Source organism: Aeoliella sp. (assembly GCF_965227375.1).
In the GTDB taxonomy this organism is placed as follows: Bacteria; Planctomycetota; Planctomycetia; order Pirellulales; family Lacipirellulaceae; genus Aeoliella.
In genome coordinates, this window is the sequence record NZ_CBDDFX010000002.1 from 1,725,560 (window position 1) to 1,840,902 (window position 115,343).

92 protein-coding genes (2 of these 92 running past the window's edge) are annotated in these 115,343 nt (G+C 59.0%); 47 read left to right on the forward strand and 45 right to left on the reverse strand.

Annotation, left to right across the window (positions count from 1 at the left end):
• Nucleotides 1-70: the 3' end of a glucose-6-phosphate dehydrogenase gene (gene zwf, locus ACQK2L_RS19865; RefSeq protein WP_425398785.1), read on the forward strand. The gene continues 1,382 nt to the left of window position 1, outside the view; 70 of the gene's 1,452 nt are visible here — the last part of the coding sequence; its start codon lies beyond the left edge, outside the window; its stop codon occupies nt 68-70.
• Between the two features lie 75 nt (nt 71-145).
• The gene (locus ACQK2L_RS19870; RefSeq protein WP_425398786.1) at nt 146-1,264 is read left to right on the forward strand and encodes an FAD-dependent oxidoreductase; all 1,119 of its coding nucleotides are present in this window, start codon (nt 146-148) and stop codon (nt 1,262-1,264) included.
• Nucleotides 1,265-1,266: 2 nt separating this feature from the next.
• Here ACQK2L_RS19870 and ACQK2L_RS19875 read toward each other — a convergent pair whose 3' ends face one another.
• The 6 genes from ACQK2L_RS19875 to ACQK2L_RS19900 form a co-directional block, all read right to left on the reverse strand.
• Nucleotides 1,267-2,643, reverse strand: coding sequence for a sulfatase family protein (locus ACQK2L_RS19875; RefSeq protein ID WP_425398787.1), 1,377 nt, complete (start codon nt 2,641-2,643; stop codon nt 1,267-1,269).
• A 138-nt stretch (nt 2,644-2,781) separates the two neighbouring features.
• Complete coding sequence (locus ACQK2L_RS19880) at nt 2,782-3,507, reverse strand: DUF1264 domain-containing protein (protein ID WP_425398788.1); 726 nt, start codon at nt 3,505-3,507, stop codon at nt 2,782-2,784.
• Between the two features lie 130 nt (nt 3,508-3,637).
• Entirely contained in the window at nt 3,638-4,438 is an 801-nt protein-coding gene (locus ACQK2L_RS19885) for a hypothetical protein (protein WP_425398789.1), read from the reverse strand.
• An 8-nt stretch (nt 4,439-4,446) separates the two neighbouring features.
• Complete coding sequence (locus tag ACQK2L_RS19890; RefSeq protein ID WP_425398790.1) at nt 4,447-4,707, reverse strand: hypothetical protein; 261 nt, start codon at nt 4,705-4,707, stop codon at nt 4,447-4,449.
• Nucleotides 4,708-4,802: 95 nt separating this feature from the next.
• Nucleotides 4,803-5,165: a hypothetical protein gene (locus ACQK2L_RS19895; protein ID WP_425398791.1), complete on the reverse strand. Its 363-nt coding sequence runs from the start codon at nt 5,163-5,165 to the stop codon at nt 4,803-4,805.
• Between the two features lie 27 nt (nt 5,166-5,192).
• Nucleotides 5,193-6,434, reverse strand: a complete 1,242-nt coding sequence (locus tag ACQK2L_RS19900) for a redoxin domain-containing protein (protein ID WP_425398792.1) — start codon at nt 6,432-6,434, stop codon at nt 5,193-5,195.
• 577 nt (nt 6,435-7,011) lie between these two features.
• Between ACQK2L_RS19900 and ACQK2L_RS19905 the strand changes: the two genes are divergently transcribed.
• Nucleotides 7,012-8,121 carry a phytanoyl-CoA dioxygenase family protein gene (locus ACQK2L_RS19905; RefSeq protein WP_425398793.1) on the forward strand — a complete coding sequence of 370 codons (1,110 nt, stop codon included), beginning with the start codon at nt 7,012-7,014 and terminating at the stop codon, nt 8,119-8,121.
• Between the two features lie 74 nt (nt 8,122-8,195).
• Entirely contained in the window at nt 8,196-9,092 is an 897-nt protein-coding gene (locus ACQK2L_RS19910) for an SDR family NAD(P)-dependent oxidoreductase (RefSeq protein ID WP_425398794.1), read from the forward strand.
• On the opposite strand, the gene ACQK2L_RS19915 is transcribed toward ACQK2L_RS19910, so the two are convergent.
• From ACQK2L_RS19915 to ACQK2L_RS19925, 3 genes are all read right to left on the reverse strand, one after another.
• Nucleotides 9,093-11,216, reverse strand: coding sequence for a hypothetical protein (locus ACQK2L_RS19915; protein WP_425398795.1), 2,124 nt, complete (start codon nt 11,214-11,216; stop codon nt 9,093-9,095).
• A 141-nt stretch (nt 11,217-11,357) separates the two neighbouring features.
• The gene (locus ACQK2L_RS19920) at nt 11,358-11,885 is read right to left on the reverse strand and encodes an O-acetyl-ADP-ribose deacetylase (protein WP_425398796.1); all 528 of its coding nucleotides are present in this window, start codon (nt 11,883-11,885) and stop codon (nt 11,358-11,360) included.
• A gap of 90 nt (nt 11,886-11,975) precedes the next feature.
• Entirely contained in the window at nt 11,976-12,338 is a 363-nt protein-coding gene (locus ACQK2L_RS19925; protein ID WP_425398797.1) for a hypothetical protein, read from the reverse strand.
• 225 nt (nt 12,339-12,563) lie between these two features.
• Between ACQK2L_RS19925 and ACQK2L_RS19930 the strand changes: the two genes are divergently transcribed.
• The 4 genes from ACQK2L_RS19930 to ACQK2L_RS19945 all read left to right on the forward strand — a co-directional run bounded on the left by ACQK2L_RS19930 (nt 12,564) and on the right by ACQK2L_RS19945 (nt 19,843).
• The gene (locus ACQK2L_RS19930; protein WP_425398798.1) at nt 12,564-14,252 is read left to right on the forward strand and encodes a glutamine--tRNA ligase/YqeY domain fusion protein; all 1,689 of its coding nucleotides are present in this window, start codon (nt 12,564-12,566) and stop codon (nt 14,250-14,252) included.
• Between the two features lie 138 nt (nt 14,253-14,390).
• Nucleotides 14,391-16,691, forward strand: coding sequence for a PAS domain S-box protein (locus ACQK2L_RS19935; RefSeq protein WP_425398799.1), 2,301 nt, complete (start codon nt 14,391-14,393; stop codon nt 16,689-16,691).
• 75 nt (nt 16,692-16,766) lie between these two features.
• Nucleotides 16,767-18,431: a DUF1559 domain-containing protein gene (locus ACQK2L_RS19940; RefSeq protein ID WP_425398800.1), complete on the forward strand. Its 1,665-nt coding sequence runs from the start codon at nt 16,767-16,769 to the stop codon at nt 18,429-18,431.
• Nucleotides 18,432-18,940: 509 nt separating this feature from the next.
• On the forward strand, nt 18,941-19,843 hold the full coding sequence (locus ACQK2L_RS19945; protein WP_425398801.1) for a PfkB family carbohydrate kinase: 903 nt from the start codon (nt 18,941-18,943) through the stop codon (nt 19,841-19,843).
• Between the two features lie 86 nt (nt 19,844-19,929).
• On the opposite strand, the gene ACQK2L_RS19950 is transcribed toward ACQK2L_RS19945, so the two are convergent.
• Nucleotides 19,930-20,829, reverse strand: a complete 900-nt coding sequence (locus tag ACQK2L_RS19950; RefSeq protein ID WP_425398802.1) for a hypothetical protein — start codon at nt 20,827-20,829, stop codon at nt 19,930-19,932.
• Nucleotides 20,830-21,365: 536 nt separating this feature from the next.
• Between ACQK2L_RS19950 and thpR the strand changes: the two genes are divergently transcribed.
• Nucleotides 21,366-21,944 (forward strand): RNA 2',3'-cyclic phosphodiesterase, encoded by a 579-nt coding sequence (gene thpR / locus ACQK2L_RS19955; protein WP_425398803.1) that lies wholly within the window; start codon nt 21,366-21,368, stop codon nt 21,942-21,944.
• On the opposite strand, the gene ACQK2L_RS19960 is transcribed toward thpR, so the two are convergent.
• A complete protein-coding gene (locus ACQK2L_RS19960; RefSeq protein WP_425398804.1) occupies nt 21,941-22,897 on the reverse strand; it encodes a TIGR01777 family oxidoreductase in 957 nt (318 codons plus the stop codon). The genes thpR and ACQK2L_RS19960 overlap by 4 nt on opposite strands.
• Nucleotides 22,898-22,934: 37 nt before the next feature.
• Nucleotides 22,935-24,032 carry a DUF4912 domain-containing protein gene (locus ACQK2L_RS19965; RefSeq protein ID WP_425398805.1) on the reverse strand — a complete coding sequence of 366 codons (1,098 nt, stop codon included), beginning with the start codon at nt 24,030-24,032 and terminating at the stop codon, nt 22,935-22,937.
• 745 nt (nt 24,033-24,777) lie between these two features.
• Between ACQK2L_RS19965 and ACQK2L_RS19970 the strand changes: the two genes are divergently transcribed.
• The 10 genes from ACQK2L_RS19970 (at nt 24,778) to atpC (ending at nt 32,676) form a co-directional block, all read left to right on the forward strand.
• Nucleotides 24,778-24,924 (forward strand): hypothetical protein, encoded by a 147-nt coding sequence (locus tag ACQK2L_RS19970; RefSeq protein WP_425398806.1) that lies wholly within the window; start codon nt 24,778-24,780, stop codon nt 24,922-24,924.
• Between the two features lie 25 nt (nt 24,925-24,949).
• Nucleotides 24,950-25,321 carry a hypothetical protein gene (locus ACQK2L_RS19975; protein WP_425398807.1) on the forward strand — a complete coding sequence of 124 codons (372 nt, stop codon included), beginning with the start codon at nt 24,950-24,952 and terminating at the stop codon, nt 25,319-25,321.
• 29 nt (nt 25,322-25,350) lie between these two features.
• The gene (gene atpB, locus ACQK2L_RS19980) at nt 25,351-26,256 is read left to right on the forward strand and encodes a F0F1 ATP synthase subunit A (RefSeq protein WP_425398808.1); all 906 of its coding nucleotides are present in this window, start codon (nt 25,351-25,353) and stop codon (nt 26,254-26,256) included.
• Between the two features lie 68 nt (nt 26,257-26,324).
• Nucleotides 26,325-26,681, forward strand: a complete 357-nt coding sequence (atpE, locus tag ACQK2L_RS19985) for an ATP synthase F0 subunit C (protein ID WP_425401108.1) — start codon at nt 26,325-26,327, stop codon at nt 26,679-26,681.
• 104 nt (nt 26,682-26,785) lie between these two features.
• Nucleotides 26,786-27,460, forward strand: a complete 675-nt coding sequence (gene atpF / locus ACQK2L_RS19990; protein WP_425398809.1) for a F0F1 ATP synthase subunit B — start codon at nt 26,786-26,788, stop codon at nt 27,458-27,460.
• Nucleotides 27,461-27,525: 65 nt separating this feature from the next.
• Nucleotides 27,526-28,170: an ATP synthase F1 subunit delta gene (gene atpH / locus ACQK2L_RS19995; protein ID WP_425398810.1), complete on the forward strand. Its 645-nt coding sequence runs from the start codon at nt 27,526-27,528 to the stop codon at nt 28,168-28,170.
• An 83-nt stretch (nt 28,171-28,253) separates the two neighbouring features.
• Nucleotides 28,254-29,786: a F0F1 ATP synthase subunit alpha gene (gene atpA, locus ACQK2L_RS20000; protein WP_425398811.1), complete on the forward strand. Its 1,533-nt coding sequence runs from the start codon at nt 28,254-28,256 to the stop codon at nt 29,784-29,786.
• A gap of 64 nt (nt 29,787-29,850) precedes the next feature.
• Nucleotides 29,851-30,729 (forward strand): ATP synthase F1 subunit gamma, encoded by an 879-nt coding sequence (gene atpG / locus ACQK2L_RS20005; RefSeq protein ID WP_425398812.1) that lies wholly within the window; start codon nt 29,851-29,853, stop codon nt 30,727-30,729.
• Nucleotides 30,730-30,796: 67 nt separating this feature from the next.
• Nucleotides 30,797-32,236, forward strand: coding sequence for a F0F1 ATP synthase subunit beta (atpD, locus tag ACQK2L_RS20010; RefSeq protein ID WP_425398813.1), 1,440 nt, complete (start codon nt 30,797-30,799; stop codon nt 32,234-32,236).
• Between the two features lie 23 nt (nt 32,237-32,259).
• Nucleotides 32,260-32,676, forward strand: a complete 417-nt coding sequence (gene atpC / locus ACQK2L_RS20015; protein WP_425398814.1) for an ATP synthase F1 subunit epsilon — start codon at nt 32,260-32,262, stop codon at nt 32,674-32,676.
• Between the two features lie 48 nt (nt 32,677-32,724).
• Here the strand turns inward: atpC and ACQK2L_RS20020 are convergent, their stop codons facing one another.
• A complete protein-coding gene (locus ACQK2L_RS20020; protein WP_425398815.1) occupies nt 32,725-33,072 on the reverse strand; it encodes a P-II family nitrogen regulator in 348 nt (115 codons plus the stop codon).
• A 249-nt stretch (nt 33,073-33,321) separates the two neighbouring features.
• Between ACQK2L_RS20020 and ACQK2L_RS20025 the strand changes: the two genes are divergently transcribed.
• Nucleotides 33,322-34,872 carry a sulfatase family protein gene (locus ACQK2L_RS20025; protein ID WP_425398816.1) on the forward strand — a complete coding sequence of 517 codons (1,551 nt, stop codon included), beginning with the start codon at nt 33,322-33,324 and terminating at the stop codon, nt 34,870-34,872.
• Nucleotides 34,873-36,451: 1,579 nt separating this feature from the next.
• Here the strand turns inward: ACQK2L_RS20025 and ACQK2L_RS20030 are convergent.
• The 7 genes from ACQK2L_RS20030 to polA all read right to left on the reverse strand — a co-directional run bounded on the left by ACQK2L_RS20030 (nt 36,452) and on the right by polA (nt 45,800).
• The gene (locus tag ACQK2L_RS20030) at nt 36,452-37,933 is read right to left on the reverse strand and encodes an ammonium transporter (protein ID WP_425398817.1); all 1,482 of its coding nucleotides are present in this window, start codon (nt 37,931-37,933) and stop codon (nt 36,452-36,454) included.
• A 475-nt stretch (nt 37,934-38,408) separates the two neighbouring features.
• Nucleotides 38,409-39,329 (reverse strand): signal recognition particle-docking protein FtsY, encoded by a 921-nt coding sequence (ftsY, locus tag ACQK2L_RS20035; RefSeq protein ID WP_425398818.1) that lies wholly within the window; start codon nt 39,327-39,329, stop codon nt 38,409-38,411.
• 94 nt (nt 39,330-39,423) lie between these two features.
• Nucleotides 39,424-39,861 (reverse strand): transcription antitermination factor NusB, encoded by a 438-nt coding sequence (gene nusB / locus ACQK2L_RS20040; RefSeq protein ID WP_425398819.1) that lies wholly within the window; start codon nt 39,859-39,861, stop codon nt 39,424-39,426.
• A 90-nt stretch (nt 39,862-39,951) separates the two neighbouring features.
• A complete protein-coding gene (ribH, locus tag ACQK2L_RS20045; protein ID WP_425398820.1) occupies nt 39,952-40,419 on the reverse strand; it encodes a 6,7-dimethyl-8-ribityllumazine synthase in 468 nt (155 codons plus the stop codon).
• Nucleotides 40,420-40,533: 114 nt separating this feature from the next.
• On the reverse strand, nt 40,534-42,015 hold the full coding sequence (gene rho, locus ACQK2L_RS20050) for a transcription termination factor Rho (RefSeq protein WP_425398821.1): 1,482 nt from the start codon (nt 42,013-42,015) through the stop codon (nt 40,534-40,536).
• 268 nt (nt 42,016-42,283) lie between these two features.
• Nucleotides 42,284-42,898: a dephospho-CoA kinase gene (coaE, locus tag ACQK2L_RS20055; RefSeq protein ID WP_425398822.1), complete on the reverse strand. Its 615-nt coding sequence runs from the start codon at nt 42,896-42,898 to the stop codon at nt 42,284-42,286.
• 97 nt (nt 42,899-42,995) lie between these two features.
• Nucleotides 42,996-45,800 carry a DNA polymerase I gene (gene polA, locus ACQK2L_RS20060; RefSeq protein WP_425398823.1) on the reverse strand — a complete coding sequence of 935 codons (2,805 nt, stop codon included), beginning with the start codon at nt 45,798-45,800 and terminating at the stop codon, nt 42,996-42,998.
• A gap of 185 nt (nt 45,801-45,985) precedes the next feature.
• Here polA and ACQK2L_RS20065 point away from each other — a divergent pair, with 185 nt between their 5' ends.
• Nucleotides 45,986-47,368 (forward strand): hypothetical protein, encoded by a 1,383-nt coding sequence (locus tag ACQK2L_RS20065; RefSeq protein ID WP_425398824.1) that lies wholly within the window; start codon nt 45,986-45,988, stop codon nt 47,366-47,368.
• 15 nt (nt 47,369-47,383) lie between these two features.
• Here the strand turns inward: ACQK2L_RS20065 and ACQK2L_RS20070 are convergent, their stop codons facing one another.
• Nucleotides 47,384-47,932 (reverse strand): hypothetical protein, encoded by a 549-nt coding sequence (locus ACQK2L_RS20070; RefSeq protein WP_425398825.1) that lies wholly within the window; start codon nt 47,930-47,932, stop codon nt 47,384-47,386.
• Entirely contained in the window at nt 47,932-49,533 is a 1,602-nt protein-coding gene (locus ACQK2L_RS20075) for a HEAT repeat domain-containing protein (protein ID WP_425398826.1), read from the reverse strand. The genes ACQK2L_RS20070 and ACQK2L_RS20075 overlap by 1 nt, the downstream gene beginning before the upstream one ends.
• A 201-nt stretch (nt 49,534-49,734) precedes the next feature.
• Between ACQK2L_RS20075 and ACQK2L_RS20080 the strand changes: the two genes are divergently transcribed.
• From ACQK2L_RS20080 to ACQK2L_RS20095, 4 genes are all read left to right on the forward strand, one after another.
• Nucleotides 49,735-49,992 carry a hypothetical protein gene (locus ACQK2L_RS20080; RefSeq protein WP_425398827.1) on the forward strand — a complete coding sequence of 86 codons (258 nt, stop codon included), beginning with the start codon at nt 49,735-49,737 and terminating at the stop codon, nt 49,990-49,992.
• A 51-nt stretch (nt 49,993-50,043) separates the two neighbouring features.
• Nucleotides 50,044-50,856, forward strand: a complete 813-nt coding sequence (locus tag ACQK2L_RS20085; protein WP_425398828.1) for a TatD family hydrolase — start codon at nt 50,044-50,046, stop codon at nt 50,854-50,856.
• A gap of 132 nt (nt 50,857-50,988) precedes the next feature.
• Nucleotides 50,989-52,185 carry a hypothetical protein gene (locus ACQK2L_RS20090; protein ID WP_425398829.1) on the forward strand — a complete coding sequence of 399 codons (1,197 nt, stop codon included), beginning with the start codon at nt 50,989-50,991 and terminating at the stop codon, nt 52,183-52,185.
• A gap of 136 nt (nt 52,186-52,321) precedes the next feature.
• Nucleotides 52,322-53,614 carry a hypothetical protein gene (locus ACQK2L_RS20095; RefSeq protein ID WP_425398830.1) on the forward strand — a complete coding sequence of 431 codons (1,293 nt, stop codon included), beginning with the start codon at nt 52,322-52,324 and terminating at the stop codon, nt 53,612-53,614.
• Nucleotides 53,615-53,710: 96 nt separating this feature from the next.
• Here ACQK2L_RS20095 and ACQK2L_RS20100 read toward each other — a convergent pair whose 3' ends face one another.
• From ACQK2L_RS20100 to ACQK2L_RS20115, 4 genes are all read right to left on the reverse strand, one after another.
• The gene (locus ACQK2L_RS20100; protein WP_425398831.1) at nt 53,711-55,189 is read right to left on the reverse strand and encodes a tetratricopeptide repeat-containing sulfotransferase family protein; all 1,479 of its coding nucleotides are present in this window, start codon (nt 55,187-55,189) and stop codon (nt 53,711-53,713) included.
• A 148-nt stretch (nt 55,190-55,337) separates the two neighbouring features.
• A complete protein-coding gene (locus ACQK2L_RS20105; protein WP_425398832.1) occupies nt 55,338-55,967 on the reverse strand; it encodes a PEP-CTERM sorting domain-containing protein in 630 nt (209 codons plus the stop codon).
• Nucleotides 55,968-56,444: 477 nt separating this feature from the next.
• Complete coding sequence (locus ACQK2L_RS20110; RefSeq protein WP_425398833.1) at nt 56,445-57,800, reverse strand: endonuclease/exonuclease/phosphatase family protein; 1,356 nt, start codon at nt 57,798-57,800, stop codon at nt 56,445-56,447.
• 358 nt (nt 57,801-58,158) lie between these two features.
• Nucleotides 58,159-59,556 (reverse strand): MFS transporter, encoded by a 1,398-nt coding sequence (locus tag ACQK2L_RS20115; RefSeq protein ID WP_425398834.1) that lies wholly within the window; start codon nt 59,554-59,556, stop codon nt 58,159-58,161.
• A 233-nt stretch (nt 59,557-59,789) separates the two neighbouring features.
• Between ACQK2L_RS20115 and ACQK2L_RS20120 the strand changes: the two genes are divergently transcribed.
• Nucleotides 59,790-61,091 carry an aromatic ring-hydroxylating oxygenase subunit alpha gene (locus tag ACQK2L_RS20120; RefSeq protein WP_425398835.1) on the forward strand — a complete coding sequence of 434 codons (1,302 nt, stop codon included), beginning with the start codon at nt 59,790-59,792 and terminating at the stop codon, nt 61,089-61,091.
• Between the two features lie 78 nt (nt 61,092-61,169).
• Nucleotides 61,170-61,910: an HAD family hydrolase gene (locus ACQK2L_RS20125; RefSeq protein WP_425398836.1), complete on the forward strand. Its 741-nt coding sequence runs from the start codon at nt 61,170-61,172 to the stop codon at nt 61,908-61,910.
• 329 nt (nt 61,911-62,239) lie between these two features.
• Here the strand turns inward: ACQK2L_RS20125 and ACQK2L_RS20130 are convergent, their stop codons facing one another.
• From ACQK2L_RS20130 to ACQK2L_RS20160, 7 genes are all read right to left on the reverse strand, one after another.
• On the reverse strand, nt 62,240-64,267 hold the full coding sequence (locus tag ACQK2L_RS20130) for a LamG-like jellyroll fold domain-containing protein (RefSeq protein WP_425398837.1): 2,028 nt from the start codon (nt 64,265-64,267) through the stop codon (nt 62,240-62,242).
• Nucleotides 64,268-64,575: 308 nt separating this feature from the next.
• The gene (locus ACQK2L_RS20135) at nt 64,576-65,853 is read right to left on the reverse strand and encodes a LamG-like jellyroll fold domain-containing protein (protein WP_425398838.1); all 1,278 of its coding nucleotides are present in this window, start codon (nt 65,851-65,853) and stop codon (nt 64,576-64,578) included.
• 73 nt (nt 65,854-65,926) lie between these two features.
• On the reverse strand, nt 65,927-67,294 hold the full coding sequence (locus ACQK2L_RS20140) for a dockerin type I domain-containing protein (protein ID WP_425398839.1): 1,368 nt from the start codon (nt 67,292-67,294) through the stop codon (nt 65,927-65,929).
• 64 nt (nt 67,295-67,358) lie between these two features.
• Complete coding sequence (locus tag ACQK2L_RS20145) at nt 67,359-68,693, reverse strand: dockerin type I domain-containing protein (RefSeq protein ID WP_425398840.1); 1,335 nt, start codon at nt 68,691-68,693, stop codon at nt 67,359-67,361.
• Between the two features lie 80 nt (nt 68,694-68,773).
• Nucleotides 68,774-69,847 carry a DUF1559 domain-containing protein gene (locus ACQK2L_RS20150; protein WP_425398841.1) on the reverse strand — a complete coding sequence of 358 codons (1,074 nt, stop codon included), beginning with the start codon at nt 69,845-69,847 and terminating at the stop codon, nt 68,774-68,776.
• Nucleotides 69,848-69,891: 44 nt separating this feature from the next.
• On the reverse strand, nt 69,892-70,260 hold the full coding sequence (locus ACQK2L_RS20155) for a hypothetical protein (protein WP_425398842.1): 369 nt from the start codon (nt 70,258-70,260) through the stop codon (nt 69,892-69,894).
• A 356-nt stretch (nt 70,261-70,616) separates the two neighbouring features.
• Entirely contained in the window at nt 70,617-71,792 is a 1,176-nt protein-coding gene (locus ACQK2L_RS20160) for a substrate-binding domain-containing protein (protein WP_425398843.1), read from the reverse strand.
• Between the two features lie 782 nt (nt 71,793-72,574).
• Between ACQK2L_RS20160 and ACQK2L_RS20165 the strand changes: the two genes are divergently transcribed.
• The 9 genes from ACQK2L_RS20165 to ACQK2L_RS20205 all read left to right on the forward strand — a co-directional run bounded on the left by ACQK2L_RS20165 (nt 72,575) and on the right by ACQK2L_RS20205 (nt 86,848).
• Nucleotides 72,575-74,095: a tetratricopeptide repeat-containing sulfotransferase family protein gene (locus ACQK2L_RS20165; protein ID WP_425398844.1), complete on the forward strand. Its 1,521-nt coding sequence runs from the start codon at nt 72,575-72,577 to the stop codon at nt 74,093-74,095.
• Nucleotides 74,096-74,124: 29 nt separating this feature from the next.
• On the forward strand, nt 74,125-75,864 hold the full coding sequence (locus ACQK2L_RS20170; protein ID WP_425398845.1) for an endonuclease/exonuclease/phosphatase family protein: 1,740 nt from the start codon (nt 74,125-74,127) through the stop codon (nt 75,862-75,864).
• A gap of 598 nt (nt 75,865-76,462) precedes the next feature.
• Nucleotides 76,463-77,902 (forward strand): betaine-aldehyde dehydrogenase, encoded by a 1,440-nt coding sequence (gene betB / locus ACQK2L_RS20175; protein WP_425398846.1) that lies wholly within the window; start codon nt 76,463-76,465, stop codon nt 77,900-77,902.
• On the forward strand, nt 77,903-79,561 hold the full coding sequence (betA, locus tag ACQK2L_RS20180; RefSeq protein ID WP_425398847.1) for a choline dehydrogenase: 1,659 nt from the start codon (nt 77,903-77,905) through the stop codon (nt 79,559-79,561).
• Between the two features lies 1 nt (nt 79,562).
• A complete protein-coding gene (locus tag ACQK2L_RS20185) occupies nt 79,563-80,537 on the forward strand; it encodes an electron transfer flavoprotein subunit alpha/FixB family protein (RefSeq protein ID WP_425398848.1) in 975 nt (324 codons plus the stop codon).
• A complete protein-coding gene (locus ACQK2L_RS20190; RefSeq protein WP_425398849.1) occupies nt 80,534-82,531 on the forward strand; it encodes a (Fe-S)-binding protein in 1,998 nt (665 codons plus the stop codon). Before ACQK2L_RS20185 ends, ACQK2L_RS20190 begins: the two co-directional genes overlap by 4 nt.
• Nucleotides 82,532-82,583: 52 nt before the next feature.
• Complete coding sequence (locus ACQK2L_RS20195; protein ID WP_425398850.1) at nt 82,584-83,831, forward strand: aromatic ring-hydroxylating oxygenase subunit alpha; 1,248 nt, start codon at nt 82,584-82,586, stop codon at nt 83,829-83,831.
• Between the two features lie 58 nt (nt 83,832-83,889).
• Nucleotides 83,890-84,888, forward strand: coding sequence for a hypothetical protein (locus ACQK2L_RS20200; RefSeq protein ID WP_425398851.1), 999 nt, complete (start codon nt 83,890-83,892; stop codon nt 84,886-84,888).
• On the forward strand, nt 84,815-86,848 hold the full coding sequence (locus ACQK2L_RS20205; RefSeq protein ID WP_425398852.1) for an FAD-dependent oxidoreductase: 2,034 nt from the start codon (nt 84,815-84,817) through the stop codon (nt 86,846-86,848). Before ACQK2L_RS20200 ends, ACQK2L_RS20205 begins: the two co-directional genes overlap by 74 nt.
• 229 nt (nt 86,849-87,077) lie before the next feature.
• Here the strand turns inward: ACQK2L_RS20205 and ACQK2L_RS20210 are convergent, their stop codons facing one another.
• The 5 genes from ACQK2L_RS20210 to ACQK2L_RS20230 all read right to left on the reverse strand — a co-directional run bounded on the left by ACQK2L_RS20210 (nt 87,078) and on the right by ACQK2L_RS20230 (nt 93,100).
• Nucleotides 87,078-88,427 carry an alkaline phosphatase family protein gene (locus ACQK2L_RS20210; protein ID WP_425398853.1) on the reverse strand — a complete coding sequence of 450 codons (1,350 nt, stop codon included), beginning with the start codon at nt 88,425-88,427 and terminating at the stop codon, nt 87,078-87,080.
• Nucleotides 88,428-88,932: 505 nt separating this feature from the next.
• Nucleotides 88,933-89,778, reverse strand: a complete 846-nt coding sequence (locus tag ACQK2L_RS20215) for a sugar phosphate isomerase/epimerase family protein (protein WP_425398854.1) — start codon at nt 89,776-89,778, stop codon at nt 88,933-88,935.
• Complete coding sequence (locus ACQK2L_RS20220; RefSeq protein ID WP_425398855.1) at nt 89,778-90,713, reverse strand: UbiA family prenyltransferase; 936 nt, start codon at nt 90,711-90,713, stop codon at nt 89,778-89,780. Before ACQK2L_RS20220 ends, ACQK2L_RS20215 begins: the two co-directional genes overlap by 1 nt.
• Nucleotides 90,714-90,755: 42 nt before the next feature.
• Complete coding sequence (locus tag ACQK2L_RS20225; protein WP_425398856.1) at nt 90,756-91,607, reverse strand: sugar phosphate isomerase/epimerase family protein; 852 nt, start codon at nt 91,605-91,607, stop codon at nt 90,756-90,758.
• A gap of 281 nt (nt 91,608-91,888) precedes the next feature.
• Nucleotides 91,889-93,100 (reverse strand): class I SAM-dependent methyltransferase, encoded by a 1,212-nt coding sequence (locus tag ACQK2L_RS20230; RefSeq protein ID WP_425398857.1) that lies wholly within the window; start codon nt 93,098-93,100, stop codon nt 91,889-91,891.
• 182 nt (nt 93,101-93,282) lie between these two features.
• Between ACQK2L_RS20230 and ACQK2L_RS20235 the strand changes: the two genes are divergently transcribed.
• The 3 genes from ACQK2L_RS20235 (at nt 93,283) to ACQK2L_RS20245 (ending at nt 96,960) form a co-directional block, all read left to right on the forward strand.
• Nucleotides 93,283-94,176 carry a DUF6690 family protein gene (locus ACQK2L_RS20235; protein WP_425398858.1) on the forward strand — a complete coding sequence of 298 codons (894 nt, stop codon included), beginning with the start codon at nt 93,283-93,285 and terminating at the stop codon, nt 94,174-94,176.
• A 49-nt stretch (nt 94,177-94,225) separates the two neighbouring features.
• Nucleotides 94,226-95,149 carry a GNAT family N-acetyltransferase gene (locus tag ACQK2L_RS20240; protein WP_425398859.1) on the forward strand — a complete coding sequence of 308 codons (924 nt, stop codon included), beginning with the start codon at nt 94,226-94,228 and terminating at the stop codon, nt 95,147-95,149.
• A 377-nt stretch (nt 95,150-95,526) separates the two neighbouring features.
• Nucleotides 95,527-96,960: a DnaA ATPase domain-containing protein gene (locus ACQK2L_RS20245; RefSeq protein WP_425398860.1), complete on the forward strand. Its 1,434-nt coding sequence runs from the start codon at nt 95,527-95,529 to the stop codon at nt 96,958-96,960.
• A gap of 55 nt (nt 96,961-97,015) precedes the next feature.
• Here ACQK2L_RS20245 and ccsA read toward each other — a convergent pair whose 3' ends face one another.
• From ccsA to ACQK2L_RS20265, 4 genes are all read right to left on the reverse strand, one after another.
• On the reverse strand, nt 97,016-100,804 hold the full coding sequence (gene ccsA, locus ACQK2L_RS20250) for a cytochrome c biogenesis protein CcsA (RefSeq protein WP_425398861.1): 3,789 nt from the start codon (nt 100,802-100,804) through the stop codon (nt 97,016-97,018).
• A gap of 3 nt (nt 100,805-100,807) precedes the next feature.
• Complete coding sequence (locus ACQK2L_RS20255; RefSeq protein ID WP_425398862.1) at nt 100,808-102,028, reverse strand: hypothetical protein; 1,221 nt, start codon at nt 102,026-102,028, stop codon at nt 100,808-100,810.
• A 171-nt stretch (nt 102,029-102,199) separates the two neighbouring features.
• Nucleotides 102,200-103,831, reverse strand: coding sequence for a helix-turn-helix domain-containing protein (locus ACQK2L_RS20260; RefSeq protein ID WP_425398863.1), 1,632 nt, complete (start codon nt 103,829-103,831; stop codon nt 102,200-102,202).
• A 58-nt stretch (nt 103,832-103,889) separates the two neighbouring features.
• Nucleotides 103,890-104,249, reverse strand: a complete 360-nt coding sequence (locus tag ACQK2L_RS20265; protein ID WP_425398864.1) for a hypothetical protein — start codon at nt 104,247-104,249, stop codon at nt 103,890-103,892.
• Nucleotides 104,250-104,575: 326 nt separating this feature from the next.
• On the opposite strand from ACQK2L_RS20265, the gene ACQK2L_RS20270 reads away from it, so the two are divergent.
• A complete protein-coding gene (locus ACQK2L_RS20270; protein ID WP_425398865.1) occupies nt 104,576-105,409 on the forward strand; it encodes an inositol monophosphatase family protein in 834 nt (277 codons plus the stop codon).
• Between the two features lie 424 nt (nt 105,410-105,833).
• The gene (locus ACQK2L_RS20275) at nt 105,834-106,547 is read left to right on the forward strand and encodes a dockerin type I domain-containing protein (protein ID WP_425398866.1); all 714 of its coding nucleotides are present in this window, start codon (nt 105,834-105,836) and stop codon (nt 106,545-106,547) included.
• Here ACQK2L_RS20275 and ACQK2L_RS20280 read toward each other — a convergent pair.
• The 3 genes from ACQK2L_RS20280 to ACQK2L_RS20290 form a co-directional block, all read right to left on the reverse strand.
• Nucleotides 106,532-107,662: an RtcB family protein gene (locus ACQK2L_RS20280; protein WP_425398867.1), complete on the reverse strand. Its 1,131-nt coding sequence runs from the start codon at nt 107,660-107,662 to the stop codon at nt 106,532-106,534. The two genes, ACQK2L_RS20275 and ACQK2L_RS20280, sit on opposite strands and share 16 nt — an antisense overlap.
• Nucleotides 107,655-108,092, reverse strand: coding sequence for a hypothetical protein (locus tag ACQK2L_RS20285; RefSeq protein ID WP_425398868.1), 438 nt, complete (start codon nt 108,090-108,092; stop codon nt 107,655-107,657). The genes ACQK2L_RS20280 and ACQK2L_RS20285 overlap by 8 nt, the downstream gene beginning before the upstream one ends.
• A 258-nt stretch (nt 108,093-108,350) precedes the next feature.
• Entirely contained in the window at nt 108,351-109,691 is a 1,341-nt protein-coding gene (locus ACQK2L_RS20290) for a DUF2254 domain-containing protein (RefSeq protein ID WP_425398869.1), read from the reverse strand.
• A 201-nt stretch (nt 109,692-109,892) separates the two neighbouring features.
• Here ACQK2L_RS20290 and ACQK2L_RS20295 point away from each other — a divergent pair, with 201 nt between their 5' ends.
• From ACQK2L_RS20295 to ACQK2L_RS20320, 6 genes are all read left to right on the forward strand, one after another.
• The gene (locus ACQK2L_RS20295; protein ID WP_425398870.1) at nt 109,893-110,738 is read left to right on the forward strand and encodes an alpha/beta hydrolase; all 846 of its coding nucleotides are present in this window, start codon (nt 109,893-109,895) and stop codon (nt 110,736-110,738) included.
• Nucleotides 110,739-110,946: 208 nt separating this feature from the next.
• Nucleotides 110,947-111,219 (forward strand): 50S ribosomal protein L28, encoded by a 273-nt coding sequence (gene rpmB / locus ACQK2L_RS20300; RefSeq protein ID WP_425398871.1) that lies wholly within the window; start codon nt 110,947-110,949, stop codon nt 111,217-111,219.
• Nucleotides 111,220-111,228: 9 nt separating this feature from the next.
• Nucleotides 111,229-111,519 (forward strand): Asp-tRNA(Asn)/Glu-tRNA(Gln) amidotransferase subunit GatC, encoded by a 291-nt coding sequence (gatC, locus tag ACQK2L_RS20305; protein ID WP_425398872.1) that lies wholly within the window; start codon nt 111,229-111,231, stop codon nt 111,517-111,519.
• Nucleotides 111,520-111,562: 43 nt separating this feature from the next.
• Nucleotides 111,563-113,098, forward strand: a complete 1,536-nt coding sequence (gene gatA, locus ACQK2L_RS20310; protein ID WP_425398873.1) for an Asp-tRNA(Asn)/Glu-tRNA(Gln) amidotransferase subunit GatA — start codon at nt 111,563-111,565, stop codon at nt 113,096-113,098.
• Nucleotides 113,099-113,253: 155 nt separating this feature from the next.
• Nucleotides 113,254-114,720, forward strand: coding sequence for an Asp-tRNA(Asn)/Glu-tRNA(Gln) amidotransferase subunit GatB (gatB, locus tag ACQK2L_RS20315; RefSeq protein ID WP_425398874.1), 1,467 nt, complete (start codon nt 113,254-113,256; stop codon nt 114,718-114,720).
• Between the two features lie 6 nt (nt 114,721-114,726).
• On the forward strand, nt 114,727-115,343 hold the 5' portion of the coding sequence (locus ACQK2L_RS20320; protein ID WP_425398875.1) for an SAM hydrolase/SAM-dependent halogenase family protein. The gene runs 175 nt beyond the window's last position; 617 of the gene's 792 nt are visible here — the first part of the coding sequence; its start codon is at nt 114,727-114,729; the stop codon falls past the right edge of the window.

Genomic DNA, 115,343 nt, shown 5'->3' on the forward strand with positions numbered 1-115,343 from the left:
GATGGAGTCGATCGAGTGGATGCGCGAGACCGGTCGCGAGTGGTTCGACACCTGCCCCGTGCTGCATTAGAAAGGTAGTATGGCCGCCCCCGGCCGTACCTACTATCTGTACGGCCGGGGCGGCCATACCACTGAGGGGACCTGCATGAATACCAAGCCACAAGTTCTGGTCGTCGGAGCGGGCCCTACGGGGCTATCCGCCTCGCTGTTTCTTACAGACCTCGGCGTTCCGGTTCGTATTGTCGAGCAGCACAGTGGTTTGTCCGACCATAGCAAAGCGTTTGGCGTCAACCCGCGATCGCTTACGCTGCTCGAATCGACTGGAGTGACCGAACGGCTCTTGCGGCAAGGTCGGCCAGCGCACGGCATGGATCTCTGGCGGCATGGCCGCGTGATCTTCGAGGGCGACCTCACCAAGATCGATCACAAGTACCCCTTCATGCTGGTGCATCCCCAGGCCGACAGCGAAAGGGCGCTCGCTGATGCGCTTGCCGAGCGTGGAGTCGACGTCGAATTCAACACCAAGCTCGAAACGGTCGAAGTCGCAGGCGACGATCAAGTCGAGTGCAGCCTCACTTTGCCTAGCGGCGAGACGGAATCGTATGTGGCGAACATCGTGCTGGGCTCCGATGGTCCGCATAGCACGGTCAGAGAGCAACTAGGCATCGATTTTCCTGGCGATCACTTCGACGAGCCATGGATGGTGGTCGACATCGAACTCGAAACCGATCTGGCGATCGATCGCGTGCACCTCGAGTGGAACGACGCCGGCGCTGTGTTCATGATCTGCATCGCCGACAACCTCTGGCGGATCGCTGGTAACGTGCTGCCGATTACCGATCACCTCCTGGGCAATTCGACCGCCGGAGCGACCGTTTGGGAGAGCGAATTCCACATGCGGCACTGCGTGACGAGTGAATTCGCCAAGGGGCCGGTGGCTTTGGCGGGCGATGCGGCGCATATCCATTCGCCGCTGGGCGGCCGCGGCATGAATCTCGGCATCGAGGACGCCTACGTGTTCGCGAACCTGGTGGCTCAGGGACGCCTCCGTGACTACCACCGACTGCGCAGCCCGGCGGTACACTCCGTGGTCCGTCGCGTCGAACAGATGACGCAAATCGCCCGCGGGAAGAGTCAGCTATCGCACCTCGCGCGACAATTCGCCCCGCTTACGACCGCGGCGATGAAACTGGGCGAAGGAAACCTGCGCAATTGGGTACTGGGGCTCGATCACCCGGTGAATATCGGCTCGCCCACAAAGTGAAGCTACTCGTAGTCTGCCCCTGTGGCGCTCGCTTGGCAGGAGGCTCGCCATTCGGCCAGACACCTGGCGTAGCCGGCGACCTTGTCGGGATGTTGCTTGGCCAAGTCGGTCGTCTCGCCAGGGTCGTCGATCAGATCGTAAAGCTGATAAGTCTTACCTCGGTCGGGGCTGTAGAGTTTGAAGCGGTTGTCGGTAAGTGAGAGTTGCTCGCCCGATTCGAACAGGATTGGCTGCGGTCGTTCGGTCATTTCTCCGACGATCAGCGGCATCAGGCTCACGCCATCCTGGGGACGCTCGGTTGCTGCCGGTGGTTGAAGCGCTAGCGCATCGAGAATCGTAGGGACGTAGTCGTCGGTGACGCACGGCACCTCGACCGTGCGAGGCTTCGTGATCTTGCTCGGCCAAACCAACAGGCCGGGCACGCGGACTCCTCCTTCGTAAAGGCTTCTTTTGCGACCTCGCAGCCCGCTGGTCGTTCCCGGGGCACTGCTCTTGCCTTCCGGTCCGTTGTCCGAACAGTACCACAGCATGGTGTTGTCGGCCACGGACAGTGTGTCGAGCTTTTCTCGCAGCCGCCCCATTTGCTGATCCAATGCGGTCAGGCAGCCGTAGTAGTCCTTGTGCTTGCCGTGGTAGCCATCGGTGTACGGAGGAGCGGAAACTACCGGCAGGTGCGGTGCATGAAACCAAATCACTACGAAGAATGGCTTTCCGTTGGTCACGCTCTGCTCGATGAACTTCGCCGCCTGATCCATGACCAGCACCGAGTCATCGCCCGAGACTTGCTCGGCGGGCACCATTTGCTCGGGACCAGTCCAGTAATGCGTGCCGAACGCGTCGTAGGATCCCGGCTTCCAGTAGGTGGGCACCTTGGCTTCCGTTGAGAAGCACGAATCGAAACCGTTTTCCCAGGGCGGTGAGAAATGGGCGATGCCGCCGGGGCCGCCACGATTCGACTCGTTTACGTCCTTGGTCAACGTGCCCAAGTGCCACTTTCCGAAGTGACCTGTGGAGTAGCCCTGTTCTCGGAGCAACTCGGCTAGAGTGACTTCCTCCGGTTTCATATGCCCTGAATTGGCGGTATAGATCCCGTAGCGATACGGATCGCGGCCCGTTAGGCAACTGCCGCGCGTTGGCGAACAGACGGGCGATCCTGCGTAGAAACGGTCGAACCGCAAACCCTCGCGAGCCATTTGATCGAGATTGGGTGTCTTCAATACGGGGTGACCGTTGTAGCCGGTGTCTCCCCAACCTTGATCGTCGGCCATGCAGAGGATGACGTTAGGCGTGTCCGCCGCAGCTCCACTGTTTACAGTGGCCCCGGTAATGGACATGGTGACCAAGAGCGGCATGGCGTAGGACGTTGCTATGCGAAACATTACGGTCTCAGAGTTGCGTTGAAGGGAGACGCATGTGGAAGACTTCCCGATCCTGCTCTTGGAATCACAGTATAGCTTGCGACTCGTCAGCCGGCGCATGTAGCAAAGGCACCCCCGGCATCGTGGCCGGTCTCTAAGCTACCCCAGTTCCTTCTTCCGCGCTGCCGCCGTGTCAGGCCCTTCGGCGGTCCATTGCCGACCGATGAAGTCCATGTTCGTTGGCAGCGGGACATCGGGCTTGGGCAGGTCGAAGAGCTTCTGCCGGCGCTCGGCGATCTCCTGGGAATCGACGCCGAACTGCTTGTCGCGCGCGGCTTCCATTTCCTCATTCGCCTGACCGTCGCCCATTAGCGACCACATGAGAAGTGGATCGCCCATCGGCACTTTGGTGGTGGGGTCGGGCCACACGTGCCACGCCTTGCCCCAGGTGGGCAGTAGCGCCTTCATAAAGGCGTCTTCCTCCTCCTGGCTCATGTGCGGCGCGATCAAGCCGCCGCCGAGCACCTCATAGGTGTGAGGGTGCCAGTACTTCTTCTCTTCTTCGGGGAGTTCGCGATACATCTTGTCGGTGATGATGTACTCAACGCCCAGCAATTTCGCGTCGGGCGTGCTTTTGTCGTACAGCACGCACTGGTGCATCTCGTCGCCATGCGCGCAGCAGTAGTGTTGCGTTTCGAGTTGGAACTTGGGGTTCGACTTGGCCATGTGGAACCCGCAGAAGTAGAGATTGATGTGCTCGACCGGGGGCATCTTGCTTTCTGCGTGCCCGTGGTCCTGTGCATCGACCTGCGATGCGGCCGCGACACCCAGTCCAACGCCCGCGGCTCCCATGCCCAACTGTTTCAAAGCATCTCGCCGTTGCATGATTCGCTCCCCTGTGGTTGATTCTGTCGATCCACCAACATAGCGGTCGTCATGCTAGGCGAGATTCGCCCGGTTGGCAAGCATTCTGGTCAATCGCAGTAAGGAATTGGCATGACCTGCTCAGCCCGAGCTAGAAAGACTCCCATGGTTTTCGCCACTCGCCTGGCGTAGTGCTCAAGCGAATGGGCTTCCCACTACGGAGTACTTCGAGTCGCGACCGGGTAAGACGAATCGCGTCCTTGTGGGCCTGCGAATCGTCCGACCACTTTTCTCTGTGCTCCAGTACCATTTCCGTTAGTTGAATAGCGTCGTGGAACTTGCCAGCTTCGGCCATAGCGCACGCGACGAGTTCCATTCGTTCTGGGGAATGATCCAGTTCTTGGCTCGCTAGATCGAGAGCTCGCTCACCGTCGCGGTCGGCGTCGAGTGGGGAGCAGGAAAGGAGTTGGCTAAGCAACAGCGCGTTGTAAGGCTCGGCCGGAAGTTTCTCGTACGCCGTCTCGCAGTCGAGCAATGCCGCATGGTAATCGGCCGCCAGGCAGTATGCGATCGCGCGTGCGTGATACAGGTAGGCGGAATCTTCCAACTCGATAGCCGAGGTAAAGTCCTGGATCGCTTTCTTCGGCTGGCCAAGACCATCGTAGGCAATCCCACGGTCCCAATACGCCATGTAGAGACCCTCCGTGTCGGGTTCCCAGTTCTCGATGGCGAACGTCAGCGGTTCCAGCGCGTCTTGAAACTCGTCGTTGATAACCTTGGAATGGGCTTTTGCGGCTTCCAATCGTGCATTCCGAGAAGCGTCGGCTGCAGCTTCGGAGGTTGTGGGAGCCGCATTCAAAGATGGCGGCTGCGGTGATGGGTCTTCCTTGGAGCAGCCAGCTCCACCGGACAGCAGGAGAGACAACGCGATGCCGAAGACGATTCTTTTCATTTCTAGACCTACCGAAACCTCGCCACCCGTGAATGATACCACGCGACGATCAACACAATGGCGAGCCCCGCGAACGCGCCCAGTATTAGGCCTTGGGTGAAGCCGAGTCCCAGGCCGACGTGGACCGGGTTGCCCGACGACTCGGGCGGGATGTTGAACACCGCGCGGTAGTAGCTGGGGACGGCCGTGCCTAAGAGGAGCCCAATCAGCCCGCCCGCGATGCCGAATCCCAGGGTGCTGGCGATCGTGATCACAAATCCACGCCGCACCGTGATCGCCGGCGGCGCGGAGCGTTCGTCGGGGGCCGATTAGGTTGCTGGGGAGGTGAACGGGTTCATGGTGTCTGAATCTGCGCCCAGCGAGGTCAGAACGTACGGGCCAGCTTGTCTGAGCCGCACTCGGGACACTCGGGTACGATATCTCCATACCGTAGGCGTTCCGATCTGTTGTGAATGCGCCGGTCGCGTCGTGCGTACAACAGCGTTGCCACGAGAATAGCCACGGGGCCCACCACGTACAACCATGGCGGTGCATGCAGCTTGAATGCCAGAAACACGGAGAGCCCCACCAGGATGGCAGCGAACTGCACCAGGTAGGGCTGACTATGGACTTTTGGATAGTAGTCGTGACCGCAGGCACTGCACTGCACCAGATCGTCCGAGTAGTGCTGGATGCGATCGGCGGTGAACTTAAAGTGTGTGCGGCTTACCGGGTTTCTGATTGCCAAGAGTTTTCCTGAATGGGGAAGCTGGGATTACTTGCGTTGCTGCGTTTGCGACTCCTGTTGCTCGACCAACTCTATTAAGAACTGCTCGAGGTCTTCTCCTCGTAGTCCTTTCTCGACGATGCGTCCTTCGGCGTCGAGCACGTATAGCGTTGGCCACGAGAGCACGTTCCAGTTGGTCACGATGGGGCCCTTGGGGTTCTCGAACCAGATGGGCCAGTCCATTCCATGCTCTTCTGCCACTTCGAGCGCGACCTCGCGCTGATCGTCGTGGCAGATGCCCAACAAAGCGAACGGTCTGCCTTGGAATGTCTCGAGCAAATTTTTCTCCTCCGGCACCAGGCCTAGGCAGGGAGCACAACCGGGGAACCAGAAAGAGAGCAAGACAACTTTGCCACGATAGTCCTTCAAGTCGAGCGGCTCGCCATGCAGGTCGACACCAGTGATGTTGGGGGCTACCGCACCGATGACCAGGTGCTCGAGAGCGTGGAGGCTCTTATCGGCTTTCTCGCCCAGCGTGTTCAGATTGCGGAAGTAAGGTGCGGTGATCGAAACCGGAATGTCGTGGTAATTCGATTGCGCGTCACGAAATATCTCAATGGCTTGCTGTCGGTATCTTTGCACCTGGGTTGCGTCGATGTACTGCGCCCATTCGGGACTCTCCTGCGATCGAAGGTAGCGATTGAATTCGTTGGTTGTCTGCTGTTGGTCGCGCCGCTGACTCATGGAAGCGAGTTCATACTTTTGGGATAGCAGTTGTGCCAATGCTGTGGTGGCGAATCCTGCCGCTTCGCGGGAAGACTCTGGATCGTTACGCAGCTTTCTAAGGAAGCTTTCTCGCGCGGGACCAGGGTATTGCGCTGCTTGAAGGCATAGCCGAGGCAGGTCGTCGCGATCGGTATGGTGCGTGGCCAGCATTTCCCATGCGGTAGTGTCGGCGGAGAACATCCTCGACTCGGAACTTCCCACGGCGGATACACAGTCGAGAACCCACTGGCAGCATTCATACGCTGCGTCGTCGTCGGGCTTCTCAGAGGCCAAGCGAAGGAAACGTGGCAAGAAACTCCATGCCGGCCATTGCTCGTAGGCTTCGATGCTCCGTTCGGTCGACATCCGCGAACCGTCCGCGGGGGCGGTAAACTCCTTTCGCCAGTCTGCCACTGCCGCGTCGTATTCGCTCTTGAGTGCGTCGACCTGGGCCAACCGATCGCTGGCGAAGCCTGCTGTGTGCACGCTAAGGCCTACTGAGACCAGGATAAGATACCGTAGCATGCGCGGGCCTCCCTAATGATGATTTGCACTGCGTCTTAGTATATCGCGTCTGTAAGAAAATCGCTGTTGAATCGGTGTGCTAGTGTGATCTAATAGGGTTGTGTAAGTCTGTACACAATGGTTGTCTGGCAACCACGTCGTCCACGCCCGGCCGTTGATTCTTCGCTCCGGGTAGTGGCTAGCGCTGTGCGCGTTTGCTTCCGCGAACAGGCATCTCTGCTCGCTGGGCGGCCTCGCGGAGTTGATCGAAAGTGCCGCAGGGGTTTTGTCGCACCCGTTGCGTTTTGCGTGCGACTTAACTGCGACAATTGGATTTCAGGTGGCCGTAAGTGTTTGTGAACGCATGGTTTATGGAGAATGCATGCGTGCCAGGGCTCGGAGGGTTTTGTCGCACAAGTGCGACAAAACTGCGGCTCGGTGGGAGCTAGCACTGCTTTCCGCGGAGGTGGGCTAAGATCGCTATTCCGGATAACCGATACATCGTGTACTTACTGCCAATATTCCATCAGCGGCCCGTGCGAACGATCGAAGATTCGCCGCCGCGACCCATGCCCACTGTATACCGGAGTTTGTCGCGATGAACATGAAGCCAAAGTTGCGTCCCCTGTGGCAGCGTTTGCCCATCATGGGTGGCCTGGCTGGTTTGTGTGCTTGGAAGGCCCTGGGGCTGCCTCGAAACATCCTGCCCCGCGATTTGAAGAGCATCGTGAACAATTGGGATTACGAGATGTTCTCGATGATCCTCAAGTCGCGCGTGCTGCGAGCGTTCATCGACCAACCGTGCTATTTTGAGCAGCCCAAGGTTATCGAGCCGAAGGCCGAAGTGGCGCCGGAGTATCGGTTGAGCCACGATCAGCTCAAGTCGTTCTACACCAACGGCTTCATTGGCCCGTTCGACGCATTCAGCCCGCAGCAGATGCAGAACTTCCGCAATGAACTGTTGGCGGTCGAAGACACCAAGAGCGAGACCTATGGTTTCGTCACGCCGCGCGATCGTCACTTCGAGATGCCACGGTTGTGGAACTACATGAAGCATCCAGCGATCACCGAGCGGGTGGCCCAACTCTTGGGGCCGGACCTCTTAACTTGGCGGTCGCAGATCTTCTACAAGGGTCCTGGTTCGCCATCGATTCAGTGGCACCAGGCGAGCACGTTCATGGTGGAAGACTACCAGGATCCGGCCATCTTCCCGCCAGACTTGAGCGACATCTACCAGCTCACTGTTTGGGTGGCGGTCGACGAGACGCATCACGACAACGGCTGCCTCCGCTTCTTGCCGGGCACGCACAATGCGATTCGCCCGATCACTTTCGGTGGCGAGGAAGGTTTCTACGAAGCCGACTTTGCGCTGGAGTACACCAAGGAAGAGGAAGCTCGCGCGGTGGAAGTGCCGGTGAAGCCCGGGCAGTTCATCATCTTCACCGAGCGCTGCATCCACGGTTCGGGTCCGAACACCACGGACCGGCACCGTCTGGCGTTCAACATGCGGGTGATTCCGAGCAGCGTACCTGTTTACACCGACAAGAAGTACTACCGCAGCGTGTACAACGGCGGCAAGTACCACCTGGACAAGTGGGGCGTGGCGGTGCTGCGTGGCGAAGACCGCTACAAGCTCAGCCGCACGATCCCGGACTACGAGTTGGAACGCGACGGCGTAGCCACCGAGGTGCTGCGTCCGGCCGCGTAGTAACTTTGAACCAAGGTTTGTAGCAGCTCCGACCAGGCTTGATCGGGGCTGCTGCAAGCATGTTTTGAGTATCGATGAAACAACTGCAAGGCAAACGCGCGCTGGTCACCGGCGCGGCATCGGGTATCGGACGGGCGATCGCGCTGGAACTCGCCCGGCAGGGAACGCACCTGCTGGTCGCCGATCGCGATCAAATGGGCATGGCTCACACCGCTGAGATGCTTAGGGAGTTGGGCGTCGAAGTCGAAACGTTCCACTACGACGCCGAGCAGCCTCAGGAGATTGTCGAACTGGCGCAGTTTGCTGCCGCGCTGCCCGACGGGATCGACATCCTGGTGAACAACGCGGGCATCACCTACCGCGGTCCGACCGATCGCATGGAGCCCGAGCATTGGGAACGGATGCTCGACGTCAACTTGTACGCTCCGATTCGCTTGACGCACGAACTGATGCCTACGCTGTTTGTGCGACGCGACGTGCATATCCTGAACGTGTGCAGCGTGTTGGGGCTGGTAGGCCTGCCGAAGGTGTGTGCCTACAGCACTTCGAAGTTTGGCCTGGTTGGATTCACGGAGTCGCTCCGCAGCGAGTACGGTGTGCAGGGTATCGGTGTTACGGCCATTTGTCCGGGACTCGTGCGAACCAACCTGTTCAATGCATCGATTTCCAACGGCCACGAACGACAGAAGGATCCGCCCCGCTGGGCGACAACCACTCCGGAACGGGTGGCCAAGGTTGCTGTAAAGGCGATTCGCAAGAACCGAGCTCGCGTGGTAATGGAACCAGTTGGCCGCTTGATGTGCTTCAGCCGTCGGTTCATGCCGGGGCTGTTGGATTTTGCTTTGCACTTGGGCCGGCGCAAGATGACCGAACGCCGGCTGGCCTACTGGCAGTCGTACCAGGTAGAGCATGCGGCGAAGCCAAAGATAGTGCACAAGCACGATTCCACGACCATTCGGCGGGTTGCGTAGTTACTTGCCGATCGGAGCGAACGTTGGCGGAAAGTCGAGCGCGGAGCCTTGGAACTCCTGCTCGAACTCGCCCGGCTTGGTAGGAGTGACCTCGCCGGCGTAGCCGAACGTCTGGCCACGTCCGTCGGACCCTAGTTTAGTGGTGACGCGCAGCCGATAGGTTTGTCCCACGACGAGCCCATCGATCTCGAAGTTGCCATCCTCGTCGGTGGTGTCCGATCCACCGAAGGCAGACGTGGAGAGGCCATCGGGATACTTGATTTCAACAGCGCAGCGGATTTCCCTGTTTTCCAGAGGTACCCCCAGTTCACTGTCAACGAAGCGTCCCACAAGTTTGGCAGCGGGAGCAATTTCGACACTGTAAGATTCCTCTTCAGGAGTGATTCGAACCATGCCGGCATGTTTCTTACCATCGAAGGTGGCGCTGGCATGCAGGTAATGAGGGCCCATGATCTGGCGAGCTTCGAACTGGCCCTCGGCGTCGGTGGTCGCATCGATGTGGTTGCCGCTGAAGCTATCCAAGGGGTAACTAAACACGCGCGCCGTTGCGACCGTTTGCTCCTTATCGCCAGCGATGAGCACGCGGCCTTTCACAATGCGGTCCTTCTTCATCTCCACGGGCTTCACTTCGATCACCACTTCCTTTTCCGTTTCGCCACCGATAACAAAGTCGGGGCGCTCTGCGGTCTCGGGGCCATACATGTAGTACGAACCAGGGCCCACGAAGAACTCGAACTTGCCCTCCTCGTCGGTTTGATCGGATTGGCCAATGATCGGGTTAACGGCGTAGTTGGAGCCCGAGGGGTTGGGGATTTTTTCCGAATCGGGCAGTTCGTAGTAACTCTGAACCGTACGCTGGTAGAGTTGCAGGTACTTGTTGGGCACCGGCTCGCCAGTTCCTTCGACCTGCACGCGGCCAAACACACGGGTTGCCGGCGCCAGACGCAGCGATACGCCATCGACGTCTTCGTCGAGCACTACCACATTCACCGCTGGCGAGGCCCACTTCCGGTCGTCTCTGGCCACCATCTGATAGTAGGTGTTGCGATCGACCAGCACTTCGAAGCTGCCATCGTCGTTCACCTCGACAGCCGTATTGCGAAAGCTGTCGAGGCCGTGGCTGTCGCCCACGATGTGCACCCTGATGTCGGAGCCTTGCACTCCCTCGGGCAGTGCTACGTTGCCGCTGAGCGTGACCATCTTCACCAAGCGGGCTTGTACTATTGGGTCAAGCGACTTGGGGTCGTAATTGGCTCGCTCCGGTGCAGAGTAACCTTCCATGCGGGCCCAGACGGTGGTGGCCCGGTCGAGATCGGCGGGCGCCTCGAAGGTGCATCGCCCCGACTTGTCGGTGACGTACTGGAAATCGGCGATCCCGCCCATGTTGAGGTGCTCGCCTTTGCCCGGTTTGAGATACAACCAGGGATAGACCTTGGCTCCTGCAAGTGGATGGTCGTCCTGATCGACGACCTCGACGGTCACTTTGCGGAACCCATTGAGCACCAGTTCGATGGGCGCGTCGTGTGACTGAGGCAGCAAGTTGGGATTGGAAATGGGCCTACCTTCGTAAGCGAAAGCGAAGTAGTCAAGGCCGACTCCCGGCTTCATGGCGATGATGGCTTGCCGAGGTGCGCTGTGAGGAGACCGCAGCGTGGCATTGCCTTGTTTGTCAGTGCTGGCCCTGTCGCCTTCGCGATGAGCCGTCTGCAGCAAGACGGTGGCGTTCTCGACATCGTTTCCCGACTCATCGACCACGTGGATCTGCATCACACGCGCGGGGGTAAGTTCGATGGTCACGGGCTTGAGAGACTTGGGCGACTGTTGCGACCAAGGCAGTTGTACAAAGCCGAGGTTCGTTCCGTCGTCTGCGAATACCGCCAGCCCCAACGCTTGTTTGGGGGCAACGTTCAAAGTTGCTTGCCCCTGGTCGTCCGTCATCGCCGATTGTGCGGGCAAGTCGAGTCGCTTCTTGATGGAGACTTCCACTCCGGCGGCTGGCTCGCCAGATTCATTGGTCACGGTGACCTTCAGTGGCAGGGTTTCCTTGGACCGCGCATCTTCCTCGGCCAGTGCACCAGTGGCGCCAACAACGAACCCTGCAACCAACAGCGAAAGTCGCCACATCGGTCTGATTCCCCTGCAAAAGTGAATGCCGACCGCGGCCCGCGAGTAGCGGCGAGTCGGCGCAGTTATTCCTGCCTGACGTTAGTCGTCAGTATAGCAGCCTCGAAGGCCGCGCGGGTCGATCCCGCGCAACTAGCGAACTCAGACTTTCGCAGTAGCCGATTGCAGCACGCGGCACATGGCTTCATCGTAGGCGACCAGCAGGATTTCGTCGAAGAAGTCTTCGACCATCGTGAAGCAAGATATTTCACGGTGGGCAATTTTGGCCGCGCGGTGGGCGGGGAAGTCGTACACCCCACAACTGATGGCCGGGAAGGCCAATGTGCGAACTTCGTGTTCCACCGCAAGTTGCAGGCAGTTGCGGTAGCAGTTGGCCAGGTAGTTCGACTCGCCGTAGCCGCCGCCGTGCCACACGGGACCCACGGTGTGGATGACCCACTTGGCCGGCAGGTTGAAGCCCGGCGTGATGCGGGCCTCGCCCGTGGGGCAGCGGACTCCTGGGCGCCATTGTTCGACCTGTTCGCACGCGTCGCGAAGTTGAGGACCGGCCGCGCGATGGATGGCGCCGTCGACTCCGCCGCCGCCGAGCATCTGCTCGTTGGCCGCGTTCACGATGGCATCGACTTCGAGCTCGGTGATGTCGGCTTGAACAACGCGAACGAGTTCCATAAACCTACCCTCCATACGTAGGCTCCGCGCGCCAGACACGCAAAGCGAGATGAGATGTATCGAACAGGTTGCCAGGCTCAGAGAAGAACCCTAAGGATACCACGCTCGGGTGACCGTGCCACCCAAAATCGGGCGATATCGCGTGGTAACCACGGGGGCAACGGGAGCGACTGGCACCACAGGAATTGTCGGCCGGGCCACCACCACTGGACGCGGCGCGACGTAAACAGTTGCCGGGGCGGGTCTTACAACCGTGGTGAAGGGGCGCAGCACCGGGCGATAGACCACCGCGGGTTGCACATAAGCGACTGGGGCCGGCTGGACGTAAGTGACCGGCGGAGCACCGTAGTAGACCGAATACACTTGGGCATTGGCCTGCGGTGCGAACACCAGCGCGGCCACCATTGCCAAGATGAGGGCCAAAGCCAGTATGAGTAAGTGTGTGTATCGCATGGTACGCTCCTCCATTTCAAGTGCCACGAACGACGTGGGTCGCCAACAGACGTTTATTATCTGCAGGTTCCTGCCCGCGACAAGCAACCACCCCTGTATTTCAATGCAGCCGAGTGCGCCAGCAGAACTCCCGTACTCCACCTAAGGTGCTTTTGTTACACTACTTAGGTTGCGCCAGGCGGAGCGCATCGGAGTCTTCCGCCAACTGCCCTCAGGAACCACCCAATGCCCGCCGAATCCCCTGCCACCCCAGCTTCCCGCCCGTCCCGCAACTTCATTCAGCAAATCATCGACGCTGACCGGGCGAAGAATCCCAACGTGGTGGTCCACACGCGCTTTCCGCCGGAACCAAACGGCTACCTGCATATAGGTCACGCCAAGAGCATCTGCCTGAACTTTGGACTCGCCAAGGAGTACAACGGCAAGTTCAACTTGCGCTTCGACGACACCAATCCCGCCAAAGAAGAGCAGGAGTATGTCGACTCGATCATCGACGATGTCCGCTGGCTGGGCGGCGATTGGGAAGATCGGTTGTTCTTTGCGTCCGATTACTTCGACCAGCTTTACGAATGGGCTGTGAAGCTCATCAAGGATGGCAAAGCGTATGTCTGCGACCTCACAGCCGAGGAGATGCGCGAGCACCGCGGCACGCTGACCGAGCCCGGCAAGGACAGTCCTTATCGCACGCGCGAGGTTGAAGAGAACCTGGATTTGCTGGAGCGGATGAAGGCGGGCGAGTTCCCCGATGGCTCGCGCACTCTGCGGGCGAAGATCGACATGGCGTCGCCCAACTTGAACTTGCGCGATCCGGTGATGTACCGCGTGAAGCACGCCCACCACCATCGCACCGGCGACAAGTGGTGCATCTACCCGTCGTACGACTACACGCACGGGCAAAGCGACTCGATCGAGGGCGTCACCTACTCGATTTGCACGCTGGAGTTCGAAAACCACCGCCCGTTGTACGACTGGTTCATCCAGCAGCTCGACATCCATACGCCCCGGCAGATCGAGTTCGCCCGAATGAATCTCTCCTACGCGGTGATGAGCAAGCGAAAACTGCTGCAACTGGTGCAAGAGGGGCACGTCGCCGGTTGGGACGACCCGCGGATGCTCACCATTCGAGGTCTCCGCCGCCGCGGTTACACGCCGGCGGCGATGCGGGCGTTTTGTGATCGCATCGGCGTGGCGAAGTTCAACAGCACCATCGACATGGCGTGGCTCGAGGACGCGATTCGCGAAGACCTGAACGAGCGAGCGATGCGGCGGATGGCGGTCATGCAGCCGCTGCGGGTGGTGCTCACGAACATCCAGCCGGGCGAGTCCATGGAGATGGAGATTCCCAACCATCCGCAGAAGCTGGAAGAGGGCAAGCGGAAGGTACCGATGGGACGCGAGATCTTCATCGAGCAGGACGACTTCATGGAGGACGCACCCAAGAAGTTCTTCCGCCTGAAGCCCGGCGGCGCGGTCCGACTGCGCGGTGCCGGCATCGCCATCTGCGACGAGGTGGTGAAAGACCCGCAGGGCAACGTCGTGGAACTCAAGTGCTCGTTCAACCCCGATACCACCGCCCTGGTAGACGGCAAGAAGGTCAAAGGCACCATCCACTGGGTCGATGCCGAGTCGGCCATCGACTGCGAGGTGCGGCTGTACGACCATTTGTTTGCCGTGGAGAGTCCCGACGTGGCGCCGGAAGGAGGTACCTTCCTCGACAACCTGAATCCCCACTCCTTGGAGACGACCATCGCCAAACTCGAACCCTGTCTGGCCGATGCAAGCAGTGGCGAATCTTTCCAGTTCGAGCGGGTGGGCTACTTCGTGGTCGACTCGGTGGACTCCAAGCCGGGCCAGCCGATCTTCAACCGCACGGTCACGCTCCGCGATACCTGGGGCAAACAGCAGCAAAAGTAGCTGAAAAAGCCGGCGGCACGCCGCCGATTGCTAGTCCAATTGCACGCAGCTGAGTACAATTGGCCCGATCACGTCTACTGCGTTCGGGCCATATGGCACAAGGTGTTGTTAGGCGACGCTCATTTTAGGGTCATCTCATTGTCCTCCGTTCCACGTTCGTTGCTCGAAGAGAGCGGAAACGCCGATCTCCTGCGGTCACTGCTAGACGCGCTACCCGTTCTGGCGTGCTACGTAGACCGTGACCTCGTGTATCGGTTCGTCAACCGCGGCTACGAAGAGTGGTTCGATCTGGACGCCAGTGTCATCGTCGGCAAGCCGGTGGAAGAGGTGCTCGGCCCCGATGCATTCGAGGTGGTCCAGCCGCAGCTTCACCGCGTGCTCTCCGGCGAGCGGTTCGCTGTCGAGCAGTGGATGCCGTACTCACGCGGCGGGCGCAGGTACGTCGAAATTACCTTCGAGCCACGCTTCGATCAGCAGGATCAGGTCGAAGGGTTCTTCGCCCTGATTCAAGACCACACTAGACGGCGCGAAACGGATCGGCGGTTGGAGCGAAGCGAGCGGGAGTTTCGATCTTTTTTCGAGAACTCGAACTGCGGGAAGGCCAAGCTGGATTATCAGACCGGTCGGCTCCTGGTCGTGAACGGCCGGCTGTGTGAAATGACGGGATACTCACGCAACGAATTGCTCGAGATGCAGGCGGCGCAGTTGGTTCACCCAGATCAACGCAAGTCGTTCGAACAGACCAGTCGGCAGAATGTCGAACAGGGAACCGATCGTTGGTCGATGGAGCGGCTTTTGGCAACCAAGAGTGGCGAGCCGCTGCCGGTGATGATCAACGAAACCGTCATGCGCGACCGCCACGGCGAGCCGTTTCAGCTCATCAGCACGATACTGGATCTCAGCGAAGTCAAGCAGGCGGAGCGTGACCGGCTGGAATCGGAAGAACGTTTCCGCACGATGGCCGACAACATCGCGCAGTTTGCGTGGATGGCCGATGGCACAGGTTGGATCTATTGGTACAACCAGCGTTGGTTCGATTACACGGGAACGACGTTCGAAGAGATGCAGGGATGGGGGTGGCAGAAGGTCCACCATCCCGATCACGTCGAGAGAGTGGTCGAGAAGATCTCCTGGCATTTTCAGGAGGGGGAACCCTGGGAAGACACGTTTCCGCTTCGCAGCAAGGACGGCGAGTATCGCTGGTTCCTTTCGCGGGCCAAGCCCATCTACGACGCTGCAGGAAACGTTGTGCAGTGGTTCGGCACCAACACCGACATCACGGATCGACTGGAGATGGAGCATCGGCTCAAGGAACTCGATCGCCGAAAAGATGAATTCCTGGCCATGCTCGGGCACGAACTTCGTAACCCTTTGGCGGCGGTGGTCGGCGGTCTGCAACTCGTGCAACAAACGGCGTCACCCGTGGGGCCAGACGATGAGACCTTCGATGTCATCTATCGGCAATCGCAATTGATGAACCGCCTGGTCGACGACCTGTTGGATGTATCCAGAATCACCCGGTCGAAGATTCAGCTCAAAAAGCAAGTGGCCGACCTAACGGACCTCGTGACGCAGGCCTTCGAAGTTGGCAAGGCTGTCGCAAAGCAAGCGGGGGTGGCGTGTGAGTTGGCAAACTCGGATGAGCCCATCTACGCACGAGTGGATACTGCTCGGGTGTTGCAAGTGATTGGCAATCTGATTACCAACGCTATCAAGTTCACACCGGCCGAGGGCCGGTTTCGCGTTGGGTTGCAGTTAAGTGAATGTGCTACGAGCGCGGTGATCTCTGTGGAGGACTCCGGCGTAGGCATGGACGAGGCCACACTGGCCGCCGTGTTCGATCCTTTCGCGCAGGCAGACACGTCGTTGGATCGCAGTCGCGGTGGGCTTGGATTGGGATTGCCGATTGCAAAAGGACTCGCCGAATTGCACGGCGGGAGTCTCACCGCGACGAGCGACGGTCTAGGTGCCGGCAGTCGTTTTGTATTGCAGTTGCCCGTTTGCGAGCCGAGAGCAGACGAAATCAACAAATCGAGCGAACAGGACCTCCAGGCCGACAATTCCCAGGAACGTCCGTTGAAGATCGTAATCATCGACGATCGGCGTGATTCTCGCTTTCCTGTGGAGCGATTTCTTGCAGGCGAGGGACACCAGGTTCATGCCGCCTCCGATGGGCTGGAGGGAATCGAGCTAGTGCAACGGTTGCATCCAGACCTCGTGGTATGCGACATTGGACTACCGAACATGGATGGCTATGAGGTGGCACGCACCTTGCGAGCAGACGATGGAATGAAAGCAGTCAAGTTGTTCGCGCTCACAGGGTATGGGCAACTCGAAGATCGCGAGCGGGCCTTGGCAGCTGGATTCGATGCACACCTCGTCAAACCTATCGACCTGAATGAATTGCAGCAAACGATCGCCCGTGCGTTTGCCAACTGACTGAAACGGTGGGCCATGTCGCTATTAGTCAGGTCCACCAACAGCATTTCGATTCTACCCAGAAGGGGGCATAAGATGACTACGTTCGTACCCGATCAACAACACTCAGCTTCGCACCTGCGTGTGTTCCTCACCTTCGTGATGCTCCTGGCACCCGTTGCTGTGGCGCAGGCTCAAGAGCCGACCGTTAGCAAGTCGCAACTCACGTCGCAGTCGGTCGCCGTGGTGAGTCTGCGGCCCAAGCAGATGCTCACCAACCCGAAGAACGCCCTGTTGCCTATCGAGGTGGCCGAGGCGGCGGGCGAGAAGTACCTGGGGCTCGACATAGCCCACATCACCCGCGCCGTGGCGGTCATCGAGCCGCCTCTCGGAATGAATATGTACTACGCGGTGTATCTGGAAGCCGACGAGCCTTGGGATCTGGATCAACTATCGCCCGAACTCAAAGCCCACACCGAACCGGGCGAGATCGCCGGGAGAGCTTGCCTGGTGAGCAGAGAGCCCTCCGCGCCCTGCTTCATGGTGCTCAAGCAAACAACCCTCGTGGCGGCTAGCCAAGGCATGCTCGAAAAACTCCTGGCCGCCGATCGCCAGCCGGCCGACTCGGTGCTTGCCGAACTCGTGGAGAAGCATAGCGCGGACGACGACCTGTACGTGGCGGTCGATCTGGAAGCGTTGCGCCCGTTTATCAACATGGGCCTTATGCAAGCGTCGCAGGATGCACCACCCGAAGCGCGGAATTTCCTGAATATTCCATTGCTGCTTCAATCGGCCGAACTCACTGCCACTCTCGATGGATCGATTCCCTCACGACTGGCGTTCCATACCTCAAACGACTCTGACGCCGCGCAAGTGGAAGGAATGCTCGAAGAGGCTGTCGACTTGGCGAAAGCGAATATGCGCGGCGAACTCGCCCGACTGCAAACGAGCGACGACCCTGTCGAGCGTGCCATGGCTGCCTATAGCGAACGGGTGATGGGCGTTTACATGGATATGTTCGTACCCAAGCGAGAAGGAACCACCTTCGTGTTGTTCGACACCTCGGAGGGCAACGCCCAGATGGGGGCAGTCGCCGTGACCGGCATCCTCGTTGCGCTATTGCTACCCGCTGTGACAGCGGCGCGCGAAGCAGCCCGGCGAAACTCGTCGATGAACAACCTGAAGATGCTTGAACTGGCGTTGTTGAATTACGAATCGGCAAATAGGGCCTATCCCGCCCACGCTATCTACAGTAAGGAAGGCAAACCGCTGCTGAGCTGGCGCGTGGCCATTCTTCCTTATCTCGAGGAGCAGCCGCTTTACGAGCAGTTTCACCTCGACGAACCGTGGGACAGCCCGCACAACAAAAAGCTGATCGCACAAATGCCCTCTGTATTCTCCAGCCCCAATTCGTCGCTCGATCCTTCGCTCGGCAAGTCGAACTATTTGGCCCCCATAGGTAAAGGCATGGTGTTCGAGAACGAGGATCGTCAGATTCCGTTACGGCAGATTACCGACGGAACGTCCAACACGGTAAACCTGTTGGAGGTAAACGACGAAACGGCCGTCGAGTGGACCAAACCCGCCGACTGGAAGTACGACGAAGAGGATCCCACCAAAGGTCTCACCGGTGTTCGCCCCGGCGTCTTCCTCGCGGGCTTCTGCGACGGGCACGTCGCAGCCATCGCCGAGTACATCGACGAGGAGACGTTCAAGGCACTACTGAGCCGCAACGGCGGAGAGGTCGTACAAGTACCGTAGCTGTTGTACTCCAATAGGGAGCGATTCGATTGGGCCCAATGCCTCAAATTCGGATCGTGGGCCTCCTGGTCATCACGTTCTTCGTCTCCCTGTGCGCAATACTAGTGCGCTACACCGGAGTCATGTCGATCGTTGTGACCTATGTGTTTGCGCCGAGCATCGTAGCCGGGATATGTAGTCAGATCGAATGGCCGAGAGCTTGGCGACCGCTCGGATTCATCCGAGGAACCTTAGTTGCTGTGTGGTTTTTATCGTTGTTCTTTCCACTTTCGGTGTTGTTGCTTGTTGGGGTAGCAGCGGGAATCACGGTGTTCTTCTGTCAGGTCGCGCTCACCGCGTTCTTTTGGTTCCCTCAATATGTCGTTGTGGTGAGTGCTTACGAATAAGGCATCTGTCGGACCTGTGCTAACTTGCTGAAGCGAGCTCGCCGTGGGGCTTTCGTGAACTTGGGGCATGAGGCATACTTGGTGACTTGCTCGCAAGTTCCACCTTAGCCCCCTAGATTCAACATGCCTCTAGTCGTTGTCGGCTCCGTTGCCATTGATAATATCGAGACCCCCACCGCCCGCCGCGACAACTGCCTGGGGGGCTCCGCTACCCACTTTTCATACGCTGCCAGCTTCTTCACTAGCGTTCGGCTGGTGGGAGTGGTGGGAGAAGATTGGCCGGCAGAGCATACCGATTTGTTGTCGCAGCGAGGTATCGACGTCGCTGGGCTCTCCCAGGTGGCGGGAGGCAAGACGTTCACCTGGACTGGGCGTTACGAGCCCAATATGAACGACCGCGAGACGCTGGAAGTCGAATTGAACGTCTTCGGCGATTTCGACCCAGTGCTTCCGGACGACTATCGCAAGGCGAAGTACGTGTTCCTGGCCAACGGTGTTCCGGCGGTGCAGATGAAGGTGCTGGAGCAAGTGCCCGGTCGCCGGCTGGCCGTGGCCGATACCATGGATCTGTGGATTCAGACCCAACGCGACGATCTGGAAGAACTGATGCGTCAGCTCGATGGCCTGGTGCTGAACGACAGCGAAGCCAAGCTGATCACCGACACCGAGAACTTGGTCGAGGCCGGACACGCGGTGCGGGAGATGGGTCCGCGATTTGTGGTCATCAAGAAAGGCGAACACGGGGCGATGTTCTTCAGCGAGCACGAAACCTACGTCCTGCCAGCCTATCCCACACCCGACGTGATCGATCCCACCGGCGCCGGCGATAGCTTCGCTGGCGGCATGATGGGCTACCTGGCCGAGCAGGACGACTTTGAACCCAACACGCTGAAGCGGGCGATGGCCTATGGTACCCTGGCCGCCAGTTTCAACGTCGAGGGGTTCGGCCTGGAGCGGATGCAGCAAATCACGCGCGACGATATCGATCGCCGGATGAGTGAGTACGAGAAGATGCTCAGCTTTTAACCGGTGCCCACCTGCTCATAAAAGAAGCGACGCCAAGCTTCGGTGCTTGGCGTCGCTTTCGAAGTTTAGGGAAAGTTATTTGTCATCTATTCGGCTGTTGGGGGAGCCGGTGGAGTGCTCCTTAATTCGTCGCGCGCCGGCGTTGGCCGACCCAGATTATCTGACTCACCACGTGCTTCGCCGCGATAAGTAGCCTCCGATCTTGTTTTTATTGTCGGTTGTGCACTTTCCGAGCCCGTACTCATCGTTCGTTGACCGGTCGCAGAAGTTGTTCCTCGATCAACCTGCACGTAAACCCGACGTCCATTCTCGCAAATAAAAGGCCTGCCACAGCGATCATAATGCAGCTGAGCAACGGATTGGCTTTCAGGAGCGGATTGGGATTCCATCGAGGCTGTGTCTGGCGCTTTCCGATAACTCGTTGAGTATGGCTCCCTACCCTGCTCGTGGGCTAATCGTTGCGATTCTGCCCTGTTGAGAACGCTACGCGAAATGGCGGAGTTGAACGGACGCCACTGGTTGCCATCGCGGAGGAACCACTGGCCCTGAGGGCTGTAGTACCACCATTGATTGTTGTAACCTACCATCCGCCAGTCGGCATCGCGAGCAGCCCTTGAGTTGGCCGTAGCGTCGCGAGCCTGGTCAGGAACTGGTGGGGTGTCGAGAGAGGCTTCATTCATGTCCTTGGCGTTTTCGTCGGACTCGGACTGGCGATCCGCTGGCGTCGCAGAATCCCATTCTTCGGCTGGCTTCTTATCATCAATCTTCTTCTGCGAGCTGTCCTGATTCAGCTTGGCATCCGTGGTTTCTTTGTCCGCACTGTCGGCGGTGGCTTCGCCATGCTCAGTAGCTTCCTGTGTCGCCTTCGTGGCCTCGGAGTCAGACGTAGACTCGTCGGCAGATGCTGAGCGATTTTCTGTTTCACTACTGACAGCTTCCGCGGAGTCTTCGGCGGTATCGACTTCCTCGGTTGCCGAGTCAGCCACGTCCTCTGCTGTCTCATCAGCGGTCGATTGCGAATGTGGTTGCGGAGGTTGCGGTGGCGTTTCATCCTGAGCAACCGTAACGGCTCCAACTGTAAGCAAGCCCGCTGCGGCGAGCGTGGCGGCGAATGTGTGTAGTGATTTGCGCATAATAATTCGTCATCCTCGTAAGCAGTCGACCTGGTTTTCAGGTCGAGCAAGGGAATTGGTCGATTTGGCAGCGATGAAGTTTGCTTCACTCGCTGAACGAAGGCGCCTCGCAATGTTCTTGATGCAAATGGCATTCACAATCGAGTGCTATTTGCTCAACAGAACTCAAGTTTTGCTATTTCCTCTGAAAAAAGCTGTTAGCGCGTTGGGCCAATTAACAGTGAGTGGCTTGGAGTACCTGACAAGCGGTCGTTTGCGGGGCAACTTGATTGTTTGGACGACAGGCGTCGTGTGCGGTCTTCCCGGTCGATGCATCGTTCGGTACTTGGTACAACTGATTGCCTACCGGCCAACCTGAGTTTTCTGCTGCCCACTGATGGTCCGATTGAATGTCCAAAACACGTACCTTCATCGCGATTGAGCCCTCGCCCGACGTTGTTGGCCACGCCGAACGAGCGCTGCTGCGATTGCGCCGCCTGGCCGACAACGTGAAGTGGGTGGAACGCGGCAACCTGCACTGGACGTTGCACTTTCTGGGCGAGATCGACGATCAGGAACTCTACGATGTGTGCCAGGCCGTCGAGCGCGGTGCGGCGGAAGTCGAACCGTTCACGCTCGAAGCCGCGGGTGTCGGCGCGTTTCCTTCGCAGTCGCGGCCGCGGACCCTTTGGATTGGCGCCGGAGCGGGCGGCGAGGCAATGGAGCTGTTGCACTCCAAGCTGCAGGAGCAACTGGAGCCTCTGGGATTCCGCGGCGAGAACCGCCGCTTCGTGCCCCACCTGACGCTGGGCCGTGCCGGTCGCGGTTTGCGTCCAGCCGAAACGGCAGCCTTGGCCGAGGAACTGGAGAAGCTCGTCGATTTTCCAGCCGGCAACCAAGTGGTCGACGAACTGACCATCTTCGCCAGCCGCCTGCGTCGCGAAGGCGCCGAGTACACGCCGGTCGCCCACGTTCCGCTGGCGGGTTAGCTGCGCGCGTTGCGCCAGCGGTGGCATAGATCGCGGGCCGCTGCGGGCCAATCGGGATGCTGAAACTTGAAGCCGCTCTCCAGCAGCCTGCCCGGTATCACGCGCCGGCTCTTCAGCACCAGCTCGGTTTCGGTTCGCATAAATATGGCCCCCAATTCCAGCATCCACTCGGTTGCCGGGAGTCCAATCTTCGTTCCCCACGCGCTGCGCAACTCGCGCATGAACTCGGCATTGGGCAGCGGATTCGGGGCGGCGAGATTCACCGCTCCGCTGAGGTCTTCGTGCCCCAGCAGCCAATACACCGCGGCGATGAAGTCGGCGTCGTGCATCCAGGAAATGTATTGCTCGCCACTCCCGGCGGTGCCACCCAGGCCGCGACGCACCAGCGTGAGCAGGGTATCGAAAATGCCTCCGCGATCGGGGCTCATGACCATGGCCGAACGCAGCTTGACTACGCGGGTCGATGGCAGGGAGAACTCGTCGCAGGCCGCCTCCCACGCCTTGGCCACGTCGATACTGAACCGCCAAGTGTCGGGAGCGTTGGGCTCATCGCCGCCCAGAATGCCCGTCGCCTCGTCGTTCGCGGCGTCAAATCGATGGGAGTAGATCGTCGCCGTGCTGGCTTGCAGCCACACCCGCGGAGGTGACGCGGCAGCTGCGATCGCTTCGCCGATCAAACGAGTTGTGACGACACGAGATTGCTTGATCTGCTCGCGATTGCGCTGGTGGTACCGGCAGTTGACGCTGCGGCCCGCCAAGTTGATCACCGCGTCGGCGTTGTCGAGTTCGTGGGTCCAAAGGCCCGGGCTTGATGCATTCCAGTGAACCGAACGCCACGCGGTCGATGGATTCGGCTGGCGAGTGAGGACAACCACTTCGTGGCCATCGCCGTGGAAGGCGCGTGCCAAGACCGTTCCCACTTGGCCGCTGCCACCGGGGATGATGACCTTCATGGTCGGCTTATTCGTTCAGAGAATCTCGAAGCAGATATTACAGCGATCGCATCGAGTCGCGAACCAATGGTTCAAGCTCTTTGGTGTTTCGCTCGATGCCCAGAATGATGGTCTTTTGCTCTACGCCATCGGGGGCGGAGGCAACCACCGGCACCACCTGGCGGCGGTCGGGCAGGTGCATCCGCACGGCGAAGGTTCCATCGGGGCGTAGCGTCACTGGCTCGCCTTCCACGGTTACGTGGGCGTGAGGATTCGTAGCGCCGTAGATCACCAGTTCGGCATCCACTGCAAAGCTCAGCTCTTCACGATCCTCCGCTTGAGCGCCGGCGCCGTTTCCGAAACGCGTTTCGGTGGGGCGGCCCATTCGGCGTTGCAGGCGTTCTTCGAGCAGTTGTTGCAGCTCCATGCTCGTGCCTTGGGCCGAGTAGCCACCGCTCATGGCAAAAATGCGATCGGCGTTTTCCGCCACGTCGCTCCAGTTGCCGTTCACCGCGTCGGTCGAGCCCGGCGTCGGCGTGGCTACTTTGCTGCTGCGGCACAAGCAGTAGAACGTGTCGTTCGCCCCGCTGTACCCAAGTTCGGCGCGGAACTGGCTCGGCGGTTCGCCAACATCGACGTACCAGTGATTCACACCGCCATGAATCGCGATGTCGCGGTACAGAGTCGAACTACCGTCTTCCAATACCTTGTAGATTCGCAGCGTTGGCTTCGCGCCGTGCCAGTTGTGACCCAAAGCGGTGCGGGCACGCTCGACGCTCGAAGGCTTGACTTCCCACAAAGCTTGCAGCCAGTAGGCGTCGCGGACCATCAAGACGATACGGTCCTTATCGGTCGCCGACTCTTCTTCGCTGGTGGAGATGTTTTTGAGCTGCGAGAGCCGGGTGCGGAGGGCATCGATACGCGACTTCGCGCGACGCTGCGCCGGGGTGAGCCGGGGCGTGCCGTTCGACGTGGATTTGCCGTTCTGTTCGACCGATGGTGGGCTATCTCCCCGTCGCTTGCGGCGGCGGGCCGCCTTGGCCAACGCGTCGATCAGTTCTTCCTTCCGCATGGAGTGCCAGCCGGTCACTCCCTCCTTTTTCGCCATCTGGGCGAGGTCCTTGCACGTATAGGTGCGGAGAGTCGCAGCGGTCATGTGTACCTGTTTATCTGTTGAGATTCTGCGCTAGCTTACCCTCGCGCGAGCATTGCGGAGGGAAGCGGCGGCTGGGTGGGACGGTGAGTTTTGGAGGGAATCTTGCGTGTACGGACGAGACGTCGCCGTGCCCTTGCTGTGCGAGAAACCTGCGCAATTGAGCATCACCGCTATGCCCAACCAACGGCCCCGCTTCAGACACGGCACAACAGCGAGAATTCTCCCGCCCGATACACTGCATACTAACCGAAATGCCCGCAGAATGCAACCAAAATCGGACGCTTTTGTTGCTGTAACATGTTGTGGCCAAAGGACTTGTGAAACTTTTCCGATTGCGTCGGGACTACGGCCGGATGACCGCATCCCACGGCAGGTCGGCGCGTGGCGCTGCAATCCAGCACCCATGATTTGCGGAGCGCCTCCATTCGGCATGACGTAAGTCCAAACGCCGTTGCGAGATACGGCGAGGGCTGCATTTGTGAAATTTTTCACGAATTCGCCCTCCCCGCCCGTTGACGCTCCATTTTGGCTGGCTTAAATTGCTGTCACGTAAAGACTTGGGGCGGATTGCGGTAGTGACGCGTTCGCTCCGAGTGTGATGTAAGTCGTTTGAGGAAGGTGATTTACGGTCAAGCGGGACTCCCAGCATGAGTTGGACCGCCAGCAGACCGCCCCTCCCAAATCGCCATTTGCCAACGCCTACCTGTGGGCCTCGCGCATTTTTACCGTCTCATTGGAGATGGTGTTGCCAGGCCTCCTTGGCGTGTGGGTCGATTCGCGATTGGGATGGTCGCCCTGGCTCAGCATCCTCGGCTTCGCCGGCGGACTGGTGCTGGGGTTCTGGCATCTGCTGGTGATGACCCGGCCGCCGACACCTCCCTCGAACAACTAGGCACTGACTTCGCGAGAGGCAGGCGATGCCTCGTTGGGCTACGCAATGGCTGGTTGCCACGTCGGCATTGTCGGCGCTGTTAGCAGCCTTTGCCTACTGGCAAGACGAGCCACTCGCTTGGAAGGGTCTGTTTGCGGGCGTCCTTGTTTCGTTGGTTACGCTGTTGGCTACCAGATGGTCGTTGGCAGCCAGCCGGTGGAGCAATAAACCGCTGCACCGGATGCTGCTGGAAACGTGCATCCGTGTCGCCATGCCGATGGGCTTCGTGCTGGCGATGGCAGTGGCCCGGCGGGACCTGTTAGAGCAGACGTTTTTGCTGTATTTTCTTCCGTTTCAGATTCTTACGATTGTGGTTGGTGTGGCTGATGCGATTCGGCATGTAGGCCAATCGCCCTGACCTTCGACGACTCGAAATAGCACGACGGCATGGCCAAAGACAACCCCCTGAGCGCCGAGCATCTGTTCGAGCATGTGCAGGATCAGCCGCATCTGCACGTGCCCCGCGGACTAGGGCACAACGGACACATCGAGATTCCCCAGCCGTTTCAGACGACTCATCCGTTGTGGGAGATGGACTCGGGCAACCCGACGCTCGACAATTTCTTCCTGCCGTTCGATTTGCAGCTAACCAAGTTCATGCTCATTGAGCTGGGCGTGGCGATTGTTATCGCTGTGTTGTTCATCGGCTTGGCAGCCCGCATTCGCTACGGTGGTCCCCCGAAGGGCCGTCTGTGGAACTTGCTGGAAGCGATGTACATGTTCATTCGCGATCAGGTCGCTCGGCCTGCGATTGGGCACGATGCAGATCGATTCCTGCCATTCCTGCTGACCTTGTTCTTCTTCATTCTTGGCTGCAACCTGGCGGGCATGATTCCTTGGCTGGGTTCTCCGACCGGCGTGATGGCCACCACCGCAGCACTTGCCTTGGTGACCTTCGCAGTGACTGTTGGCTCGGGTATTAAGCAGCTAGGGTTTGCCGGATTCCTTAAGGCACAAGTCCCACACATGGAACTGCCAGGAGCGCTGAAGTGGTTCCTGGTGCCCATGATATGGGTTATTGAGGTGCTTGGGTTGATGATCAAGCACGCAGTGCTTGCCGTTCGATTGCTAGCCAACATGATGGCCGGACATATCGTGTTGGCCGTGATTCTGGGATTCATCGCGTTTGCAGCCATTGAAGGTGGCCCTTGGCTTGCCTCAGGCGTCGCACCCGTTAGTACTGTTGCGGTGATTGCGCTGAGCTTACTTGAATTGTTTGTCGCCTTTCTTCAGGCGTACGTATTCGTCTTTCTCGCGGCGCTGTTTATTGGAGCTGCCGTCCACCCCCATTAGCCGACCGACGTTGCTTCCTCCGTCGGCCAGCAGTTGTTTTACACAGGAGATTAAAAGTCGTGGTCAAGATGTTTCGACTATTCATGATGTGCTTTGCGATGACGTTGATTGCTGCTCCCGCCTTCGCTCAAGGCGACGACGAAGGAGCCGCAGGTGATGCACCCGCCGCGGCGGCCGCACTGACCGCCGAGCAGCAACTGCAACAATCCAATACGCAATTCGGCAAGCTGGCCGGTGGTATTGGCGCCGGTTTGGTGCTGCTGGGCATGGGCCTGGGCATTGGCCGTATTGGCGGACAAGCCGTTGAAGGCATGTCGCGTCAGCCGGAAGCAGCCAACTCGATTCAGACCGCCATGATTATCGCGGCGGCCCTGATCGAAGGTGCGGGCTTCTTCGCGCTCGCGATCTGCGGCTTCTTGCTCTAACTCGACACGGTTTGCGTTCGGCCCCGTCTAGAGGTCGCGCGTTAAGTGGCAATTCCGTTGGCGATGTCGCTGGCGGAGAGCTGTTATTCGACGGGAACACTTGAATGTTCAATAGCATGAGTCCGATCGCCTTGCGACGCTTAGGCGGGATTGTGTGTCTGGTGGCACTTGGGTTCAGCATCGTAAATGCACCGATCGTGCAAGCGGCCGATGCTGCTCATGAGCACGCAGCCGAAGGCGAGCACGTCGCTGGAGAGGAACCTGGTGGTGTCATCAATCCGCTGGTGATCGATCCAGACCTCGCCTTGTGGACCGTGATCATCTTCGGTCTGCTCTTGCTCGTGTTGTGGAAGTTTGCCTGGGGACCAATTGTCCAGGCGCTCGATACCCGCGAGAAGACGATCGAGGACCACTTGGCCGCGGCTGCGGCGAAGCACGAGGAAGCCAAGGGTTTGTTGGCCGCGCACGAGGCGCGGTTGGCCACCGCCAAGGACGAGGTGCGGGAGATGCTCGAGGAAGCACGTCGCGATGCCGAAGCCACGAAGACGCAGATCGTTGCCGAGGCCGAGGCAGCCGCCACCGCGCGGCATGACCGTGTGATTCGCGACATCGAGCAAGCCCGCGACAGTGCCGTGCGTCAACTGGCCGAGACGAGCGCCAACCTGGCGGTCGACCTGGCCGGTAAGGTGGTACAGCAGAACCTGTCGGCCGAGCAACAAGCCGAGTTGGTTCGCGAGGCAACCAGCAAGCTGGCCGCGAGTACCCCAAGTAACAACTGATTCCGAGTGTCGTTCGCTCAGCGGACGGACATCCTTCAACCAACGTTCGGTAATCGAACAACCCTATGCAACCCGATCGATCCACGGATATGACCAGCGCCGAAACGGTGCTCGATATCGACCAGGAACAACTGGCGCGTATTTACGCCAAGGCGTTCTTGTCGGCCACCGCGTCGATGGACCGGGATGCGTTGGTGGAGGAACTGGAGTCGCTGGTGGCCGATGTGCTGGATAAGTTTCCCGACTTCGATTTCAACCTGACATCGAACTTCCTCTCGCACGAAGAACGCGAGGAGTTGATCGACAAGGTGTTCGGGCCGCGTGCCTCGGCGTCGGTGGTGAACCTGTTGAAGACGCTGTCGAAGAATGGCCGGCCGGGCATGGTGCGGTCGGTGGTTCGCACCGTACGCAAGATGTACGGCGAGATGCACGGTCGGCACGAGGTTCGCGTTTATGCACCGCAGGAGTTGAGCGCCGACCTGCAGGCAGGCTTAGAGCAGGCTTTGCAGGCGCGATTGGGAGTAATGGCCGACTTCCACTTTCACATCAAGCCCGATTTGATTGGTGGCATGGTGGTGCAGGTGGGCGACACGGTATTCGATGGTTCGGTACGCACCACGCTCGAGCGTGCCCGACGGAAAATGGTAATGCAGGCGGTCGAGGCCATCGAAACCCGACCCGAGTCGTTTTTCGACGACACAGAAGCGTAAATAGTTAATCACTCACGACGAGTTCAATAGCTGGAGCGTGCGAAGCCGAGTGGTCGGCCCGCTCGTTGTTCTGGAGCCCAACGATGAAATTCAATAGCGACGAAATCGCATCTGTCATTCAGGCGCAGATCGCCAACTACAACGCGGACATCGACGTTCGCGAAGTGGGGCGCGTGCTCGAGGTTGGTGACGGCATCGCCCAGGTGTACGGTCTCAGCGGCGTGATGGCCGGCGAGATGGTGGAGTTCGAGAACGGCGTGAACGGCCTGGCGTTCAACCTCGAAGAGAACTCCGTCGGTGTGATCATTCTGGGCGACTACCTCACTATCGCCGAGGGCGAGGAAGTTCGCAGCACCGGCCAACTGCTGAGCGTGCCGGTCGGCGACGAACTGCTGGGACGCGTGGTTGATCCGCTGGGCAACCCGCTGGACGGCAAAGGACCCATCAACACCAGCAAACGCCGCCCCGTGGAAGTGATCGCCACCGGCGTGGCTGAGCGTCAGCCGGTGTGCGAACCGATGCAGACGGGCATCAAAGCGATCGACGCGATGACGCCCATCGGCCGCGGCCAGCGTGAGTTGATCATCGGCGACCGCAAAACCGGCAAGACGGCCGTCGCGATCGACGCGATCATCAACCAGCGCGACAGCGGCGTGAAGTGCTTCTACGTGGCGGTTGGCCAGAAAGAGTCGACCGTCGCCGGCGTGATTGAGAAGCTCCGCGACACCGGCGCGATGGATTACACCACGGTGATCGTGGCCGGGGCGAGCGACCCTGCCCCGCTGCAGTACATCGCCCCCTACTCTGGCACCGCGATGGCCGAAGAGTACATGTTCAACAGCGGCCACGCATTGATCGTTTACGACGACCTCAGCAAGCAGGCGGTCGCTTACCGCCAGTTGTCGCTGCTGATGCGTCGCCCGCCGGGCCGCGAGGCGTTCCCTGGCGACGTGTTCTACTGCCACAGCCGCTTGCTCGAGCGTTCGGCCAAGCTGTCGGACGAGTTGGGCGGTGGTTCCATTACTTCGCTGCCGATCATCGAAACGCTTGAAGGCGAGGTATCGGCCTACATTCCGACCAACGTGATTTCGATTACCGACGGGCAGATCTACCTGCAACCGGACTTGTTCTTCGCCGGCGTGAAGCCAGCGATGAACGCTGGTATCTCGGTGTCGCGTGTGGGTGGTAACGCCCAGATCAAGGCCATGAAGAAGGTGGCCGGCGGTTTGCGTCTCGACCTGGCCGCGTTCCGCGAACTCGAAGCGTTCGCCCAGCTCGGTACGGAGCTCGACCCCGCCACTCAGGCGCGGCTCGACCGCGGCTATCGCATGGTGGAACTGCTGAAGCAGGGCCAGTACGTGCCGATGAACGTGGTGGACGAGGTGCTGATCATCTACGCCGGCACGAAGGGCCACCTCGACCACGTCGATGTGCACGACGTGGCCCAGTGGGAGAAGGAGTTCATCACCTTCATGCACGATCAGAAACCCGAAGTGCGTCAGGCGCTCACCGACAAGCAAGCTCTCGATGACGACATCGTGGAGATGGTGGAGACATCGCTCTCGGAGTTCAAAGGCCAATGGGACTCGAAGGGAGCCTCGAAGCCGAGCGAATAGCCCACGGCGGATCCAAGGTAATTTCATAGCGATCTAAACGGATTGAAATCCGTTCTATTTGAACATGGCAAATCCACGCGAACTCGATAAACGACGCAAGTCGATCAAGAACATCCGCAAGATTACGCGGACGATGGAATTGATCGCCACCGCGCGGTTCCGCAAAGCCATGGACCGCGCCAGCGCCGCCACGGCCTACACCGATCAGATCATGAAGCTGGTGAAGGACCTGGTGAGTTCTGGTGTTTCGGTCGAGCATCCGCTGCTGGAGCAACGATCGGATGTGAACAACGCAGCGTTGTTGGTGCTGTCGGCGAATCGCGGATTCTGCGGCGGCTTCAACGGCAACGTGGTTCGTGCCGGGTTGAGCCACCTGAAGACGATGAAGGGAGAAGCCGAGAATGTCCGCGTCGAAATCAGCGGCAAGCGAGGCATCTCCGGATTCAAGCAAGGCCGCGTCGAGGCCGACCACTTCTTCACCAACTTCGAAGACAAGCCGGCTTACGACGATGTCGAGCTGATCGCCAACCGCTACCTGGGAGAGTACGCCGCCGGCATGCTCGATCGGTTGGACGTGGTGTACACGCGGTTCGAAAGCGTCTCGAAGCAGCACGTCACCATCGAAACGCTGCTGCCGCTGGGCGGTTTGGACGTCGGTGAAGTTGAGCCACAAGAATCGGGCTCCACCGTGTACGAGTTCCTCCCCTCGCCCGAGAGCATTCTCGAAGAGGTCGTGCCGACCAGCTTCCGCGTGAAACTGTTCAAGTGCTTCCTCGACACGGCCGTGAGCGAGCAAATCGCTCGGATGGTCGCGATGAAGGGCGCCACGGAAAACGCGGGCGACTTGATCAAGCAACTCAGCATGCAATACAACCGCGCCCGCCAGGGACGCATTACGTCGGAACTGATGGACCTGATCGGCGGCGTCGAAGCCCTGAGTTAGGCCCACCTGCGCCAGCCGTCCGATACCCAATCACAATTGACTACCTAAAACCGTCAACAGCAAAACCATGTCAACAATCACCGGAAACATTGGTCACATCACGCAGGTCATCGGCTCGACGTTCGACGTGGAGTTCCCGGAAGACCAACTGCCCCCGATCTACAACGCGGTGAAGATCCAAGCCGAGCAGAAGGGCGTGAAGATCGACCTCACCGGCGAGGTGCAGCAGCACCTGGGTGGCGGTCGCGTTCGCTGCATTGCCCTGGGCACCACCGACGGCCTGGTGCGTGGTCAGGAGTGCGTCGACACCGGCGGGCCGGTCAGCGTGCCGGTGGGCGAAGAGACACTCGGCCGCGTGTTTAACGTGCTGGGCGAGCCCGTGGATGGCCGCGGTCCTGTGAGTGCATCGGAGACGTGGCCCATTCACCGCGAGGCCCCGGAGCTCAAGGACCTGGCGACCAAGACCGAGGTGTTCGAGACCGGTATCAAGGTGATCGACCTGCTGACCCCGTTCGTGCGTGGTGGTAAGGCCGGTCTATTCGGTGGTGCTGGTCTGGGCAAGACCGTTATTCTCACCGAGCTGATTGCTCGTATCGCTACCCAACACGGTGGCTACTCTGTTTTCGCGGGGGTGGGTGAGCGAACTCGCGAAGGAACCGACCTGTGGCTCGAAATGCAGGAAGCCAAGATTGGCGATACTGGTAAGAGCGTCATCGACCAGACCTGCATGGTGTTCGGTCAGATGAACGAGCCGCCTGGATCGCGTCTGCGTGTGGCCCTTTCGGCGCTGACCATGGCCGAGTACTTCCGCGACAAGACGGGTGCCGACACGCTGTTGTTCGTCGACAACATCTTCCGCTTCTCGCAAGCGGGTAGTGAGGTGTCCGCGCTGTTGGGTCGTATGCCTTCGGCCGTGGGTTACCAACCGACGCTGGCCAGCGAGATGGGCGCCCTGCAGGAGCGGATTGCTTCGACCAGCAAGGGTGCGATTACGTCGGTGCAAGCGGTTTACGTTCCGGCGGACGATCCCACCGACCCTGCCCCGGCTACCGCGTTCGGTCAGCTCGACGCGTTCATTTACCTCGAGCGTTCGATTTCGGAGAAAGGTATCTACCCGGCGGTCGACCCGCTGGCTTCGTCGAGCCGTATTCTCGATCCTCAATACGTTGGCGAACGCCACTACAACTGTGCCCGCCGAGTGCAGACCACACTGCAGCGTTACCGTGAATTGCAGGACATCATCGCGATTCTCGGTGTCGACGAACTGAGCGAAGAGGACAAGCAAGTGGTGCACCGCGCCCGCCGTATCGAACGGTTCCTGTCGCAGCCGTTCTACGTGGCCGAAGTGTTTACCGGTAAGAGTGGCGAGTTTACCTCCATCGAAGACACAATTCGTAGCTTCGAAGAAATCTGCGACGGCAAGTGGGATCACCTCTCTGAAGAGTCCTTCATGTACGTCGGCCCGATTGAGCAGGCCGAAGAGCAGTGGAAGAAGTCGCAGAAGTAATCGCACGAGCGTAAGGTTTCACGATGGCAGATTCAGCAAACAACTCGGCCAATCTAAAGCTCGTGGTGGTCACGCCCGAAGCGACCGTGCTCGATGTATCGGCCGGGTTTGTGGTGGTGCCGCTGTACGATGGTGAGCTGGGCATCGGGAGCGGACACGCACCGATGATCGGCCGCCTGGGCTTTGGCGAGCTGCGCTATCGTGTTGGCAACGAAACCCAAAAGTACTACGTCGACGGCGGCTTCGTTCAGGTGCAGGACAATTCCATCTCGGTGCTGACCAATCGAGCCTTGGCTACCGCGGATATCGACGTTGCAGCGGCCGAAGCGCAGCTCAAAGAAGCTGTCGCCAGCAAGACTTCGAACCCGCAAGAAATGGCCATTCGCGAGCGATTGATGCTCCAGGCTCGGGCGCAGAAGCGCATGGCGTCTAAGAAATAGTCGCGGCTACCGCGTGCGTTCTTTTTCGACCGCGAAACACCACGTGTATCAGATGGCTTCCGGCCCGCGCTCGCCGGTGCGTATCCGGATGCAGTCGTCTAGCGGCAGGACGAAGATCTTGCCGTCGCCAATCTCGCCCGACTCGCCGGTGCGGCCGCCGCGGATGATTGCGTTGATCGTCGGTTCGACGAAATCCTCGTTCACGGCGATTTGCAATTGCACCTTGCGAAGCAGGTTCACAGAGATCTCGTGGCCGCGGTAGACCTCGGTTTGCCCTTTCTGGCGGCCGAAGCCCTGGACATCCATGATCGTAAGCCGAACGACTTCGACATCCGAAAGGGCCGCTTTGACGTCTTCGAGTTTGCTGGGCTGAATAATGGCGAGGATGAGCTTCATGGCGAGCTTCTTGCGTATCGGAGGGGGCAGCTAAGGGGGCCGTCGCACTGGCGACCGCCCGTATTTTAGCATGCCCCAGATAGGCCTGTCACGTGCCATCGCCGGGCGGAGTTTTAGGTTGGTTCCTTGCCGAATTCCGGTGTACTGCGACGCGGAATCTGGTTGCCCCGCGCGTCCGCGAGTGCTTAGCCTAAGGCTGTGGGCGACCACCTGGTCGCCGCCCGACTTCCCTGAATCGAAAGATACGCTATGCGAATGGTCCGCAGGACGCTGGTCTGTTGGTGGCTCGTGTGGTTGAGCGCGTCGACCTCGGCCGCCGACCGCCCGAACATCTTGTTCATTTTCTCGGACGATCACGCGTCGAAAGCCGTGAGTGCCTACGATCGCTCGCTCATCGAGACGCCCAACATCGATCGCATTGCGCGGCAAGGGATTCGGTTCGACAACTGCTTCGCTACCAACTCGCTGTGCTCACCCAGCCGAGCGGTGGTGCTGACGGGAAAGCACAGCCATTTGAATAGCAAGAAAGGCAACAACAAAGGGGAAGTGTTCGATGGCAGCCAGGTGACGTTTCCCAAGTTGCTGCAAAAGGCGGGCTACCAAACCGCGCTGATCGGCAAATGGCACCTGGAGTCGGAGCCCACCGGGTTCGACCACTGGAGCATCCTGCCCGGCCAGGGCCACTACTACCAGCCCGACTTCATCACGCCCGAGGGAACAATAAGTAAGCGTGGCTACGTAACCGATGTGGTGACCGATATGAGCCTCGATTGGTTGCAGCGCGAGCGGGATCCCGATAAACCGTTCTTGTTGATGTGCCACCACAAAGCCCCGCACCGCGAAGTGCATCCGGCGATTCGGCATCTCGACTTGCTGCAGAGCGTGGACTTTCCCGAACCGGAGAATCTCATGGAGGACCTCACCGCCCGCTGGGGCGAAGAGGCTCCGCAGGGAATTCGGTTGGACAAGGTGCTCGACCTGACCAGCTCGTTGCGCATTCCGCCGGATGCGCTCGGCAGGAAAGGAAAAGTGCCTCGCAACTATCAGCAAGGACGCGGCAGAATGACGCCCGAAGAGCTTTCGGCGTGGGATCGTGCCTATGAGCAGCGGATCGCGGAGTTTCTCGAGCACCGACCGCAGGGAAAGCAACTGCGGCAATGGATGTACCAGGAGATCATGCGTGATTACCTGCGGACGGTGGTGGCGATCGACGAAAACGTTGGTCGACTGCTCGACTATCTCGATGAGTCCGGATTGGCGGACAACACGTTGGTGGTGTACTCCTCGGACCAGGGGTTCTTCCTGGGCGAGCATGGCTTATTCAACAAACGCTACATGTACGAGGAGTCAATTCGCATGCCGCTGGTGATGCGCTGGCCTGGGCATATACGCGGAGGGAGCCAGTCGGACGCGCTAGTGCAGAATCTCGACTTTGCTCAAACGTTCTTGGACGCCGCCGGCGTGGCGGCGCCGGATGAAATGCAAGGCGAGTCGCTGGTGCCGTTGTTGAATGGCAGTGCGCGGGCCCCGTGGCGCGACGAGGTTTACTATCGCTACTACGGCTCATCGGGTAGCTTCGCCGTGCCGGCCCACTATGGAGTCCGCACCGCGAGATACAAGCTCATTTACTTTTACAAGCTCGACCTGTGGGAACTGTTTGACCTGGAGAACGACCCACAGGAGATGCAGAATCTCGCCAACGATCCCGAGCATCAAGACTTGCTGGCAGAAATGAAGGGTCGATTGAGGGACGTGCAGATTCGCTATCGTGAGAAGCGGCCACTCAGCGAAGCGAAGTAGCCGACACGCAGTGCGTTCAAACACCGCTGGCGAGATCCAGGTAGGGACACCCCGGCTTGGGCGGTTCAGGCGGTGAAACCACCCAAGCCATGTGGGGCATCCTTCTGGATTGGGCGGAAACGCGGCCCTGGTGAATCAGCGCGGCGGGCTGCGAGAGAAAGCAAGGCACTCGCTAGATACTGCCTCAAGAGGCTCCCCTGTTGCGCCAAGCCTGTCGGATGCGGATGAGCCAGGCGGTAAACTCATCCGCACCCGAGCCAGGCCAGCTTGGATTCTGTTCCGGCCCTATGCCGTCTGTCAGCCGGCCGGCCTCAGTCCGAGCGAGCCAGGCGGTAAACTCGCTCGAACTGTTATAGGCCAGCTTGTGTTGCCGCTTGAAGCCGGAGCAAGCCTCGCGGACGTGGGCGGGCCAGGCGGTAAACCCGTCCACGTCCGCTTGGAGGCCAGATTGTGTTCGCTGTAAAGCAGGCCCAGGTTCGGGCAGGCCAGGCGGTAAACCTACCCGAACCATGTGAGCCAGCTTGTGTTTTGTTTTCGCCTCCGCTGTGTGGAGCAGGCCTTAGTTTGGGTGAGCCAGGCGGTAAACTCACCCAAACCTAGTAGGCCAGCTTGTGTTTTGGCTAGCAGGCCCTGAGTTCGGATGGCCCAGGCGGTAAAGCCATCCGAACTCGTGTAGGCCAGCTTGTGTTTTGGTTAGCAGGCCCTGAGTTCGGACGGCCCAGGCGGTAAAGCCATCCGAACTCGTAGTAGGCCAGCTTGTGTTCTCTCTTAATGTTCGTTGTCACGCCTGGCATCTTGTGTAGCAGGCCCAGGTTCGGGCAGGCCAGGCGGTAAACCTACCCGAACCATGTGAGCCAGCTTGTGTTCTGTTCCCGCCTCCGCTGTTTGGAGCAGGCCTTGGTTTGGGTGAGCCAGGCGGTAAACTCACCCAAACCTTGTAGGCCAGCTTGTGTTTGCTGAGCAGGCCCTGAGTTCGGATGGCCCAGGCGGTAAAGCCATCCGAACTCGTGTAGGCCAGCTTGTGTTTTGGTTAGCAGGCCCTGAGTTCGGACGGCCCAGGCGGTAAAGCCATCCGAACTCGTAGTAGGCCAGCTTGTGTTCTCTCTTAATGTTCGTTGTCACGCCTGGCATCTTGTGTAGCAGGCCCAGGTTCGGGCAGGCCAGGCGGTAAACCTACCCGAACCATGTGAGCCAGCTTGTGTTCTGTTCCCGCCTCCGCTGTTTGGAGCAGGCCTTGGTTTGGGTGAGCCAGGCGGTAAACTCACCCAAACCTTGTAGGCCAGCTTGTGTTTGCTGAGCAGGCCCTGAGTTCGGATGGCCCAGGCGGTAAAGCCATCCGAACTCGTAGAAGGCCAGCTTGTGTTCCCAGCTAATGTTCGTTGTCACGCCTGGCATCTTGTAAAGCAGGCTCAGGATCGGGCAGGCCAGGCGGTAAACCTACCCGAACCTTGTGAGCCAGCTTGTGTATCACGCGGTTACCGTCTGCCGCTATCTCTTATTCCAATCGGCCTCGGTTCGGGTGAGCCAGGCGGTAAACCCACCCGAACCGTTTGGAGGCCGTTGGACTCAGTTACTACTCCTAGTGCGTGCTATAGGCTTGCATGCCATGCTCGCTGATATCCAAACCAGCTTGCTCGTCCTCGGCACTCACCCGCAGGATGCCCGCGGCCTTCATGATCGAGAACAGGATGAACATGGTGACAAACGCCCAGGCACAGATCGATACGGTACCGATCAACTGCACTCCGAAAGTGGTGTTGCCTTTTGCAAGGTGGGTGTTCGGCAAGATACCGATGGCCATGCAGCCCCAGATGCCGCAGAGGCCATGCACTGGCCACGCACCAACGGGATCGTCGATCTTGGCCTTATCCAGCATCATGATGCCGAGAATAACCAGCACACCCGAAACAGCACCTACGACGATGGACATCCAGTCGGTCATGCAATCGCAGCACGCGGTGATACCGACCAAGCCGCCAAGGATGCCGTTGAGGCCCATCGACAAATCGGGCTTACCAAACATGGCCCAGCTCAGGAGCGTAGCCACAATGCCACCAGCACCGGCGGACAGTGTTGTCGTCAAGGCGATGTCGGAGACTGCAGTTGCATCACCCGCACTGGCGAAGGCCAACTGGCTTCCGGGGTTAAAGCCGTACCAGCCGAACCACAGGATGAACACACCCAAGCCTGCGAGCACGATATTGTGACCGGGCAGTGGAACGCTCTTGCCGTCGACAAATCGTCCCAACCGTGGACCCAGGATGATGGCACCAGCCAAGCCGGCGAATCCACCCACAGCGTGTACGACCGCGGACCCCGCAAAATCCTGGAACTGATGGCCACTTTCGAACTGCATGAGCCAGCCGCCACCCCACTTCCAGTAGCCGCTGATCGGGTAAATCAGCCCGGTCAACAGGGCACTGTAGATCAAGTAAGCACCCACCTTCATACGTCCGGCCACGGCACCCGACACAATTGTTGCAGCGGTTGCAGCGAACATGGCCTGGAAGAACCAGTCTGCCGCAGGGCTATAGGCTGCCTCGGAGGTGAGTTTGTAGCCGTCGAGCCCGATACCACCGAAAGCAAAGTACGCGTTTTCAGGGTCGCCATAGCTGGCGGGGTACATCAAGCCGAAGCCAATGATGAAGTACAGTAGCACACCGACGCAGATGTCCATCGAGTTCTTGAACAAGATGTTCACGGCGTTCTTGCCAGAGTTGAAGCCCGATTCCACCATGGCGAAACCGGCCTGCATGAAGAACACCAACACGCCAGAGAGAAACAAGAGAATCGTGTTAATGGCGTAAGTGTAGTTCTGGTCGAGGGCAGCCAGCGCCTCATCTCTCGCAGTATCTTCTTCGCTGCTCTCGTCGCCGTCGGCAGCATCGTCTCCTTCGTCGCTATCCGCTGCCGCGTCCGTGTCGGCATCACTCGAGTCACTCGTTCCAGCCTCAGGAGGATCAGCATCCTGGGCGTAGCTCACCGCTGGCGACAACACCAGCGCGAGCATGCTGGCGAGCATCAGCACGCCAAACAATCGCTGTAATGAAACCAAATTCATCGCACACACCTTTGCAAGATCAGAAGGAATTATCCAAACGAGGGGGCTGCCAAAAAATCGAATCCACCCACAGCCGTACCTCGTTGCTGTCCCCGTCGGACAGGCTTTCTTCTTGCCCCAGCGACCCTAGCGGTTCACTCACCGCCCACCCGCCGCACGAGCAACTTTTGGTGACCGAGCAGGTTTGCAAGCACCGTGCCAGAGGTGCCTGCGGACGGCCGATCGCAGGGCGCAAGCTGTTGAAAGATAAGAACTTAAATGCCCTAAAGTTTTTTGACGCCATGGCCGACGTGCAGACCACCAAGCAGGGGGTGCCACGATACTGGGCAACGTGGGCCGCGCTTTCGTGCAGGGGTTTTCCGCGAATCGCCTTAGAGAGCGGCCCGGGAGAAGTGGCCGCAGATCCTCGCAGCCTACCTAGGCAGCGGAGAGTGCCTAAAGTGTCCCCAGCGTGGAGATTCACTTAGGCGAGCAGCTACAGGGCGTCGTCGAACATCTCGTCGACGAATTCGTCGGGGTTGAAAAGCACCAAATCTTCGTGCTTTTCGCCCACTCCCACGTACTTCACCGGCAGGCCGATCTGCTGCCGAATGGCCACCACGACGCCGCCTTTGGCCGTGCCATCGAGCTTGGCCAGCACAATTCCTGTGCAGCCGGCCGCCTCGGCGAAGTTGTTCGCCTGACTGATGCCGTTCTGGCCCGTCGTGGCGTCGAGCACCAGCAGTACCTCGTGCGGGGCGTCGGGGATCTGCTTGCGGATCGAGTCGCGGATCTTGGTCAGCTCGTTCATCAGGTTTTTCTGCGTCTGCAGCCGGCCCGCCGTATCGACAATGCAGACATCGGCGTCGCTCTTGATGGCGTGTTCCACGGCCTGGTAGGCGACCGTAGCGGGTTGCGCGCCTTCGGGGCCCTTCACGCACTCGACGCCCAGGCGATCGGCCCAAATGCCGAGCTGCTCGACGGCCGCCGCGCGAAACGTATCGCCTGCGCCCAGCACCACCGACTTGCCCTCGGAGCGGAACATGCAGGCGAGCTTCGCAATGGACGTGGTTTTGCCAGCGCCGTTCACGCCGCAGACCATGATGATGGAGGGGCCGCTGTCGGCGAACCGAATAGGCGACTCGTCCTGTGCCATGAGCTCTTTGAGCTTGGTTTTCAGGACGTTGATCACGTCTTCCATCTGGACCACGCGGCCCCGCATGCTTTTGGCCACTTCGTCCACCAGCTCTTCGGTCGGCTCGTAGCCCATGTCGGTCTTGAACAGGATCGCCCGTAAATCGTCGAGAAAATGCTCGTCGATCAGCCGACCTTCGCTTTTGAACAGGTCGCGAACGTCGGTGTTGAGAACCTGCTTGGTCTTCTTGAGACCTTGTTTGATGCTATCGAAGAGACCCATGGGCGCGGCGGGGGGCTGGATTGGCGACGAATTGGTAGAGATTGCCCCCAATTCTAAAGCCCCGGAGCGGAAGAGGGTATGGAGGGCTCGGGTGCTACGACTGAGTGGAGTCGTCTTTGCCGCCTTCGGGCGGCTGGTCGCTGGCCCGCACTTTGTCGAGGATTCCGTTGACGAACTGGGCCGAGTTGGCGTTGCCGTAGCGTTTGGCCAGTTCTACGGCCTCGTTGATCACCACTTTGTAGGGCGTTTCGGTGAATTTCAGCTCGAATGCGCCCAACCGGAGCACATTGCGATCGGTGGCCGCCATGCGGTTGACGGTCCAGTTTTGGGCGATGGCGTTTAGCGCTTCGTCGATCTCCGCCTGATTCCGCCGCACGCCGAGGATCAACGACAGGCAGAACTCCTCCATGTCGGGCGAGTTGAGCCTTGCATTGACGAAGCTGGTGAGCGCCTCGACCGTGTCGCGCGGATTCACATCGTCCTCGAAGAGGATTTGCAGGGCGACTTCGCGGGCTCGACTGCGGCGGGACATGGTAGCGAGGGGTTTCAGACTGTTGGGGATAGAGAATTATGGGCGATGGATGGTCGGTGGAGTAGTGCCGAACTCTCTATTCGGTCAGCGCTAGTTCATGGCTTCCAGCAGCCCCACCATTTGCAGGGCCGCTTCGGCACATTCGCTTCCCTTGTTGCCGACATTGCCGCCGGCGCGGTGGATGGCTTGCTCCAGCGTGTTGCAGGTCAGCACACCGAACAGCACGGGCAGGTCGAATTCCAGGGCGATGTCGAGCATGGCCATGCTCACCCCGCGATTTATGTGTTGGTCGTGCGTGGTTTCGCCGCGAATCACCGCACCGAGGCAAAGCACCGCAGCGTACTGCCCGCTTTCGGCAAGACGCATCGACACGAGCGGTATCTCCCACGCGCCGGGCACCCAGGCGACGTCGATTTGCTCGTCGGCGACACCATTTTCGGTAAGCGTAGCCACCGCCCCGTCGAGCAGCTTTTGGGTGATGTTCTTGTTCCACTCGGCCACGACAATCGCGATGCGAGTGTCCGTCGGCACTGGGGCGGGTTGGATTACGTTGGGCATGTTGGCCACCTGAAGCTAAAAAGAAAACCGCTGAGTGAACGCCAATCTACGCTAATTCACGATTAGCGGCTATTGGCGTCCATCAGCGGTTTCAATAACGTTCTGGATGGGCTGTTAAGCCTCTTTCATGCTCATGAGGAACTCCGCATTGCTCTTGGTTTTGCGGAGACGCTCGGTTAAGAGCTGCATGGCGTCGGGCGGGTTCATTTCGCTCAACACCCGGCGGAGGATCGACACCCGGCGGTGTTCCTCGGGATCCATCAGCATCTCTTCGCGGCGGGTGCCGCTGCGGTCGATGTCGATGGCGGGCCAGATGCGCTTGTCGACCAACGAGCGGTCGAGCACGATTTCCTGGTTGCCGGTGCCTTTGAATTCTTCGAAAATCACCTCGTCCATGCGGCTGCCGGTGTCGATCAGCGCGGTCGCTACGATGGTGAGCGAGCCGCCTTCCTCCACCTTGCGGGCGGAGCCGAAGAACTTCTTGGGCCGCTGCATCGCGTTGGCGTCGATACCGCCGGAGAGGATCTTGCCGGAGTTCGGGCACTCGGAGTTCCACGCCCGGGCGAGCCGGGTGATGGAGTCGAGGAAGATAACCACATCGCGGCCGTATTCGACCATCCGTTTGGCCTTCTCGATCACCATCTCGGAGACCTGAATGTGCCGCGAGGCGGCTTCGTCGAACGTGCTAGAGATCACCTCGCAGTTGGGGCCTTTGACCTCCCGCTCCATGTCGGTCACTTCCTCAGGCCGCTCGTCGATCAACAGCATGATCACGTAGGCGTCCGGGTAGTTGCTCAGCACGCTCTTGGCCATCTTCTGCAGCAGAATAGTCTTGCCGGCCCGCGGTGGGCTGACGATTAGACCACGCTGGCCGAAGCCGATGGGCACAATCATATCGACCACCCGCATGTCGAGTTCTTCGGCGGTGGTTTCCATGCTGATCCGCCCGTCGGGGTGAACCGGCGTGAGATCGTCGAACGACACCTTGCGAGCGAGCAGGTTGGGATCGTCGTCGTTGATCGACTCGACCCGCAAGAGCGCAAAATACCGCTCGTTTTCCTTCGGCGGGCGGATGGTGCCACACACCGTGGCGCCGTCTTTCAGGCCGAAGCGGCGGATCTGGCTGGGCGAGACGTAGATGTCGTCGGGGCAGGACAGGTAGTGGTAGTCGGGACTCCGCAAGAATCCAAACCCGTCGGGCAGGATTTCCAGCGTGCCCTGCCCTACCATCATGCCTTGCAGCTTCACCCGCTCCTTGAGGATGCGGAAGATCAGGTCCTGCTTTTTCAGGCCCGTAGTGTCCTTGACCTGCTCGCGCTCCGCGGTGGCGATGAGCTCGGGCATGGTCATTTGCTGCAGCTCGGCGACGTAGACATTGCTGTCGAGTTTGTCGCCTTTGGCAATAGCAGCCCCGGCCCGACGCACCCGCTCAGCGGCTTTGTCGAGTTCTTCGGCAATAGTTAGCGGTTCTTCGCGGTCGAGCTTAGCAAGCAGGGCGGGATCGATGTGGTGTCCGTTCTGTGGGCTCTGACGCTTCCTACGGTGTGGCGTGTGGGAGCGGTCGTGGCGCGCTCCACGGCCATTCGTGTCGGCCATGATGACGATGACTCCTGGAGGAGGAAATGTTCCGGTTTGGCAGCGCGCGGAAGGCACCGCCGGTGGGGGTGGGGATAGTGGAAAAGGATGCAGCAGGCAATTTCATACGAAAGTGTCCACCGCCTCAAGTCACCAACTATTATTGCAAAAACCTATCCCTCATGGGAAGCGAAATCTAGGGCATTCCGCTAGCATTCGCGAAAATTCACAATACGGAAACGCGAAAACACGTGGCGCCCAGTTACAGGACACTCCGCAATTTCGCTTCTCAATCGCCCAGTTGCGGGACGACGACCTCGCGCCAGAAGATGCGGACTTGTTCGCGAGTTTCGTTCAAATCGCCGCTGTTGTCGATCACGACATCCGAACGGTGGCGCTTGATTTCCAGCGGCAGTTGCGCTTCCTCGCGGCGGTCGATTTCCTCGGTCGTCCAGCCGCGCCGCACGGCGTTCGCCGCCCTGTGTTCGTCGGGTGTGTCGACCATCAGAATCGTGTTGCACGTAGCGTCCCAGCCCGCTTCCAAAAGCAGCGGAGCGTCGATCACGAACACTTCTTGCCCCTGAGCGGCCAGCCGCTCCCGTTTTCCTTCCACGGCGAGGCGGGTGAGCGGATGGACAACGCTCTCCAGGTAGTGGCGCTCCTCTTCGGCCTCGGGTGCATCGCCAAAAACCAGCCGCGCGATCGCCGAGCGATTCACGCTACCGTCGGCCGCCAGAATGCTATCGCCCCAGCGGGCGACCAGTTGATCTACGACGTCTGGCTGGGCGAGTACATCGTGAGCCATCCGATCGGCGCTGATAACCACCGCGCCCAACTCGGCGAACATTGCTGCTACGGTCGACTTGCCGCTAGCAACACCACCTACAAGACCGATTGTGAACATTGGAAGAAAGGCGCTAGTGTAGCCGAATTCGGGAGAATCCGGAGGTGAACCAACATGTCCGAATTCTTGCGAATCCGGCTACGTTTGGAAACAACAGTTATTCGCACTTGGCCCAGTTTACACCGGTCTTTACGTCGACGCCCAGGGGAACACGCAGCTCATACACGCCCGACATCTCCTCCACCACCAGCTCGCGGAGCGCCTGGAGTTCCTCGTCTGGCGTGTCGAATACCAGTTCGTCGTGTATCTGAAGGACCATCTTGGCCTGCATCCCTTCGTCGCGCATGCGGCGGTAGATGGCCAGCATGGCGAGCTTGATCAGGTCGGCCGCGGTGCCTTGAATCACGGTGTTCACCGCGGTTCGTTCGGGAAGGTTCAACTGCACCGGCGCGGGGCGATCCTCGAACAGCGCGTCTTTGGGCTTACGAGGCGAGCGAATGCCGGAGATGGCCCGGCGGCGTCCCAGCAGCGTTTTGACGAATCCATCGCGGCGGCAATCGGCCAGCGTTTCGTGCATGAAGTCGCCCACGCCGGGATAGCGGGCGAAGTACTCGTTGATAAACCGGGCCGCTTCTTGCTTCGAGATGCCAAGCGACTTGGCCAGTCCGAACGGGCTCTGCCCGTAGATAATGCCGAAGTTCACCGCCTTGGCGCCGCGTCGCATGTCGCTGGTCACTTCGTCCAGGGCAACCTCGTTCACCTGGCTGGCGACCAGCGTATGGATGTCCTGCCCGCTGGCGAATGCGTCGCACAGCGTCTCGTCCTCGGAGAAGTGTGCCAGCACCCGTAGTTCGATCTGCGAATAGTCGGCCGCCAGTAGCTGCCAACCATCGGCGCCGGCGGTAAACGCCGAGCGGATTTCGCGGCCGACCTCCGTGCGGATGGGGATGTTCTGCAGGTTAGGGTCGCTGGAGCTGAGCCGCCCCGTGGCTGCGACCACCTGGTTGAACGATGCATGAACGCGGCCGGTTTCGGGGTGAACCATTGTCGGCAGTGCGTCGACGTAGGTGCCTTTGAGCTTGGCGTAGCCGCGGTGCTCGATGATCTTGGCCGGCAGCGGGTGCTGCTCGGCGAGTTCCTCCAGCACGCTGGCATCGGTGCTGGGGCCCGTCTTGGTCTTCCGGATGACCGGCAGCTGTTGCTCGGTGAACAGCACCTGCGCCAGTTGCTTGGGCGAAGCGATGTTGAACGGATGCCCGGCCAGCTCCTCGATCTCTTCTTCCAGGGTCTGCAGCCGCTCGCCAAATTGGGTGCTCAACTCGTCGAGTCGGGCGACATCCACGCGAATGCCGTTGAATTCCAACTCCGCCAGCACTTCGATCAGCGGCACTTCGAGCGTGGAGTTCAACTCGTCCAGCTCTTCCGCTTGCAGCCGCTCGGCAAGCAACGGCTGCAGGCGCAGGGGAATGTCGGCATCCTCGGCAGCGTAGTGACCAATCTGAGCGACGGGCACTTCGTCCATTCGCTTTTGGTTCTTTCCCTTGCCAATCAGGGTATCGATCTTGGTTGTCTGATGATCGAGGTACTTCTCGGCCAGCTCGTCCATGCTGTGCGAACGCTCGCCCGCGTCGAGCAGGTAGCTGGCGACAATGGTGTCGAAATCCACGCCAGCCAGCTTAACTCCGGCGGTGCGAAAGACCGTAATGTCGTATTTCAGGTTCTGACCGATCTTCGCGATCGACGCGTCCTCGAGCACCGGGCGGAGGCACTCCAACACGGCTTGTTCCTCGAGTTGCACGTCGCCCTCGGGAGCGCGGATCGGCACGTAGTACGCCGTGCCCGGCTGCCAGGCGAGCGAAATGCCCACCAGCTGGGCCGCGCGAGGATTCACGCTGGTCGTTTCGGTGTCGACCGACAACCGCTCGGCGGAGCGGATTTCCTCGACCAGCTTCGCTAGCCGGTCGAGACTGGAAACCACCGTGTAGTTTGTGTCCAGCTTGGGGGCGGTGCTCTTCTTCTTTGCTTTGCCGGTGAGCGATTGGGCGCGGGTAGCCAAGCCTTTGAAGCCGAAGTCGGTGCACAACTCGGCCACACGTTCGGCGTCGTAGTTGCCCGGCCGAGCGCTGGGCCAGTCGATCTCCACCGGCACGTTGGCGTCCAATCGCACTAGCTCGCGCGACATGCGAGCGTCGTCGGCGTAGTCCTGAAGGTTCTGGCTACGCTTCGCGCCCTTCACGTTCGCCGCGTTGGCGAGCACCTCATCGAGCGTGTTGTAGGTCTCGAGCAGCTCGCGGGCGATCTTCGGTCCGATGAGCGGCACGCCGGGCACGTTGTCGACTTTGTCGCCGACCAACGATTGGAAGTCGACCACCTGATCGGGCCGGATTCCCCAGTCGCCATAGAGTTCGGTAGCACCGAACTCCTGATTCTTGCGGATGTTGTAGATGCTCACGTTATTGGTGATCAGCTGCCGACAGTCCTTGTCGCCGGTCACCAACATGCAGCGGAGGCCTTGCTCGTCGCACTCTCGGGCGATGGTGGCCAGCACGTCGTCCGCCTCGTAGCCCGGCTTGCCGATCACCGGCACCGCGAAGGCGGTGAGCAGTTGTTCGATCTTGGGAATCTGCGGGACCAGGTCCTCAGGCATCTCGCTGCGGTCCGCTTTGTACGGGTCGTACAGGTCGTGCCGAAAAGTCGGACCCGGCATGTCGAACGCGGCGAACAGGAAGTCCGGCTTGCGGTCCTCGACCAGGAACAGCAGGTCGCGCAGGAACCCGTACACGGCCGAAACCGGTTCGCCCCGCGGGCTGGTCATCTCGCCAATGGCGTGAAACACCTGAAAAATCAGCGAATGCGAGTCGATCACGTACACCGTCTCACCCGCTTGGGGGGCGGAATTCACCTCATCGGGCGTAGTCGTGGCCTGGGGCTCTTCGTAGCCGGGCAGTTGCTGCTGTCTCATGCGATCCGTTATATGCGTTTCGTTGACACGCGTTAATCCCCTAACTAAATTGGACTTAGGTCGATTTCGCCTCGACCTTAACCGGAACACCGAAAGCAACCTCGTCGAGCGCTGGGCTTAGACTGTATCGAGACCTTACAGCTCCCTCCATCCCACCTCGCCCCCTTCCCCGCATAGGTACCTCGATGGCCGCCCGTCAGGATCAGACGCTGCAAATCGCCCTCATCGTATTCGCCATTCTGTTGGTTGGATTCATTGCGTTCACGTACTACTTCTACAAGCAGGCGAGCGACGCGAGTCAGCAACTGGCTGCGATGACTGAGGATCGCAACAACCAACGTTCGGCGGCCAACAACATGTCGGTCGAGAACGAGGACCTGCGTCAGTGGATGGGCTTCGACCGATTCGCCGAGCACGAGGCGGTGGTCAAGAAGCAAGTGGAAGACGACATGGCCCGGATGGCGGGAACGCTGCCGGATGACAAACGAAACTACCGCGACGCCTTGCAACTGATGTGGCAGTCGACGCAGGAACTGGCTCAGACCCAAACCGTGGCGCAGGATAAGAACAAGGCGCTCGAACTCAAACTGACAGAGATCGAGAAGGGTCACCAGCGTCAAATCGCTCAACTGCAGGCCGACAAGGAGCAGATCGAACAAGAGGCCGCCGCCCAGCGAAACCAGTTCACCCAAGCCCGCGCCGCACTTGAGCAGAGCAAAGCCGCATTGGCCAAACAGAACTCCGACCTGACACTCGCGTTCGACCAGGAACGCAGTCAACTGGTCGCCGCTCGAAACGAAGCGCAAGAGAAGTCTCGGACGCTGGAGAAGACGATCGTCACCTTGAAGGATCAGCGCAAGCAAGAAGACTTCTCCTTTGAGGTTGCCGATGGCAAGATCACCTGGGTAAACCAGGGGAACAACACCGTGTGGATCAATCTGGGCTCGGCCGACGCGCTGCGGCAGCAGGTGACCTTCAGTGTCTACGACACCGAGGACACCGACGCGGGCAAGGCCGATAAGAAGGGTGCCCTGGAAGTGGTTCGCCTGCTCGGCGAGCACATGGCCGAATGCCGCGTGACTGACGACGATCCGCGGAACCCGATTCTGCCGGGCGACTACATCTACAGCCAGGTTTGGCACCATGGCAAGCCGCAGCACTTCGCCCTCACGGGATTGATCGACCTCGATGGCGACGGGCGCAGTGACCTGCAACTGGCCAAGGACCTGATCGAGCTCAATGGCGGTGTCGTCGATGCCTACCCGAATCCCGAAACTAACGTGATGGAAGGCGAGATGTCCGCCGAAACCCGCTACATGGTCTTCGGCGAACGCTCTGATCGCACCAACGACGCGGCAGTTCGCCAGACCTGGGACGACATGCACACCCAGGCTAGCGCGCTCGGCATCGAGTTGATCTCGGTCACCGACTTCCTCAATCAAATGGGCTACAAGCCGAACGATCGTTCGGTGAACCTGGGCGCCGGCGTCAATGCCAGCGACTTCCGCCCCCGCCCTGCTCCGGCACGCGGCGACTTGCGTCCGCGGGTCCAGTACTCAGCGCCGTAAAACGCACACGAGTCACTACTGCGTAGGTTGCACGGGCGCGCTAACGGTTTCCGGCGCGATTGCCACTATCGGCGGCGCCGAGCTTGGCTTGGCCTGTGGAGTCGCTACCGAAGGCTGTTGCTTTCGGGGCGTTAGCGATTCAAGGCCTGCAAACAGCTTGTCCGCCAACCGCTGGTAGGCGGCTAGCTCCTTCTCGTTGTCGGTCGACATGTTCTCGGCTGCAAACAGGTCCGGGCGAACGAACAGCATGACCGCTGAGGAAATGTCGAATTCTTCGGCCAGGTGAAGCAGGCGTCGCCGATCTCGTCGCGAAAGGCGATGCGCGCGGCACAGGTCGATAAACAGGTGCCGCGGTTCGTTGCTCAACCGCCTCGCTTGTTGGCGGCGATAGATCCAATTGAGCAGCCACACGAGTGCAATGCCCGCCAGCACGATGCCCAGCAGGCCCCACAGGTCGCCCATGTTGAATTTGGTGTGGTCGCCACTGAAGCGATTGCCCAGGCTTTGCCACGCCTCGCGGTTGGCGAGCGGCAACCAGTCGAGATTAGCAGCAGTGAAACGCATCACTTTGCCTCCTTCTCTGGTTGCGGGCTGTTGGCTTCCAGTTCGCGCAGGGCCTCGTTGGCACGATTGCGAACCAGGGCGTTGGCATCGGTCGCCGCTTTGCTGATCGCGTCACTTGCCAGCTTTGTGCGCGACGAAGCCAGCGCTTGTACGGCTTCGGCGCGTACTGCAGCGTCTTGATGCTGGACTTGCTTGACGAGCACTTCGAGTAGCTCGTCCACCACTTCCATCGCTGCAGCCATTTGCAGCCCGCGAAGCTTGCGAGGCAACACGGCCGCACTGATTTCACGTCGCAATTGATCGAGCGCCGAATCATCCGACGAACGAACAATGCGGCCCAAGTCGCGGCGTGCCTTTTCGTCGAGGCTATCGAACTTGCCCGCGTAGCGAAGGAAGGTGAAGTCCTGCAAACTCTTCTTGGCGATCTCGCGTACCGTGTCGTCCGCGTGATCCAGTAGTTTCGAGAGCTGTTCCACGGCGCCGCCGTAGCCGTGCTGGCGGAGCGACCGGGCGGCGAAGGCCGCGATTTGCGGATCGGAGTCGCTCAGCAAGTCCTTCAATCGCGCGGTGACCTCGGGAAGCTCGATGCTTCCCATCGCCTCGCAAGCCGCCATCCGCGCCAGAGGTTCGCCGCGGGCCATGAACTCGTCGTAAATGCCCAGCTTCGTGCGGCGCGAGAGCCTCGAAGCGCTCACCATCTGCACAGCCACCGCTTGCGATTCGGCTGGCAGCTCGAACCAATCGTCCGTGGGCTTTTCGAGCAGCGGAATCCTCTTCAACCGCGCGATGTTCTCCCGCACCCGCGAGCTTGCCGGATGGCCAATCGACTTGAGGAACACTTCGCGGAAGTGCGAGTCGTTACGCTCGGCGGCCGTCTCCAGCAACATGAGCGGAGTGCCCGTGTCTTCGAACAGCTTCGCCAGCACCTCAATGGCCCCTTCCGACTGGCTGGTTTCCAGCAGCGTCATCAGCGGCTTGTGCCCCGGGTGATCGGCGTCGGTCAACAGGCTCGTGAACGTGTGATTGCTGGGCGTGGTGATCAGCAGGAACGCTTCGAGCAGCTCCACACGGCGATGCGTGCTGAACTGGTCCACGGCCTTCGACAACGCTGCCAGCGCCCACCGACGTGCAAACGAAGGATCGCGGCCGCGCGGACTGCGCCGGTAGGACAGAATCTCGTCGTGTAGCGCCCTGGCCAGATCGAGCGACAGGCTGGCCATCGCTTCGCCGCCAGGGTGCTTGGGATCGCATGCCGCGGTGACCAGTGCCGGAAACTCGTCGAACGCCCGGCAGGTCATGATGTAGTGACACGCGATGCGGGACGACTCGCTATCGTGTTCGGCAAGCAATTTGCGTAGCGTAGTACGTAGCTTGGCCGAGATGTCGCCCAGCGAAGAAACCTCCGCTTCCGTGAACTGCGGAAACACGCTGAGGAACTTCCGCTGGCTGGTTTCGTCCCGACGGCGCTGCAGGGCGGCGATCGAGCCATTCCGTACCGCGGCCGAAGGACCGGTGATCCCTTCGATCAGCGCATCGGCGGCCGAACGGTTGGGCGTTCGCCACAATTTGCTGAGCGTGCGTTGAAAACCGACTGCCGCCATACTTTGAGCCTGGTAACGAAAAAAGCGCACCGAGTGTCGAACCTTTCGACAGCCTCGGCAAACTGGAGCTCTCAGATTGAAAGCTCGTCGGGTTTTAACGGTTGTAACGGCCCGCACGCTGCGGTGGACGTTGCACAGCACCACTGCGGTAGGCAAACTAAAGGATATGTCAAAAACGACCCCTCTGGCCGGAGTTTCACCATGACCCCCGCTGAACGATCGGCGCAGCAAGTGCTCGAAGCCGAACTGCTCCCGCTGCGAGCCAAGCTGCTGGAAGTGGCTGCGGGGCTCGACCGCATCGAACGGGCCGTCGAACCGCTGCCCGACGCCCAGACGATGGACACCTTCCGCACCGCCATCGAAACGCTGCTTCGCCCGGGGCCGAACCGTGCCGAGCGGATCCAGTTGCTGTTCAGCCGCGCCTACGAAGATCGCTGGCGCGACAACATGGAGGTCTAGGCGGCCCGTATCCGCCGCGCTCCTTCGCCATTCCCCTCCAGACCCCCTGCCATGCAATACATCGACCCTCACATCCACATGGTGTCGCGCACCACCGACGACTACGAGACCCTGGCCAAGATGGGGTGCGTCGCGGTGAGCGAGCCCGCGTTCTGGGCCGGGTACGACCGCGGCAGCGTCGACGGCTTTCGCGACTACTTCGAGCAACTCACCGACTTCGAGCCGCGCCGCGCCGGCTGGTATGGCATCCAGCACTACACCTGGCTGTGCATCAACGCCAAGGAAGCCGAGAACGTGTCGCTCGCCCGCGAAGTGATCGACATGATCCCCGAGTTCCTGAATCGCCCCGGCGTGTTGGGCATCGGCGAGATTGGCCTCAACAAGAACACCCGCAATGAGGCGACCGTGTTTCTCGAGCACATCGATCTGGCGGTCGAAACCAACCAGCAGATTCTCATCCACACGCCGCACCTGGAGGACAAGTACCAAGGTACGCGGATGATCCTCGACATGCTCACCGGCGACTCCCGCATCGACCGTACCCGCGTGCTGGTCGACCACGTCGAAGAGCACACGGTCCGCCCGGTGCTGGAGGAGGGCTTCTGGGCCGGCATGACGCTGTACCCGGTGAGTAAGTGCACGCCGGAACGCGCGGCCGACATGGTCGAGATGTACGGCCCCGAGCGACTGCTGGTAAACTCGGCCGGCGACTGGGGCCCGTCGAAACCCACGGCCGTGCCCGACTTCATCATGGCGATGCGCAAGCGAGGTCATTCGGAATCCTTGATCCGCCAGGTGGTGTACGAAAATCCGCTGAAGTTCTTCAGCCAAAGCGCCAATTTCGACTTCCAAGTAGCGAAGTAGACGAGTACATACCCATCGCGAGCCGGCAATGAACCTGGTGGTACCGGGTTCGAGGACGAGCCGGGTCGCTTGGCAAATTCGTTCTCTCGTGCGCACTTCATGGCAACCCAACTGTTTGAAACCAAAGCCCCCATGCCCGCTAAGCCGCGGGTGCAGATCGATCTGGTGGGGGATGAGACGCGGTTCGAATGGTACAAGCCCTCTAGGTGGTCTGGTTTCTACCTTGGTGTGTTGCTGTCTGCATTGTCGGCTTTGATTGTGTTTGCAATCCACTGGCTGCTCACTGACTTTCAGTGGTTTGTGCTGCTGACTATTCCGCTGCTCGCTTTGGTTTGGATCTTCTTGGCATACTCATTGGCCATCGTGCTATTTGGCAGGGAGAGTTTGGCCATCTCGCCCGACTCTCTTGAAGTGAAGTACTATTCGCTTGGCTTCTGTGACGCTCGTCGCATCCCCCTCGGTGAAGTTTTGCGCGTGAAACCCGGTTCCATATGGGCTCGACACAACAACAGATTACTCACTCGTTACGGCATCATTGCGATCACTACCTTCGGTAATCCGGCGCAGTTCGCCGTGGGAATTGACGACGAAGAGGCGGAGTGGTTGGCCGAGGTGATTTACTCTTGTATCCGCAGCCGCACACCCCGTCGACCAATCCACCAAATGTGTGAGCGTCTCAGGAAGCTTAACGACTTCGACCCGTGGCCCGACGGTGATCTGGAGGGTAGTGGCGGGATTGAGTTCACGACGGCGCAAGAACGCTACCCCAAGCCATCCGATAGCACCTGGAAGGTGTTGGTGACTGTCGACGCAATTGAACTTTCCAATCGCAGGCGGTGGTCGTTCAGCGACATCGTCGGATTGCTGCTTCTTAATATATGCTGGATGGGAGTAGTTGGTGCCTGGTTCCAGCTTGCGCAATCTAGTGTATTCTTGTCGCTGCTCTTGATTCCGACCGTCGTGCTTGGCATTTGCTTTGTTGCTTCGCTGCTGAGCGAGTTGACGGCGCCAGCCTGGGCCGAACGATACACCATACGAATCGACAGTGTCGAACACCGTTGGTCGTGCCCGCTGTTTGCAAAAACAAGCCTCGTGGAGTTTGACGCGCTCGGCCTGTTGAAGATTCGCGACTACAACCATCGCTCGGAAGGCTTCAATCTGCGTTGGCTCGGTATGCGGCACATAACTTCGGGCAACTGCAAAGTGGTCTTGGTGGACAGCATGCGTAAGCGGATCGGGAGCATCGACTCGCTCACCGCGGGCGAAGCCCTCTGGATCGCCGACACGATTGCTCGGGAACTGCCCGGAGCTGTTCAGCAGGGGCGCTGAACTGACTTTGCCCCGAATCGCAAGGAAATGCGGTACTCCCGTCCAAACCGCCAATCTCGACTTCCGGGTAGCGAAGTAGCAATGTACATTTTGCGGGCCGACTCGCATTTCTCGATTGCTCCATTGCTCAGGATTCATGGCAACCCAACTGTTCGAAACCACAGCCCCCATGCCCGCCAAGCCGCGGGTGCAGATCGATCTGGTGGGGGACGAACTCATCCTCCGGTGGCGCAGGGTCACTTGGGGGCCGCTACTATTTCTCATGCTGTGGCTCACCGGGTGGTCGGCTGGCTGTGGGGTGATGTTCTATAAACTGCTGACCGAGTTCGAGTGGTTTATGCTGCTGTTCTCCGTTCCGTTCTTCACCGCGTGGTTCGTGGTGGCGGGGCTGGTGATCTACATGCTGTTTGGCAGGCAATGTCTGGTGCTCGGTCGACACTCGTTGCAGGCCACGACACAAGCCTTGATAACCATTTCCGACCGCGAAGTGCCGATCGACGAAGTCGAGTTGGCGCAGGTCGACGAGAACCTCACCCACCAGGAGAACGGGCCTCCCACGCGCCAGTGGATGATCTCGATCAACACGCTCGGTAGCCCCGTCGAGTTCGCCAAAGGTATCGACGAAGCGGAGGCCGAGTGGCTTGCCGAGACGATTAACGTGTGCTTGAACCGCATGGCGCCCGACCGCGCCGCCATGACGTCGCGGGATGCGGTACGTAAGCGCGACGCAGAGTCACGCGATCTGGACGAAGGATTCTCCGGCGAACCAATCGAGGACGAACTCGACGACCAGCAGCACGACGTTGAAGAGAGATCGCATCGGGCTGTGGTGTTTGTTCCCTCGCGTGATCGCTGGGAGCGCCCGTCGGACTCTTCCTGGCAACTTAGTCGCGAAGGCCGCGCGCTGGTGTTTATCAATCGCGGGCGCTGGTCGCTCGCGGCCATACTCGGCAGTCTATTCATCTGCTTGTTCTGGAATGGCATTGTCAGTGTGTTTGTGTTGCAGTTGTTCGAGGACTTTCAGTGGTTCCTGGCGATCTTCCTCATTCCGTTCGAGGTGATCGGCCTGGTGATCTTGTTCGCGTTGCTGGCCGCACTCACCGCCCCGGCGTGGGGCTCGCGATACACGTTCCGGCTCGGCCGCATCGAACACCGCTGGTGGTGCCCGCTGTTCGGCAGGACCAAGCAGTTCGATTTCGACCGGCTCGACCGGATTGAGCTGGCGCAAGGAGGCACTTCGAACAAGGTCAGTAATCCCCCCATCAAGTTTTCCACCACGCAAACCAGCACCGGCGAGTACCGCCTGGCGCTCATCGACACCAGCAACACCACGCTGCTGGAGATCGACTCGCTCACCAAAGGCGAGTCGCTGTGGATCGCCGACACGCTGATGTGCGAGCTGCCCGGCATGTTCGACCGCGACCGCTAACCGGGCGGTTCTGCCCCGAAGAGTTTTGCCCCAACACACGATCCATTGGCCCAAAACCGGGGGTTTTGTCCCACCATTCGATCGATGGGCCGAGACTTACTCATAACCAAACTGCTCTACAAAAGGGTTGAGAATCTCGAGCGCTCCGGCTAGGTGTCGCTCGTAGTTTTTCCACCGACCTACGGCTCTGCTGTCAATGGGCTTCGTGATGTCGTCATAAGTTGGAGTTCGCACGGCGGCGCGATCGGATCGGTTCTTCGTGTCGAGCATTTCTGGCTCCCATTCCAAGCCTAGAAAGTCCGTGACACGGCGTACGCAGTCTGCCGGTTCTACTGTCATCCTTTCGTAACTCGTTTCCATCCAGCATTGCTTGAGCTTGGTTTTCCAAAGCAGCCAGTGACGCATGCAGTCGACGTAAAACCTACTTGCCTGTACCACATCGATCGAAGGCGCGCTATTCCAGTTGAGTGGTACCAAGGTGAAAAAATAACTGACAATAACATCCCGGGGATCTCGAATCGGCATGAGCACTTTTGCCTCGGGGAATAAACGCAGAAACATGCATAACTCGGGTGTCGCCAGTGGGTCCTTTTCGACTAGCAAGCGATCGTCTATCCGCTCTCCCAAGAGGGCTTCGCTGAACTTGAGGTAAGCTTGGCGACCTGCGTCGATGGATTGGGCCCCGAATGATCGCAATTCCACCACGGCGTCGAATGCTGTAGCTGCCTCCCACAGGAGCGGAACCGAGAATTGTGTATTGACGATGCCCGACTCATCCGTACCGACGCACTTCGAGTTGCTTGCAAGCACTTGCTCCAATAGTGTCGTGCCAGATCGAGGAAACCCGGCGAGAATGGCCACGTTGTGAGGCTGGCCTATCGATTCCGCATCTCGTTGCCAATTGCGCAGATCGACATCGGTGATCTCCCTGGCAATCTCCCACTGACGATGACGAATTGCGTAGGAGACCTTCAACTGTGGTATGGCTCGGGGGTGGAGCTGGGATTTAGCAAGTTGCAATTGTTCCCAAGCTTCATCAAACTGCCCCAACCGATCGAGTGACGACGCCAACTCGTACCGAAGTCCCCAATCGAAGGAGCTAGGATACTCCTTCAGATGCCGCGTCAACAGAGTTTCGGCAGATTCGTACCTGCCCTCGCGCTTCTCCAGGTGAGCGAGCAATCGTACACCCCGTGCGGAACTAGGGTCGATCTCCAACGCTTTGCTCAATTGCTCCCGAGCTTGTTCGAATTGGTTATCTCTTTCAAGAGTCCAGGCGTACTGGACATATAACTCTGCTTCCGGCATTTTCTGACGGCGAATGGCATGGGCCATAGCATCAACCGACTTACCGAATCGCCCGGATTGAAAATAGCATTTGGCGATCTGAAGAATGTTCTCGATGGTCGAGTGAGATTCTTCTAGGATTAGTTTGAAGAGTTGCTCTGCGCGCTCGTACTCATAAGCTCTCCACAGAGCGAACGCGATTTCAGCCACCTTCGTTGGGTCAAGTGTAGAAAGCGAGGCGGGAGTGTCGCTAATAGCCAGTAAGTGGTTGATGTCGCCAGAGTTCACGGTCGGCTAGTCCGACTATGGGCAAGGAGCGGGAACATATCCAATCCGTACATCTGTTGCTGCCAGAACGACAAACGCCCTCCCCCGAGCAGTGCTTGGAAAAGGGCGGTTTGTGCTGCCTGTCGTTTAGCAAATCTGCGAGTGCTGTTTAACTCTTGCGTCGCATGGCCGCTGCGCCAAATCCGCCCAGGCCAAGCAGCGCCAGCGTGGCTGGTTCAGGAATGGGAGAACCTGTCTGGTCGAATGCAAGATTGTCGACAGCCAAATAGGAGGCTGACCCTGAAGTCTGTGTAAGGCTCAACGTGAGTGACTCGCTCCCAGTGCCAGAGAGACCAATCGGGTTCGTGACTACGCTAGCGTCAGGAGTGCTCCATGTACCACTGCCTAGCAGGCCACTGATGGAGCCTGTCACGGACCAGTCAACATCGGTGTCGCCGCCGCCAGTCCAGACGTTGAGATCGAGGGACGTAAGTGTGACATCCACTCCAAGTTCTGGCGTAAGCACAATGGTATGAGGACTGCCAATGTCGTTATCGTGCTGATAAACTCCATCGCCGGGGTCATTGGGCCAGCCACTATATTGGTCCCAGTCTGAATCCCAGGCCAGAGCTACGTTTGGCGTACCAGGGGCGTTAGAACCGTGATCAGTTGGTACAGGGTCGTTAGTGGAAGCAAGGCCCGTAAGAATTGTGGCGCTAGTTGCATTTTCGGCCAGGACTACTAGGCCACCGGCAGCCAGGGCGGCGGACAGACCTCTCGTCAGATTGTTAACTCTCATTAATCCTATCCCTTCCAAGTGAGCGATTCCAGGTGGAGCAACAGTGAGTGATATCATCCAGAGATTGGCCTCTTACGCTATGATTTTTGCTAGGCCTTGAATCACGTGCAACGACCCTCCGCGCAAACAATTTGGCATTTTTTGCCACGCCCACTGGGATTGCTCTAACCTGCGATTCGAAAGGAACTTACCGCGGGTCCGGGCCGACTGCAACTATGTTTGTAGTTAGAGTGTTCTGCGTCATTTGACACATTTCACTCTCCAGACTTTTAAATAGGCCAAGGCGCTAGGTAGGCAGACTGACGGGAATCGTTTTGCGTCCGTTCATCTACTCTACCCCAGTTCTTTTTCCACTTCTTATGACTCCAAAAACAAACTGCATTCCGAGCGTGCGAAAAATAGCTCTGCTTCTCGAAGGATTGCGTGTCCGTGCAATGCGGATCTGAGTCATCAGGCAGTCGACGAGGCTAGATTGTTCTAGCTGCCGGGGCATGTTGCTGGGCCGATTGTAACCGCCCTTCTCCGTAAGACGCGACGCAAGCGGCATCCCAAGCCCCAGCGTTGACGGGCACTTGGTTGTCGTTCGTTGCACCGTGTAGCATTGCGAAATGCCCGCCACATACGTGGCGCGATCAACGGGCACGCCAAGATCGCGTATGCTCCCGAAGACGACTCGGGCACCTGAGCGATGAGCTGCTGAAGTGCTCCTCTGCCGTTCTGCGCTTCGAAGTTTTGCTTGAACAACATGAAATCGTTGTAGTTGTTCCGAAAGTCGCCGTTCAGATCGCCCAGAGCATAGGCCTGATCGGGTGTGAGCCCGGACATGTCGACGTGTTGGCCGTTGCGAAACTGTTTCCAATCCGCCGCGTCTAGAATGCAATTGCCGTCTAGGTCGCCTAGCAGAGTGCAGACACCTTCGAGTTCGAAGGTAGTGATGACCGCACGGTGGTCCGACGGATACTCGGCGGCTACGATGTCGGAAAAGCCGTCATCGGGGCCAATGGTTAGCGAAACCGTGGGTGTAACCGATTGTCCTCGGTAATAGACCTTGTCGATTCGGTCCTGCGGTTCAAGAACCCCTTGGTTGCTGTAATCAGGCCCATACACGGGCGACCAGGTGTTACCGGGCTTGGCGACTTCGTCGGTGTGAACCCTTCGAAACGAATCCATGTACCCGGCATCGGCAATGGACTTCGAAGTCGGCCAGGCGACCTCCGCCACATGCGTGCCCGCACTGGCAGCGGCTTCCGTCCAATCGAGGTGCGATGCCTCGTTAAAGTCGCCGGTGAGAAAGACGGGCAGTCCCGACGAGAAGGCCTGCTGCATCTCAGCCAATACGCCATCGATCTGGCCACCACGAGCATTGACTTGGTCTTGAATCACCGCTGCGATCTGTGCCGGGTCGTTTGGGTCGTAGATCGTACCGCCGAAATACGGAATGCCATTGAGTTGATAAGGTCCGTATGGTGCATGCGAAAGGTGAACATTAAAAGCATAGACTTCCGAACCAGGGGCCAGTTGGATGCGCACACCATGGCTCATTGATGTATCGACGATGTCAAAGCGTGTGGCGATCTGAGATTCACTGTCGTACTGCATGCCGAGCGTCGTAGCGACCAACGATCCGGCGTTGCTGCCCATTTCTTGGAAACCAACAATGTCCGCGTCACCCGCCTGGACTGCTGTGACGATGCCCGCTCGTCCCCCCGAAGAGTCCTCTGCCGACCACACGTTAAACGTCATAACCTTAAGTGTATCATCTGCCTTGCCGCCCGGGCCGAATGAAATCGTCGACAGAGTAAACAGAATTGCAACTGAACGGGAGAATTGCATCGGATCTCTTGCTTTGAGGTGAATTCGAGTAGGATGCTGATGCATCGCCTCGCGTCATGGCCACTTCTTCGCGCAATCATACTGTTCGAGTCTGAGTCAACTCTGCGACCCCGACAAGCATATAGTGCGCATTTTGTTTGGCGATTTCCGGCTCACGAGTCCTATTTGCAGCCTGGTCGGAGTACGCCATGGGTGGGCGAGTGCCCCGCGCTGGTGTTCCATGCCCATTTCACGAATGATCTGGGTGCGGAGGCCACAGATTCCTTGGGGGCAAATTGGGATGGCAGCACATGCCACACGAGGCTGCCATGCACTACTGAAGGAACTTTCACGTAGTCGATATGCGCGACTATGGATATCAGGCAGAACCCCCACGTGCAGCAGTTGCTGGTAGTGAATTCCAGCGAGGTACTAACAACGCTGCGGCAATCAGCAGCGAAATGGCAAGACCGTAGAAAACGTAGCTCCACACATCGGCCTGCTTGCCCACGAATACCTCGATCCACGCTGGCATAGTGCCTCCGGCAAGGGCGCCGACTGAACCGCAGCCGTTAATCACACCGGCTGCGGTTGATGCGCCGCGTTTTGTTCCGAAGTCGATTGCGGCCGTGCCAGAAATGAGCGAATCAGGGATGTACAGCAGGAAACCAATCAGGAAAAACCCACCGCCAATTGCCACACGCGTGGCGGGGAGTTGAGGAAAGCAAGCCAAGAAGCCGCTGAGCAGCAACAGCGCAATCACCGAGATGGGAATCCGACGAGCACGGAACAGGCGGTCAGAAATCAATCCTCCCGCGAGCACTCCCAGAAATCCAGCGAGGTCGAACATGCTGCCAAGAACGAGGTCGAACATGCTGCCAACAAAACCGACCTCACCAGCAGAGGCATCCAAGCCTGATTGGGTTAAACGATGCTTCACGTAGAGCGGCGCGGAAAACAAGATCAGATACCGCGTTGGCTTCAGAAAGAAGTAGACAGCGGCAAGCAACAGGACCATGCGATTGCACAAAACCTCGACAATCGTAACCCAAGCGCCATCTGGTTCTTCGCTCGGCGTATCGCCCTCCACCACGACCTCAGGCTCCTCGCCATGGTAGACTTCGATGGGTGGAAGACCGACGTCTTCAGGTCGGTTGCGCTGAAAACAATAGAACAGAATCCAGATAACCAGCAAGCAGGCGGCGGGGAGCCAGAATGCGAACCGCCAGGCAAGATCAGCATTGGCACCTGCCTGGGTTGCCCAGACGATACCCAGCACGGCCAGTGAAGAAGCTATTGCGCCCCCAATCGCGTAATTGGTGCACCAGAAGCCCATTACCGTGCCTCGTTCGCGGCGAGAGAAAAACTCTCCCATGTTCTTTGCGAGCGGTGCCCATCCAGAAGCCTGACAGAATCCCTGCGCGGCAAACAGCAGCGAAAACACGAGCACACTCAAGGACGCACCCATGGCGACTGAGATGAGAATGGACATCAACATTCCTGTGAGGATGACACGCCTCGTTCCAAACCGGTCACCAAGAATCCCACAGACAAATTGGCCAATGGCGTAGGTAGTAAGATATGCGCCATCGACCCAGGCCATGTCGGCGAAACTCCAGTTCGCGACCGTTGGCTTTTCAAGCTCTGTCTTGGCAACGGAGAAAGACTTCCGGGTGAGATAGAACCCAGCGTAGGCTAGCCAAGTGATCAGGAAGGTAGAGCGCCGATACCCCTCGTAGACCCGGTCCTGTTGATGCTGATCACCTGCGGGATTCATTGGAATAGGCATGCATGGTCAGGGCAACGAGATCGAACTGGCTCTTGCTGGCCACCCAAGCTCGTGACCGCGTGGGGCTGAGTATACTTCATCTAGCGAACCTTGCGAGATGGAACTCGGAATAGGGCAAAAAGATTGCGCGAATCGTAGGTAGTCTGCAACCTAACAATGGTCGAGAATAGACGAGCATAATTGCCATCAATGGGTGAACATCTCCGTGCAGGAGGGCCAGCTTGCAAAATCACACGCCACGCAACGGACACCAGCGGTCACGTGCTAGTCGTCTGCAGCAGCTCGTTGACGAACGACGTGAATGGAACGCCTTGGTGGGCGATTTCTACCGCGAGCAAGAAGTCTACCAAGCCGAGATCGAGACTATCTGGAAGCGTGATTGGCTGCTAGCTTGCCATACCTGCGAAATACCGAATCCGGGCGACTACGTGACGTTGCGGCTCGAAGGAGATTCGGCCGTGGTGATTCGGGATCACGAAGGGCAGATCCGCGCGCATTGGAATGTTTGTCGACACCGCGGCTCGGAACTGTGTGCGGGCGAAGCGGGCCACGCCAAGCGTCTCGTCTGTCCGTACCACCAGTGGACCTATGCGGTGGATGGTCACCTTGTGGCTTGTCGAGGCATGCACGACGACTTCGACCAATCGGACTTGGATCTAATGCCGGTTGCCATTCAGGAATTAGAAGGCTTGGTTTTCATCAGCTTCGCTGACAATCCTCCCGATTTCAATCAAGCTGCGCAGTGGATGGGGCCTATGCTCAGGCCCCAAGGGCTGCTACGTGCAAAGGTAGCCAAGTCAATCGACTATGAGGTGGCTGCAAACTGGAAGCTGGTGTGGGAAAACAACCGTGAATGCTACCACTGCAAGATGAATCATCCGCAGTACGTAAAAGCGAATTTCGACCAATACGATGCCGATGGTGCCTCCCACCAGGTTAAGGAGCGACTGCGATCGTCACTCCAGCGCCAGTTGCCCAAATGGGAGGAGCAAGGCTTATATGGCGATCACCTGAGTCCTGGCATCGCGATATTTCCAGACGTCGAACACAACCGCTGGTATTCCGCGAATCGCACCGTACTGGCTGAAGGATTCGTAAGTGAGTCAGTCGAGGGTCAGCAGGTTGCTCCCCTCATGGGCAGCTACACGAACCCAGAGACAGGAACCTTGCGAATTCGAACTGTGCCAAACATGTGGAACCATTCCAGCTGCGATCACGCAGTTACCACACGTTTGATGCCGGATGGTATTGATCGCACACGTATTACCGTGACGTGGCTCGTGGACCAAGATGCGATGGAGGGTCGTGATTACGAGCTCAGTGAGCTGCTTCCTTTTTGGCAATTGACTTCCGAGCAAGATTGGAAATTGTGTGAGCGCGTGCAGCGGGGCGTACTTTCGACTAAATATCGGCCAGGGCCGTTGTCGCGAAGCAATGAGTATAATCTTGAGGCATTTTTTGTATGGTATTTGCAGCGGTTGCGTGCCACGACAAGGGTATCAACGATGGCTGACAGGGATTAGAGAGCCGAGTTAGTCTCTTATCGCAAGTGCTGGGCCTTAATCAAATGAGTAATTTGGCCACAATCTAGTGGAGAAGGTGTGAATCGTTTAGAGCCAGAATCGTGTTTCGCTTTTGCGGCTGCGTTCTTTGATTTCGACGGGACCATTGTCGATAGTGAGCCGGCGTCATCGATTGCCTTCAGAGACGTTATCGGAGAACTGGGCACGCTGATAACCGAGGCCGAGTCGGAGGTCTTTTGCTACGGTAGGAGCTGGCACAGCATCTTCAATACCGTTTCTGAATTGCATCCAGAGCTCAAGGGACGCTACCAAGAGTTTGCATCGATGATCGAGGAACTCATCAATCGAGAGGGTGGATACCTCGGAACCCCCATAGCGCCCTCGCTATCGACGTTGAAACAGGTTGCCAAGCATGTGCCAGTCGGAATTGTGTCGGGATCGTTTCGTTCAAATCTCTCGCGAGCCTTGAACACGCTTGGCCTGAGCCAGTACGTTGCAACCATTGTGGGTGCAGAAGATTACACTCAGGGAAAGCCGAATCCAGAGCCCTATCTTATTGCAGCACAAGAGCTTCGCATCAAGCCAGACGCATGTGTTGTATTCGAGGATTCGCAGTTAGGGATCGAATCGGCGCAAGCGGCTGGCATGAAGTGCGTCGCGCTCAACGGACGGTTCGACGCCGCCACGCCGCACCTCGCGGTCAATAGCCTTGATGATGTGCGCGTATGGGACTTTCTGCACACACCGCTTCGCGGACCTCATTTCCGGATTTCAACCAACGGAATGCAAAAGCCCGATGTAAACAGATCAAAGTTGTAGTGCACCGGTGCGGTGTCGGCCAGAGAGGATCGATATCCAGCATGCGTTGCCGATCACGGCTTAATCCATCATGATGAGCGGCTGGAATAAGAAGTCTGATCCTGCTAGTGGCCTCAGGGCTGGGACTTGCGACTCCAGAACCTGCAAGGGCAGTTCGAGCGATCGACATCATCGGTCACCGCGGGAATTCGGAGCAGGCTCCCGAAGGCACCATCATATCCTTGCACCAGGCCTTTGGTCGATGCGCCAGTATCGTGGAGGCCGACATACGAACATCTGCCAACGGCACCGCCTGGCTATCAGATCAGGATAACCGATTGGTTCGAATATCATTCGCCGGAATCCCCATTCGGTTCCATCTGCTCGGTGGATTGACTAGGCCGAAGCAGACTCTTCCTCTGCTGGTGCCGCCAACGCAAGACCAGTATAGCAGCCGTCGCCGACGCGATCGTCGTCGGTCCAGGTTCGGGGACACTCTGCGTCATGGAAGCGAACGAGCCATCGCCGTGTCGTGACTCATAGGCCTGCTTAAAGAGTTGAAAGTCCTTGTAGTCATTGCGAAAATCCCCATTCAGGTCTCCGAGGGCTTCGGCCTCGGCCGGAGTCATCCCCGTCATGTCGACGTGCTGGCCCTCGCGGAATCGCATCCAGTCCTTGGCATCGATAATGCAATCGCCAGTCAGATCTCCTGGCACGTTGCAGGGGATAACGGGCGGCTGGAAGGCGGCTGTTGTTACTTCATTCCAAATGACCACTTCATCCAGTAGTCCGTCGAAGCCTCCGACGAGCTTCGCCGCATCTTTCCGATCGTAGTTGATCCCAATTCGCAAGTACCCTTGTCCTCCACCGGTTGGCAATTGGGTTTGGGGATCAAAGGAGAGTTCGTCACCAAGGGGCTGGCCGTCCACGTAGAAACGAACCGCCCCCGCGGTGGCATCGCGCGTGACTCGGTATTCATGCCACTCGCCAGAGACGACATCGGCGGGAACCGTGGAGGTGAACGTTACCTTTTCATTGTTGTCATGCTCCCAGAATAGCACCAGACGGCGATCGTCGCGGATGCGAAAATTATACGGCTGATTAACAGCCTCTTCGGCGTCGGTATATCCCGCCACATTTGCCGTGTACGAAAGCAATGTATTTGCGGAGTTGCCCGATCCAAGTTGATCGTAGTTGGCGTGGATTGAGAGAGTGAGGTCGCGGAGCACGGCCAGATTGTAGTCGCCGATACCCCCGCCATGAGCAAAGTCGCCATCGCCATCCAGCGACAACGCCTGGCCGTGAATTGGCCCGGCTACCGTGTTCGCATTGCCCACGTACTCGCCCGTATTGTCCTTGCCGAGCGGAGCGGGAGCTGCATCGACGTTGAGGGTTGCGTCATGGAATCCATAGTACCCAACAACACCAGTAGCGGCCGGTTGCGGGGCAGACATTACAAAGGTATCGAACAGATCGTCGTAATGGCCATCACCGTCGGCATCGCTATAGAATCGAGCCACGGCACGAGCTCCATCGACCTCAACAATGGTATACCCAACCTTGTTCTGCCACTCATGACCGGAAAAGCCCGAGTTGCCGGTGCCGGCAATCAGCTCCCAGGTGTGATGATGGGGATGGGGCTGGCTCGGTTGGTATTGATGCCAATGACCCACAAACACACTGTCTACCACGCCAGACTCGCCCATGGTCTGCCACCAGGCTCCCGCAGTGCCACCGGTTCTATCGTAGTTGTTGAAAGTGATAGGATGATGTGAGTAGACAAAAACGTGGTCCTTCGATTGCGTTGTGGGATCCTTGAGAACTTTATCCAGCCACTCAAGCGCAGCAGGCTGACCTCCGGCTCCATGCGCCTGCGAGTCAGTGGTCACGGAGATGAAGCGAGTATTGCCGTGGTCGTAGAAATAGTCCATCTTGTCGATGCCCTTCACGCCCCCTACCATCTGGCTATCTGGTAACCAATTGAAAGTCTGTTGCCACTGGGTGTCGCCTCCTACTGGCAGATCATGATTGCCTGGCACCATAAGGCGCATCTCAGGACCGCCGATGAAATGCTTCGTCAGATTGTTCCATTGGTTCCATGAGGCAACGCTCCCCTGACTGACTAGGTCGCCTGGAAACACGACCAACTCTGGACTGTGAGCGTTCATGTCCGTTATTAATTGCGAAACGAACTGCAGGCCCTGTGTGTCGCCCACGACTCCGAATTTGAACGATGAAGCGGACGAATCAGCTTGCGGCGAGACAGTCTCAGCCGACTCGGATGCGTGAGGCGGATGGTCGGCTTCCTGAGGGCCATGGCAGCCACATTCGTCGCAGGCAAGCGTCGAATCGCAAAGCCACGAAAGCATGACGGACATCAGTATCGCTCCGCGAGAACTGCCGAGGAGGTTCGGTTGGTGGCTGATCATTATGGAAGAAACTCCGTGTGAATAGCTTGGCCAATTGGCGAGGCAATGAGAACTGTCAGGCGCACTGCTGCGTCCCCGAAGCAGGTGGTGTCAAGAATAACTCCGAACTGCTGTTTGCAAGCAGCGGAGGATAAGCGGCCCCAGCAGCAGCCCGCCAGTCGCCAAGCGTTGTACCACCTTGGCGGGTCGAAAGCTCAGCCAGCAACAATTGCGATGCGTCTCGCTTAAGTCTTGGCTTCCCCGGTCTCTGCGGCGTTTCACTTGGCGTTGTAGTAGGATGGGGAGTATTGCGTGGACCGACGGTGCCTCGATTGCTGCAAGTATGCTCCACTTAAAACCGCCAGTAACAATGCCAAAGTCGATGGTTCGGGAACTGTGGTGCCGCCCGCGAGTTGGGCCGCGGTGATCGCCGCCATACCTTGGTCTCTTAGCGCCGCTTGCATCATATTCAGGTCGAATATATTCGTTATTCCATCGAGGTTGAGATCACCTTTAGAGTAGCTTTCTAGATCGCCAATCCGAACGCCGTTCACTCTCTTCTCATATCGCCATCCATCGATGAAGTCGGATACATCATCGGGTTCGAGCAGGCCGTTGTTATCGATGTCGCCAGCGACACCAGTTAGAGCGAAGGCTGCGTAAGAATTCTCCGTAGCGAAATCAAAGGCACCCCAGTTTTGCCCAGCCGGGGGGCCTTCGTTTGACGAATTGTCGCCGATAACGAACATGCTCAGATCGTCGATGATGCCGGTAAAAAACTCCGCTGTGCCCCCGGTGAATCCGACGGGGCTATCGCCAAAGCCGTCGTCGCCGCCGGTGTTTGCGCCCAAAACTAGATTGGATGAGTCGGATGCATAGTCGGAGAGGTTGTCGATTGCGACGGCCACTCCGTCGATGAACATCCGCGAACCACTCGCAGGGCCGTTGGGACGAACCACCATGATGTGGTACCAGCTGCCGGGAGTTACGGTGAGCCCCGAGTCGGTATCTCGTCCGTCGTAACGCATTGAGAAGTTACCGGAGGTGTTGATGCGTACGCCGTGCTGATTGCTATCCATCACGATTGACTGAGGACCCACCGCCGAGCCAGGCTTTACCCAGAATTGCATGCCCCGGTCGTCTATGCCATCGTAGTTGATGGTGCCGATGAAATTGCCGCCTACAGCCGAAAGAGACTCCTGAGGCCAGTTTAATGATTGGCCATGCACATACTGCTGCTGGGCGCCGTTGAACTCGATACCAAGGCCAGTACCACCGTCGGGCCTGCCGGAGATCGTTCGGTAGACCGGCAGGGTAATTCCCTTCGGGATGAGCGGCGGCAGTTGGTCCATGCCTGTTTGGCCAACGCTATCCAAGGTACCGAATGAGTTGCCTGATGCCACCGGTGCGCCGTTGCTGGCGTTCTCGGCGGGACCTACTGGGGGATCTTCGCCAAGTTGATAGAAGCGGTCATTTGTAGAAGCCGACGTGTATTCGGCCAAAGCACCCACCATGACTATCAACGTCACGCGGGATGTCCAGTGAAGCAGGTTCATCTTGTTGATCCCCATCAATTGAGCGTGTAACGCCGGGAAGCGAGTTGAGATCTGTAAAGAAGTTTGAAGCGAGCTACGATTCTCGACCGCGAAGCTGAGTAGCGCCGAAAATGCCCGCTACAGCCATGGAAACGATGACGACCGAGGAGGGCTCGGGAACATTGGTAGCTGCGACTGAGCCTGACGATACGTATTTGACAAAGCCGGTAACCAGCGTGCCTGGTCCTTTGTCTCCGGTGGAGCCAAAGTTCTCCTTCCACTCGGTGTAGTCGCCGGGACCGATGGTACCATCGCCGTCTCCATCCGCGCCGGTGCCTTGGGGCACCGTAGCACCTAGCGTGTTTCGCCAGACCGTGTAGTCGGCAATGTTGACCGTGCCATCACCGTTGTAGTCACCAGTGGGTGAGGTGGACTCGACCACGCCGTAGCGAAACGTGAGGTCCTGGGGTTGACTCGTATTGAAGGCATTGCCTAGCGAGATAGATGCGCCCGGCAATACGTTACTGCTGCCGAGCCAGAATGATTCACTCAGCGTGTCAGAGTCAGCGCCACCAGCCTCTTCCCATCCGTTTCCGGAACCATTGCCCGCCGGAAAACCCGCGGCGTTTTCATCCTGGAAGCTTGTCCAATTGGCATCGCCAGCCAGCAACGAGTTGCCGGCCCCTCCATTGCTCATGATCTCGTAGTAGTCGATCGCTACAGCTTCGTCCGTTTGATTGCGAAGAGTGATGTCGCCGCTGGAGGTGTTGACTTCCAAAAACATCGCCAGGTCTGTTGCACCCCCTTCAAGCACACGGAAATCGATGTTGTCCATGTATCCGTCTGCAGTCCCACCTGCTTCCAGAACGCCCCAAGCAGAGATGCGAGCGGACGTAGTACCCGCTGGAACGATGCCCAGATGGGAATAATCCGTCCATTGCGTTAAGTTCACAGACCCAGGAGTTATCTGACCCGTGCCGAGCACGCCACCACTACTGTTCAGAAACTCGACATCCACGACGCCGTGATCGGTTTGAGTAGCATAGCTGCCGAACGTCGCCTTGATCGAGAACGTGGAGTCGCCAGCGGCGATGGCCGATCCCGTTGCACCAGTCGAGACGTCAATTTCCTGCTTTAGTGCGTTGGCGAAGGATTGGGCCCGGCCTAAGGAACCTGGTGTGAAGTAATATGACCCACCTCCTACGGGCGGTTCACCGTTTGCGTAATCGGGTGCACCGCCGGAGCCATCATGCGAGTACGCGAACCCTCCGCCACCAACTTGATTCCAGTCCAGGATCAATACAGAGTTATAAGCACCTGTTGTGCCTGTATCGACGTTTTCGAATCCGCCATTGACGACGAGATTCGTATCAAGGTCGGCTGCAGGCGCGGCGACGGGTATCAATGTTCCCCCGGCCACGAGGGCCGCTGCCAGCTTTCGCCGTAGGTTGGTGACTTTCATCGGGAAACTCCAAGAGGTCGAGCGGTAGAGTATTCGTTATGCAGGCGGTTTGCTGATCGAATCGCTAGTCCGTTGCGCGTCGGGCAACTCCAAACAGCAGAGCCGAACCCAACACTAGCAACACTGTCGATGGCTCGGGGACAGCAACTGGTGAAGAGAGCATTGCAGCGAACGCCCCGGCGCCATTCGCAGCGTCGTACAACTGCTTGAATTCGTTGAAATCGGCGTAGGTGTTCTTACCATCGCCGGTCAGGTCGCCTCGACGATAAGCCTCGGCGGGCGAGAATGCTGATAGGTCGACATGCTGATTGCTGCGAAGCTGCATCCAATCGAGTGCGTTGATTACACCGTCGGTGTTGATGTCGCCTTGCTGAAACGCGGAGGCATTTGTGTAAGTCACCATCCCAGTCACAACCTCGCCAGCGGAGGTGTAGCGAAAGGCCAAATCGTTCTCAACCGGATTGCGAATCCACGTTCCAGTATTTCCAAGATTGATCGACTCTGTGTGTCCTAAGGATCCCCCTAAACCCGATTCGAGGTCCGCCTCGCTCAAGTCGCCACGAGTACTGGGATCGGTAAGCTCCGACCAGTTGTGAAGACTGTCTACCTCGCCGCCATCATCGGCGTCGTACTCGTCGGCGATCGATACCCAACTGGCTGGGTTGAGCGCACCCAATCCGGAACTGATCTCGTAGCCCGCGATGTTTACCGAACTGCCGGTACGGTTGGAGAGGGTGAAGCTTCCATCCGTTCGATCGACGATGAGCTCCAGGCTTGGAAGTAGCGGTTCTGTCGTTATGCGGAAATCGACATTGTCGATGTAACCATCTGGCCCGCCGCTCAGGGCGGTGCCTAAAATCGACACCAGTGCGGACTGTGTTCCGGTGGGGACCTCATCGGCGATCGCATGCTGGGTCCAAGTAGAGACGTCTCCATCGGAAACGGAGTACGTGCCCAGGACGGCCTCACTGGCGTCCCGAAATTCGACTTGTACGGTCCCGAAATCCCCGTCGCCAAGGTAGCTGCTGAAAAAACCGCTCAACTGGAAGAAAGCACTCTCACTGCCGATGGCCGTGGCAGCATTCCCAGTCGATAGATCGACCAATTGGGCTACTTCGCCCGGCTCTGTTATGTCACTGCCTCCATTGGCGGTGAAGTAGAAAGACCCTCCACCAGCCAGGGGGCCACCATTGTCGTAGACGCCACTGGCGTAGGTGAACCCCAACTCGGTTCCGTCTACCCAATCGAGTACGTGTGAGTCACCGGGGTCCAGGCTTTCGAAGCCAGGATTCGTAAGCAAATTGACGTTCAGGTCGGCGGCATGGAGGACCGCTGGCGACATGAGGCCGCCGGCGACCAACGATGCTGCCAACTTGCGACATAACTTCGTGACCTTCATGAACTTACTCCACAGTTGTTACTAGGTCCGAATTGGTTTCCAGATTTGCACATCGAGCGATTCCCGCACACAACAATTCCCTACGGTCCGCCAGAACTTGGTCGAGCATAAGCATCGCCCACGTTGCCATCATTTCTGGCTCCCAGGTTCGCCAACAGCGTCAAGCTGGTATCGTCTGTCAGGAACCGTACCGACCCATCGACGAATGCGAACTGAGCCCCTCCAGGATGCCGACTGCGGTAGTTGCACCCAGCAGTGTAGTTATTGCGATCGTGTTGGTTCTCATCCCAACCGAGGATCGAGAGATAATCGAGGTTAATGCCCCATACGGTTGAGGACACCGTCCAGCTGGACATCCAGCCATTCGAGCTAAAGCAGCCGGGCTCATCCGATCCGAATTGCGCGCCGTGTGTTTCCCCCACATGAATGGTGTTTGACGAACCGTCGGGCACTTTCTTCATTCCAATCTTGTTCGCCCACATGTCGAGCATTCCAGGCCCCCCAGGATTATGACCGTGGAAAAAGCCGCGGTTTCGACCATGGCCATTGCCATATTCACATGGACAAGCGACACCATTAATGCACTGTCCACAGACGTTCTCTGCGCCCCAATCTCTTGGTCCCGACGATACCGGACCCGCATTACCGAAGTACGACGCGCGAGCAGACGAAGCTGGGCCGACCCACGTCGCGTTGTAGGGTGAGATTTCGATCATCACACCATCTTCACTTGGGCAGATGTATTCATGCACCGGGCTTTGCTGCAGTGGCGATTTTGCCCATACGGAGTTAACGTCGGCGCCGAAGCATCCACCGCGAGGATAGTTCTGTTCGATCTCGTCTAGTTGATCGAACAGTGCTTGTTGCTCCATATACGGCAGGATCAACGTTCGCCAAGTGTGCCAACTGCGCTTCTGTCCTGCATCGCAGTCGTCGTCCATCGCCCCATAAGGGAAAAAGCCTTGCGCCGAGTGATAGCTCTGCAGTGCTACTCCGATCTGGTGCAGGTTGTTTTGACAGCTCGAGCGTCTTGCCGCTTCTCGAGCCGCTTGCACTGCCGGTAACAACAAACCAACCAGTATGCCAATGATGGCAATGACAACGAGCAACTCTACCAAAGTAAAGCCGTTCCGTCTCCGAAAGGTATGTGCCACTGTGCGATCTCCATTAAATAGGCGAGTGAGCTAGGGCGGAACACCTAGTCCGTCAACTCGATCTTCTTAAAACCTGTATGTTCGCCATCGACCTTATCGGTAACACCCGAAGTGCTCGGGTCCATAAACCTCTCGGGTATCGATTCGGTTGCCGAGTTCTTCATCGCGGCCTCATACTCTTCTCGCGTTTTCGCTTGGCTTCCGTTGTCAGAGCCGCGTGAGAAGACAACAATCTCATAATCTCCGAACATGGCGCCGTCGCCACCCTTCTGTGTGGTCAACTCAAAGGTGCCATCGGCCTTGATGGGCCCACTCGCCTGGCGGCACTTGGTGGGATCCTTGGGTAGGTACACTACCCGACCATGATTGAGAGGCTTGCCGTTGTAAGTAACCTCGCCACGGATGGGCACCATGTTTGGTAGGCCGTCCGAACCACAACCTGAAAGGACCAGCAGGGCAGCGGTAGCCAACGCCAACGCGGGGTACCGTCCTAAATTGTGATTTGCCAGTGGTTTGACCATTATCATTGCGCAAAATGCCAGATTCCGAATTCGTCAGAATACAACAACACCGTCCCACATCGAGTTAGGTCGTTTCGGGCTGACGTGCTATAGTTTGCATACACAATCAACCGCTTCGGTAAGATGAGACTAAGGGCATTTTGTAATATTCTCGTGAAGAATCCACGATATGAAGCGCAAAATATTGTGCATTTTGCGGGCAGTCTTTGGGCACTGAATCCCTTTTGGGCGATCTCGAATCGCAGCGCTCAATTTCCGGCTTGTGACTGCCTGCGATACCCACTGGGAGTCTGCCCGACTGCGCGACGAAACATGCGGGAGAAGCGATCCTGATGGCCGAAACCGCATTTTTCAGCGATTCGAGCGATTTTCAGGTTTGTCTCGCTCAACAACTTCTTGGCTGCCTCGATCCGAACGCGACGAATTTCCTCGGCGGGCGTTCGATGAATCGCATGCATGAAGCGCTGTTCGAGGCTGCGGCGTGCAACCAGTAGTTCGCCGACCAAGTCGCCCACGCGAATTCCCTCCGTAGCATGTTGCTTTATGTAAGCGACTGCACTACGCACTAAGGGGTCGTCGACGGCCAGAATATCTGTGGAATGGCGGATGTTCACTCTGGTCGGCGAGACAAGGATCGGTTCGCTAGGCGGCGGCTGGCCGTCCATCAGCTTGGCAAGCAAACGCGCTGCTTCGTACCCCACACGCTCTGCCGGCTGCTCGATCGTCGAAAGCGGCGGGTCTGAAATATCCTCCATCAGCTCGTCGTATTCACCCCCGAGCACTGCGATCTCGTCCGGGACTCGAATGCCTGCGTAGTGGCAAGCCTCAGTCACCTGCCGGCCTCGCGCGGCACACCAGCATAGTACGGCAATGGGTTTCGGAAGTTCAGTTAGCCATTCGACAAGGCCAGCCAACTGCTGATTCCAAGGGATCTTAGAGCTTTCCCTTGTCTTCGGTCTGTAGGCAAAAAACTCGTGCGGGTGTCCCGCAAGAGCGTCCCGGAAACCCGCTGCCAAACCATCGTGATAATCAGGCCGATCAAGGGGACCGCAGTATCCAAATCGTGTGAAACCGAGAGTCTGAAAGTACTCGGCGGCTATTTGACCCGTTTCCGACTCGCTGATCGTACAACGGGCAATTCGTGGACCTGGGTGGTCATACCAAGATACGTTGACTGTAGGGATGCCACTCGCCCTAATCTCCTCAGCAAGGCTTGGGTGGTTTACCCGGGCAATCACACCATCGCCAACCCAGCCTTCGGGGAGCTGCAGTCGTTGGTGCCTTCCATACGGCTCGATTTGAAATAGCCAGTTTGCTTCCTGTTGAGCAAATTCGTGAATCCCTCGGATCAGCCGCACACCCCACGACATCGACGTGTCGATGAGCAGAGCGACTCGTTGGGTTTTGGAGTTGAACTGTCTCACCAGAACTGACTTTCAAACGGTCAATGTGGTCGCCCTTATCTGTATTGTAACCGGTGCGACTCTCCAGTGACAATTCTTGTTCGCAGCGAAGTGGGGGTGCTTATCCGAGCAACGCATCACCAGCACGGTCAGGCGAGGCTCTTTCGCAAAGCGGGTGTGGGTATACTTCTTGCTTCGGAAAACATGGCGAAACTTTGGTGGACTCACTCGTTGTTGATAAGAGGGGATTCGGGAACACCGTACGAGTCACGAGCGAGTTGGTCGTTACGAGTCCGGAGATCATGTTCATTTCTCGCACTAACTCTATCCGAAGGAATGCGAATGTAGAACGTTACGAATCCGACGAGAAACCACAGCTATGCCAGAAAATTCATCGGTGCTAGCCACCGAGAACGACAAATCCACTAAGAGCGATTGGGGCCGCCCGCAGATTAGTTACGATCGCCACGCAAGTCGTACTTATTTCGCTCTAATAGGAGGGATTTCCCGGAGAAACCGACGGCTAAGTGGCCACAACTGGTTCAGTGTTCAGGCAGGTTGGTGAAACGGCTCGCTTGGCGCCATTTTGGGGGCGTTGGCAAGCGAACGCGTGTAGCCCAAATGATGTATCTTCGGCAGCGAGACAGATTTCGACGAGGTTCCCCTGCGAAACAGAGTATCATCTTTTCGGTTAAATCGGTGAAATTCCGATCGTGCTACGGTAGAATCAGCTGACCATGAGGAAAAAATCTCGCACCTCGAAGTCGGCTCGCGCTGCGAGCACGCGATCCCGCCAAGCAGTATTGATCGACGCTCAGTCGCCTCGCTTAGTTGCCGCACAGAACCTCTTACGCGCGGGGCGCCATGCCGATGCCCTCGATCTTTACCGCGAGGCCATTCGCCAGGAGCCCAACAACGTCCGTACTTACGTGCTGACCGCACGGGCTCACGCGGAATTGTTCCAGTTCGAGCGGATGGAGGAAGTGCACGAAAAGCTTATACTGCGGGCGCCAAATCACCCAGGCGTACACCATTACATTGGCGAAACCTTCGGCCATCTTCGACTACCCTACCGTGCGATCGACTGTTTCGAGAAAGCAGCTAGCATCGAGAGTTCGGCGCCGCCCACTTGGATGGAGTTGGCGTCATTGTACGAGAGTGCTCATCGCCTAGACGAGGCGTCGGAACTTATCGAGCGGACGGTAAGCAGCGGCTATGATGCCCCCTTAGTCTGGCTGGTCCGCGGACGCATCCAGCGCCGAAGCAAGTATCTGGAATCTGCTGAGGCGACCTTCCGCGAACTGATCAATCATGCCCCGGAGTCGGAGTGGGCTGCGCAAGCGTGGGGCGAGATCGCCTTGATGAAGGATGGCCAAGGTGATTATGCGGGTGCAGTGGACGCCATCCGGAAATGCAAACAATTGCAGATGATGCGAGAAGAGCGCTTCCTCAAACCAGCTGAGCAGGCCCGCCAGCGGATACGGCCACTGTTCAACGATCTTTCACGGCAAGATTTGCGAAAGTGGCGAAACGAGGCCGAGGGCCAGGACGAGATCCGGCTTGCGGTACTCACCGGGTTCCCGCGGTCAGGAACGACCCTTCTGGAGCAATTGTTGGACGCGCACCCTGATCTCGTCAGTTCAGAGGAACGGGACTACATAGGCCGGGAACTGATGCGACAAGTCGTCTTCCGTCAAGGAAGCACGCCCCTGCTCGACCTTCTAAATCAGCTCACTCCACGAAAGTTGAAAGAAGGACGCGAGCGATATTTGCCGGCGATGGAATATCTGCTGGGTGAAAAGATCAATGGCAGAATCCATCTTGACAAGAATCCTGCGTATAACCTCACCCTACCTTTGTTGCTCCGTTTTTTTCCCTTCTCACGTCTGATCGTCGCATTGCGGGATCCCCGCGACGTGGTGCTTAGTTGCTACCTGCGTTACTTGCCGCTGAACTCGGTCAGTGTCCACTTCATGTCCCCTCAGCGCACAGCGGAAAAGTATGCGTTTGACATGCGAGCGTGGCTGCGGATGCGCGAGTTGATCGAAACCCCGTGGTGTGAGGTCCGCTACGAAGACACCGTAGCGGACGCAGGCAGGGAAGCAAAACGGGCGCTTGAATTACTGGGGCTGGAGTGGAATGACGACGTGCTTAACTATCGCCAGCGACTTGGTCGTGACAAAATGGTCACCAGTCCCACGTACGAAGCGGTTGCACAACCGTTGCATCAAGGTGCGATCAACCGGTGGAAAAATTACGAGGAGTTTCTCGCTCCAGCGTTTGAAACTCTTACCCCGTTCATTCGCGAATTCGGCTACTCCTGAGATTCTTTTCCGAAACGAGGATACCCGTAGTGTTATACAAGTGGCGATTGATATCCAAGGCCTGTTGGTGTGCTCGCTACTCTGCATCAAACGTTATCGCGAGTTGCTTGATTGCGTGGTGTTTCCTTTCCGGGCACGCGGATCACACTGTTGCGTGCGCCGCGGACGGGCGCCCCGGGCCACAGTTCCGCGTTTTAACGTGGAACATCTGGCACGGAGGCCGCGAGGACGGAGATCAACTAGGACCTCAACGCGTTGCCGATGTGATTCAAGAGAGCGAGGCCGATCTAATTGCCCTGCAGGAAACTTATGGATCGGGCAAGTTAATCGCCGAGCGTCTAGGCTTTCACTTCCATCCACGAGGCACAAATGTCTCGATTCTAAGTCGCCATCCAATCGTAGAAGACATTTCAGTTTTCGAGGATTTCAAGTGCGTCGGAGCGTTGATCGAAACACCAGTTGGCGAGCGCGTTGCCTTTTATTCGATCTGGCTACCGTTTAATGGTGATATCTGGCTTCCTGGCAACCGCGAACAAGCCGATATATCAGAGTGGCTTTCGGTGTGCGAACCGTCGGACCGCGATTTGAAACGCATCTGGAGCTTGATTCAAGACCGGCTAAGTGGCAGTGAATACGAGGGTGTTGGAATTATCGTCGCAGGAGATTTCAACTCCATGTCGCACCTGGACTACACCGCGGTGAACGAAGACCAATTCGGCAATACTGTGGCATGGCCCACGAGCCAAGTACTCACAAGTGCTGGATTTCGCGATGCTTATCGCGAGATGCACCCTCTAGTCGACCGTCATCAGGACTCGACTTGGACACCGCGATTCCCGGAGCAACAACAGGACCGTATCGATTTCGTTTACTATAAGGCATCCGAATGGCATTGCAACGAGGCCGAGATATTGCGGAACCACCCCGATGGATTTCCTTCGGACCATGCGGCCGTTCTGACTTCATTTCGGACTGGCGGTAATGCACCTCTTTCGACCGCTCACGCCGTGCGGGCGGCAACTTACAATATCCGTCGCGGTCTTGGCATGGATGGCAAGACGGATATGAAGCGAACCGCAGACGCCATCCGTAACCTGAACGCCGACATCGTTGGTTTGCAGGAAGTCGACATGAATGTTGGTCGTAGCGGGCTGCAGAATATGATGCGCGAACTAGCGAGCAGATTGCAGATGCATGCAGCCTTCGCCCCGTTCATGCCACTGGACGAGGGTCGCTACGGAATCGGGTTGCTTTCTCGCTATCCAATTCAGCAGGTACGATCTGTACCGCTCCCGGAGGGCAACGAACCTCGTGTAGCTCTGGCAGTTGAAGTGCTACTTCCTGACGGGAGCACTCTGACGGTCGTGAATATTCACTTCGACTGGGTGAGTGACGATAGCTTTCGCTGGAAGCAGGCGACAGCGTTGCGAGACTCGCTGAACGAGTACGATACTCCACTGTTGTTGATTGGCGATTTCAATGATCGACCTGGGTCGCGGACTCTGAAGATGATCCAAAAGAACTTCAGAGAAGCGGAGAAAGTCGGCATGAATAAGGCCACCTGGCCTGCGAACGCCCCAGAGCGAGAAATCGACTTTCTGTTCGTGGATCGTAAACATGATTGGAATCTGCAAGGCGCTGTGGTGGCCGAGGAGTCGCTCGCGTCCGACCACCGCCCTGTAGTCGCTGTGATGTCACTGACGCCATCGGGCAGCGATGGTGGAAAGTTCAGAGTCGCCCCCGATGCTCCTATAAGCGAATCAAACTAGCAGAAATAAAAAAGTCTCTTCCAATATCGCACCCAAGGCACACCAGTCGTTTAGTACCTCAATCGTCTCAACGCCAACATCTGTCTCTCGAGCCCACGTTCGCTCGTCGACCAATTGAATTGCAGCAAGTAACGTAAAACTGCAATTGCACAGACGCCTGTTGCCCGGCGAGAGTTGACTGGAAGGCACACCGACGAGTGCATGTCACACGCATCTCTCCGTTGGCATTGCAGTCAAATACTTCGATGGCTTCCCGCCTGTTACGGGGCGTGTTTTTTGCCAAACGTTCTGCGCATTAGTTCGTTGTTCGAAGTAGATACTTCCGCGAAGATGGACGGTTGTGAACAAGTCAGCAGCACAGTTCGGGCAGTCTGCGATCTTGGAGAGTTAGCTATTCAAACAAGTGCTTTGGTCGGTGAGGCAAGAACTCGCGATATCATACCCATGGTAGAGTTGGAGCAAACTGCCACTTCGGCCATCGTCCCTGCTTGCTTCCAAATCCTGGCGACTGGTATTGTGTGCAGTGCGCTAACTATTGAATGAATTCTGTACCCCACCCAATCAACATGCTTCCCCAACTTCAGTGGGGACACGACTCATGATCGAGCGACCACGGCTCTCGAGTTTTATCCACGGTCGGGAGCATTCCTCCTCGAACGACGAGTCGCTATCCACTTACTACCCTGCTAAGAATCGAAAGATTTGCGATTTCGACGTTGCGCTGGATGCGGAATTGCAGGCGGCTGTGGCTTCGGCCTCTGATGGACAGCGAAAGTGGGCGTCCTATCCTGGATCTCAGCGTGGGCGAATCTTGCAACGCGCGGCGGCGCTGTTGAGAGACCGCAATGATGAACTGGCCGAACTTGAAGTTTACGATACTGGTAAACCCATCGCCGAGGCAAAGATAGTCGACGTGCAATCGGGGGCTGATGCGATCGAGTACTTCGCGGGTCTCGCGGCAACCATCAAGGGCGAATTCTGCCAATTAGGAGAAAATTTCGCCTACACACTTCGGGAACCGATTGGCATTGTGGGAGGGATCGGCGCTTGGAACTACCCTTTGCAGATCGCATGCTGGAAAGCTGCGCCGGCCCTGGCCGCAGGCAACGCGATGATCTTTAAACCGAGCGAATTGACTCCCCTCACGGCCATCGAACTTGCCAAGACTTTCCGAGACGCTGGGGTACCAGACGGAGTCTTCAATGTCGTGCTGGGAGACCATCGCACTGGCGAACTGCTTGTCAAGCATCCGCGAATTCGAAAAATCTCGCTCACCGGCGGTGTTTCGACAGGCAAGAGAATCATGTCGTCCGCAGCCGGCGAGCTGAAGCAGTTGACTTTCGAGCTCGGTGGAAAGTCTCCCCTCATCGTCTTCGAGGATGCGAACTTGGACAATGCTGTCAAGGCAACGCTTTTGGCCAATTTCTATACGCAGGGCGAGATCTGCTCCAACGCCACTCGGGTGTTCGTGCACGAGTCGGTTAAGCCGAAGTTTTTGGAGAAACTACTGGCAGCCACCGAAATTCTGAAGGTAGGCGACCCACTCGATCACAGTACAGACGTTGGGTCCTTGGTCAGTCCGGAGCACATGCAGCGGGTCCTGGAGTACATCGCACTCGGGTTGCAGGAAGGTGCAGTCCTGCGCTCTGGAGGCACGCAAGTGGGAACTCTGGGCAACTTTGTTGCTCCAACTGTTTTCGATCAATGCCACGACGAGATGACGATTTCTCGCGAAGAGATATTCGGACCTGTCTTGTGCCTGTTTACGTTCCAGTCCGAAGAGGAAGTGATCTGCCGTGCAAATGATACCGAGTATGGCTTGGCCGCCGGAGTCTTCACACAGGATCTAAATCGAGCCCATCGGGTTATTGCGCAACTACAAGCTGGAACTTGCTGGATAAACACCTATAACATTACCCCGGTCGAAATCCCCTTCGGTGGATACAAGAAGTCTGGTTTTGGGCGCGAGAATTCCGAATGGGCGCTGCAGCACTACACGCAGCTTAAGTCGGTTTACGTCGAAACGGGAGATCTTTGATTGCGGTACGACTTCATCATTGTAGGAGGCGGATCGGCTGGATGCGTATTGGCCAACCGCTTAAGCGAAGACCCCAACACCCGAGTGTTGGTTCTCGAGGCGGGACGGCCGGACTACTGGTGGGATGTCTTCATCCACATGCCTGCCGCGCTCACTATTCCTATTGGCAACAAGAATTACGATTGGTGCTACGAGTCCGATCCCGAGCCGCACATGCATGGTCGCCGTATTTATCATGCACGGGGGAAGGTATTGGGGGGGTCGAGCAGCATCAACGGCATGATCTTCCAACGCGGTAATCCTATGGACTACGAGCGTTGGGCGAACGATGCCGGCATGAGCCACTGGGACTACGCGCACTGCCTGCCGTACTTCAAAAAAATGGAAAGCTGCTCGGCAGGCGGAGACCCCTACCGCGGGGTCGAGGGGCCGCTAACTCTGGAACGCGGACCCGGCGTAAATCCACTCTTTGCTGCTTTTTTCGCGGCGGCCGAGCAGGCTGGTCACTCGACCACCAAAGACGTCAACGGTTTCAAGCAGGATGGATTCTCCCTGTTCGACCGCAACATCAATCGCGGGCGACGCTGGAGCGCCGCCCGAGCGTATCTGCATCCTGTGATGCATCGCAGGAATCTAACAGTGAAGACCCGCGTCCAGGTTTCTCACTTGTTGGTTTCAGGGAATCGCGTGGCGGGTGTCCAATGTCGTGACAGTCAATACACGGCGGGCGAAGTGATACTTGCAGCTGGTGCGATCAATTCGCCGCAGCTCTTGCAGCTCTCCGGGATTGGGAATGCCTCGGAGTTGGAAAAACTTGGCATCCGAGTGGCTCATCACCTGCCCGGTGTAGGTGAGAACCTGCAGGACCACCTTGAAGTGTACATCCAGCATCAGTGCAATCAGCCGGTGTCGATGAATCCGTATCTTAAGTGGTATCGCAAGCCCGGCTTAGGGATGCAGTGGCTACTGTTTCGCAGCGGTGCCGCCTCGACCAATCACTTTGAAGCGGGAGGATTCATCTGCAGCAACGAAAGCGTGACCTACCCCAACCTGATGCTTCACTTCTTGCCCTTGGCTGTTCGCTACGATGGTTCGGTTCCGCACAGCACGCATGGCTACCAGGTGCACGTCGGCCCAATGTATTCGGATGCGAGAGGTTCTGTATCGATCACGTCAGACGATCCGACATCCAAGCCGCGACTGCGTTTTAACTATCTGTCGACCGACCAGGATCGACGCGAATGGGTTGAAGCCATTCGAGCCACGCGAGCGATTCTCGCTCAGCGGGCTTTCGATCCGTTCAACGGAGGCGAGATCTCTCCGGGCCCTGGTATAAATACGGACGATGAAATCCTCGATTGGGTTCGCAGAGATGCAGAGACAGCCCTGCATCCCAGTTGCACCTGCAAAATGGGTGTCGATGAGATGTCAGTGGTCGATCCTGAGACATTCATGCTGCACGGGTTGAGTGGTATTCGGATCGTGGACGCATCTGTGATGCCCTACATCACCAACGGCAACATCTATGCCCCCGTCATGATGATTGCAGAAAAGGCGAGCGACGCCATTCTAGGGAATAAAGCCTTGCCTGCAGAAGACGTCGGCTTTTTCCGACGCGATGTCCGAACGAATTCCAGCATCGAGAAGGTTACGTCTTAGCATGCAAAATGTCGAAGACCTACGAATCTGGGTGATTGACGACTCGCCATGCGATGCGTGCTGCGAACGACTGGGCGATGCACGGCATCTCGCCGACAGCATGGGTTGCAGGGTGGGAGTACTGCTGATGCGAGGCAGCGAGCAGCAGGCAGAGCGAATGATCCAGGGTGGGGCGGATCTGGTAGTACTGGCTGAAGCTGGCGGCGATGATCATTCGGTTAGCGTTGAGCAGAAAATTCGCATTGCCCAGGAGGTCATGTTACACGTACCACCGGTATTAGTGTTTGCCGGTGGCGACCCGGCCTCTCGCGAATGGGCAGCACTGCTTGCCGCCGAACAATCTTGGCGATTTGTCAGCCCCGCACTACTGGTTGCTTGGCAAGATGGCTGGATTGCAATCACTCGTCTCGACCACACGGGGAAGCGTGCATGCCAAGTGATGGTAGAGTCGAGCCAACCGGTTGTAATCACTATGAATCCTGGCGTGGCGGAGCCCCGCTCGGGGCAAGCCGAACGCACTGGGCAGTGGCTGAAGCTCAAATTGCCACAGGCTACCGAACTTCCGCCCCCTTCGCACACGATAGCTGCTGACCCAGCGACAGTTGACATTCGTTACGCCAGTCGGCTCGTCGCTGGCGGCTACGGACTGGGTAGCAAGGCCGGGTTCGATCTCCTTCATCGCTTCGCCAACAAACTCGGCGCGGGGGTCGCTGCGAGTCGCAAGGCTGTGGATATGGGGTGGATTGGGCACGAGCGGCAGGTCGGCCAGACAGGCAAAACGGTTGAACCCGATTTGTATATCGCTTGCGGAATCAGCGGGGCTAGCCATCACCTACAGGGCATGGCGCAAGCCAAGCAGGTAATTGCGATCAATACCGACGGCGACGCACCCATCATGGCATCGGCTCATCTGGGGCTGGTTGCCGACCTGCACGACGTTCTCGAGCATTCACTGCGGAGGCTGGAAGCTCGATGAACGACGCCATGTTGCAAACTCGACAGATCATGGGAAATGTACCCGCATGGTTGGTAGTGAGCTTCTACGTTGCGGTGACGCTGGCAATCGTGTGGACGTGCTTCGCTTTGGTGCAGCGAATACGTCGGTACCGAAGCAGCCGCAAGGTCCAAGCGGGCAGGGTGCCTCGGGCGCTAGCTGATTTGCTCAAGCGGGCGTTCTTTCATCGCAAGCTGATGCAGGATCCCTTTGCCGGTGTGGCTCACCTGTTAGTGTTCTACGGATTCCTGGTGTTGTTTTGGGGAACCTGTCTAGTGTTCCTCGAGCACGACACTCCGCTTCATTTCTACTACGGTCGTTTCTACCAGATCGCGTCCTTGATTATTGACCTCGGTGGGCTGGCGTTTGTCACCGGCTTGCTGATGTTCATCTACCGCCGGTTATTTGGAGAGACAAGCCGCCTGTTGAAAAGGGCCTACGTAAGTGCATTGGCTTGGCTTCTATTGGCGATTGGAATAAGCGGCTTCTTGCTCGAAGGTTCGAGAATAGCGGTCGACCAACCCGCCTTCGAAAGATGGAGCATAGTTGGCTACTTCATTGCCAATGGTCTCAACACCATAGGCGTAGCCGGAGACTCCGCGCTACGCATGCACCGGCTGTTGTGGGGGCTGCACGCAGGTTTGTGTGTTGCCTTTTTCGCGCTGTTGCCGTGGCGGTTCTTTTCGCACATGCTCCTTGGGCCAATCAGTTGGGTGCTTCGGTCCGAGTCACCGCGCACGTCGCTGCAGGTGGTTCCACTGACCGATCCTGCGCAGAACCAGGCCTCGCCCGGAGCATCATCCTGGCAAGAGCTAACGTGGTTGGACCTGGTGCAAGCAGATGCTTGCACCACTTGTGGCCGGTGCAATGAAGTCTGTCCGGCAAAAAGTGCCGGTAAACCACTCCAGCCGCGCGATGTTGTCCTGGGTGTCCGTGAGGCAATGCGCAGTGAAGGTGCTCTTGTGAACTCCAACGGTGGCGAAAGCACAATAAGCATCGACGACGATGTGATATGGTCGTGCACCACTTGCAGCGCGTGCAACGAAGCTTGTCCCGTAGGCATCGACATCTACAACAAGATCGTCGATTTGCGCCGTGGTCGGGTTGAGGCGGGCGCCGTGCCTACCGCAGCGGTTGATTGCTTTGACGGCACTGCCGAGCGGTATAATCCTTTCAATAGGCCCAATGCCGATCGTATGAACTGGGCGGCCGGCCTCGACGTGCCGGTCGCCGCGCCCGATCAACAGATCAAACTGCTCTACTGGGTTGGCTGTTCTGGAAGCTTCGACCCGGATGGCCAGGGCGTCAGCCGTGCCATGACAAAAATCCTCAATCACCTGGGGATAGACTACCACGTGCTGGGCAATCGCGAACGCTGCACCGGGGACCCAGCAAGACGTATGGGGGAGGAAGGTCTATTCCAGCAACTTGCCACACTCAATGCGCGCCAGTTGGGTAAACATGGAGTAGTCAGGGTGTTGACCCAATGCCCGCATTGTTTTAACAGCTTTCGCAACGAGTACCCAGAACTACTTGATGTTCCCTTCGCAGTGGAGCACCATAGTCAGTTTCTCGAGCGAATGATCGCCGAAGGTAAACTCAGCCTGACGGCGGGAGTCCAGAAAAACACCACTTTTCACGATCCCTGCTACCTCGGTCGTGGCAACGGAGAGGTCGAGTCGCCGCGAAAGGTCCTTGAGGCCATCAATGGCGTAAACAACGTGGAAATGCCCCGTCACGGGCGCAACTCGTTCTGCTGTGGAGCCGGCGGTGGTAGCCTGTGGTTGGACATCCGAGGCGATGAGCGAATCGAAAATCAGCGGAGCCTAGAAGCGGCTAGCACAGGTGCCGACACGGTCGTCACCGGGTGTCCGTTCTGTAAAGTGATGCTTCGGGCGGGGTGCCAGACTCTCCCCGATGACAATATGGAAGTATTGGATTTGGCCGAATTAATCGTGCAAGCCGAGGGTCTCTGATGGGACTCTTAATTGTTGTTTGGTGCTTGCCACCTTCAGGAGATTGAGGAACATGAAGGCGAACTCTTATTCAGAAGATCACCTCAATGGCAGTGAGTGTGCCTACTTGGATCCCGAAACCTATCGTTTGACACGTCTACCGGTCGACAAGGCTACGACGTTGATACCAGATGCCTACCGGAGCGACGATTTCCACCAGCTCGAGGCACAGCGATTGTGGCACAGGAGCTGGCAGTGTGTAGGCTACGTCAGTCAGGTGCGTGAGCCCGGTGATGTGACCGTGGTGAGTGTTGGTCACGACTCGCTGATGATTGCACGCGACAAGACGAATGAGATTCACGCATTTTACAACGTGTGCCGACATCGGGGTGTCAAACTACTCTCCAAATCGACACATTGCTCGGTGATTCGTTGCCCGTACCATAGCTGGGGGTACAGCCTAGATGGACGCCTGCTCGGCGCACCTTATTTTCAGGGACTAGACGTACCACCTCAGGCACTGGAGCGTTTCCGAAATCGCGCCGAAGCCGAGGGCGACTTCTGTAAGGAAGACCATGGGTTGTTGCCAGTTCGCTTGGATACCTGGGGAGGACTGCTTTTCGTCAATCTTTCGGGCGACGCTCGTCCCCTGGAAGAATGGTTGGGCGACCTGCCGCAGCGTTTTTGTCGCTACCCGCTGGAGGAGCTTCAGTTGGTAAGGCGGAAAGAGTACAAGATCGCAGCGAATTGGAAACTCGTAGCCGAAAACTTCATGGAGTACTATCATCTGCCGACTGTGCACCCTGAGCTGTGCAACGTATCTGGTTTCGACAACCACCATCGGTTCCAGGGGCCCGGGATGTACACCGGCATGTGTACTTCGCCACTGACGGTCGACCCGGAGACGGTTCGCCTTGACTTGCCGGCGTTCAGCGGTCTGAATGCGACTGAGGCGGAGTCAGTCTACTTCATCATGCTGTTTCCCAACATCGCTCTTTGGGTTTTCCCAAACCATCTCCTCACGCTTTTGTTCCGCCCCGAACACACCGCCATAACCCTTGAACATATGGACATGTTGGTGCACCCTTCAATCCTAGAAGATCCCGACAATGAGGAACAGTTGGACCATATCATGGAGTTCTGGGACTTGGTAAATCTGCAGGATGTCGACATCGTTCAACGCGTCCAGCAGGGACTTACGTCGTCAGCTTATCAAGGCGGACGAATGTGCTACGAGTTTGAAGAGCCAGTCCATCGCTTTCAGAACATGGTGATTGATCGCATGCTGGGGATCGAGCACATTCCCCCTGGCGATGCGTGAGAGTCCGTTTCATCCTTCCCTGATTGCCGTGATAGTAAAAACACCTGGGCGTACCGAAATGCATGAACGACCGGAACGCCGTGCCTGGGTTGTTGTGGGCTGCGTCGATGGGTTGCTCAACGCCTCGGATCGCTCTGCCACAACCTTCGCTGTCCAATGCTTCAGCCACGTTACCGTCTGCAATCCAGCTGGCGACGACCCCGCACTGCGTTATGCGCTTGCAGCGGGTTGCACAAGCATCGCGGGCTCGCTCGACGAATGCACTGCGCCGATTTGTTTGATGGGACGTGGCGGAGCTGGCATCGATGGGGAACTGAGTGCGGCGCGCCTGGCCAAGAAGCAGCGCGCGACTCTTATCCTCGATGTCCTGCAAATCGAATGGGCAGGCGATGAGCTTCAAGTGATCCGCGACCTGGGGCGAGGTGCTAGAGAGTGCTATGTCCTCTCGGGGCCTGCTGTACTGATGCTGTCTGAAGACGCTCAGCCGCCCACGTATATCTCCCACTACCGACAGAGTCGCGTTAGCGTCCCCGATGAGTTAGGCACCGACTCTAAAGAGCTCCCGATTGCCTGGGAATCCGTCCGGCTGCGTTCCAAAACCGTTGGGCTGGCAAGCAAAACCGGCGGTGAAGCACGCAGCAGGATGTTCGATGCATTTGGTCTCGATGATTCTTCACCAAGCGACACTCAGCACGTCGTGACAGGCTCCGCCGAGCTATGTGCCGAGCATCTGGTCCGGTTTCTGGCACACCACGGCTTTGTCGCCAGCAGCATTCCCGATGACGGCGAACCGACTTTTGCAAAACTCCCGACAACAGCAACTGACATGCCTTCCGCGAAGCCGATCAATTCCCGAGTTGCAACTGGAGTGCGCGTGCCGCGAAGCGTCAGTCGCAATATGAAAGGTCTACATCGGCGGCCGCAGCGATATGTTAGGCAACAGCATTGCGCGACTGGGAAGCTCCCACGTGGTCCACGTGTTCTTGGCACGCATCGGCCGGCGGGACAACGTGGACCGTTTACCCTATCAGAAAACAGGGATTCACTCGATGGCTGAATTTGAGCATCTGTTTACACCAATCAAGATTGGCCCGCGCACCATTAAGAACCGCATCTGCTGCTCGGGACATGCCGACGCGTTGGCAGAAGATGGCATGCCGGGCGCGCGAGAGACTCGCTACTACGAAGAAAAGGCAATTGGTGGCGTTGGGTTCATGATGTGCTTCGGCTCAGCCAGCGTGCATCCCAGTTCTACGGCTCGCGATTGGAATGGAGTCGAGTTGTTTGACGACCGCGTCATTCCGCATCTTCAAGTGTTTAGTGATACGATGCACAAATACGATGTGCCGGTGTGCTGCCAGATTACGCATCGCGGCCGCCGCGGGCGCAGCATCGACCTTTGGAACCGCATGTACGGGCCAAGCGATGTGCGAGAGCCGAATCACCGTGAGAATCCTCATCCTCTGGAACCAGAGATGATCGACGAAATCGTCGAAGCATTTGCAACTGCAGCTCATCGCCTGCAGCAAGGAGGCTTCGATGGTTGCGAGATCATGGCAAGTCATTGTCACCTAATCGACCAGTTCTGGACACTCAACGCTAACGAACGACATGATAGCTATGGAGCGAACAGTCTAGAGAGCCGAATGAAATTCGGCATTCGCGTCTTGGAGGCCGTGCGAGAACGGGTCGGAAACGACTTTATCATCGGTACGAGAGTAACCGGAGATGATTTGACCGAGAGAGGGCTCGATAACAGTCAGATGCAAGAGATCTGCGGACGCTTGAGCGAGCTAAAACTGCTGGATTACTTCAATGTGATCGGGGGTACGGCTGAAACGTTCGTGGGCGAAGCGGCAGCTGTACCCAACATGGGCTTCAAACTAGGCCTGTATACTTATCTGGCCGCGAGCATTCGCAAGGTCGTTGACGTTCCTGTGATCACGTTCGGACGGATCGTCGACCCTGTGCAAGCCGATAAGATACTGGCGGCGGGGGAAGCAGACATGGTGATCATGAATCGGGCTTTAATTGCCGACCCGCACCTGCCAAATAAAGCACGCATGGAACAACAGGACGATATCCGCCAATGCATGGGTTACAACGAAGGGTGTATTGACCGGATCTACACAGGCCGGGGAGTGACCTGTGTTCAGAATCCGGTGATCGGCCGCGAGGCAGAGTGGGCGACGCTACCACCAACCCAATCTCCGAGGAGGGTCGTCGTCGTTGGAGGCGGACCTGCCGGCTTGGAAGCAGCGCGTGTGGCCGCAGCTCAGGGGCACCACGTAACGTTACTCGAGAAAACCGGCGAACTAGGTGGGCAGACCCTGATCGCCAAACGCGCTCCTTCTAGGCAGGACTTTGATGGCGCGACTCGATGGTCTGGTCGACAGTGCAAAAAACTGGGCGTAGACATTCGCCTGAACACACCGGCGGATGCAAACCAGATTATGGAGCTGAAACCTGATTGTGTGTTGGTTGCCACTGGGGCCGTCGCTCGGCCACACGGACTGGAGGGAACCGAGAACCACCAAATCGTCAGCGCCTGGGACGTGCTTTCTGGCGAATGCAGCGACCTGGGGAAAACGTTGCTTGTGATCGATGAAGAGTACGCTCATCAAGGTCCCACGACGGCCGCATTCCTGCTGGAAAAGGGGCACGAAGTCGATATGATCACCAGCCAGGAAACGATCGCCAACTTCCTCGGCGCGACAACGCGGCCTCCGTTGCTTGCAAGGCTCTTCAAGCAGGGAATCCAGTTCTTTCATCACCTCAAAGCCGTACGGCTCGAAGACAGCTGTTGCATTGCCACCAACGAATGGACAGGCGAACTCTTCCGGGTCGGACCTTACGACGGTTTCGTCTATGCTTACGGTGGCCTTAGCCTTGACGAGTTGTCCGCACCGGTACGCGAGCGGGGAGTCACTGTCCAAACAATCGGAGACGCTTTCGCACCGCGGACATTGCAGCATGCGATCCTGGAGGGACATCAGTTTGCTCGAGCAATCGAGTGAAACAGAGCATTGCTGCATATCTGTGGCATTGATACAAGGTAGCCGGATTCGCAAGAATTCGGAAGCAACTTCTCACGCAAAGGCGCAAAGACGCCAAGGAGTGTTGCGCTGTTGCCTTGCGCCTTCGCTCCTTGGCGTGAGGCAAGTGGCAGCAAGAACCAACGTGAGGCTCCGAATTCTTGCGAATCCGGCTACCTCTCTTTCGGCTGCGACGGCGGCGCGCGCCGCCCTACCCTGCCCCGAACTGCCTCAGGACGATGCCCGCTACGTCGGTATCGGCCATCGGTTGTTCGACGAACACGCCGCGCTCGCTGGAGAGTAGCACGCCTTGTTGCGACTCGTGCCGTACCGGCGCGCCGTGGGAGCCGCGGACTAGAGTGGCGTCGAGCGGAATCCCTTTGGTCGCGGGGTCGAAGAAAAGTTCCACAGGGTCGTAGCCCGGCTTGCGGTGGATGTCCATTTTGCGCGCGTAGTCGGGCGCGCAAGCATTATCGAGCCACCAGTAGTACGCTTGCCAGCTGTTGGGCTCGGAGACCAGCACCACGTCGCCGGCGCGGGGGTGATTCAGTTCGTAGCGGTCGAGCTGGTCGCGCGTCAGCACTTCGGCGATGCCTGGCTCGCGGCGGAAGCGGTCGACGATCTTGCCGATGTGCTCCTCGCCATGGACAAACACGTGCGAATGCTGATGGTCGGCCAAGGCAAACGCGCGACTGCCAGCGAAGTCCAACTGCTCGGTGCCATCGACGTCCGTAAGTGCCAGCAGGCCCAGTTCTCGCAGCACGCGATTGGGATACGTCACGTGATCTACCGGCGAGACCACGTACTCGCTCGCCACCAACCACAGTAGCGACTGGCCATCGTGGATGCGAGCGAACTCGGCGAACAGTCGGCCAAGCTCGGCGTCGAGTTGCTCCAGCGCCATGGCCGCTTCGGGCGAGTCGGGCCCGTTCTTTTGCGTGGCGTAGTCGAGATGCGGAATGTAGATGTACCAGAAGTTGGGCCGATGCTGCTCAGCCGCCCAAATGGCCGACGAGATGATCCACGACGACGAGGGAATGCCAGCGAGCGGTCCCCAGAAATGCTTGAGCGGAAAATGATCGAACGCGTCGCGCAGGTCGCCGTACATCATCTCCGGCCGCGTGTAGCACCACAGCGATTCGCTGCCGTCGGGGTTGTGAATCGGTGCGAACGTGCAAATGTAGTCGGCCCCGCAACCTTTGTTGTTCAAGGCGAACCACATGGCCGAAGTGATTTCCTTGTCGTGCTCATGCAGCAGATCCCACAACTGCGGCCGCTCGATGGCGTCGTTCCACATGGTCCACAACTCCACCTGCCCCGCCTTGTCCTCGCTGCCGGCCGGCGGCGTGTCGCGCCAATAACAACCGTTGGCTACCATGCCATGCTCACTTGGCGGCAGCCCGGTGGTCATGTTCGCCTGCACCGCGCAAGTAACGGCCGGAAAGCCCGCCACCAGCGGCGCGCGATCTCCACCAGCGGTGAGCTGCTTGAGATTCGGCATCCGCGCGACATCTTCGGCTCTTAAACCGGGGATGGATAGTAGGACAACGTGGTCGGACATGGTTAGCTCGGAGGAAGGGTTATCGAAGGGGAACTAGCCACCGTAATAGAGGCAAATGGAACTTGTGTGCTGCCTGCAATGAAAATCGAAGTGTCAGTCTCTAGTGGCTATAGAGGCCATACTAGCAATCTCAGAAAGCGGAATGACCCGAAGTGTGCTTCCATCTACTGCATCAAGATTGCGCGATTGCACTAAATAGAACAACCATTCCCTTGCCTTCTGGTCACTAAGGAAGGAGCACTCGAGGTGGTCGTTATTAAACCTGAATTCCCAATTCTCAACTCGAATTGAATCCCCATCGCAGAACCTGATTGCAGACTCCAAAAGCTCGTTCTCGTATAGTGGCTGCTTTACTTTGGGATATGCCAAGCCAGTCTCTCCATCAACGTCCGCTTCGGCGAAGCTGTCGTCATGAGCGAAATGACCGATATAGAAGAGGAGTCGGTATGCCATAACCGGTTCTCAACTTTCAAGGGTAGATTGGAAAGCACAAATCGCGACCGCTTTAAGATTCAGTTCTCAATTGCCGCAGGAATGACAATGACTGTTCGGCCATTTCGGGTCCGATGTGACTGTGGCGTGGAAGCTCAACGGTGACCGGACCTCGGTATTCGATCGCTTGCAGCGCTGCGATCACCGGTGGGAAGTCGATTTCTCCTTCGCCAAACGGCAGGTGTTCGTGTACGCCGGCCCGCATGTCTTCGATGTGGACGTTCTCCAGCCGGTCGCCCCACGTGGTGAGCTGCTCGGCGATCGGCGTTTCGCCCAAGCAGTGCAGGTGGCCGATGTCGATGGTGAGTCGTAGCGAGTCCGCCAGTTCCTGCGGCAAGGCCTCGAGCAACTCGGCGTAGGAAGCCATCGTGTCGATCAAGTGCCCTGGTTCGGGCTCGAACGCCAGCATCACGCCCTGCTTTCTCGCGTGCTCGATCACCGGGCGTAGCGATTCGACCAACCGGCGCAGGTGTTCGCTCCGCGGGGCGTCGTCGGTCGGTGTGCCCGGCCAGAACGACACGCAGTGCGCACCGAGCAGGTTGGCGATATCGACCGACTTGCGCAGCATGTTCACCCGCCGCAGCCGGTCGCCTTCTTCCGGCGAGAGCATCGTCGGCTGGTGCTTGTGGCGTGGATCGAGCAGATACCGGGCGCCGGTTTCCACAACCGAATTGAGATGGTGCTTTGTCAGCAGCCCGCGGGTTTCGGCAATCTGGCGAGCGAGATCGTCGCCCAGGGGATTGATCGTGTGATGATCGAGCGTCACGGCGATGGCCGAGTAGCCCAGCTCGGCCACGAGCTCAATGGCTGCGGGCAGCGGATGGTCGGCCAGTCCGTTGGTATTGTAGCCCCACTGCATCACGTTACCTTGAACATCTGGCTCAAAAGCATGGCGGGCGCCACGAGCGCGAGCACGGCCAGCGCCCAGTACGGCTCGGCGAAGCCGAGGCAGACCGCCGCGTCGATCACGATGATTGAAAGGATCGCGTAGCCCACCGCCCGCTGCACGTGCTTGGGCCACGGTTGCAGGATGGCGACGATCATCCGCCGCAAAACGGTGCCGGCGACGATGATCCACAGAGCGATCCATCCGTACGGGTGAATCTGCAGGCGGTTGGCGGCCTGCTCTTGCACAAACGGCATCGCGGCAATGAACGCCAGGCCCATCATCGCACCGAAGGCCGACATCGCCAGCAGTTTCGAGTTGCTCTCGGTCGCTTCGCTGCGAGCGAACCAGGAGACGCCCCAAACGAAGATGCCCATGCCGATGGCCGGCAGGATGAGTTGGTCGATCGGCAGAAAGCTCCATTGGATGTGCTCGGCCCCGACGCTCAGGCCCAACAGCACGTTCATGAAGCGGCAACCGCCCATAATCGCTGGGCCGAGCGTGGTGCGTTTGAGGCCAATGTCGTAGGCCACGACCAAGCCGGCGAGCCACCAGCTAATTACTCCCGGTGCTACGGTGGGCGTGATGCGGGAGACGAACCAGCCGGCCGACACCCCGGCGAACAGCAAGCCCCAGCCCAGTAGTCGTGCCGACGACAGCGAAACACGCCCGCTGGGGATTGGTCGCTCGGGACGCTCGCGGCGATCCTCTTCGACGTCGAACAAGTCGTTGAGCACCATGCCCGCCAGGTACAGCAGCACGCTGGTAGCGGTCACTCCCACGGCGGTCCAACCCGGCAGGCCACCGGTCGAGAGGATCATGCCCATCCACACGTTCGACACGGCCGTGAAGACGTTCGCCACGCGCATCAACTCGGCGTAGTTGCGAAGTGTGGAAATGGCTGACATGGCTCTCCGAATACTTGTGGCCTCGCTGGGACCAATGGACCGCTACAGATTGAAACCTTCGACCAGCGGGCTCAAATACTCCATCGCTTCGCGGGCGGCCTGGTCGGGGTCGTCCATGTAGGGATAGAGTTCGACGGTCAGCCAGCCATCGTAGTCGGTCGCCGCGATGGCCGCGAGCGTCGCCCGAAAGTCGATCGCTCCGTGGCCGGGAATCAAGTGCTGGTGCACACGCGAGGCGGCGATGTCTTCCAGGTGGTAGTGCACCGTATGCGGGGCCATCTTCTCCACCCAGTCCTGCGGGTCTTCGCCCACGCAGTAGGCGTGGCCGATGTCGAAATTCAGCCCCACCTGCGGCGAGTCGAGACGGTCGACAAACTCCAGGTACTCGTCGAACTTCTCGATCAACAGCTCCGGCTCAGGCTCAATCAACAGTGGCATCGCCAGGTCGGCCGCGAGCTCCAGGCACGGCATCAGTTCTTCGTAGAAGATGTCGAACGCCTCCGCGCGCGACTGGCTCTCGGCCAGCGGCCCGCCCGGCTCGGTGGTGATGTGCGGCGCGCCGATCTCGGCCGCCAGGCCCAAGGATCGTTTGGTATGTTCGCGGCGGATCGCGCGGTAGTGTGGGTCGGGATCGATCCAACCCGGGTGCCAGTACGGCTGCCGCGGGTCGGCCACGGCGTTCATCATGAACGCGTTGACGTTCGACACGGTGAGCTGGTGCTCGTCGAGCGCCGCGCACAGCGACTCCACCTGCTCGGGCAGCAACCCCGCCGGCCAGGCGTGCGGCACGTCGGCCAGAATCTCGATGCCGGTGTAACCGATCGAAGCAATCCGGCGGATGGTCTCTTCGACCGAATGCTGCAGGTAGGCGTTGGAGCTAAAGGCGAGTTTCATAAGGATTTGGTTTGCGTGATGGAGTGCCTCAGGTGAGAAATCTGAATCTAGCCACGGATGGACACGGATGAAACACGGATATTGGAGAGATCTTTGGAACACTAATCGACGCTAATCAAATTCAATCAGTGTTTGTTAGCGTCGATTAGCATTCCAAAGTTAGACAGGGCATTATTTGGCTGGGTAAGTACAGTTCCTATTGTGAGTCTCTGAATTGCAATCCCCCTTCTTAATCCGTGTTTCATCCGTGTTCATCCGTGGCTCAGTAAAAATTCGCTTCCTTATCTCTCAGCTATGACTCGCCTGGCGACGATGGCGATGCGTTTTTCCAGTACGCGCGTTATCAGCAGCGTGGCGTGCTCGTCGCCTTTGAGTTTCAGGTCTTTGCGGAGCGACTCGGGCGAGAGCTTTACCGCGCGGTGTTTGATCTCGAGTTGGCCGATGCCGCGCTGGCGGAGGTAGGCCGATAGTCTCTTGATGTTCAGCGGCACCACGTCGAGCACCTCGAACGTCGTCCACGCCGGATCGATTTTCATTGCGTCGGCCGACAAGTAGCCCGTGGTGCTGGAAAAAGTCCACCATCCATGCTCGTTTGCCAGGTTGCCTACCAGGTCGCTCGCCAATACGGCCGCATCGGGCTCCATGACGTAGCGGCCAACGCGATCGTCGGCGTCGGGCTGCTGGTCGCCGGTGCCGGTGGCGCTTGCCAAGGCGCGCACTCCGCGGCCGTCGACCTCCAGGACCGTCGCCCGCCGCCTGCCGGGCTGTGTCGCCAGGTCGCCGAACCAGGCGACCAGTTGTTTGCACTCGCCGGAGCGGCTGATCCATTCTAGTTCACCACCCTCGGCCCAGCGAGCCGGCGGCTGGCACGCTGGGGCGAGCTTCACCGCGGCATTCGGGTTGGCCGCCAGCATGGCGTCGATTGTCGCGTCGGACGGTTCGTGCAACTCGGCATGCGTGGTGCGCCCTCCCTCCGGTCGGCGATCGGGATCGATATGCCAGGCGCCGCATTGCTGCAGATCGAGAGAATCGGCACCCACCGTTTTGGCGACGACTTGCGTTTCGACTCCGTTCTCCATCAGATTTCGCGCAGCGAAGGCAGTCATCGTCGGCGAGCGATCGACGAGCGTCAGCTCGCGCGCCACATCGGCCAGCCCCAACGCATCGCCGCCGATGCCGCAGCACAGATCGGCCACCAGGTCGCGGCCAACGAATCGCTGCGCTTTGTAGCGGGCGATCCACTCGTCGCTCGACTGCTCGAAGCCCACGCGGGTGAAGAACATTCGCTCGGCGGCCGTGAACTTCTGAGCGGCCCGCTGTCGCAACTCGGCAAGTTCCATCAGGCGGTGCGCTTGCTCGGCAGAGAGGTGTTTTCGCAGTCGCGTGGCAATTTGGTGCGTCGGTTGATCCGCCGTGCGCAACTCGTCCAGCCACTTGGCAGCTTCGTCGCCGAGTAGCCACTCGTCCAGCGGGTCGGGCGGTTGGTGGCTCATGCGGGGCTCAAGGTTTGCGCAATCGGGTGGATCGTTAGCGGGCGGAGGCCGCGTCGAGTCGGTTCTGCGAGTTACATCGGCAGCGAGCAAACTCGGCAAGCACAGCCGGCAGGACTGCCGAATATGAGGATAGTGCTGCGTTGTTTGTGTCGTGTTATTGGTTCGAAGCGAGAGCGAAACTCATGCCCCGTCCTGTCATGTTAGCCGGTTTGCTCGGAGCCGCGGTAGGCGTGCCCTACGTGGTGGACCATTCGGCCGAGTGGCAGCAGAGCTTCACGCAGTCGCAGCCCGCCGCAGAGCAGTCAGCCGACCAGGCCGCGGTGCAGACGCCAAAGTTCACGATGCCTCCGCCGATGCAGCCTTCGAGCCCCGGCGATCACCTCTACACCAGCCCGGTGCCGCTCGAGGGCATGCCGACTTACTCACTGGCCGAAGTGCTACGGTGGGACATCAACAAAGAGTGGATTTATCAACGCTGGGCCCGCAAGTCGACCGGTTTGGCCGAACCCGAGCTGTTCGGCATTCGCGTGCCGCTGGTGAGTGGCACCCGCATGACCGATGTGGCAGGGTCGTTGACGTACTACTTCGACAAGCAGGGCATGGTGCAGAAGATTCGCCTGGTGGGTAAGACGGCTGATACCACTGAGCTTGTGAACCTGCTCGCCTCGCGGTACGCCTTGCGCCCCGCACCGCCGCTAGTGGCGGGCGAGCAACTGTTCCGCGTCGATCGCGACGGATTGGTGGAGAGCGAGCTGCGAACCCAGCCCGAGTCGGTGCTGTGGGTGACCTCGCCGCACAGCAGTTTTTCGGTCGATCTGGAACTCAATCGCCCTGGTTCGGGGTTTTTCGTGCGGAGGCCGATGCCAAAGCTGCAGGCGGTCGACCTGCCATCGGATCAGCCCAAGCCGCTGTTTGGCGAGCAGCAAGGCGAAACGACCGCTGTCTTTCCGGGCGAATCGGTCGTGCCCTCCAACGGCAAGGTGCCCGCCGAGCAGGCTTCGGCAACCAGCAAGGCGGCTCACCAGTCGAGTGTGCCGCCGAAGTTGCCCAAGCCGGTTCTCCGCTGGCCAAATTAGTCGCATCGGGAGGGAGGCGGCGAGGCCCACTCATGTTATGCTGCGAAGCATGAATCGAACCTCGATCCGCCCATGCCCGCCAGAGTTGCATCGCCAGGCGCTGGAACTGGTGCTGCAGGAAGTGACGCCGCAGTTGCGGAGTGGCTTGGTCGACGTGCTGCGACCCACCGCGGAAAAGGGCATCGACGTGTTCGCGGGCCTGGTGATTGCCGAAGCCGACGGCCAACTGGTGGGAGCATCGTGGTTGCAGCCCCAGGTCGGCCGAACGGCCACGCTGTGGTTGCCCATCACCCGCCCGGCGCAACAAGGCGAAACCGAACGCCAGTTAGCTATCGCGGCCGTCAACAGTTCCCAAGAACTCCCGGTCGATCTAGTGCAGGTGTTGCTCGACGAGGAGAACGCGCGCTACGTTCCGCTGCTGGATGAACTGCAGTTCGAGAAGCTGGCGCAGTTGGAGTACCTGATGCACGCGGTGCCGCGTCGGTATCTCGGCGATCTGGATCCGGATGTTGTGCTCGACTCGCCCGCCATGGATCAGCGCGAGCTGTTGGAACAACTCGTGAAGTCGACGTACGAACAAACGCTCGACTGCCCGGGACTCGAAGGGCGACGCCATATCGGCGATGTGCTTTCCGGATATCAGTCCGTGGGGGAGTACGATCCGCAAATGTGGTACATCGTCCGCTGGAAGTCGGAACCGGTCGGCGTGTTACTCACTGCGCCTTATCCAGACGGCGAGCAGTGGGAAATTGTCTACGTCGGTGTGGCCCCCCGTTTTCGCGGGCAGCAACTAGGGCGGAAGATCCTTGCCCATCTTGGCTCGCTTGCCGCCAAGCGCCGTGTCGATTACATCGTCGTGGCCGTCGATTCGGCGAACACTCCGGCGTTGCGGATTTACGAACAAGCAGGCTACGCCCGGTGGGCCGAACGCACCGCTTACATTCGGTCGATTGAGGAAGACCATGCAGGCTAGAATAGCTGCGCAATCTATCCTGGCAGGCCGCCGGCGACAGAAAATCTTCTCTTCCCGCGGCCGCAACATGTTTTCCACGGCCCGGAATTGGCTTCGAAAAAAAAATCTCGCGGTCAGTTTGGAGGAGTGGATGGTTAATTCTCGATGAATTTTGAGCGCACCGCACCCACTCGCGCGGAGTCCAGCGGCGATTGAAAGTCAACCCTTTGACTTGTCTGCTAGCACTCGTAAAATCGCGTTCCTGGGTGACAGACAATAGCGTGGCTCACGGAGGCACTAAGCCCCCGAACCGCGTGACTCTTTTTCAGTGTGCGAGTGTTGCACCACGTGCGGCTACGGCCGCGGCGGGGCCTTCGATCGGGTGGTCGTGGTTCGCGATGGGTGCTACCGGTGCGCTGAAAAAGAAGGAATATACGAGCAAGGACGGAGATTTCATGGAAGGTCCAGGCGAAGGTGCGGCGCTTCGCGACCGGCTGGCCGAGGCATTGGGGCGCGACCGGTTTGAGCTGTGGGTGAATGGAGATACGATTCTCCAGCAACACCCGGGCGAACTCCATCTGGTCTTTGCCACAAGCTTTCTGTGCGATGCCGCGCGGCGAACGCTCGGCCGCGATCTCTCGCAGGCGGCCAAATCGATGTTCGGCTCGAGCACGCAAGTGGTCTTCCGAGTCGACGAATCGCTCGCCAAGCCAAGCAGCGTCCCTGCCCCACACATTCGACCTGCAGCCACGCCTGAACCAGCACCAGCCCCGGCGCCAGCTGCCAAGTCGCCGACCGATCAAAGTGGCACCTTCGATACACTGGTGGTGGGACGTGCCAACGAACTCGCCGCGCGGGCGGGGGCTCAACTGGCGGCCGGCAACCACGCGGGCGGGCCGCTGGTGGTGTGGGGCCCACCCGGCAGTGGTAAGTCGCACCTGCTCTCGGCCATCAAGAACGAGTTCCGCCAGCGGTTCCGTCGTTCGCGAGTGTTGATGCTCTCAGCCGAGCAGTTTGTCGGCACTTACGTCGAAGCGTTACGCGGTGGCGGGCTGCCCAGCTTTCGACAAAAGTACCGCGGTGCCGACCTGCTGCTGGTCGACGACCTGCACTTCATGTCGGGCAAGCGGGCCACGTTGGAAGAGTTGCAGCACACCATCGACCGCATTACCGCAATGGGCGGCCGCGTGGTGCTGGCCAGTTGCCAAGAGCCGGGTGACATCGACAATCTGGGCCCGGAACTGCTCTCGCGACTCCGCGCGGGCCTGGTGTGCGAAGTGTCGTCGGCCGACTACGCGACGCGGCTCGAGATCGCCCGCCGTCGCACCAACCGGCTGCGGCTGGCCATCGAGGAACCCACGCTGGAGAAGCTGGCCGCAACGGTGTCGAGCGGCGCGCGGGAGCTGCTGGGCGCGATCGAGCGGATCAAGGCACGCCACGAACTGCTGGGCGAAGTGATCGATCGGGCGCTGGTCGAACAGGTCGCCGGCGAGGTGAACTACCAGACGATCCGCCGGGTGGCGATGGACGACATCCAGCGGGTGGTGTGCGATCACTTTGGCATCGAGGCCAAGGCGCTGCGATCGAACAGCCGTCACAAGTCGGTTACCGAACCACGGATGGTGGCCATGTGGCTGGCGCGGAAGTACACGCAGGCCGGCTGGCGCGAGATCGGCGAGTACTTCGGCGGCCGCCGCCACAGCACCGTGATCTCCGCCCACCGCCGCATCGAAGCCCAGGTCGGCCGGCCAACATCCATCCGCACCAACTCGGGTAGCGCCAACCTGGAAGATACGCTTGGCCAGATCGAAACCAAGCTCCGCCAAGCGTAACAATTGTAACTCGACTCTCCGAGTCGAATCGAGTTCTTCAGTGGCACCCGTGTGCCTACGTGCGTGCCATGCCGCGTTCGGGACCGCGTATTTTGGGCCAGGGAATAGCCCCGATGATCAGCACGAGTATCTGGCTGACGATAAACAGCAGTAGGCCGCGGGCCAGGCGTTCGTCGAAGCCGTAGGCGTGCAGGCCGATGCTCAGTTGGTTCACGCCGAACCAGCTCCAGGCGGTGATGATGTTGCCCACCACGGTTAGCATAGCCAGTCCCCGCGAGCCGACCATCTTGCCCCAGCGGGCGTGCAACGCCACGGCGTTCCACAGCACGATCATCAGCGCGCCGTTCTCTTTGGGGTCCCAGCCCCAGAAGCGACCCCACGAGTCGTCGGCCCACAGGCCGCCCAGCACGGTGCCGACAAAGCTGAACAAAATCGCGAAGCACAGCGACCCGTAGATCATCGATGTCAGTTGGCGAGCATCCTTGCGGTCGAACAATTCGAGCATGTGCACCGCCACGATGTAAGCGATGCCCAGGCACCCGGCCAGCATGGTGGCCGCGTAGCCGAAATTGATGCTCAGCACGTGCACGGTGAGCCAGAACTGCGTGTCGAGCACCGCTTGCATCACCGTGAAGGTGTCGCCATCACTACCGAGGAAGTGAGCGATGAGCAGCGTTGCGAAACCGCATGCCGAGGCGACAAATCCACCGATGCCGAGCTTGAAGATCGACTCGAACACCAGCATCAACAGCACCACCGCCCAGCCGATGCAGATGGCCGTGGTGTAGAGGTTGGTAATCGGCGGGCGACCCGAAATATAGACCCGAGCCGCGATCGCCAATGTGTGCACAACCAGCGTGACCACGATGATAGCGATGGCGCTGCGCCCGAGCGTCTTGGGCCACACTAGCCATGACGCGGCCGACAGCAGCAACGCAATGAGGTACATGATTGCGCAATAGAAGAACGGCGAGGCAGCGTTGAACCACCTCTCGAACTGCAGCCGATCGGTGTTGAGTTTTTCGACCGTTTTCAGCGTGCTCACAAAAGCGGCATTTTCCGGATCGTTGAGTTGGCGCTCGTGCTCGTAGGCAATCGACTTCATTTCGTTCATCGCTGCCGAATACGCTTCGGGGTCGCCGTTGCGATAGGCGGCCAGCATCGCGGCCAGCGGCTCGATGGCCTCGCCTGGCTGTACTTCGCCGTAGCGGTCGATCTGTCGGCTCACCCTCAGGGTGAGGTTGCGCAACTCTGCAGGGTCGACCGGCTGCCCGTTGCTGGCGCTGCTCAGGGCGCCGTGCATGGTGCCTGCGATGCGGGCCTGCAAATCGTCTGGAGCGAGCCCGTTCTTGATGATGTAACATTGTTCTCGGAGATCGGCCTCGAACAATGTGTACCACTCGGCATCCACTTCCCGTGGCGGAATCGACCTTATTCCATCGAGGCGGTCAGCCTGCTCGGCTGCCAAAAAGGCATCGACCAGCAGACTGTCGCTGAGGCGGATCTGCGGTGTCTTGAAGCTGTTTGCCAGTTCGCTGTAAGCCATTCGCTGGCTCCACAGTTTGCGCAAATCCCGCTGGTACCGCGACAGTTCTTTCTCTTCGATTTCCGTTGTGGCCATCACTTCTTTGTGGAGCTTCTCGACGTTCTTATCGATCTCGTTCCAGCTGTAGCGGAAGCCCTTTCTCGTCGGCAGGCCGAGCGTTTGCAGCAACTCGAGGTTCGTAACGCGGAACACATAAGCCCCGTCGGCTTCCTTCTTGCCCGACAGTAGGTCGAGCAACCACTGCGACGCGGGGATCTTCTGTCGACCATCTTCCGAGACGGGAGCTTCCTGTCGCTGCGCGAAGTACTGCAGCGTGTTTCGCGCCACGGTGTCGTAAGGCTTCACGCGGCCTTCGTCCAACACCGGTAGTTGCGCGAACTGGTCGATCGACATCTGATTGACGACCAGAGGTTCCGTGCGGAATATGCGAGCGAAGCCGACCATGACGAGCAAGGCCACGATCGTCGGCGCCAGTACCTCCGGCCGGAGCGCCCAGTCGTTGAAGCTGGTGAACTTCTCCTGCTGCATGTCGCCCAGTTCACGTAGACGGCGATTGAGGAACCGCACCAGCGTATAGCCGAAGTGTACCAACATGCCGACCACCACCACCGCACAGCCGATGTAAGGGGCCATCCAGCCTTCGTTTTTTACCACCTGCAGCACGGTGCCGGTTTCGGTCCAGGGGTCGAACTCCGATTGGTAGAAGGTCTCGCCCTCGTACCGCAGCGGATTGTTCATATAGATGTGGTACTTGATGTCGGCCCGGCCTTGCTTGTCGACCAGCTGCACGTCGGACGCGAAGTCCTTTGCCTTACTGCTGCCGGCGTAGCGTTCGTAGGTGAACTTCTCGAGCGTCACCTCGTACGGCTTGTAGGTGCGCGCGTACCGCAAGCCTACGGTCACCGGTTGATCGGCAACGGCCACCGCTTGTGGGCCCGTGGTGAGTGGGTAGGTCTTGCCGACCATGCGGAATTGAGCTTGTAGCCGTGGGCCGAGTCGCTGGTGCAGGTAGTCGTCGAAGAAGTTGGTCACCACGTACCGCCCGAGCGACTCGCCCGACTGTTTGTCGAGCAATTCGACGTGCGCGCCGGGGATGTCCATTTCGGAGCCGGTTTCCAGTTCCTTGAGCGACAGCTCGCGACCGAGTCCTTGCCAAGGTTCGCCGCTGCCGGACGACTGGCGGGGCAGGACCGCGCAGTTGGCGAAGTAGTCGAGCACTCGCACGTCGACCGGTAGGTCCGCGTGGCGGATGACACGCTCGGGCGAGTCTTCATCCGCCTGGGCGGCGGTGGCCAACAGCTGCGCCGGAATCACAGTGACGCGATCGACCTTGTCGTCTGAACTGTCGATCACAGCCAACTCGGCCGCGCGCGGATCGAACACCCAGTCGACCGTCTCGCCTTCGGAGATCATCATGTTGGCTTCGACATTGGTTTCGGCCACGTAGAATTCGTGTGCCATCAAAATGGCGATACCAATGTGCAGGAAGATCACGCCGGAGCGTTTGTTGAACAACAGCCACAGGCTGGCCATCAGCAGCCCGCCGGCGGTGGTGGCTTGGGCCAGTTGCCAAACGATTCGCATGCCGGCGTCGGGGATTCGCCAGTTGGGGTCGAAGAACAGGAAGGCGGCGGCTGCCAGGGCCAGTGCGTTCAGCCCCGCCAGGACGAACCACTCGGGGCGGCGGAGTCGTCCGTACGCCAGTGTAAGCAGGTAGGCGGTGACCAGCGTCACGGCAGCGAACACGCCGCGACAGACATTCCACAGCAATTGGGCAAACTCCGGCGAGATGCTTGCCTGGTGGGCGGAGCTCGTGGCTCGGGCGATCACCAGCCAAGTAACCACCGAGCCGACTGCCAACAGGCCAAGCCCCCACATAAGTCGCGAGCCACGAGCCATGACCTTGTACCGCAGCGTGTGTGCGGCCAGCAGGTTGATAGCCATCAGCAGGCCAATGGTGTAGCCGCCGGGGAACGGGAAGTAGAAGGGTTCTTTGAACTCATACCCCAACGAAGGGGCGAACACGCCGGCCAACGTAGGGAAGATCTGAAAATCTATCTTGGCAATCCACACCCGGAAGTAGCCCTCTTTCATGACGTACCAAACATCGTGATGCGCCTGGGCGAGGGTGCCGGCGAACACCAGCAGGACGAGCAGCGAAAGCAGCACGACGGTCAGCTTGAGTGACCCCAGCGCCTTCCAGACCATCAACAGGGGGGATATCTCTTCCCGTTTGCGGCGTCGCGCCGGAGCCTGCTCTCGCAACTGCTCGGTGTTGGGTAATTCAGCTGTCGCCATGCGCTACTCGTCCTCCGAATTCGGCGGTGTGGACTCCGCGGCTGGCTGGGCAAACGGTGCCCGCCGCATCATGGGTGGCATCGCCGCGCCGCCGGGCGCTGTGCCTACCGCGTCGAACAGCCAGGCTTTTTGGCCGTCGACTTCGATTACTTCCACACCGGCAGCTTGATCCATCGTGTCCGCGTCGTCGAGGCCAAGTTGCCCCCGCCAGCGGTTGATGTTGTCTTTTATGTACTTATCGAGGTCGCCTCGCACAACGAGCTTCGAGATGGCGACTTCCAGTTCGCTATCGGGCAGTTGGAGTGTGGCTTCGCGCATCATCCGCTCGGGGCCTTCCTGCCAACCCTCGGGCGTCTTCCATTCGATGGCCTCCGGTTTGCCATCGGGCAGCGAGATCGACTCGGCGAACGTTCGCAAGTCGTCCGCTGCTTGGTCCACTTCCTGCTCAGCGGCCATGGTCTTGAGGAACCAGGCGCTGTCGCCACGGATGAAGATCGCCGCGATCATCCGCGACTTGTTGGCCGCCGGAGTGGTTGCTTCTTCCGCCGGTTTCTCTTCGGTGGGCTTGGTGGGTTCTGCGGGTTCCGGCTTCGCGGCCGGCGGCGTCGCCGCTGTGCCAGCGAAGGGAGCATTGCCACGCATCATGGGCGGCATCATACCTCCGCCACCTGCGCTGCTGCCTACCGCGTCGAACAACCAGGCCTTCTGGCCATCGACATCGATCTCCAGCACACCGGCCGCCTGGTCCATTTCGCCTGCTGGCTTAAGGCCGAGTTGCCCTCGCCAGCGATTGATGTTGTCTTTCAGATAGGTATCCTGGTTGCCGGGGAACCTGAGCTTCGAAATGGCCACTTCCACTTCGCCATCGGGTAGCTGGAGCGTCGCCTCGCGCATCGTGCGCTCTGGTCCGGTCTCCCAGCCTTCTGGCACTTGCCACTCGATGGCCGCGGGTTGGTCTTCTGGCAGGTTGATCGATTTGGCGAACGTGTGTAGCTCGTCGGCGACCTTGTCGACTTGTTCCTTGGGCGCCATGGTCTTCAGGAACCACGCTTGGTTGTCGCGGATGAAGATCGCAGCGATCATCCGCGTATCGTCATCCGACTTTGCGCTTTTGTCTCGGGGGACATCGTACGAAGAGATTTCGGGCTCTTTCGAGCAACCAGCGAGCAACAGCAGCGCGAGCGGGTAAACGATCAGCGGGCGGCGAAGAGGCCGAGAGTGCATGGAATCACCGGACGGGGTGGGGAAGGCGGGAGCACACCATAAGGCGGGGCTCCAACACCCGCCGTGTGCCGTCCGGGCATTATAGGGGCTGGACGGGGGCATAGTACACCCGTAAGCGACCGACTGCGACTTTTTGTCGCACCGTGGCGACTTGGAGAAATACGGAGTCCTTTACGGGAAAAGGAACGAGCGGAGGCTGTCGATAATCGTGCTGTTCACTTGGTACGGCTCTTCCCAGCTCCACATGCTGCGGATCACGTCGATGGTCATCATGCCGCACAACGCCAGCAGCATCAGGCAGAGTGTGAGGAAGAAAACTTGCCATCCGGTGAACTGGATCTCCTGACGGGGCACCATCGCGGCTTGCGAAAAGCCTCCGGCGGCCGGCATCGCGGCGGCCGCTGGTGCTCCCGCGCCGAGCAGGTCGTCGGCTTCCTGTTGTTCTTCGAACGCGTCGAGCGCGATCACTTGCGAGCTGTCGTCGTCGTCGTCGCCCGCATCTTCTTCTGCCATCGGGGTCAGTTCGAACCCGCCTTCGTCATCGTCGTCGGCCACCAATCCGGAGGCTTCGCCGAAGTCGATGCCGCTACCCACGGCCGAACCACCCAGGTCGAGCGCCGCATCGTCGAGTGACAGACCACTGTCGGCCGGCGAGAGATTGATGCCGCTATCGGCCGATGAGAGCGTCAGATCGCTGCCGTCGCCCAGCACGAAGTCGTCGTCGTCATCGTCGTCGTCCAGTTCCAACGCCGACAGGCCGGTCAGCCCGGCGCCGCTGGCCTTCGATTCGTCGCCCAGGTTGATTTCCGAACCGGCGAGCGAAAGCTCTTCGTCGTCGCCACCCTCGATGCTGGAGAGACCCGATAGACCCCCACTGCTCGAACTGGCCAATTCGTAATCGTCGTCCAGGTCGAGTTCCAGGTCGCTCGTCTCTGGCGACTGCTGTTGTGCTTGTGCGCTGGCCGCCTGCTGTGCGGCCGCTACGTCTTCGGGCTGCAGGATGCGGCTCGACTCGGCTTCGAGGTCGATGCCCAGGTCTTCGACGTCGTCGAAGTCGACTGAGATTTCATCGCCCGCGGGCAATTCGCCAGTGGCGCTTGCGTCGCTGTCCAAGTCCTCGAGGTCGGCGAGTTTCACGTCGCTCATCGCCGGATCGGGCTTGGCCGAACCCGACTCGTCGCTGGCCAGTTCCAGATCGAGTGCGTCGTCAAGTTCCGACTTGCCAATGATGGTGCTCGGCGGACGATCCGAATCGCCCAGTTCCACTTCGCTCAGCAGAATCGATTCGGGGTCGTCGCCCGACTCGATCTCAAGTTCCAGATCCAAGTCGCTGCCACCGGCAGGCGGGATGGCGGCCGACTCTTCCACCGCGGTGGCGTCGGATAGGCTCGGGTCGGCGGTCTTCTCTTCGTCCAGGTCTATTGCCAGGTCGGCCGAACTGCCCGCCGACAGGTCGAGGTCCAGATCGTCGGCCGCTTCGTCTTCGACTTCCAGACTGCCGAACGAGTCGTCGTCGCTTGACTCCAGTTCCAGATCCAACAGGTCGTCCGACTTCGAGGCATCGTCGATGCCTTTGTCGTCGTCGAGCATGAGGTTGTCGAGATCGAGGTTGATGCCGCTCTCTTCATCGATCGCCGGCACGCCTTCGGCGGCCATCCTGTCGATTTCCTCGGTGCGGAACTTCCAACTCGCGCCGTCGCGGTAGGCTCGCAGTTTGCCTTCTTCGCGCAGTGCGTTGAGGTGATCGTGATCGATGCCGAGTTGCTCGGCGGCTTCTTCCAGCTTGATGAACTTCGGATCCATGGCGTTGCTCTGAGTTTGCCTCTCCAGCCTTGGCCGTGGATGCTAAGTCGCGGTCGTACTACTGACCACGCCCACCTTCCAGGCCTTTGCGTATGTCCTCGGGCAAGGGTGCCTTGCCCTGAAAGTGGAGCATTTCGAGATCTTGGGAGATCTGGCGAATGCTCTTCAGTTCAATCTCTCCTGTCACGCGATCGACGTGGTACACGCCGAGCACTTGCTGCTGCGGATCGTAAACCACCGCGGCCATCGGCTCGCCTGGCTCCGAAACCACCTGCAAACAGCCGGGTGGCAGTTCGTTGGAGGGGAGCGAGGCCTTGGGCTGCTGGCGGCCAGGACCCTGGCCGCCGGCGTGACCGATCCACGACCCAGTCACCAGCAAAGCCAGTGCCACGATAATCCATCGACTCGCATACTGCATCGTGTACCCTCCGTGAATACCTTGATCGCTGGCCTCCACACCATCCGCACAACTGGCGAACAGCCCGCAGGCCGAAAATCCTCTGCCCTCATTCTAAACAAGCACCTATCTGGATCAAGCTAAATCCCAGCGCCATAGGGATTTGGGGCACGCCTTGGTGGGCCACACAACCCGCGCAACCGGCCCTCGGTTCTACCACCGCAGAGGGGGGATGTACAGCAGCAGGGACGCACCTGCACCACAAGCGAGGGTCGGAATGGCGGATTTTGGTCGGATGGCGGTTCAGACCCCTGCAGTTTTTCGGGGTTCCTGGTAGCCTGACGGGCATGACCGCAACACTCGAGACCGAAACCAAGAGCCGCCTGGAATGGGCGGTCGAGATTGCTCGCCAGGCTGGCGACGTAACGCTCGAATACTTCCGCAATCCAAGCCTCCTGGTCGAGCGCAAGGGGGACGATTCGCCCGTAACCGCTGCCGACAAAGGGGCTGAAAAGCTGCTGCGCGAGCGGATCGCCGAACGGTTTGCCGACGATGCGATCGTGGGCGAGGAGTATGGCCAGACGCCCGGCACATCGGGTTTCGTCTGGGTGCTCGACCCCATCGACGGCACCAAGAGCTTCATCCACGGCGTTCCGCTGTACACCACGTTGATCGGGGTGCTGCACACGGCCGATGGCAACGTGGAGAGCGGCACCACCCAGCTCGGTGTGATCCGCGCGCCGGCCCTCGACGAAGTGATCTACGCCCGCCGCGGCGCTGGCGCCTGGCACCAGCGCGGCACGGGTGAACCCGTGCGAGCGGCGGTCGCGCCCGATCGCCCCCTGGCAGAGGGGCTGCTGGTGACCAGCGAGGTCGGCAGCTTCCGCAAGCGAAAGTCGGGCCAAGGCATGGAGACCTACCTGGAACTCGACCAGCGCGCCCGACTCGCCCGTACCTGGGGCGACGCTTACGGCTATATGATGGTCGCCACCGGCCGGGCCGACGTGGCGATCGACCCGGAGATGAATTTGTGGGACGCAGCCGCCCTGCAACCGGTGATCGAAGAAGCCGGCGGTGTGTTCGGCGACTGGCAGGGCACGGCGACCGTGCACTCGGGCGAGGCGGTTGCTGGCAACGCAACTGCGATGCGCGAGGTGCTGGAAGTTACTCGCGGGAAGTAGAATCAGCCAGCCGTGCTACTTCTGGGGCTACAGCCATAGAGCAGATGGCATTTTGCTGGTCGGAATTGGGGCCTTCAGCTAAAATGTTCCCCTAGGCGCGAAGCCTTGCGTTCTTCTTTTCGGAACAGAATCTGGGATCCATTCTATGATTACGCGCTGGAGTATTGTGTGTCGTGCTGCAATCGCTTTGATGTTTCTTGGCATAGCCCTCCCCGCTTGGGCAGTGAATCAAGCTCTAGACCTTGAGCTTCTACCTACTACCAGTACGACGAATCGAATTAACATCTCCATATCGGCCTCTGTACTGAGTGATTCAGAATTAACGCGAGTCACCGGCAATTCGCTGGCCACAATTGGCTACGACATTTACCAAGGGCTCCCACTGATTCACTCCATTGAGTTTACAGGAGGACATATTTCGCTCTTGGGTGACAATTCCAACAACATCACCTTGAGTGACAACGTAGTACTGGCTTCGTTCAACGCGGTTGGTTCGGGGCTTGGAGGTGAGCTGGACACACCCAACCCGCCTGGTCCAGTCAGCGATGGCAGCTTTAATACCGCAGACCATCTCGTGCGAGTGAATACGGGAACGCTCAATGGCAGCTATTCTGTTCTTGGTTCCTCCAGCAGTTTTAACTTGGATTTAGCAGCGGACCCTCTAGATTTCACGGCCACCGAAACGGCATCCATCGGCGTATCGTTAGTCAACACCAACGGACTGCAACGTACTTTCGAAGTGGTCACGTCACTTCCAGTGGTCGATACTCAAGTGATCGAAGGCGACGTGGACATCACGGTTAATGTCGATGGATCGGTCACGGCGAGCGACACGTTCACTGTTACCTTCCCCCTCGAAGGAGACTACAACGGCGACGGCCGCGTGAACGCTGCCGACTACACCGTGTGGCGCAACTCGCTAGGCGCCACCGGCGCTGGGCACCCGGCTGATGGTAACTTCGACTGGGTGGTCGACGAGTCGGACTACACGCTGTGGAAGGATCATTTCGGTGAACAGAATCCACGGCGACTGCAGTCCGCTGAAGTGCCGGAGCCGGCGACCGCGATGCTGGGGCTTCTCGCGGTGATCAGCTTGGCGATTCGCGCCACACAACGCCGTCTTCAAACCGCCTTGTAATTCAGCACCGGCTGCAATTCTCGCTCGATCCGCAGCAAATCGCGCTGTGCACGCATCACTTGGTGGATGTCCTTGTAGGCAGCGGGCGCTTCGTCCACGAGTTTGGCCGCGCGGCGATGGTCGAACCACAATCGGCCGACCTGGCGTTGGAACTCCCGACCGCTCACACGACGTCGCGCCTCCGAGCGACTGAGCCTCCGCCCCGCGCCGTGCGAGCAGGAGTAGAGCGACTCGGCGCATCCCCTTCCGGAGGTGTGGAAGCTGCTCGCACCCATCGATCCAGGTACTATGCCCGGCTCGCCGTCCCGGGCCAGTTGGGCTCCCTTGCGGTGCACGATGAGTTGCCTTCCTTCGTGGTCTTCCCGCTGCACGAAGTTGTGGTCGCAATGCACCAAGTCGTCCCAGCAAGTGGAAACACCAAACAACCGCTGCATGATGTCTTCCACCGCCCGTAACATCGCGAGGCGATTCTCCGCGGCGTAGCGTCGCGCCCACGCCACGTCGGCCAGATATCTCAGTCCCGCATCGCCCGACGCGCGGAGCGCGAACAACTGCGTGTTGGTGGACTTGGCGGCCAAATGGTGCTGGCTAATTGCCTGGCCGATGCCGCGGGAGCCGCTGTGAAGCATCAGCCACAACTGGCCCGACTCGTCGGACTGAAACTCCAGGAAGTGGTTGCCGCGGCCCAACGTGCCGAGCTGCACACGACCATCGCGCTGGGCGACTTTGGTGAGTCGTTGATCGCTCAGTTGCTCTTTCCGCAAACAGTCGGGCAGGTCGCGGGGCTGTGGGTGCTTGTTGCCAGGCACACGCTCGTACAGCTGGCGCAGCACCAGCGCAGCCGCATGCTCGCTGTCGAGTAACGCTGCTTCCACATCGAGTGGCACGGCCGCCATGCCGCACCCAATGTCGCTGCCGACCGCCGCCGGGTACACCAGTTCGTCCGTAGCGACGACCGCTCCGATGCAAACTTCGCGACTCAAATGCACGTCGGGCATCACGGCCACGTGTTGTACGTCGTCCGCGCGGCGGAGTCGCTCGATCGATTGCGAAACGTCAGCTGCGAGTGGCTCCACCAGCCACGTGGTTAGTTTGGCCAAGGTTGATTCACTCATCGTTTCCTCCGGCTGTGAGGGAGGTTGGGCCAGCCAAAACGAAGGTTAAAGCTGGCGCTTTGCGCCGCGTGATCGCCGCGGCGACTGCGGAACGCACAAACCCAGTGACTTGGCCGAGCCGCTGGTCCACCTCGCGATGGTCCAGCTTCGCGCCAGGGCTTGCCTCGACGGTGATTTGCAGCCGGGAAGCATCTGGCGCGGGAATCACTTGCGCAACACGCAGTTCGCGCAGCAGGTCGTCGCCAGTCTCGCCAGCGAGGATCTGATCGACCGTTTCGGCCACCTGCCGACAGAGCTGCTTCGCCTTGCGGTCTAGTTTGCTACTATCGCGACCCACGCGGAAGTACTCTCGCGGGTCGATGCCATCGTCTTCGTGAATCTCTCCACAATGCGCGAGCATCGCGTCGCGCGCACGCTTATCCAGTGCCATGGTTACTCTCATGAATGAAACCGAAAAAGAAGTCGGTCGCGCACGCTCAGCGCGGGCCGACGAGGTTGTAGATCGGCAGAGAGAGCCCGACGCGGCGGTTGCCGCCGTTGGCGACCAACGCGCGTCTGGGCTTAGCGCACAAGAGTAGAGAATTTGGATTGCACAACGGGCCTCCTTGGAGCTAGAGGTCTCGGCCGCAAGTGGTAGCGACCGCTGTGCCAAGGACACGACCGACGCGGGTGAGGTTCGGAGCGGCCTTCAAGCCGACTGTTCTTCCCCGCATAATTGCGTCACGGCTGCGTGCCGCTCGCGGACGTCTTCGAGGTCGTCTTGGCAGTAGGATTGCTGCTCGCAGCCCTCCAGTACCATGTCGGCCTGGTGGCGGATCGCCTTCCTGTCGGCCGAACAAGTCACCCGCTCGGCGATGCGAGCCAGGGCTTCCAGCAGCCGGACGGAGACTGCGACGCTCGAGGCACCATACTGCCGAATCTGGTCGAACGCCGCCCGCAGCACCGCATCGAGCGAGGTGGGCGAGCCCAGCACTCGGAGCGTCTCATCCTCGCCAACATCGATGCGGAGCGTGGACGACAGGTCGTGCTCGGTGAGTCGGCACAGCGAGCCACTCAACCGATCGATGCTGGCGATCGCCGTGTGAGGGTCGTTAATGCCCGGCGACAGCGCCCGCACTGCGACTTCGGTCAGTTCGCTGATCGCGCACTCGACGTCCTGCCGCGGTGTGCGACGGTTGCCGAACAAAAAGCAGTGAGCCACTTGTTGATCAATGTTGTCGTCAGCGGGGCATTCGACATTGGGTTCCTGCAGGTAACGAGCGACCGCGTCGCCAGCGACCACAAAGTCGCCGGGCTTGCGGGTGACGCGAATTAGCAACTTGTGGCGATTGGCCAGCGAGGCGAGTTGCTCGACGTTGACTGCTTGCACGTACCCTTCGTTTTCGGCAGCAACCGTGTGTCCGGCGTCTTCCTCAAACTGCTGTGCAAGCTCTTTCCGCTGTCGCTCTTTGGCGTTATCCGTATCGTTCTTCAAGGGGAAGATGCGGTCGATGGCCGCGTTCAGATCGGCCGCCACGTCGGTCACCACGTTCATCGACTGCACCGAGTAGGCGACCCAATGAATGAAGTAAACCACCAGGCACAGCGTGGCGAGCGCCATGATCGTCGCCAGGAATACCGCCAGATGAGGCACGAACCACTTGTCGTTCGTGTCGTCGACCCGCCACAACAGCAGCAGACAGTAAATGCCCGACGCCAGGCAGCTGCCCATCGTCACCTGAGTGATGCTCTGCTGCAGAAAGTTGCGGAGCAGCCTGGAACCGAACTGCGAAGAGGTGAGCGACAGCGTGACCACGGTAACCGAAAACACCACACCACCCACGGTGAGCATGGCACTGGCCAGGGCCGACAGCGTGCTGCGAGCCGTGGTGCCGGTGGTCTGCATCCAGTCGGGTATGGTCGGCGCAAGGTAGCCGTCGACCGCAGGCACGGCGAACGCCAGCACCACCGCCAGCAAGATCAGCAACGTGGGAAAGAACCAAAAACCGGTTCGAAACGAATCCCACAGGTTAACGATCCAAGTAGACATGAAGTGGTTTAGGTCCAGAAAAACCGAGGAAATGTGGACATCGCCCCTCGCGCGACTCCTCGACCATCATAGTCCATACGGCCTGGGTAGCCCACAATCGGCCCTGAAAGTCGAGTGTCCGTTGATTGTCTGGCGATCCGCAGCTAGGCTCATGTTGCACACTTGTATAAGACTCAACATTCCCTCGAAGGGCTAATCACCATGCTCCGATTCAAAACGCTGCTCGCAGGTTGTCTGTTGGTATGTACGGCTGTTGCTGTTCAAGCGAAGGAGGCCTACACCACTCGATCGGTGGTCTACAAGAAAGTGGGCGATCGCGAACTCGAACTCATCCTTTCGGAGCCGACCGCGAAGTCGGACGAACCGCGTCCAGCGATTGTGTACATTCATGGGGGTGGCTGGTCGGGAGGAAGCCACAAGTCGTTCGCCGATCGGCTCAAGCGATATGTCCCGCGGGGAATCGTGTTTGCCCAAGTGGAGTATCGACTCATTGGTCGCAAACCCAACGACCCGCCAGTGCCTTGTATCGAAGACGCTAAGAGCGCAATGCGGTGGGTTCGATCGCACGCGGACGAGCTGAACATCGATCCCGACAAGATTCTGGCCACAGGTAGCTCCGCCGGCGGACACCTGTCGGCCGCGGTCACGTTGCTCGAAGGAGTCGACGCGGCGGAGGACGACCTCGACGTCTCGCCGAAGGCTAACGCGTTAGTGTTGTTTTGCCCGGTGCTGGACAACGGTCCGAAAGATGGCTATGGCCACGAGCGGTGCGGGCCGAACTGGAAGGACTACTCCCCGGCCCACCATGTGACCGAGGGCCTGCCGCCGACACTGATCCTGGCCGGCCGCGACGATCCCACCGCGAAGCTCGCGGCGATGGAGCGTTTCACCGAAGCGATGCAGGAGGCGGGCAACGACTGCGAACTATTGGTGCTGGAAGGCGGGCATGGCTTTATGCGAAGTAAAGACCATCCGGAGAACTACCAGAAGACCGTCGAGGCGTTCGACGACTTCCTGATAAAACACGGATGGATGGAGAAGGAGTGAAGATTGGAGCACCGCAGGTTGCAAAAACCCTATGAAATTAGGGATAAGTGCCCAGGTTTGCGGAAATTCCTCCTGTGATCGGTCCCTCGGACCAATCACCGAGAATTCCACCCGCTGAGCTCGACCCCACTTTCCATATCTCGTGTGCTCCGGTACACTTACGAGCTTTCCACAACCAGCATCAGGCTGACTGTAGCGAGAGACGATCATGGCGAAGCAATGTGAAGTTTGCGGCAAGGGTCCGCAGATGGGTAACCAGGTTACGATCCGCGGTAAGAAGAAGTACCTGGGTGGCGTTGGTACCAAGGTGACCGGCATCACGCGGCGGCAGTTCAAGCCGAACCTGCAGCGCGTGCATGTGACCGGCGACGATGGCAAAAACAGGGCCCAGTGGGTGTGCACGCAGTGCATCCGTGGCGGCGCCATCCGCAAGGTGGTGCAGCAAGCTCCGTTCGCCGTTCCTGAGAAAGCCGGCAAGTAGCCCGCAGCCATGTCACTCACAGCCGACGACGTCGAAAAGGTCGCGCTGCTCGCGCGGTTGATGCTCTCGCCCGACGAGTTGGAGTCGATGACCGCTGAGATGCAGCAGATTGTCGGCTACGTCGACCAATTGGCGGAGGTCGACACCACCGGTGTCGAGCCCATGGCCCACGCGGTGGAACTGCGCAACGTGACCAAGGACGACAACGTGGCCCCGAGCCTGCCTCGTGCTGAGGCATTGGCCAACGCTCCCAAGCACAACGACGAGGGCTACCTGGTGCCGGCCGTGCTGGGTGATTGAGCGCCGTTTGTGTTTCGCTATCACGCTCCCCTGCCCCGCCGACATGTCTCTCACCGAACTCTCCGCCGCCGAACAAAGCCGCAAGCTTGCCGCGGGCGAGGTCTCTTCTGTCGAATTGACGCAAGCTTATCTCGACCGCATCGAGAAGCACGATGGCTCCGTGGGTGCGTTCCTGCGGTACGACGCGGAGCGGGCGCTCGCTACCGCGAAGCAGATCGACCAACGTCGCGCGGCCGGCGAGTCGCTGGGGCTGCTCGCGGGGCTTCCAGTTGCCGTGAAGGACATCCTGGCTGAAAAAGGCCAGCGGACCACTTGCGCGTCGAAGATGCTCGAAGAGTTTCGCGCGCCGTACGACGCGACGGTCGTCGCGCGACTCAAGGCGGCCGACGCGGTGCTGATCGGCCGCACGAACATGGACGAGTACGCCATGGGCGGCTCGACCGAGAATTCCGCTTTCCAGACAACGCAGAATCCGTGGAACCTGAAGTGCTCGCCCGGCGGATCGAGCGGTGGAGCCGCCGCGGCGGTGGCGGCCGACATGGCGCCGCTTTCCATCGGCACCGACACTGGCGGTTCGATTCGCCAGCCAGCCAGCTTCTGCGGCGTGGTGGGCCTCAAGCCAACCTACGGCCGCGTCAGCCGCTTCGGCCTGGTGGCCTTCGCCAGCAGCTTGGACCAAGTCGGCCCGCTGGCCCGCAGCGTGGAGGATATCGCGCTGTTGTACTCGGCGATTGCTGGTCACGATCCGCAAGACTCCACATCGCTCGATAAGTCGATCGAGTTTACCACCGCGATCGACAAACCACTCGAAGGACTCAAGATTGGGGTGGTAGCCGAGCAGTTCGCCGAAGGGCTCGACGCGGAAGTCGAGGCGGCCGTTCGCGAGGCGTTCGCCACGTACGAGTCGCTCGGCGCGAAGTTGGTGGAGGTCTCGCTGCCACACAGCAAGTACGCGGTGGCCACCTACTACGTGATCGCTCCGTGCGAAGCTTCGAGCAACCTCGCCCGCTACGATGGCGTGCACTACGGCTTCCGCAGCGATCAGGCGAAGTACACTACCGAACTTGCCGCCGAACGCGCCGCGCTGGAAGAAGCTGGCGAGCGACATGCTGCAGAGGACCTCGATACGCCCTTGGTGCGAATGTACCGCAAGAGTCGCAGCGAAGCGTTTGGCCCCGAAGTGAAACGCCGCATCATGATCGGCACGTACGCTTTGAGCGCCGGATACTACGACGCCTATTACTTGAAGGCCCTGCAGGTTCGGCGGCTGATCCGCCAGGATTACGATAAGGCGTTCGCCGAAGTCGACGTGATCGCCGGCCCGGTCGCCCCCACGCCGGCGTTCGAGCTCGGTTCGCTGGTCGACGACCCGCTGGCGATGTACCTGGTCGACCTGTACACGGTGAGCGCCAACTTAACCGGCATCCCCGCGCTGAGCCTGCCCTGCGGCGCCAGCCAATCGGGGCTGCCGATCGGACTGCAACTGCAAGCCAAACCGCTGGCCGAAGAAACGCTGTTGCGAGCCGGCCACATGTACCAGTCGGCCACCGATTGGCACAACCGCCGCCCGCCGCTATGAGTGGTTGGCAAGGAGACCTCCCACGGCGGGCGAAATGACCAATTAAGAATGTCCAATGACCAAACAACTTGAAAAGCCTCTTGATGATCACTCCTGTTGGTCATTGTTAATTCGTCATTGGTCATTCACACCAAGCGAGTTTACCCTTCGAGTTCATGGCTAGTTACACCACCATCATCGGCCTGGAAGTTCACGTACAGCTTGCTACCAAGAGCAAGCTGTTTTGCCGGTGTAGTACGCAGTTTGGGGCCGAGCCGAACACGCAGACCTGCCCCGTGTGCATCGGCATGCCGGGGTCGTTGCCGGTGATGAACACCGAGGCGCTCAATCTCTCGCTCAAGACGGCCGTGGCGCTAAACTGCACGATTCCGCCGCTCACGAAGTGGGACCGCAAGCAGTACTACTACCCGGACTTGCCGAAGGGGTATCAGATCTCGCAGTACGACATGCCAATGTCCGAGCATGGCTACCTGGAGATCTCCGATTCGAAGGACCGCTTCCAGACGAAGCAGATTCGCATTCTCCGCGCCCACTTGGAGGAAGACGCGGGCAAGAGCGTGCACGACGAAGTCGCCGGCAAGGCGGACAGCGTGATCGACCTGAACCGTACCGGTACGCCGCTGTTAGAGATCGTCAGCGAACCCGACATGCGTTCCGGGCTCGAAGCGCGGGCGTACCTCGACGAGCTCAAACTGCTGCTCACGTACATCGGTGTGTCCGATTGCAACATGCAGGAAGGTAGCCTGCGGGTGGATGCCAACGTGAACTTGCATCTCGAAAAGGGCGGCGAGAAAATCGCTACGCCGATCGTCGAGATCAAGAACATGAACAGCTTCCGCGCGGTGGAGCGAGCCATCGAGTACGAGGCCGGCCGGCAGTACGGCGTGTGGCAGGAGACCGGCGCGAAGCTGGGCGACTCGCCGAAGCAAACGCGCGGTTGGGACGACGCAGCCGGCGTCACGCGCGGGCAGCGGAGCAAGGAGGAGTCGAGCGACTATCGCTACTTCCCCGATCCCGACCTGGTGCCGGTGATGTTTAGCGACGAGCAGGTGAGCAGTGCGAAGGCCTCCCTCGGAGAGCTGCCATCGACGATTCGCGCAGGACTGCAGTCCGAGCATGGCCTGTCGGCGTACGATGCCGAAGTGCTGGTGAATCAAGGCCGCACACTGATGGACTACTACCACGAAGCGGTGAAAGTTGCCGGCGACGCGAAAGGCGTATGCAACTGGGTGACGCAAGACGTGCTGCGGGTGCTCAAGGAGAGCGAGTCTGGCATCGAGACGTTCTCCATTTCCGCCGTCGCACTGGGCGATTTCGTCGCCAAGCAGAAGTCGGGCGAGCTGCCCACCGCGCGCGGCCGTGATGTGTTCGATGCGATGCTCGAGAATGGTATCTCGGCCGCCGACGCCATGCAGTCGCTCGGCATCGAAGAGGTGGACGACTCGGAACTCGAGTCGCTCTGCCAAACGCTGCTCGACGCGAACCCTCGCATCGTCGAGGATGTGAAGGGCGGCAAGCAGCAAGCGGTCGGTGCGCTGATTGGCCAGGCGAAGAAGCAGAACCCGAACGCCGACCCGAGCAAAGTCCGCCAGATCTGTCTCGAACTGATCGCCAAAATGTAGCGACCGATGGAACCCCGCCCCATCATCACGCTGACCACCGACTTTGGCGAGGGCAGCCGGTACGTGGGCGCGATGAAGGGCGTGCTGCTCTCCATCAATCCCGACGCCGACGTGGTCGATATCAGCCACACGGTCCCCCACCAGGACATCCGCCAGGGCGCCCTGACGCTGCTCGAAGCGACGCCCTACTACCCGCCGGGCACGCTGCATATAGCGGTGATCGACCCCGGCGTAGGCACTTCGCGGCGGATTCTGTACGCCGAAATCGACCAGCAGCGATATATCTGCCCCGACAACGGTTTGTTGACTTGCTTGGCGGACCGCGCGAAACCCAGTACGATGCGCAGTGTTGAAAACAGTGAACTATGGCTCGATGGCGTGTCGCACACCTTTCATGGTCGCGACATCATGGCCCCGGTGGCGGCAAGGTTGTCGCTGGGCATCGACCCGACCGACGTTGGGCCGGTGATCGAGGACTACGCAAGGATTTCCCTACCGCGGGCGGAACGAGTGGCACAGAAGATAGAGGGCGAGGTGATCGAGGTCGACTCGTTCGGCAACCTGATCACCAACATCACGGCCGAAATGATCGCCGACGTGCCGCGAGACGAAAACACGCGCGT

Bases quoted from the DNA above. Each gene is read 5' to 3' on its own strand.
- ACQK2L_RS20095 (WP_425398830.1), top strand. From the start codon at position 52,322: ATGGCAACCCAACTGTTCGAAACCACAGCCCCCATGCCCGCCAAGCCG.
- ACQK2L_RS20270 (WP_425398865.1), top strand. From the start codon at position 104,576: ATGACCGCAACACTCGAGACCGAAACCAAGAGCCGCCTGGAATGGGCG.
- ACQK2L_RS20075 (WP_425398826.1), bottom strand. From the start codon at position 49,533: ATGGCGGCAGTCGGTTTTCAACGCACGCTCAGCAAATTGTGGCGAACG.
- ACQK2L_RS19900 (WP_425398792.1), bottom strand. From the start codon at position 6,434: ATGCTACGGTATCTTATCCTGGTCTCAGTAGGCCTTAGCGTGCACACA.
- ACQK2L_RS20080 (WP_425398827.1), top strand. From the start codon at position 49,735: ATGACCCCCGCTGAACGATCGGCGCAGCAAGTGCTCGAAGCCGAACTG.
- gatA (WP_425398873.1), top strand. From the start codon at position 111,563: ATGTCTCTCACCGAACTCTCCGCCGCCGAACAAAGCCGCAAGCTTGCC.
- ACQK2L_RS20220 (WP_425398855.1), bottom strand. From the start codon at position 90,713: ATGTCAGCCATTTCCACACTTCGCAACTACGCCGAGTTGATGCGCGTG.
- ACQK2L_RS19875 (WP_425398787.1), bottom strand. From the start codon at position 2,643: ATGTTTCGCATAGCAACGTCCTACGCCATGCCGCTCTTGGTCACCATG.
- ACQK2L_RS20265 (WP_425398864.1), bottom strand. From the start codon at position 104,249: ATGCAGTATGCGAGTCGATGGATTATCGTGGCACTGGCTTTGCTGGTG.
- atpB (WP_425398808.1), top strand. From the start codon at position 25,351: ATGGCCAAAGACAACCCCCTGAGCGCCGAGCATCTGTTCGAGCATGTG.
- ACQK2L_RS19885 (WP_425398789.1), bottom strand. From the start codon at position 4,438: ATGAAAAGAATCGTCTTCGGCATCGCGTTGTCTCTCCTGCTGTCCGGT.
- ACQK2L_RS20210 (WP_425398853.1), bottom strand. From the start codon at position 88,427: ATGTCCGACCACGTTGTCCTACTATCCATCCCCGGTTTAAGAGCCGAA.
- ACQK2L_RS19975 (WP_425398807.1), top strand. From the start codon at position 24,950: ATGCCTCGTTGGGCTACGCAATGGCTGGTTGCCACGTCGGCATTGTCG.
- ACQK2L_RS20070 (WP_425398825.1), bottom strand. From the start codon at position 47,932: ATGCGTTTCACTGCTGCTAATCTCGACTGGTTGCCGCTCGCCAACCGC.
- rho (WP_425398821.1), bottom strand. From the start codon at position 42,015: ATGGCCGACACGAATGGCCGTGGAGCGCGCCACGACCGCTCCCACACG.
- ACQK2L_RS20110 (WP_425398833.1), bottom strand. From the start codon at position 57,800: ATGCAATTCTCCCGTTCAGTTGCAATTCTGTTTACTCTGTCGACGATT.
- ACQK2L_RS20295 (WP_425398870.1), top strand. From the start codon at position 109,893: ATGCTCCGATTCAAAACGCTGCTCGCAGGTTGTCTGTTGGTATGTACG.
- ACQK2L_RS20235 (WP_425398858.1), top strand. From the start codon at position 93,283: ATGCCCCGTCCTGTCATGTTAGCCGGTTTGCTCGGAGCCGCGGTAGGC.
- ACQK2L_RS19870 (WP_425398786.1), top strand. From the start codon at position 146: ATGAATACCAAGCCACAAGTTCTGGTCGTCGGAGCGGGCCCTACGGGG.
- atpG (WP_425398812.1), top strand. From the start codon at position 29,851: ATGGCAAATCCACGCGAACTCGATAAACGACGCAAGTCGATCAAGAAC.
- ACQK2L_RS19905 (WP_425398793.1), top strand. From the start codon at position 7,012: ATGAACATGAAGCCAAAGTTGCGTCCCCTGTGGCAGCGTTTGCCCATC.
- ACQK2L_RS20085 (WP_425398828.1), top strand. From the start codon at position 50,044: ATGCAATACATCGACCCTCACATCCACATGGTGTCGCGCACCACCGAC.
- ccsA (WP_425398861.1), bottom strand. From the start codon at position 100,804: ATGGCGACAGCTGAATTACCCAACACCGAGCAGTTGCGAGAGCAGGCT.
- ACQK2L_RS20230 (WP_425398857.1), bottom strand. From the start codon at position 93,100: ATGAGCCACCAACCGCCCGACCCGCTGGACGAGTGGCTACTCGGCGAC.
- ACQK2L_RS19930 (WP_425398798.1), top strand. From the start codon at position 12,564: ATGCCCGCCGAATCCCCTGCCACCCCAGCTTCCCGCCCGTCCCGCAAC.
- ACQK2L_RS20155 (WP_425398842.1), bottom strand. From the start codon at position 70,260: ATGGTGCCCATCCGTGGCGAGGTTACTTACAACGGCAAGCCTCTCAAT.
- ACQK2L_RS19940 (WP_425398800.1), top strand. From the start codon at position 16,767: ATGACTACGTTCGTACCCGATCAACAACACTCAGCTTCGCACCTGCGT.
- thpR (WP_425398803.1), top strand. From the start codon at position 21,366: ATGTCCAAAACACGTACCTTCATCGCGATTGAGCCCTCGCCCGACGTT.
- ACQK2L_RS20025 (WP_425398816.1), top strand. From the start codon at position 33,322: ATGCGAATGGTCCGCAGGACGCTGGTCTGTTGGTGGCTCGTGTGGTTG.
- ACQK2L_RS20240 (WP_425398859.1), top strand. From the start codon at position 94,226: ATGAATCGAACCTCGATCCGCCCATGCCCGCCAGAGTTGCATCGCCAG.
- ACQK2L_RS20280 (WP_425398867.1), bottom strand. From the start codon at position 107,662: ATGAGTGAATCAACCTTGGCCAAACTAACCACGTGGCTGGTGGAGCCA.
- ACQK2L_RS20130 (WP_425398837.1), bottom strand. From the start codon at position 64,267: ATGTCCGTCATGCTTTCGTGGCTTTGCGATTCGACGCTTGCCTGCGAC.
- atpC (WP_425398814.1), top strand. From the start codon at position 32,260: ATGGCAGATTCAGCAAACAACTCGGCCAATCTAAAGCTCGTGGTGGTC.
- ACQK2L_RS19925 (WP_425398797.1), bottom strand. From the start codon at position 12,338: ATGCGATACACACACTTACTCATACTGGCTTTGGCCCTCATCTTGGCA.
- ACQK2L_RS19960 (WP_425398804.1), bottom strand. From the start codon at position 22,897: ATGAAGGTCATCATCCCCGGTGGCAGCGGCCAAGTGGGAACGGTCTTG.
- nusB (WP_425398819.1), bottom strand. From the start codon at position 39,861: ATGTCCCGCCGCAGTCGAGCCCGCGAAGTCGCCCTGCAAATCCTCTTC.
- gatC (WP_425398872.1), top strand. From the start codon at position 111,229: ATGTCACTCACAGCCGACGACGTCGAAAAGGTCGCGCTGCTCGCGCGG.
- ACQK2L_RS20260 (WP_425398863.1), bottom strand. From the start codon at position 103,831: ATGGATCCGAAGTTCATCAAGCTGGAAGAAGCCGCCGAGCAACTCGGC.
- ACQK2L_RS20245 (WP_425398860.1), top strand. From the start codon at position 95,527: ATGGGTGCTACCGGTGCGCTGAAAAAGAAGGAATATACGAGCAAGGAC.
- ACQK2L_RS20290 (WP_425398869.1), bottom strand. From the start codon at position 109,691: ATGTCTACTTGGATCGTTAACCTGTGGGATTCGTTTCGAACCGGTTTT.
- coaE (WP_425398822.1), bottom strand. From the start codon at position 42,898: ATGTTCACAATCGGTCTTGTAGGTGGTGTTGCTAGCGGCAAGTCGACC.
- ACQK2L_RS20190 (WP_425398849.1), top strand. From the start codon at position 80,534: ATGAACGACGCCATGTTGCAAACTCGACAGATCATGGGAAATGTACCC.
- ftsY (WP_425398818.1), bottom strand. From the start codon at position 39,329: ATGGGTCTCTTCGATAGCATCAAACAAGGTCTCAAGAAGACCAAGCAG.
- ACQK2L_RS20105 (WP_425398832.1), bottom strand. From the start codon at position 55,967: ATGAGAGTTAACAATCTGACGAGAGGTCTGTCCGCCGCCCTGGCTGCC.
- ACQK2L_RS20090 (WP_425398829.1), top strand. From the start codon at position 50,989: ATGCCCGCTAAGCCGCGGGTGCAGATCGATCTGGTGGGGGATGAGACG.
- ACQK2L_RS20285 (WP_425398868.1), bottom strand. From the start codon at position 108,092: ATGGCACTGGATAAGCGTGCGCGCGACGCGATGCTCGCGCATTGTGGA.
- atpF (WP_425398809.1), top strand. From the start codon at position 26,786: ATGTTCAATAGCATGAGTCCGATCGCCTTGCGACGCTTAGGCGGGATT.
- ACQK2L_RS20135 (WP_425398838.1), bottom strand. From the start codon at position 65,853: ATGAACCTGCTTCACTGGACATCCCGCGTGACGTTGATAGTCATGGTG.
- ACQK2L_RS20115 (WP_425398834.1), bottom strand. From the start codon at position 59,556: ATGAATCCCGCAGGTGATCAGCATCAACAGGACCGGGTCTACGAGGGG.
- ACQK2L_RS20020 (WP_425398815.1), bottom strand. From the start codon at position 33,072: ATGAAGCTCATCCTCGCCATTATTCAGCCCAGCAAACTCGAAGACGTC.
- ACQK2L_RS20030 (WP_425398817.1), bottom strand. From the start codon at position 37,933: ATGAATTTGGTTTCATTACAGCGATTGTTTGGCGTGCTGATGCTCGCC.
- ACQK2L_RS19965 (WP_425398805.1), bottom strand. From the start codon at position 24,032: ATGACCGCTGCGACTCTCCGCACCTATACGTGCAAGGACCTCGCCCAG.
- ACQK2L_RS20255 (WP_425398862.1), bottom strand. From the start codon at position 102,028: ATGCACTCTCGGCCTCTTCGCCGCCCGCTGATCGTTTACCCGCTCGCG.
- ACQK2L_RS20225 (WP_425398856.1), bottom strand. From the start codon at position 91,607: ATGAAACTCGCCTTTAGCTCCAACGCCTACCTGCAGCATTCGGTCGAA.
- atpE (WP_425401108.1), top strand. From the start codon at position 26,325: ATGTTTCGACTATTCATGATGTGCTTTGCGATGACGTTGATTGCTGCT.
- ACQK2L_RS20215 (WP_425398854.1), bottom strand. From the start codon at position 89,778: ATGCAGTGGGGCTACAATACCAACGGACTGGCCGACCATCCGCTGCCC.
- betB (WP_425398846.1), top strand. From the start codon at position 76,463: ATGATCGAGCGACCACGGCTCTCGAGTTTTATCCACGGTCGGGAGCAT.
- ACQK2L_RS20185 (WP_425398848.1), top strand. From the start codon at position 79,563: ATGCAAAATGTCGAAGACCTACGAATCTGGGTGATTGACGACTCGCCA.
- ACQK2L_RS19910 (WP_425398794.1), top strand. From the start codon at position 8,196: ATGAAACAACTGCAAGGCAAACGCGCGCTGGTCACCGGCGCGGCATCG.
- ACQK2L_RS20065 (WP_425398824.1), top strand. From the start codon at position 45,986: ATGGCCGCCCGTCAGGATCAGACGCTGCAAATCGCCCTCATCGTATTC.
- ACQK2L_RS20140 (WP_425398839.1), bottom strand. From the start codon at position 67,294: ATGAAAGTCACCAACCTACGGCGAAAGCTGGCAGCGGCCCTCGTGGCC.
- ACQK2L_RS20145 (WP_425398840.1), bottom strand. From the start codon at position 68,693: ATGAAGGTCACGAAGTTATGTCGCAAGTTGGCAGCATCGTTGGTCGCC.
- atpA (WP_425398811.1), top strand. From the start codon at position 28,254: ATGAAATTCAATAGCGACGAAATCGCATCTGTCATTCAGGCGCAGATC.
- polA (WP_425398823.1), bottom strand. From the start codon at position 45,800: ATGAGACAGCAGCAACTGCCCGGCTACGAAGAGCCCCAGGCCACGACT.
- ACQK2L_RS20200 (WP_425398851.1), top strand. From the start codon at position 83,890: ATGCATGAACGACCGGAACGCCGTGCCTGGGTTGTTGTGGGCTGCGTC.
- ACQK2L_RS19880 (WP_425398788.1), bottom strand. From the start codon at position 3,507: ATGCAACGGCGAGATGCTTTGAAACAGTTGGGCATGGGAGCCGCGGGC.
- atpH (WP_425398810.1), top strand. From the start codon at position 27,526: ATGCAACCCGATCGATCCACGGATATGACCAGCGCCGAAACGGTGCTC.
- rpmB (WP_425398871.1), top strand. From the start codon at position 110,947: ATGGCGAAGCAATGTGAAGTTTGCGGCAAGGGTCCGCAGATGGGTAAC.
- ACQK2L_RS19920 (WP_425398796.1), bottom strand. From the start codon at position 11,885: ATGGAACTCGTTCGCGTTGTTCAAGCCGACATCACCGAGCTCGAAGTC.
- gatB (WP_425398874.1), top strand. From the start codon at position 113,254: ATGGCTAGTTACACCACCATCATCGGCCTGGAAGTTCACGTACAGCTT.
- ACQK2L_RS20195 (WP_425398850.1), top strand. From the start codon at position 82,584: ATGAAGGCGAACTCTTATTCAGAAGATCACCTCAATGGCAGTGAGTGT.
- ACQK2L_RS19945 (WP_425398801.1), top strand. From the start codon at position 18,941: ATGCCTCTAGTCGTTGTCGGCTCCGTTGCCATTGATAATATCGAGACC.
- ribH (WP_425398820.1), bottom strand. From the start codon at position 40,419: ATGCCCAACGTAATCCAACCCGCCCCAGTGCCGACGGACACTCGCATC.
- ACQK2L_RS19915 (WP_425398795.1), bottom strand. From the start codon at position 11,216: ATGTGGCGACTTTCGCTGTTGGTTGCAGGGTTCGTTGTTGGCGCCACT.
- atpD (WP_425398813.1), top strand. From the start codon at position 30,797: ATGTCAACAATCACCGGAAACATTGGTCACATCACGCAGGTCATCGGC.